Origin of the sequence: Sphingomonas sp. LR59 (assembly GCF_036855945.1) — a bacterium.
In the GTDB taxonomy this organism is placed as follows: domain Bacteria; phylum Pseudomonadota; class Alphaproteobacteria; order Sphingomonadales; family Sphingomonadaceae; genus Sphingomonas.
Genome location: NZ_JASPFL010000001.1, coordinates 1,494,505 through 1,609,083, shown reverse-complemented (window position 1 = coordinate 1,609,083; position 114,579 = coordinate 1,494,505). Strand labels below are relative to the sequence as shown.

Below are 114,579 nucleotides of genomic sequence, written 5' to 3'. Positions count from 1 at the left end.
CGATCTGGTCGGGGACGACGATGCCGGTGCGCTTGAGCGTCATCATCGCGCCGATCGCCATCATGTCGTTGGCGGCGAAGATGGCGTCGATATCGGCGCCCTCCTCGACCAACGTCGCAGCGGCAGCGGCGCCCGATGGCTCCTTGAAGTCGCCGGCCAGCACGCGGAGCGGAAGCCCGGCGCGCGCGCACGCCTCCTGCGCACCGCGCAGTCGTTCGTCGGCATCGATGTTGCCGGCGGGCCCGGAGATATGGACCAACCGCCGCCGGCCGGTGGCGATCAAATGCTCGACCAGCGCCGAGGCGCCGGCGACATTGTCGATCCGCAATTCGGTACGACCCGAGTGTCCCGGTGCGCAATTCACCAGCACGGCGGGCATGCCGCGGGGCAGGTGCGCGAGCAGTTCGTCCGCAGACACCTGCGGCGCCATCACCACCAGCCCGTCGACCCGGCCGCGCATCGCGTGCAACGCCGCGACGCCGCGCTGCGCATCGCCGTGCATCACCATCATCATGCAATACAGGCCGCGCTCGGACGCCTCGCGGTCCATGCCGCGCAACAGTTCGGAGAAGAATTCGCCGTGCAGGTCGGGGACGACGACGCCGATCATGCCCGACTTCGCCGAGCTCAGATGACGCGCCGCGGCATGGGGGACATAACCGAGCCGCAACGCGACGCTCTCGATGTGCTCGCGCACTTCGGGGCGCACGTTGCTGTGCCCGTTCAGCGCGCGCGACACGGTCGCCACCGACACCGCGGCTTCGCGGGCGATATCACGGACAGTGGCGTGCGGCATGAAGCGTCAGGATCCCCTCTTGCGCCGATCTTACGTCTCGCGACCGGCATCTTGTTCTTGATGTAACCGGTTACATGATCCAGAAGCAGGGATCAAGAACCTTGCGACGATCGTCTTTCCGGTGAGTGCCGGCGCGATCGCTACAGGCATGGACAGGGATGAGCGGATGACTGCGGCAAAAAATTCACGGGTGAATTCAACGGCGATTTCACGGCGGGCGATGATGATGGGCGCCGCCGCGGTGACGGCCTGGGCGGCGAGTCCCGCACGCGCGCTGCTCCAGCAGGCGAGGGGCGGTACGGCGGCCTTGCCCGCATCGGTCGAGGCGCTGATCGGCCGGATGACGGTGGTCGAAAAGGCCGGCCAGCTGACGCTGATGGCGGCCGCCTGGGCAGGTGGCGCGGCGACGTCGCTCAACCCGGCAGGTGGTTCGTCCAGCTTCGACGGGCAGTTGGCAGAGGTGCGAGGCGGCAAGCTCGGTGGCGTGTTCAACGGCAACGGCGCGGTGATGGCGCAGCGGATGCAGACCGTTGCCATGCGCGAGTCGCGGCTGAAAATCCCGTTGCTGTTCGCGGCGGACGTCATCCATGGGCTGCGGACCGTGTTTCCGGTGCCGCTGGCCGAGGCGGCGAGTTTCGATCCGGAGCTGGCCCGGCGGACCGCGCGCGCGGCCGGGGCCGAGGCTGCTGCGTCGGGGATCGACTGGACCTTCGCGCCGATGGTCGACATCGCCCATGACGCGCGCTGGGGTCGCGGCGTCGAGGGCGCCGGCGAAGACGTGCTACTCGGCCGGATGATGGCTGCCGCCCGAGTGCGCGGGTTCCAGGGCGAACGCGGGCTCGCGGCACCCGATGCGGTCGCGTCGTGCGCGAAGCATTTTGCCGCCTATGGCGCGGCCGAGGCGGGGCTCGACTACAACTCGGTCGACATCTCCGAACGCACTCTCCGCGAAACGTATTTCCCGCCGTTCCAGTCGGCCTTTGCGGCAGGCTCGCCGACCGTCATGGCGTCGTTCAACGAGATCAACGGCGTCCCCGCCACCGCCAATCCCTGGCTGCTCACCGACGTGCTGCGCCGCGAATGGGGTTTCGGCGGGCTCGTCGTCTCGGACTATACCGGCGACGAGGAGCTGATCGCGCACGGCTTTGCCGCCGACGCGCGCGAGGCGACCAAGCTCGCCTTCATGGCCGGCGTCGACATGAGCATGCAAAGCGGGTTCTACCTCAAACACCTGCCCGATCTGGTCGCGTCGGGCGACGTGCCGATGGCGCGGCTCGACGAGGCCGTCCGCCGCGTGCTCGCGCTGAAGGTGCAACTCGGGCTGTTCGACGACCCGTTCCGCCGGATCGACCCGCGCCGCGAGAAGACCCGCATCCGCACGCGCGAGAGCCTTGCGCTCGCCCGCGAGGCCGGTGCGAAGTCGATCGTCCTGCTCAAGAACGACGGCGACCTCCTGCCATTGCCGCGCGCCGGTAAGCGGATCGCGCTGATCGGTCCGTTCGCGGCAGGCCAGCACGACCTGATCGGCCCCTGGAACGTCTACGGCACCGATGCCGAGGCCGTCGACCTCGCAACTGGCGTCCGCGCGACCGTCGCCGATCCGTCGCTGGTCAGCGTCGCGCTTGGTTCGGGTGTCGACGATCCCTTGGTCGGCGGCATCCCCGCCGCCGTCGCTGCGGCGCAAGCTGCCGATATCGTCGTGCTCGCAATCGGCGAAAGCCAACGCATGTCGGGCGAAGCACAGTCGCGCGTCGACATCGTCATTCCGGCCGCGCAGATGGCGCTGGTCGACGCGGTGGCGGCAACCGGCAAGCCGATCGTCGTCCTACTTCGCAACGGCCGCGCTCTCGCACTCAGTGGTGCCGTGCTCGAGGCCCCCGCGATCCTCGTCACCTGGTTCCTCGGCTCGCAGGACGGCCCCGCGATCGCCGACGTGCTGTTCGGCAAGACCGGGCCGTCCGCGCGCCTCCCGGTCTCGTTCCCGCATGCGACGGGCCAAGAGCCCTATCATTATGATCACAAGAGCACCGGTCGTCCCAACCCGCCGGGGACGCTGACCGAATACAAGGCGCATTACCGCGAGTTCGCCAACGACGCGTTGTTCGCGTTCGGCCACGGCCTGACCTATGGCGCAATCGGCTATGCCGGCCTCGCCCTCGGTACAGCGCAGATGGCGAGTGACGGTGCGCTGACCGTGCGCGCGACGATCACCAACACCGGCACGCGGACTGCCGAGGAAACGGTGCAGCTCTACATCCGCGACGTAGCCGCCAGCGTCACGCGCCCGGTCCGCGAGCTGAAGGCGTTCCGTAAGGTCATGTTGAAGCCCGGCGAGCGTCAGGTCGTGGCGTTCACGTTGCGCAAGGCCGACCTGCTGTTCGTCGGCCGTGATCTCAAACCGACCGTCGAGCCCGGCCGGTTCCAGGTCTGGGTCGCCCCTTCGGCGCAGGCCGAGGGCGTCTTCGGCGAGTTCACGCTCGCCTGACCTGCAACAGCGTATCGCGGCGAAGCGGGATGGCGATCACCGCCACCAGCATCGCCGCGATCAGCGCTGCCGGCCCCGCCAGCATCAGCCACCGGATCGCGTGCAAGCTGTCCGAGCCTTGCGCCGCACCGGCCACGAACCCGTTCGCCTGATAGACCGCACCGATCGCGAACCCAGCGCCCGCCAGCGCGATCTTCTGCACCAGCGCGAAGCTGCCGAACGCCAGCGCCTCGACGCGTTTGCCGCTCTGCGCTTCGCCCCAGTCGACCGCATCGGGCAACAGCGTCCACGCCGCCACCGAGACGCCGACGAACGCTGCCTGCATCGCCAGCAGGAACGCCGCCGTCGCGGTGGTGCCGGGTGCTGCGATCAGCGCGAACCCGGTGGGCAACAGAAGCGCGAACACTCCAGCAACGATCCAGGCGGTCCGCGCACCCCGGGCTCTCGCGACCGCCGTCCAGAGAGGCACCGCCGCCAGGCTGCCGAGCGCCATGCCGGCCAGCGCGTGCGGGCCACCAGGCGCGTCGTGGAGCACATAGCGAAAGAAATAGAGCACCGATTGGCTGGTCAGCGCGGTCGCGGCACCGCCCGCTGCCGCTGCGATATTGAGCGCGACGAACGCGCGATTGCGAACCAGTGCGCCAAGCCCGGACAGGATCCGGGGATGGTCGGATGTCGAAACGGGCGGTGTCGGTTCGGGAACGCGCCAGGCGATGACGATCAGCACCGGCACGCCCAGCATTGCGAGCAGCGCAGTCGCGGCGGCGTAGGTGCCGGTACCTCGGACCAGCCACGGCAGGGCCAAGGCGACCAAAACGCCGGCCGCTGCGCCGAACCCCATCCGCAGACCTGCCACCAACGAGCGCTCCCTGCTGGTCGGCGCGACCCGCGTCGTCCACGCGGCATAGGGTATGTTGGTGAAGGCATAGAGCGTGCGGAACACGACCTGTGTCGCCAGCGCCCAGGCGGCTGCACCAGCCGGGACCGCGAACATCGCTACGAATGCCAGCCCGAGCGGCAGCGCACCCCATCCGACTAGCCGACGATAGGAAAGCCGCATCCGCTCCGCTGCCGCGCCGGCGGCGAAATCCGCGATCCCGTCCCAGATCGCGCCGATCATGAAAACGATACCCGCGGTCGCCGGCGGCAACGCCAGCACGTCGATGTAGTAGAATAGCAGATATAGACTGATCGCCTGCCAGTAGAGATTGAACGCGAAGTCCCCGGCACTGAACACTACCAGCGTGCCGCGCACGGACGACGATCTGCGACGTCGGATCATAGGGTCACGCGGTAGAAACGGCATTTCACGCAGGATCGCACGCAGTTGGACCGGCGGCGTCGGCCTAGGAGAATAACAACCGGGGCAACGCGATCTGCGAGTATCGCGAGGGGCGGTGGGGAAGCGACATCATGCCGCGTCTTCGCGGCTCGTTTGCCTTGGCGCAACGGCTGACCGCGTCACTAAAGACTGGCATCGCAAAACACTGCCCTGTAAACAAAGGCATGCAGGCACATTCCGCGTTGAAACTTCTCGTCGTAGCGCTGGGTGCTCTGCCGTCGATCGCCACCGCGGGGGGCCGGTGCTCGCGGCCGGACGATGGGACGTCACGTCCACCGTGGCCGACATCGCCATACCCGGAGCACCGGGCTTCATCTTGCGGATGATGCGCGGCAAATCGAAGGCCGAGCATAAGCGACTACCGCGGGCGCAAGGCGTCGAGGCGTTGTTGGTCCCCGATCCAAAGGCGGGGTGCAGGGTCGATAGTCAGCGCATTGCGGATGGCCGCTATGCACAGGCGCTCACCTGTCCGCAGAAGCGCGGCGAGCCAATGCAGATTGCGCGCGCCGGCACATACGACGGCAATGGCTTTGTCGGGCAGGCGACGGTCACGGGTACGACCCCCAAGGGTGCGATGCGGATCGTGCTGAACCAGCGCGCGGCGCGGATCGGCAACTAGGCTCAAACGCGACATTTTCGGCCGGATGGATCATCCCGCGATCGGTCCTGTATCAAGTTCAAAGTAGAGTTCTTCCGCAGCAAAATCGCTGTGCGTGCAGAAGGACGTCGCAATGAGCCTCGAATACTCCCCGATCGTGTCGGCCGACCCGGATGAATCGTCTTATCAAGCCATCGAAACGCGGCCAACACCCGCGCCACGCCGACTTTTCGAGGCCGCCGATCTGGAAACGCAATTCGACCCCGCGAGCAATACCCTGTGGACCTATATGCGGCAGCGCGGCCGGCCCAGTTTCAATCCGGGGCTGCTGGCCGAATTCCGGCAATGGCAGGATGATATCCGCAGCGCGCAGTCATCCGGTGCGATGCCGATCCGCTATGTCGTACTCGGATCGCGTTTTCCCGGCGTCTTCTCGCTGGGTGGCGATCTCGACCTGTTCGCGGCACACATCCGCAACGGCGACCGCGGCGCACTGGTCCGGTACGGTCGGGCCTGTGTCGAGATCCTGCATCGCAACATGCGGAGCCTGGACCTGCCGATCATCACGATTGGCTTGGTCGAAGGCGATGCGCTGGGTGGCGGTTTTGAAGCCCTGTTGTCGTTCAACGTCGTCATTGCCGAGCGCGGGACGCAGTTCGGGCTGCCGGAAACCAATTTCGGTTTGTTTCCCGGGATGGGCGCGCACTGCTTCCTGTCGCGCAGGCTTGGTGCCGCACGCGCGGAGCATATGATCCTCAGCGGGCGGTCCTACAGTGCCGAAGAGCTGTACGATCTCGGTATCGTCCATGCTCTGGCGGACCCCGGCAAGGGACGCGCCGAAGTCGAGAGCTACATCCGCCAGAACCGACGTCGTCACAGCGGGCATTGCGCCATTTACGAGGCCTCGCGCTCGGTCAATCCACTGCCCTTGGCTGAACTGGAGGCGGTCGTCGACCTCTGGGCGGATGCGGCGTTGCGGCTCAGCGACGCGGATCTGAAATTGATGCGCCGGTTGGTCGGCGCACAAACCAGATTGCTGGAGAAGGCGGCGGCATGATCGCCGCGTTCATGATCGACCCTGTGCCTTGATGTCTTCACCGGCGAGCATGGTCGCGACCATGCTCGCCGGCATTGGCCGCGCCAGCAGGAAACCCTGCACCGCATCGCAGCGAGTCCGGCGCAACTGATCCAATTGGGCCTGCGTCTCGATCCCTTCGGCGACCGTCCGCATCCCGAGCTTTGCCGCCAGGTCGATTACGGTCTGGACAATCGCGACCGATGCCGGGCTTTGCTCGAGATCGGCAATGAACGATCGATCGATCTTCAACGTCTGGAAGGGAAATTTCGTCAGGTAGCTGAGCGAGGAATAGCCGGTGCCGAAGTCGTCGAGCGTCGTGCGAACATGGAGGCGGTTAATCGCGTCGAGTGCGGCCAACGACGCTTCGATGTCGTCGAGCAGGACCGACTCGGTGACTTCGAGTTCGAGCCGTTCCGCGGCGAGGTTGCTCGAGGCCAATGCACTCATGATGACCATCGGCAAATTGGCCGATCGCAACTGGATCGGCGACAGATTGACGGCGATCTTGACCTCGACCGGCCATGCGCTCGCGGTACGACATGCCTCGCGGATGACCCAACTGCCGATCGGCACGATCAGGCCGTTGTCTTCGGCGATGGGAATGAACTCGGCCGGCGAGATTGGACCATGACGGCGGTTGGTCCAGCGCAGCAGCGTTTCGCAAGACAGCACGCGTTGTCCCGCGAGATCGAATATCGGCTGGAACATCAGGTGGAACTCGCCGCGCTCCAACGCACCCTGCATTTCGCTGGCGAGATCGCGGCTACGCTCGATCTTTTCATCCATCAACGGTTCGTAGAAACACATTTGTCCACGCCCGCTGTCCTTGGCACGATAGAGAGCGAGATCGGCATTCTTCAACAGCGTATCCGCGTCGGTTCCGTCGACGGGTGCGATCGCGATGCCCAGCGAGGCACCGACATGCAGCAGGCGCCCGTCATGGTGAACCGCCTGCTCGACCAGTTCGATGATCGTCCGGCCGATCGTCGTCGCGGCAGTCCGGTTCTCAACCTCGCAAACGACTGCGAACTCGTCACCGCCCAGTCTCGCAACGATACCGGTGCTGCCAAACGCATCGTTCAGCCGGTGCGCGACCCCTGCAAGCAGCGCATTGCCCGCAAGATGTCCGAACGAATCGTTGATTTCCTTGAAGCGATCGAGATCGATCCAGTGGATCGTCAGCCATCGGTCCGCGCCGGAAAGTGCCCGCAACCGCGCCTCGAATTGTTCCCGGAACGCCGTTCGATTGGCGACCCCGGTGAGATCGTCGCGACGCGCAACCGCGGCATGGTACTCGGCCAGCGCGGCTTTTTCGCGAGAGACGGTGGTCGCCTTCAGGATCACGCCGTACGTCTGGAGGGTGATGTCCATCATCGCGACGACGAACAGCACGATCACGACCGCGAGCGCGACCTTCAGCGGATCGAACGAGACAATCAGACCTACCGCAAGCGGCAGGGACGCGAAGCATAGCTGGGACAGGGCAATCCAGGGGCGGCCGGCGTTACGTCCTGCGATCCCGGCCGCGTATCCGATCGTCGTCGTGACCGCGAGCAATTGCAGAACCGCGTCGTGCGTATTCACAAGCGTCAAAAGCCCGAACACGCCAAGCAAGCCCGAATAACACAACGCACCGAACCGGTAGAGCATCTCCTGGCGGTCGGTCTGCATCCCCGCTAGCACGCCCTTCCGTTTGGATCGCGGCCATATCCCGATCGCATCGAACACCCTTACGCCGGCGACGAACGCAATCGCGACGGCGCACAGGATCATCGATCGGTTGCCGCTGACGAGTGCGACGATGGTCATGACGCCGCTGGATGTCAGCGCACCGATCACGAGCGACTGCGGGGACGCATAAAGCGATCCCACAAGGGTCTCGCGCACCGAGGCGGCGATCGCATGGTCGGAGTGCCTGAGCTGTCTCAGGCGTGATATCAGGCCGCTCATCCACGCTGCCATGAACGGCATAAGTGTAAAAGCAACGAACAAAACCCTTCAACGCGGCCAAACTGCATGATATTTTCGATCGACCGCCTTCAGGGTTCATGAACGCGCCCGCGGTTAGCAAACGGCCAAGGTGGATCTTACCAATCCAATTTGCGCGGGCGCCAAGTGAAGGCGATCCGGCATCGAGAGCGTCAGCGGCCTGCCCGTTCACCTCGCCGCTAGCGGTCGGTCTCTGTGACAAAATCGAGCGCATCGGCGGGCCCCACTTTCTGTTCGCCGGAGAACAGCTGATCGAGCCGCGCATCGATCTCGCTGCGGTGATCGCGCGAGGCGAGACGGCGATAGGGTCCGATTGCGAGTTCGTCGCCGATCGCTGCCTTGATCCGCGTAAGTGCGGCTTCGGTCAGCACGTCGGCCTGCCTGAGTTCGATGCACAATTGGATCAAGCCGACCGCGGTCGCCTGCGCGCGCAAGCCGACGTTCGTCACGTCGTGATGCAGCCGTTTCTGCTTCTCGTAGGTGTTCGTCACTGCCGTCTCCCTGAGGGTAGCTGAGTGGATCTTCTACGACGGATCGTATCGGTCTCGACCAACGCCGCGCAACATCCTGATTATCATACGCATTCGATCAAGAGCGCAATGCCCTGACCGACGCCGATGCACTTGAATGCCATCGCATAACGGCCGCCGGTGCGGTGCAGCTCCTCGACCGCGCTCATCGTGATCCGCGCGCCCGACATGCCGAGCGGGTGGCCGAGCGCGATCGCGCCGCCGTTGCGGTTGACGCGGGGGTCGTCGAACGGATCGATATCGAGGTCGCGCAGCGTCGCGATCGCCTGGCTGGCGAACGCTTCGTTAAGTTCGATCACGTCGAGCGTGATGCCGCCGATCCGCATCAGCTTGCGCGCCGAGGTCGCGATTATACAGGTTGTTTACGGTAATCAGCGTGTTGCGGTAATACATCGCACCGGTCTGCCAGCTGAGCTTTGAATCGTTCGGCGTGCTGTGGATCCGCAACTCATGCGTGACGAACTTGTCGTCGGGCATCAGGATGGTCTGGTCGGCGTTGAACACCGTACCGCGCGCCACGATCGTCGCGTTCTGATACCAAGTGCGGACCGCAGGAATGTGGTTGATCTCGACCGGATCCAGGTCGAGTTTGAAGTTCGCCCAATATTGACGAAAATGGTTCTTGCCAGTGCCGATGTCCTGCGGAGTGTAGATGAAGTCGGTTGGAGAGTTGCCTCGCCGGATCGAGACGACGTTGCCACCGTAGCGGCAGCGCCGCCGACTACGCCGGGGACGTCCTCGAGGATGTTCTTAAGTTCGTAGCGACCCTAGCGAAGCATCTCCGCGTCCGGACGCACGGTGATCGCCGCCGCGGTCTTCTGCGCGGTGTTGAACCGGCGCTCCGCCGTGACGATGATGTCCTGCGATGCGGAGGCGTCGACGGGCGCCTGGCCGGGTGTCGATGGGGGCACTGCCTGAGCGGGGCTGCCGAGGCGGGAGCCGCTTCGTCCTGCGGGTTCGCCGTGGAAGGCGGGGCAGGGGGAGACCGTCCTGCGCCATAGCCGGCGTGGCAGCGGCCATGGCAGCGGACGCAGCAATATGGCTGATGGGTGCTGAGCGCGATGCGTCCGGAAACTGCTGCAGGCCGAGCGGGGAAGCGATTATCGTGCGGTATCGATCGAGTACGCCCCGGGGGGGCAAGGCGGGGAAACTATAGCGTCACGTGCTTCGACAAGCATGACGAGCAGATGGGGGCGCTACTGAAAGCGCGGTCGCCGGTGAGGCGGGAGGCGACCCGTCGAAGGTTGGCACAGCGTATGCCATTTCGTCCCGCCGCGTCGCAACGCCAACAGGGAATAAGAGGGTGATTTTAAAGGAAGGCCAGATTGCCAGCCAGCGTTACCCTAATAGATCAGTGAAAAAGCTGGTGACCCCTACGAGAGGGGTCCAAGGGTAGCAAAAATGGCGGAAAACCGTCATCTTCTGTACCCATTGCGGGGGTCTCTGTACCCATGTTCTGTACCCACCGGCGGGCATTTCCGCCTGATTTCATGATGCTACGTGAGCGCAGATGCGGGCAATCGTCAACCGATTTTCGCGAGCGAACATCACGGCCAGACGCCTCCGAGTGCACTCGCCATAACCGGGCATTATGGTAACTACGGCGGTGTGCTACGAAGGCGGAATGCAGGGCAAATCAGACCAGAGGGCGAGCGCTACGTGAGCGAGATCGTCGTCCACCGCACCGACGGGGAGGGGCTTCCGGTCCGGGCACGGCGCGCGCTGGTCGAGCCGATCGATGCCCGCGTTACCCGGTTGCTGGGTCTTGCGCTGCCGGCTGATGCCGGCCCCGTCAGCGAGATCGGTTTCGCGGCGCAGCTCGGCGCTATGGCCGCGGCGAGCAAGTCGGCGCTGGCGTCGGACCTGGCCTGTTATCTGTGCTGGTGTGAGGACATCCGTGTCGCCCCGCTGCCCGCCGAGCCCGAAAACCTGGTCCGCTACATTGCCATGCTCGAGACGCGCGGCGCCAAGCCCGCGACGGTCGCCCGGCGGGTTGCCAGTCTTGCCACCGCACATGGGCTGTCAGGGATGCAGGAGAGGGGCATGCGCCCACCAGCCACGTCATGGTCCGTGCGGCGCTCAAGGGCCTCCGCCGGCGTCGTGGCGCTGCTCAGCGTCAGGCTGCCCCGTTGCGCTTCGGAGCCTCGCTAGATCCCCATACCAAGGGGTTCACGCTTACTGCCTTGCTCGGCGCCTGTAGCGGCGATCTGCAGGGCTTGCGCGACGCAGCGCTGCTCTCACTCGGCTATGATGCGGGGCTGCGCGTCAGCGAGCTTGTCGCCGTCACCGTCGCGCATATCGATCCGCACAGCGATGGCTCGGCGCTCCTGTTCATTCCATTATCCAAGACCGATCAGGAAGGGCAGGGGGCCTGGGGCTGGCTGTCCGCGGACACTATGCGCCGGGTCGGCGCCTGGCTGGTAGCGAGTGCGATTACCGAGGGGCCGGTCTTCCGCCGCGTTGGGGTCGATCGGCGTCGGCTGCGCGCCGCGGTTCCGCCGATGGCGTACGAGGCGATCCCGGGCCACACGCGGCACTGGCAGGAGAAGCTCAAGGGCAAGAAGGCCGAACCGGCCCGGACGGTTTACACCGTCGGGACGGTCTCGCTTAGTCGTCAGGGCGTTAACGGGATCTACCGGCGCGTGGCATTGAGTGCCTTCGATCAGGGGCTGGTCGAGATGCCGATCGCGAAGGTTGAGGAGGCGGCGAGGGCGCTATCAAGCCACTCGCTGAGAGTAGGGCTGACGCAAGATCTGTTTGCGGCCGGCGAGGACGGCGTTGGCATTGCACAGGCGCTGCGATGGTCTTCACCGTCGACCGCGCTACGCTATGGGCGCAAGCTTGCAGCCAGGAGCAATGTCGCAGCGCGCGTATTGTCTCGCATCAGAGCTTGAACTTGCGAAACCGATCCAGCCTATTTGGGTGTCGGGTTGAGTTCGCGATGTATGGGCACACTGTATTCGTCGTCGAGTCTCGCGACCAATCCGCTGACCGTTGATCTAGAAAATAGGTGATCGCCAATCAGATGTTGGCCAATTATCTTAATATATTCAAAATGGGCTGAGTTAAAACCGCCACGGGCAGTATTAGAGTCGTTATCGACTATCGCATTAAAGATATCTAAACCAGCGATTTGATAGGTTCCCACTCCATGAGCCTTTCGGAAAATTCCCAGTATCAAGGAGACAATGATACAGTAAGTGTCCTGCTTCATCTTCAGAATGCTATTCTGAAGATGATTGCCAAGGGCGCTGGGCTCGCACCAACGTGTACCACGCTGTGCGCGGAAGTAGAGCGGATTCTCCCTGACGTAATCTGTTCGGTTTTAACGGTCGATGTGGCAGGCCTGCTTCATCCGCTGGCCGGCCCGAGCCTTCCGGAAGCATATTCCCAAGCTTTGGATGGCCTGTCCGTCGGCCCGTTAGCCGGCTCCTGCGGCACTGCGGCGTATCTGAAAACAGATATTACGGTCGTTGATATCGAAACCGATGCCCGCTGGGCCCGGTTCAAAGACCTCGCACTTCCCCACGGGCTGCGCGCCTGCTGGTCCAGTCCGATATGTGATGCAGACGGTCGCGCGATCGCAACTTTTGCTTTCTACTATCACAGCGCCCGCGGACCGACGGCCTTTGAGCGCGAGGTGGTGGCTAACTGCGTTAACCTCACGCAAATCGCTATCGAGCGACATGAGCGTGTCCTCGAGCACCAACGACGGGCTTTTACCGACGCCTTGACCGGTTGCCCCAATCGGGCCGCTTACCATGCCGCACTTTCCAAACTCGAAGGCGCTGCGGTGGGCAGTTGGGCACTGTTCGTGTTGGATCTCGATAATCTCAAGGTCGTGAATGACACGTTCGGGCATCATGCGGGTGACGAGCTTCTTCAGATCGCCAGCGACAGGATCTCAGCAGCAGTCAGCCCCGGGCGAACGTTTCGCGTCGGTGGCGACGAGGTCGCTGTCATTCTCCAGGCTCCTGAAGCGCTTTGTAACCTGGAGAAAATCGCTGATGAGGTTCTAGGCGCGCTTTCGGTTGCTGCCGACTGCGGCGGGCATAGCATCGTCCCCCGCGCTACTATCGGAGGCGCTACGGTCTCATCGGATGACGCCGGGGTGGGGATTGTGCGGCAAAATGCCGACTTTGCCCTCTACCACGCCAAGGAGACCGGTCGTGGCGGCTTCGTACGATACTGGGCAGGGCTGCGCTCGAACATGACGCGGCGTATGGGTGCGATCAGGGACCTCAGCGCGGCTTTGCGAGAGGACCGGATCGAGGCGCACTATCAGCCGATCTTTCGACTCGACACGCGGGAGATCGTAGGGCTGGAAGCGCTTTGCCGCATGCGCATCGGCGACAATCTGGTCTCGGCTGCCTCCTTTCATGAGGCGACTGCCGACGCGCAGGTTGCGACCTCGCTCACTGCCAGGATGATGACCCTGGTAGCGGCTGACCTACGTCGATGGCTGGATTTGGGTATTCCCTTTCAACACGTTGGCATCAACGTCTCGTCTGCGGATTTGAGTGGCGGGGCCGTCGGGCAGGTTCTGGCCGCGGCGCTCGAACGCGAGCGGGTCCCTCTCGATCACGTCATCCTCGAGGTAACCGAGACGGTGTACATGGGACGTGGCGACCAAGCGATACAGCAAGCGATCAGGGCATTACGCGCTGACGGTATACGGGTCGCGCTGGACGATTTCGGAACGGGTTTCGCATCGCTGACGCACCTGCTCACCGTTCCCGTCGATGTCATCAAGATCGACAAACTGTTCGTTGACCACCTCGAACCCGACGGCGTCAGCGTGACCATCGTTGAAGGCCTTATCCGTATCGCGAAAAAGATGGGCATCAGGATCGTCGCCGAGGGGATCGAAACCCAAGAACAAGTCGAGCAGCTTCGCGCGATCGGCTGTGCGATAGGGCAGGGGTACATATTCTCACCCGCAGTCAATCGCGAGACGACGACCGCCCTTCTCCTCGGGCATGCGCAGGGCATCGCGCGACCGCAGATTGCGACGCGATCAGGCGTGCGCTGATTTTGGATCGACGCCGAAAGAGGGACTCCAGCATTACGCGAGCCAACTACCTATAATCTCCTCGAACGTATGGATGAAGACGGGGTCCCGATCGGCGCTGATCGGGACCCATGCACGGTAAGCTTCGACCTAGATACAACAGCGTGGTTAAACCCTCCCGGTGGTCCGCTTTGGGCGCCAATCCACATGGGTCGGTGTTCTACCAAGCTCTAGGCTCAGCTCCGGTCCGTGCTGCTACCGCTGCTTCTATCTCATTCAGGTCAGCTTGCGAAACCACGCCCGCCGTCAGCATCTTACGCATGAGTTCGTCGACGAGCGCCGCAAGAAAATGGATCTCGGCGCGTTCAGAAGGAGTATCTTCGCCCTGAGCATTCACGTCCATATCGCATGTCCTTTTAATCATTCGAAACTTGAATCCGCACAAACGAAAACCTGCCGTGTCGTTTATAGGCTTGCCTATGAACGTTTCTCAAACCGGTCATACCGTAACGCGGCCGTCCTTGAACGATCAGCAGCGGAGCTGTCTTCGCTACCTCGTGTCCGAGAACGTCATTTACGATCGGCAGAAGCATGGGATGTAATGGCCAGTCAGGGTGAACTAACCGAGCGCCTGGCGCAGGCGAACGCGGAGAACCGCTTAAAAGAACCGTACCAGCGACGACCTTCAACCGAGAATACGTAAATCAGCCCAGGGAGCCTTACGGAACAGACAGCGGCCCTGGCAACTGCCGAGGAAACCATGTCAGGAGGGCGTCGGAGAGGGCTGCGGCGACAACAGAGGGATCGCCCATTCGTGTGCCGCTAGCGCGCACCGTGGTCGCCTGCCCCGTCCATACGACGTGATTGTCGCGGCGCAGCGATACCGTCACCTTGAGACGGGTTACGATCAGTCCGCGCAATTGATCCTTTCCCGAAGGCAAAGTCAGCGACAGGCCTCCAAGGCCCGCTGCCATGCCTGGCCGGTCTGATCGATCGTTGCCGGACCTGACGACGCCGCGCTGTGTCTGCGATACCTCAACCTTGGCAATGTAAAGGCTGTGGTTCGGGTCGGGCAGGGGCAGGAATGGTGTTCGAAGGAGGGTTCGCTGAACGGCGTCCGTGAACGTTCTCATGATAGCGGGAGACGTAGTCGGACTATCAGCAGCCACGATCGCTATCGTGCCAGGTCTTACCGCGGTGGTGGCAACCGGCGATTGCATCATGGCTGCTGCCGCAGCGAGAGGAAGTACGTACATCCAACAAGGTCCGATGCTTTAAGAGGCTTTTTGATATAGCTCGGCACGTCGGAGGCATGTGATTTCCCGTCTCAGCCGCGGTCTTTCGCCTCGGTTCGATTACAGAAGATCTTCGATCCTGAACGGCATCTCGCGCAGCCGCTTACCCGTCGCATGGTGAATGGCATTGGCAATGGCGCCGGCACAGCCCGTCATGGCAACTTCGCCAAGCCCCTTTGCGCCAAGAGCATTGATCAGAGGATCTGGTCGATCGATAAAGCCGACGTCTATCGACCCGATGTCGGCATTCACAGGCACGACATAGTCGGCAAGATCGTTGTTCAGCCACCCGCCATAGCGCGGATCGACTTCGGTCGCTTCGCGGAGCGCCGCACCAATGCCCCAGATCACGCCGCCCCGAACCTGACTCTCGGCCGTGCGAGGCGAGATCACCCGCCCGCAATCGGCAATGCTGACGACGCGTGGCACGCGGACGCGGCGCGTACCCGGTTCGACATGAACTTCAACGAAGTGGGCAATGTAGCTGTAGGTCGTGAAGGTCGAGTAATCCGGCCCGACCAGCGCCATGCCGCCCTTGCGCAGTTTCGCCAGATCCTTCGGACCCTGGTCGACAGCAACATGCTCGACCTCGACCTGAAGCGAGGGACGCCGCACGGTCGCAAGCTGTCGGTGAAGATTGCCCGCCACCTGACGCCCCGCCAACAGCTCGGCCATGGCAGCGTTCAACTTGGCAGCCGCCTCTGCCGCTGCCGGCACGACACTCGCGGTGCCCCAGGATCCCGCCGTCGTGTGCTGAGGCGCTACACTGGTGTCGCCGATCGCGATCTCCAGTTTCAAAGGATCGATCGCCAGTTCGCGTACGAGAACCTGTTCGATGGTCGAGCGGATGCCCTGGCCCATCTCATGCCCTGCAGCCGCAAACCGCGTCGTGCCGTCTGCGTTCACGCGCAGAGTGACGATGTTGGGATGGGCGGAGCCCGGATAGGCGCCCGATGCCACGCCCCAGCCGACCTGCGTGCCGTCGGGCAGCGTCATCGATCCAGGCTGGAGACTACGCCGTTCCCACCCAAAACGACGGGCGCCCTCCGTCAGGCATTCCGATAGATAGCAGGACGAGAGTTTCTGGCCGTGGATCGGATCGGTCGTGGCGCGGTGGCGCAGTCGGAAGGCGACCGGATCGACGCCGAGCTTGAGGGCAAGTTCGTCCACCGCGCTTTCGAAGGCAAAGCACGACGGATGCGGTGTCGGCGACCGCATATAACCTGGCGCCTGCGTATCGATCCGCAGATTGGCGGCGGTCCCGTGGTAATTCTCGATGCCGTACAGCATGGGTACGGACTCGTGGTAGTCGGGCGGAAACTGGCCTTCGCGCGATTGCTGCTGATCGGCGTCGTAGCGCACCGCGATCATCTTGCCGCTGGCATCCGCACCGATCTCGATCCGGTGACGGTTCTTCGGCCGGAAGGTTGCGTTATGGAAAATCTGCCCGCGCGGCAGGACAAGTTTGACCGGTCGGCCGAGCAGCATCGCGGCGCGGGCAACCAGGGCGGTCTGGCGCTGTGCCCCGCCACGCTGGCCGAAGCCCCCTCCGATCTGTGGGCTCTTTACCGTCACCTGCTCGGGCGTAAGGCGCATGTTGCGCATTACGGCACCCTTTGTGTTGCTGCTGCTCTGCGTGCTTTCGTAGATGGTGAGTTGCCCGTTCTCCCATACGGCCGTCGTCGACAGCATCTCGATCGGGTTATGGTGCTGCGGCGGTGAGATATAGTCCGCCTTGTGCCGGGTTACCGCGCGCGCCATCGCCTGCGTCGCATCGCCCGCTGTCACCGGTTTGACGGCTTCGCGCACCATCCCCGGCTGCTCGATGAGCGAGGTGAACGCGGGCGCTGTTGTGTAGGTCGGACGAATGGCCTCGGCGCCCTCGATCGCGGCCTCGAGCGTCTCGGCAACGACAAGTGCGACCGGCTGGCCGCGATAGGCAATGTCGGCCGTGAGCGTCGCAGGCGGGGGCGGTGCGCCAGGGGTCGCAGGAGGGGCGGCAGAAAGTCGGTCGCGGTCAGCACGCGAACAACGCCCGGCACCTGCATCGCTGCATCGACCGACAGCGCGGCAATACGCCCCTTTGCGATCGTTGCCGGGACCTGCATGGCGTACAGCAGTCCAGCGACCTGATGGTCGGCTCCATAGCGCGCAGCGCCCATCACCTTCTCGCGGGCATCGGCACGGGGACGGTTGGGGAAGGGGGCGGTCATGACCGGTTCCTCGCTGCGGCAATAGTCAGGGCGTCGGCAACGGTCCGCGCGCCGAGTTCGATCTTGAAGCCGTTCTGCTTGCTAGCTTTGGCATCGGCGAAGGCGGCGTGCCCTGCCGCCAGTGCTGTCTTCGGGGTCAGAGGCTTACCAGCCAGCAGCGCCTCCGCCGCGGTCGCCCGCCATGGTTTGGTCGCCACGCCGCCAAGTGCGATCCGGGCGCGCGTCACGGTGTCACCAGCCATGTCTAACGCGACCGCTGCCGAGGCGAGCGCGAAGGCGTAGCTCTCCCGGTCACGAATCTTGTGATACGTCGAATGCCGGCCTGCCTTCGTCTTTGGCACGACGATCGCCGTGATCAACTCGCCTGGCTGCAGCGTGAACTCGAGGTTCGGCGTGCTGCCCGGTAGACGATAGAGTTCGGCAATCGGGATCGCGCGGCTACCGCTGGCGCCCAGCACTTCGACATAGGCGTCGAGCGCGACGAGCGCGACGGGCCAATCTCCGGGGAGACGGCGGTGCATGACGAACTCTGGCCCAGCACAGCCTGACCGCGGTCGAGTCCACCGATTGCCGCGCAACCCGAGCCCGGCTCCCGCTTGTTGCAGGGGTAGGTGTTGCCGACCGACGTTCCGCCCGCACCGTTTCGGAAATAGAGACAGCGGGTCCGCTGGAGCAGGTTACCGCCGACCGTCGCCATATTGCGCAGTTGCTGCGAGGCAGCCTTCCACAACGCCTCGGCAAGGACAGGATAATCGCGCAGGACGACCTTGTCGGTCGCGACCGCGCTCATCGGTGCTAGCGCCTCGAAGCGTAGCCGCTCGCCTCCTGTTTCGATTCCGTCGAGCCCTTGGATCGCAGTGACGTCGATAAGATGCTGAGGCTTCTCGATGTCGAGCTTCATCAGGTCATAGAGCGAGGTGCCGCCAGCGATGTAACGCGCACCGGCTCCCGCGGCTGTGAAGGCCTGGACTGCCGCTACGGCGCTTTCGGGTCGTGCATAGGTGAAGGGACGCATCAGCTCTTCTCCCTTCCCGCAAACTGCTCGATCGCCGCGACGATGCCGACATAGGCGCCGCAGCGGCATATGTTGCCGCTCATATATTCGCGAATGCGATCCTTTGACGTGGCGTTGCCTTCGCGCACGCACGCGACTGCCGCCATGATCTGTCCCGGCGTACAATAGCCGCATTGCAGCGCGTCGTGATCGATGAAGGCCTGCTGCATCGGATGCAGCGTCTCGCCATAGGCAAGCCCTTCGATCGTTGTCACGGCACGTTCGTCGACCTTGGCTGCTAGCGTGAGGCAGGATGCTACGCGCCGACCGTCGACGTGAACGGTACATGCGCCGCACTGGCCATGGTCGCAGCCCTTCTTGGCGCCAGTCAGATGCAGTTGCTCACGCAGGAGATCGAGCAGCGATGTCCGCACATCGATCTCTACCGGTACCGCCTTGCCGTTGACTGTCGTCCGGATCGCCAACCGGGTGCCGACCGGCATGGCGAGCGGTGCCGCGACCGCCTGATCGCTCTCAAAAATAAGGCTAGACGCTGTAAGCGCAGCGGTACCACCGAGCGCGGTGCGCCGTGTCAAAGGCACGCCCAGCAAGTGCTCCATATCAGGCATCAGAAGACTCTCCGGACGGGCATTTGCCGTACCAGACATTCGTAACCGAAACAGACGCTTAGCTAAAGCGCTTAGATCGGTCGTCCTGCGCCTGCTATGATTGCAGCACGTGGCGTCAACGTGCTGCAATCAGGCGATCAGCCCTTCCGTCGAGCAGGGGGTAGTCGTTAGAAGCCGACAAGCAGGTCATTGGTGGCTTCAAACTGCCACCAATGCCTGCGCTCTCGAGCTTTCTACTTTGGCAACGCATACGCGATGACGTGATCGCCGAGCTTTGTGCCGAGTGAGCCATGGCCACCCGCGACTACGACAACAAACTGTCGACCGCTCGCGGTAGAGCGATACGACATCGGCGTTGCCTGACCGCCTGCTGGTAAACGAGCGCGCCACAAGACCTTGCCCGTGCGGGTGTCATAAGCGCGAACGTAGTTGTCGATCGCCGCAGCCATGAACGCAACCCCACTAGCGGTCGTGATTGGTCCACCGAGCGATGGCACGCCCATCTTGAATGGCAGCGGCAGGATCGTCTCGTCGCGGATCGTGCCGTTCTCATGCTCCCAGACCTTCTTGCCCGTGGTCAGATCAATGCCGGCGACATAGCCCCAAGGCGGCGCCTGACACGGCAGGCCGGCAAACGACAGGAACGGGTTCATGTCGACCGCGAACGGCGCGCCTGTGTTGGGATTATAACCCTGCTCCTGAGAGCCGCGCCGATCCGATCCGCCGGACGGCCCGCGTTCGTTGGGTCCGCCACTATCGTCTCGACGTGGCACCAGTCGGTCGACGAACGCTACGTAGTTTGGATGTGCGAATATGACCTGTCGCACCGGGTCGATCGAGATACCGCCCCAGTCCATGACACCGAAGTTTCCTGGGAAGACCAGAGAACCTTTCAGCGAGGGTGGCGTGAACGGCCCGCGATAGTCGAGCGACTTGAAGCGGATCCGACACCAGAGCTGGTCAAGCATTGTCGTGCCCCACATGTCCGTCTCACGCGCCTGCGCTGGCATCAACGATACCGAAGAAAAGGGCTGAGTCGGCGACGTGTGGTCGCCAGGCGCGGCACCGGCTGGCACGGCGCGTTCGGGCGCCGGAAAGATCGGTTTGCCAGTCCGGCGATCAAGCACGAACAGATTGCCAGTCTTGGTCGACTGGACCAGCGCAGGCACTTTGCCGCGGCCAGGCAGTGTCAGGTCAACCAGTGCTGGCTGCGCTGGCACGTCCATGTCCCACAGATCGTGATGGACGGTCTGATAAATCCAGCGCGGTCGGCCAGTCGCGATGTCGAGCGCGAGGACCGAAGTTGCAAATTGCTCGGTGGTAGCAGGACGGTTGCCGCCCCACTGATCGACCGCCCCCATGCCCATCGGCAGGTAGACAAGCCCGAGCGCTTCATCGGCTGCCGGCGTGCTCCAGCTGTTGGGAGATGACGGCGTGTACTGTTTGCCCGTACCCAGTGGCGCAGTGTCGTTGGGGTTGCCGGGATCGAAGTTCCAGACGAGCCGGCCGGACGCCGCATCATAGCCGCGGATTACGCCGGACGGTACCTTGGTCGCGATGTTATCGAACACTGCGCCGCCAGTGATGATGAGCCCCTTTGCAACCAGTGGCGCCGAGGTCACCTGATACCAGCCCTGATTGTAGTGCGGCTGACCTGGCAGCAGGCTGACAGTACCGTTCTGACCAAAGCTGCGACACAACGCACCCGTTCGCGGATCGAGCGCGATCAGCCGGCTGTCATTCGTGGCCAGGATAATGCGCTGGGGGCAGTCGCTGACGCTTGTAGCGCTAGGTACGCCCGCCTTCGTACTATCCCAGTAGGAGACGCCGCGGCACGTTAGGTGCTGCATGTTCTTCTGCGATGTCACGATCTTCGGATCGAAGCGCCAGCGTTCCTTGCCGGTCTCGGCGTCGACCGCGATGACCCAGTTGTGCGGCGTACACAGATACACCGTGTCCCCAACCTTGATCGGCGTCATCTCGTACGTTGTCTCACCGGGGTCGGTGTCGCGTTTCATGTCACCGGTACGCAGTTGCCAGGCGACTTTCAAATTGCCGACATTGGCTGGCGTGATCTGCGTAAGCGGCGAGAATTTGTCGCCGTACCAGCTGCGCGCATAGGCCTGCCAATCGTCATCGGCCACGCCGTGCAGGTTCGCGGCAATCGCGTTGCGCGGCTCCGGTAGACTGCCGTCAAGATTGTGCACATCGCGCGTCAGTGAGACAGCGCCGAACACGATGGCTATGCCTAGTGCCGCAGTCAGCGGACCGGCGCCTCGTGTCCATGGTTCGCTTGGCGTCAGGCGCTTAACCGTCCAAGGGAGGGCCAGCAACGCACCGAAGATGAAGATCAGGTCGCCGCGTGGCACTAGCGGCCACCAATCGGCACCGATCTCTGCCCATGCCCAGATTACCGTGCCGAGCACGAGCGCGGCAAACACGTGTAACGCGAGTACACGCCTGCGCCAAAGCAACACGGCCGTCGCCAACATCGCAAAGCCGGCAACGATGTAGAACAGGCTGCCGCCTAACGTTGCGAGCCACAAACCGCCGACAAGGTTGAGAAGCCCAACGACGCCAATGATAACGGCCAGGATATGAGGCCATCGGGCAGGGTGACGGACATGGGTCATCAGCGGCTCCGCGCGTCATGCCTACCCCACGACAGCGGTATCTAGGGAGGCGGTGCAGCAGGCACCGTAGACGTGTCGCGGAGTTTAAAAGGAGACGTCCGGATGAAACTTTTGTCACATTGGCTGGGATCACTTTATAGAACATCTCGCGGTGTCAGGCGGACACCCCAGCGCCTCCGGGACGTTGAGTGCCTATGCATGATGACAAGACAGTTCGTCTGATGCGCTCGCGTTGTCTTCCCGTAGGTGTAAACGCAGCCGCCTTGAGCATCGTCCGATGAGCGCTGATCGTAACCTGGCCGGGCGCCGCGTAGTGATTACCGGCGCTTCGAGTGGTATCGGCGCGGCAACAGCAGTGGCTTTCGCTAAAGCGGGAGCGCGGCTTGTCCTAGGGGCTCGAGGCAAGGACGGGCTGGACGACGTCGCGCTGCGCTGCGTCGAAGCTGGCGGCAGCGCAATCGTCCGACCGGTAGATTGCACCGACGCAGGCGCAGTGGCCGCATTCGCCGCTGAGGCGCGCCATCTGCTCGGTGGCATTGACCTGTGGTTCAGCTGTGAAGGCGTCGGTGTGCTTGGCCGGTACGAAGACGTCCCGATCGCGGATCACGCCCGTGTCGTCGAAGTGAATCTCGTCGCCCACATGAACGACGTCCATGCAGTACTGCCGATCTTTCTCGCGCAGGATCACGGCACCTGGGTAAACATGATTTCGGCGGGCGGTTTTGTCGCCACGCCGTACGCTGCGGCCTACTCGGCGAGTAAGTTCGGGTTACGCGGGTTCAGCTCGGCGTTGCGCGGTGAGGTATCGAAGCGCCCTCATATCCACATATGCGACGTCTGCCCGACCTTCGTCGATACGCCCGGCGTGGACCATGCCGGCAACTATACCGGTGCCCGGCTTTCGCTTCCCCGGTTCGCTCGCACCGGAGACGGTGGCGAAGGCAGTCGTGCGGCTCGCCACGCACCCTCGTAACCTTACCGCCGTCGGCGCGCCGGCAATCGCATTCAAACTTGGCGAGTTCGCGGCGCCGAACCTGCTGGCGGCGATCATGAGCGGCTTCCTCGACACCTGGTCAGCCCGCGCGGCCGACGGCAACGACCGCGATGGGGTGTTGTTCGAACATGGCGTCCCGGCCGGTTCTGATGGTGGCCGACGCGATCCACACCGGGGGCGCAAGGTGGCAGCCGCAGCGGGCGGTATGGCGGTTCTCGGCCTTGCGGGGGTCGGTGTATGGCTGGGCCGTCGCCGGTGATTGAGGACGACCGCTATCTCGCGGTGCGCTTGGGCATACGGCTACGAACGGACGCTGTGGTCGCAAATACCGGCTGGTTTACTTGGCAGGGGTTCACCGCGTGACCGAAGCGATCGAGTTGGGATTGCCGGCGCATGCCTTCGACCGTCAGGATGATGGCGACGATCTTGGCTTCTACGCGCCCCCGCGTTTAGTCACGCACATTGACGAGGCAGCAGTAGGTGCACTGACCAGCCTTTACCGCGATGCGATCCCCGCTGGCGGGCGGGTGCTCGACCTCATGTCGAGCTGGGTCAGCCACCTGCCGGACGACGTCGCCTACGGCGAGGTAGTCGGCCACGGCATGAACGCAGAGGAACTCGCGGCCAATCCGCGCCTCGATCGCTGGTTCGTCCAGAACCTGAACGATGTGCCTGACTTGTCCGAAGAGGACGCGCGCTACGATGCCGTACTGATCTGTGTCGGCGTTCAATATCTGCAACACCCCCTGGCGGTACTGCGCGAGATTCGTCGTGTGCTGAAGCCGGAAGGCCGCGTCATCATAAGCTTCTCGAACCGGTGCTTCCCGACCAAGGCCGTGGCGGTCTGGCGCGCTCTCGACACGCGGGGCCACGCATCGCTTGTCCGCCATTATTTGGAAACAGCAGGGTTCCGCGATGCCACGGCTTCCCTACTCACCGACGGTCGCCTGGGCGATCCATTGGTCGCGATAACCGGTCGCAGTTGAGGCTGTCGGGATCACACCAGCAATGGGGGCGCTGACTTCCCGGTTTAGTGCCGTTGCGCCTGTTTCATGTATGTATCAGGCGCAACGGCAAGCTCGTGGTCAGGCCTCGACGCTGGCGGTTAAGGGTGGCGTCTGCTGATGTTGGACGACCAGCCAATCGTCGTGTCCCCGCATCCGCAAAGTCGAGGTGCAATGTGCCTCGTACTTCTCGTCGCCGCTTGCGCAGCGCGCGGTGTACGCAACGACGATCAGGCCCTCTTGAGGTCGTGACACTCGTCGGTCCGATAGCTCGACCGCATCCCAATCGGGCGTAGCCTTGACCGCATCCTTCGCTTCCTGCCCCTGGAAGACATAAGGCGGGCGGGGCAAGACCATGACGATCTCCTCGTCGATCCGGTTCTGGTAATGCTCGTCGCTGGCATCCCATAGGCTACCTTCGAATTCCCACACTCGCTGGTCGTCCATGCCGTCTCTCCTTCATGGCTATAGCGCGGAAGAATATACGAGGGTTCCGGCGTCCGAGCTTACCTCATAAACGATCGTTTTTGATGCGCCATCATGTGAGAACCGTAGCAGTTGACGCCAGCGTCTCAAAACACTTTCGCGATTGGCCCTTGACATGATAGACGTCAGACATGAGTTCTGAGAATGCTTCATGCTGATCGGCTATGCCCGAGTGTCGACCCCGGAACAGGATCTGACCCCGCAGCTCGAAGCGTTGCGTAGTGCGGGTTGCGAACGAACCTTCTCGGACAAGGCCAGCGGAGCAAAAGCCGACCGCGCAGGGTTAGCCGACGCGCTTTCCCATGCGCGAACCGGCGACATTCTCGTAGTATGGAAGCTCGACCGGCTCGGCCGTACCATGAAAGGACTGATTGACCTCTCGTCCGATCTGGCGACGAGGGGAATCGGGCTGAAATCGATTACAGACGGGATCGATACCGCAGGCACAGCAGGGAAACTCGTTTTCCATATCATGGCAGCGATGGCCGAGATGGAGCGTGACTTGGTTCGTGAGCGCACGACGGCTGCGTTAATCGTCGCCCGGCGTGAGGGCAGGGTAGGTGGCCGGAAGACAGTAATGACACCCAAACGCCTCGAGGCCGCGCGGAAGCTATTATCGTCTGGAATGACTGCCCGCGAAATAGCCCCAACCATCGGCGTCTCGATCGCGACGCTATACCGCCATTTGCCAGCACCAGAACAAGAGGCAATTAGCGCGGAAGAGAATGTCGCTTAGAAGCATGCAGCTGATCTACATGCACGATAAATGGCTGGCTCCCCGTTTCCTAGGAAGCCAGCCTCTATATTATTCCGCTGCTGCTTCTTCGGTCTTGCGCTTGCGCGGAGCCGAAGCGGGCTTGGCGTCTGCCTTGGCTACATTCGTCTGGCCAGGCTTGCGACCGAGCCCAATACTCTTGGCCATCGTGCGACGTGCTTCCGAATAGGTAGGAGCGACCATGGGGTAATCAGCCTTCAGGCCATAACGCTCGCGATACTCCACTGGCGTCATGCCATGAGTCGCGAGGTGACGGCGCAGCGTCTTGTACGGCTTACCATCGATCATGCTGATGATGTAATCGGGGCTGGCAAGCGACTTACGAGCAGTCACTGCCGGGGTGTACTCTTGAGCAGATGCTTCGGGCTCGGCAGCCGTCGAGTTTCCGCCGACCAGCACCGAAACAGTTTCGTACATCTTGTTCAGGAAGGCTGGAACGTCGGCAGCGTTGGTACGCGTGTTGGGATTGGCCAACCAAGCGATTGTCAATTCCGTGGCGAGTTCAACGGGGTTCAGGTCGAGGGTAGCGTCGGACATAGAAGTCTCCATTTCTGGAGGCGCATCTAGGTACTTAATTGGTCGCTGGCAATCTCAGGTCGCGCCAGACTATCCATTTGAGATCAATACATAAAAATGAAACCGGGAATACGCTTTCTTAATTACCGTTTGAGACGTTGGCAAATTTGCTCCTTCGCTGACGCCGACGCCAGCGACCGTTTGAATCTTGCCGGGTGTGCTCCAAACTTCTGATCGAATATGATTGATCAAGCTCTCATGCGCGGAGCGGTCACCGCTCTAACCGTATCCGTCGCTGGGCCTAAGCACCGGCAAGGCCGCGCAGGAGACGCAAAACACCTGTTTGTCGTACAGTCGTGCTTGTAATCGGGTTTTTCGTGCACCTGACCTTTGAACGGCGATAATGGTAGGTTTCCGCACAGTCTGGATGGCATTTCGAGAACTAATTCAAGCCAGACGACCGCGATTAACCAGCTGTCGTATTTGATGGTGCCTAGCGAACGTCTGGCTCGCTTTCGGAGAGCCAAATAATGTCTGCTATTAAATCACAATGGCTGAACGGTGCGCAATGTTGCGCACCAAGAGATCAATGAATCGGCGGACTTTCGGAGACAGGTGACGGCGGCTTGGGTAAATCAAGCTGATCGGGACCGGGGGCGCGGCATAATCTATCAACAGCCTGTTGAGGCGGCCGTCGGCAAGGTCCTGGTTGACGACGTAGCTGGGAAGGAATGCCAAACCCGCCCCCGCGATTGCGGCGTCGCGTAATGCTTCTCCGCTATCGAGCGAGAGACGCGCTCGCGGATTGACCAGGATGGTCTTGTTTTCGAGCTTGAACCGCCAAGCGCGCTTCTGGCCGGCGCTTACATAGTTCAGGCAAGCATGGCCCAGCAGATCGTCGGGATGGCTCGGTGCTGGATTGACCAGCAGATAGGCGGGGCTGGCGACGACCAGGTCGTGCTGGTGGGTAAGTGTCCTGGTGATGAGGCTGCTATTTTCGCGAGTCTCGCCAATTCGGATCGCCAGATCGATACCGTCTTCGACGATGTCGCTGACCCGGTCCGTAAAGCTCACGTCCGCCTTGAGCTTTGGCCATGAGGCGAGAAAATCATTGAGCAGCGGCAGGACCATGACGCGTCCGAACGTCATCGGCGCAGTCAGCCGAAACAGTCCCTGAGGCTCTCCGCCGCCATCGGACATCGACAATTCTGCTTCTTCGAGGTCGGTCAGGATCTGCGTGCAGCGTTCGAGGAAGATGCGACCGTCATCGGTCAGCCCAAGGCTGCGCGTCGTCCGGTGGAACAGCCGCACGCCCAACCGATCCTCCAGGCGCGCAACGCTCTTGGCGATACCCGACCGCGTCATCGAACGCACGCGGGCTGCTCCTACGAAGCTTCCCGCTTCGGCTGCCGCAACAAAGGCGACGATGTCATTGATGTTGCCTGGCGCCATGAGACGCTTCCGCTCCTCCACAGTGTAGACGTCCGATCGCCAATCAACGGACTATATTGATGACCTGAGCAGTTTACCGACATCAGGAGCAAATGAAATGGCCTTCAACGACATCGTGACGCATCGCCTGAACCAATGGGCTGAAAGCCTGCAGCACCTCGGCCCCGTCATCCTGGGCGAGAACACCGATGTGACGATCGATGAAATTCGCCAATCCTACGTCCGCAAGATGGCCGAGCACCCGACGCCTGCCGACGTGCGTATCGAGCAGATCGACATGGGCGGTGTTCCTGGGACGCTCGTTACCCCGGAAGACGTAGAGGGCGACCGAGTGCTCTTCTACATCCATGGTGGGGCGTACATCGTCGGCGGACCCGGCGGCTATCACGGGCTGGCAGCGGCATTCGCAAAGGCGATGAAGGCGCGCGTCTATCTGCCGGATTACCGACTGGCGCCTGAGCATGCATTTCCCGTTCCGATCGAAGATACGTTTGCAGCATATCGCTGGTTGATCGATCAGGGGCAGAACCCGAAGTCGGTGACGTTCGCCGGGGACTCTGCTGGCGGTGCTATGGTCGTGTCCGTAATGGTCATGGCGCGTAACGCCGGCGTGCCACTACCGGCCGGTGGGGCCGCGCTCTCGCCCTGGGCGAACCTGGAACACACCGGTGCCTCGATGTTCAATCGTGAGGGACTGGACAAGCTGAACACCAAGGCGGGCCTCGACCTCATGGCTCGGACCTTCCTGGGCGACGCGCTGCCGAACAGTCCCGAAGCCTCGCCGGTCTTCGCGGATGTTCGTGGCCTGCCACCGATCATGGTGCAGATCGGCGAAGGCGAACTGATGCTGAGCGACGCCATCCGCCTCGCGGCACATCTCGGTGAGAACCGGGTTCGTGTTTCGCTCGAAGTGTGGCCGGGTATGTTCCACGTCTGGCATATGTTCCACGCCGAGTTGGCGGAAGGTCGCGAGGCGATCGAAAACGCCGCTGCGTTTTTGGATCACGCTGTCAGGGCTGCCTGAACGCAAAGCTGAGCAACGGCGCCACGTCTCTTCAGATCGTGGCGCCGTTCACAGGAATGACGGTCGGCTCCTCGCTGTCTCTTCACGCTGGATCGGCGTTGACGCGCGACCGCACTTCTCGCCCGAGCAGTTCGATCGAGTGGAGCATGGCGGGCTGGTCGTGCGCGGCCGAACTCATCTGGAAGGTGAGGCGGTCGATCCCGCCGATGTCACGGTCGGCGCGCAGGATCTTGGCGGCGACGGTCTCCGGATCGCCGACCAGAAACGCACCGCTCGGCGAGACGAGCTGGTCGAACTGCGCACGCGTCGCAGGCGGCCAGCCACGCTCGCGGCCGATCTTGGTGAACATCTGCTGCCAGCCGGGAAAGAACCGGTCCTGCGCCTCGCGCGTCGTATCGGCGACGAAACCCATCGCGTGGATCCCGACTTTCAGCGTGTCGGCCGCGTGCCCGGCCTTCGCACCCGCCTGGCGGTACAGGTCGATCAGGGGGCGGAACCGGGCGATTTCGCCACCAATGATCGCGACCATGAGCGGCAAGCCCAGCGTTCCCGCGCGAACGAACGACTGCGGGGTGCCTCCAACGCCGAGCCAGATCGGCAGCGACGCCTGCTGCGGACGCGGATACACGCCCTGGCCCCGCAAGGGCGCGCGGAAGCGGCCTGACCATTCGACATGCGCGTTGTCGCGAACCTTGAGCAGCAGATCGAGCTTCTCGGCGAACAGTGCGTCGTAATCCACGAGGTCGAAGCCGAACAGCGGATACGCCTCCACCGACGAACCGCGACCGACGACAATCTCGGCCCGGCCGCGCGAGATCAGGTCAAGCGTCGCGAATTCCTGGAAGACGCGCACCGGGTCGGCCGCGCTCAGAACGGATACGGCGCTGGTGAGTCGGATGGTCTTGGTGCGTGCGGCCGCTGCCGCCAGGATCACTGGTGGCGCGCTGTCGAGATAGTCGCTGCGGTGATGCTCGCCAATCCCGAACACGTCGAGCCCGGCACGATCGGCAGCCTCGATCTCGTCGAGCAGGAACGCCATCCGATCGGAATCGCTGGCCGGGTTCTCCCCGCCGAGCAACGCGGACGTGGCGGCAAAACTGTCGATGCCGATTTCCATGGGTGTTCTCCGTGAGTATTGTGCGGATCCGCGCCTGCCGGACCGATCGTGAACCGGGCCGACGCGCATCGCCAGCCCGGTACTATGAATCACGCCGTCAACGTGGCGATGCGCGTCTTTGCGGTTTCGATCGCGGTAGTGCGCGCGTCGGGACCGGTCGCGATGCCCTCGGCGATGACGACTTCGGGATCGTGGATGCCAACGAAACCGAGCGCGGCGCGCATATAGGTTTCCGCGTGCTCTATACCGGCGAGTGACGAGTTGGGACCATAGAACCCGCCGCGAGCGACCGTCAGGATCACGCGCTTGCCGCCTGCGAGCCCTTCGAGCTTGCCTTCCGAGGTGTAGCGGAAGGTCTGACCGGCAACGAGAATCCGGTCGATCCACGCCTTGAGCTGCGATGGCACGGTGAAGTTGTAGAAGGCGACGCCGATGACGATCGTGTCGGCGGCGAGGAATTCCTCGAGCACAGCGGCACCGGTCGCGAGATCGGCGCGCATCGCCTCGCTGTGCTGCGCATCCGCATTCTGGAGCGCGCCGAGATACGCGCCCGACAGATGCTGAATCGGGTCGGCGGCAAGATCGCGGTACGTGACGACGACGTCGTCGCTATCAGATACGAGGCGCGCGACCGCCTCGGCGGACAGCATGCGGCTGACGGAATGATCGCCGAGAATGCTAGAATCGATATGGAGAAGCTTCATGTCCTGGGTCTTTCTGGTTGGGGAAGGAAGTGATCAGGCTGCGAGACGGGGGGCGTCTCGGGCAACGGGATGAATTCGACGTCGTCGCCGGGCACGCCGGGAAAGCGTCGTTCGCGCCAGTCGGCAGCGGCCTGGTCGATGCGCTCCTGGCGGCTCGACACGAAATTCCAGAAGATGTGGCGCGGGCCGTCGAGCGGTTCGCCGCCCAGCACCATCAGCCGCGTCGGGCCGACCGCGCGGACGACGATCTCGGTATCGGGACGGAACACGACCAGTTCGTCCTTGCCGAAACGACCGGTCTGGCCCTCGACCTCGATCAATCCGCCGACGACATAGACCGCGCGCTCGATATGCGCGCTTTCGATCGGAAAGCACATCCCGTCCGCCAGCACGACATCGGCATAGAGCGTCTCGGAGAAGATGTTGGTCGGCGACTGCCGTCCGCCGAAGCGGCCCGCGAGCAGGCGAACTTCGATGCCGTGATCGGCGATCACCGGCACGTCGCCTGCCGCGACATGCTGGAAGCCGGGATCGGTTTTCTCCAACGCGCTTGGCAGCCCGAGCCACGCTTGGAAGCCGAACATCGTCTCGGTGCGCGCACGGCTCTCGACACCGCTGCGTTCGGAATGGACGATGCCGCGACCGGCGGTCATCAGGTTCACTTCGCCCGGCCGGATCGTCTGGACGTAGCCCGCGCTGTCGCGGTGCTCGCTCTCGCCCTCGATCAGATAGGTGAGCGTGCTGAGCCCGATATGCGGGTGCGGACGGGTGTCGGCACCCTGGCCGGGACGGAGCACGACCGGACCGAAGCTGTCGAGAAACACGAACGGCCCGACCATCCGCCGCTTGGCCGAGGGCAGTGCGCGGCGCACCGAGAAATCGCCGAGATCGCGGGTTGCGGGCAGGATGGTCTGTTCGACCGGGCCGGTATGGGACTGAAGCGTCACGGCAGGTCTCCGAAGAAGGGGGATCAGTGGATCGACAGCGCTGCGAGGGCCGCGACCTGGTTCGCATTGAAACCGTGACCGAGCAGCGCCGAGCCCGCGGCGTCTGCCGGTCGACCGAAGCGCCGAGTGTCGCTGACAAAGGCGCGGATCGCGGCGGTGCGCGGATCGACCTGCGGCAGTGTCGGCGCGGTGCCAGTCAGCGCAACGCGGACCCGGCGCATCAAACGCGATACCAGTTCGGCACCGTCGTTCTCGACCGTCGAGAGCGCCTCGGCGACGGTCGACCATTCGGTGTTCGTCAGGGGGTGGGTATCGGAGCGCTGGTTTTTCATGGTCGTGTCCGAGACGCCTGTTTGCGTCGTGAGACCCAGATACGGACACGCAACTTTTAGCGAAACCGGCTAAGTTTCGATCGCTACGTTCGATAATCTCGACAAGGCCGGTTGGCGCGTCTGCGTGATCATCCTATGCATCGATCCACGCCGCAGACGGAAAGGCATCATTATTTCGGAACCCGGCACGCCGACACTCGACCAGCTCCGCGTTCTCGTGACCGTTGTCGAAGCCGGCAGTTTCGCAGGCGCCGCGCGCGCGCTGAACCGTGCGACCTCTGTGATCAGCTACACGATCGCCAATTTGGAGGCGCAACTGGGTGTCCGGCTGTTCGATCGGGAGACGACGCGCAAGCCGCAACTGACCGAAGCGGGCCGGATGGTGCTGGGCGAAGCGCGGCTGGTCGCCAGCAGCATCGATTCCTTGCGGACCAAGACCAAGGGGGTGTTGCAGGGGCTCGAGTCCGAACTGCACGTGGTGCTCGACACATTCCTGCCCGAGGCGCGGGTCGTCGATGCGCTGACCGCGTTCTTCGCGACCTTTCCGACGGTTTCGTTGCATCTGTCGGTTGAGACGCTGGGCGCGGTGACGCAGCAGGTGCGCGACGGCCGGGCAACGCTGGGCGTCAGTGGCCCGCTCGACACGGTGGACGGGATCGAGCGGATCGCGATCGGCAGCATCCGCCTGTTGCCGGCCGCAGCCCCTACGCATCCGCTGGTGCTGGCGGGACGCAACGCACCAGGCGCCGGGCGCGCGCATATCCAGCTGGTGCTGACCGATCGCTCGCCGCTAACGCAGGGGCGCGATTTTGCGGTAATGAGCAGCCAGACCTGGCGACTCGCCGATCTCGGATCGAAGCACATGCTGATGAAGGCGGGGATCGGCTGGGGCTACATGCCCGAAGCGATGATCCGGGATGATCTCGACACTGGGCGGCTCGTTCTGCTCGACATGCCGGATGCGCCGGGCGGGGAATATCAGATGCACGCGATCCATCGGAGCGATACGCCGCCAGGCCCCGCTGCTGCCTGGCTTATCGAGCGCTTGCGGGGGCAGCTGTGATTGGTCGGTTCAGGGACGCCTGCGTACATTCGAGGTGACGAGGGCTACGAACGTGAGCAATGCCGTTAGCGTCAGGACGACAGAGATCATCGGATCGTCGAGCTTACGAACCAGTTCTGTATAGAGCAGCAGGGCGGCACCTATGACGACCGCAAGCTGTACAACGACCGCCGTCAAAGTGACGAAGTCCGGCTTGGCGCGTGTGAGGGCGGTTCGCATCACGCCACCGACTGCACGGTGTCGAGTACCAATCGGCGAATATCAGTGATCGCTGCCGAGGAGAAACCGAACGCGATCAGTCGATCGTCGTCCGGGCGCGACAGCCTGCCGGCGCTTAGACGAAGCGTGACCGCATAGCGGCGCAACGCCTCAAGCCGTGGATCTGCGAGGGGTTCGGACGCTCAAGCCCTAACACTGTCGCCAGCACCGACTGAAACCGACCTGAACCGGCCAGGCTCCACCGGCCATCGGTATGTGCAAGCTGGATAACCTGACGCTCCAGCATGCTCAGCCGTGAAACCGGATCGTGTCGTGGCGTGGCACGCGTCTGGGCCTGCTCGAGCGCGCCGCGGGGAAGGTTCAGTTCGAGATCGAGATAGGCCATGATGCACTCCCGGAGCGCCCGATTGCAGCGCCGCCTTGGAAGTCGCTATCGGCCCAACTGCGGCTTGGACACAGCCGAATAGTTTCGACGATCAGGTTCGAGAAAATCGAACGGTCGGCGTTGCCTCGGTGCCCCGGTCTATCGTCGAGATACCGCGGCAAAGCCATCGTCGAAGATGCATGTCAGCTGTTGTCGCCGTCCAGAGCAGCCATCACCGTCGCGCTGTCGACATATTGCTCCATCGTGACGATCTTGCCGTCCTCCAACCGATAGAGATGCGCGAAAGTCGCGGACACCGCCTTGCCGGTCGCACGGTAGGTGCCTGAATAGATCCCGAACGCGGCGACGCGGTCGCCCTCGGCGAGATAGGTGTGGACCTTGGCGGTATACCCCTCCCATTCGGTGCCGAGCCGCTGGAAGACGTTCTCGACGATGGCGTCATAGCCGACATAGGTGCCTGCATAGGGGAATCCCGCTGCCTCGGTCCATGTCGCGTCCGGCGCGAGCGCGGCCTTCAGATGCGCGCCGTTTTCCGCCGACGTGCCTTCATAGGTGGCGCGAATGATGTCGGTGTTGCTTTGCATGCTCAGCCCCACTTCATTTCGCCGGTCGCGACCTTCGCGCCGACCTGCAACGCCACGCCCATCCCCGCGTCGGGATAGCGCGCGGTCATCGCCGCGATGAGCGCAGCGCTGTCCGGCTTCTTGGCGATCTCCTCCTCGAACGCCCGCAGATAGTCGCGGGTATAGATGATTGCGGCTTGGCCAAGCGGTGCCGACGGGGTCATGTGGCCAGGCACGACCACATCGGGCTTGCGCGCCAGCATCGCGTCGAGCTGAGCGATCCATGCCGCCCGCGCCTCGGCACCGGCGGTGTCCGCGGTCCAGACATGGACGCCCGAGAACACCAGCACCCCGCCGAAGATTGCCGACAGCGACGGCACCCAGAGATAGCGACGGTTGGCGAGGCTGCTCGCAGCGACGATCTCGATCGCCTGCCCGTCGACCAGTAGCTGGGTATCCGAGAACGCGCTCGGCATGACGATATCGGCCAGCGTTTTGGGACCATTGTCGCCGAGCTGCGGACTCCAGGTCGCGAGCTTCTTGTCGACGTTCGCCGTGATCGCTGCGATCGTCTCGGGCGCGGCCAGCACACGAACGTCGGGGAAGGCATCCTTGATCGGGCTCAGGCTGAAGTAATAGTCGGGATCGCTCTGGCTGACATAGATGGTGGTAAGCGTGCGACCGGTCGCCTTGATCGCCTCGACCAGCGCCCGGCCGTCGGGAAGCGTGAAGCCGCCATCGATCAGGACCGCCTCGGTCGCGCCCCAGACCAGTACCGGCGCACGGAAGAATCCAGGCTCGCCGGCTGGGAATGCCTTCCACTGAAGCGCCTTGCCGGCAGCGAGCGCTTCGCCTTGACCCAATATCGATACGGCTGCGCCGCCTGCGATCATCGTCATCATCTGTCTCCGGTTAGGCATGGTGAATACTGGCTGGTTGGATTTGCGCACAGTCACGCGACACCCTGTGAACGAACGAGCGAGAGCGGGTTATGGTATAAGATGGCCGCGTCGATCGGTGATATCCGGTCGCCATCGATCCGGAACAGCGCTGGTACGCCACTCACTCCGAAGCGCCGCATCACTGTCTGCGCCTGCTCCAGCCGGGACCGGTTCTCCTCGCGCAGGCCAGGCGCGGGATTGGCAAGCGTGACCGCTGCGGCATCGAGGCCGGCGGAGACAAGCAGATCTATCAGCACGAACGCATCGGTGATGTCGCGTCCGTCGACATAGCGGGCGCGCTGGATGATCCCGAGTGCTTCGAGTTCGCGCATCGGCGCGGTTCGCGCAACCGCGCTCAGCGCCAGCGTTGCGGGTCCACTGTCGAGCGTCAGGCTGGCGCTGCCGGCGATCCGTTCGCGATAGGACGCGCCAAAGACCGCACCAGTGACAGTCGCGATCCGCTGGTCGCTCGCCATGATGTGATCGCTCATCGCGCCGTCGAGAGTGCGGGCGCCTTTGCCCGCGAACAATCCGCGGGGCATCGGCTCGACGGTCAGGTCGCCCTGGGCTGCGAGCGTAGCGATTCCGGCGGAGGCACCGTAGCACCAGCCGCACAGTGGATCGTAGATGTAGAGAAAGCGCGTCGTCATCGTCATCGACTCCAGGATGACCGGAATATGCGCCCCGTCGATTGCGATGTGTAGAACGAAGATCTAATCAGATCGTATGTCTTTGCCACACAATGTTCGCTCCGGATCAAACCGCGGCATCAACAATCTGAAGCGGCTCGCGTATTTTGCGGAAGTGGTCGAAACCGGCTCGTTCACCGCCGCGGCGGAGCGCCTGGGAATCACCAAGGCTGTCGTTAGCCAGCAGGTCGCCGCGCTTGAACGCGCATTCGAAACTACTTTGCTTGTACGCACGACACGCAGCGTCCGCCCGACTGAGGAAGGGCGCGCCTTCTATGAACGGAGCGCGCGCGTGCTGGCGGAGGCGCAGGCGGCGTTCGATGGGCTCGAGAGCAGCGACCGCGCGCCGACGGGAAAACTGCGGCTGACCGCACCGTTTGACTACGGGATCGCCGTGGTCGTTCCTGTCATCGCCGCGTTCCAGCAGCGCTATCCGGGCTGTACTGTCGATTTTGTCATCGGTGACGCAACGTTAGATCCGATCGGGAGCGACATTGAACTGGCAATTCGAGTGGGCTGGCTGGTCGACAGCGCGCTACGATCGAGGCGCATTGGGGCCTTCGACCAGTTGCTCGTCGCGAGCCCTGAATTTGCCGGGCATCTCGCACGCGACCTCACGCCTGAGCAGGTCGCGGGGCTAGCCTTCGTCGCTAACAGCAACTTGCGCGATCCGCTGGGCTGGACTTTCCGCACCCAGGACGGGCGTCAGCAATCGCTGCAGTTTGCGGCGACGCTCGCGATCAGCGCGACGCTCGGCGTGCTGCAGGCGGTGAGGAACGTTGGCGGTATCGCGGTTCTTCCCGATTTCGCCGTCGCCGACGATCTGGCAAGCGGCCGGCTCGTCCGGCTGCTGCCTGATTGGCATCTGGATAGCGGCGGGATCTACGCGGTCATGCCCGATACCCCCTACCGGCCGGCGCGCGTCACCGCGTTTCTCGACATGCTGTCGGAGATTGAACGCAGGCGGTGATGGTTGGTCGGCATTACGTGACACTGACCGGCGCCGCGGGCGCACGATCGTAAGACGGGATCGTACATAGAACGGCCCCAGATATACGCATAGCGTCGGAGGCAGACTCGAGTGCCGCAAAACACCTGTTTTCCGCATAGTCGTGATTGCGACAGGGTTTTTCACACAGTTGCCCCTGAGGTAGGGTCGTTGTTCAGGCAGTGCGAAGGGCGGGAGACTCCAGTCCCAGCCAAAGCCGCGCTCGAGGGACGCGCCGCAGCAGGACCCTTTCAACAATCGTCACGACCAACAGCGTCAGCCCGAACAGCGGCATATAGATCCCAAGGCCGACGATCGCTGCGACTAACGCAGGCCGGTAGCGTGGGTGCGCCGATGGCACCGGCGCACCCAACAAACCCGTCGGTCGCCTCCGCCACCACATAACCCCGCCCGATACGGCTAAAACGACCAGCAACAGCGCAGTGAGCGTGCCGAGGATCTGATTGGCGATACCGAACAGCGCGCCCTCGTGCGCTGCGATGCCGTAGCCGATGACCCGGTCGATCCAGTGGCGCTCGGCGAACGCGACACGGCCGACAAGGCGCCCTGTCGCACCATCCACCTGCGCGTCCGATCGCAGCGGACGATCGGCTGCGTCCGATGACACCGCCCACGGTGCACCATCATGCTCGGGCGGAGACAGCAGCACGGGCGGCGCGATCCGCAACGGCCGGACCGTCGCGATCACGCGGGCAAGTTCACCCGGTCGGATCGTGGGCGTGGCCATCACCATGCCGTCATGCCCGGCGTGAGGGCCGAGCATTGCGTCCGTTTTCGGCGTCGGCGCCTTACCGCCGATCGTCCAGTCAACCGGACCCTGCGTCGCGCCCGTGAGCGTGCGGACTTCGCCGAGATAGCTGCCCCAGGCGTTTGCCCACGGAAGGCCAGTGAGGATCAGCCCGAGCGCGAACACCGACACCCAGATGCCGGCAGTCGCGTGGATATCACGCCAGAACAAGCGTCGGCCGCCCCTCAGGCGTGTGTAGAGGACACCCGCGAGCCCTTTCCGGTTGCGCGGCCACCACAGATAGAGACCCGTCAGGAGCATGACGATCGCCCAGCAGGCGGCGATCTCGACGAGGTAGCTGCCCCACACCCCCGCCAGCAATTCGCCGTGAAGGCGCGATACCACGTTGAGCGGCCGGTCTTCCTCGCCGATGACCTTCAGCACCGCAAGCGAGTGCGGATCGACATAGACGCGGTGATCAACGCCATCAGCGGAGACGATCACACGCACGGCGTTTCCCGGATGTTCCGAGAGTACGTATTTATGCAGCGACGATCCTGGCACCGCAGCCAGTGCCGCCCGCACCTGCGCGTCGGGTGAGACGGTCCGCCCGGCAACGGGAAGATGATCGTAGGGCCGGTCCAACAATGCTTCCATCTGCGGTCGCCACAGATAGATCGTGCCCGTCAGTGACAACCAGATAATGAATGGGATGCAGAACAGGCCTGCATAGAAGTGCCAACGCCATACCGCGTTGTACCACCGCGCGCCGGGTGCCCGATGGCCAGCGGGTGGGTTCGTGTTCATCGCTGAAGCGTCCATGCCCGCCATCATAATGCCTTGGTCAGACGTATCCCGATCGTCCGCGGCGGGCCGACGAGATAGGAAAAGTAACTGGTCGCAGTGGTGTTGCCGGGCGACGTCGTGAACTCCTGACCGAAGACCGGCACGGCGTCGAACAGGTTGGTGACGAACAGGTCGACCCCCAAGCCGCCACGCATCGTCACCCCGGCGGAGGCGTCGACCAGCGTGTAGGGCGGACGCGGCAGCACCTCGCCTTCGCCGAACCCGCTGTTGGATCCGCCGACGTGGCGCGCCGCGGCGAACAGCGTGCCGGTCAGCCCTTCTGTGAGCGCGGTCTCGTACTCGCCGCGCACATTCCACAGCCAGCGCGGCACATCGAGCACACGCGAGCCTACCGGCAGCAGCAAGTTGGGCACGTCGTTGCGGTAGGTCGCGTCGGTGAACGATCCGCCCGCGTGAAGATCGAGCCCCGGACCGGCGACACGGAAACTTCAAGCTCGCCGCCACGGCTACGAACCCGGCCGGCGTTGACGGTGAAGGAGATGGTCGTCGCGTTGTTGATCCCGCACGCAGTCTGGAACGCCTGCTGATAGTCCTTCCAGTCGATCGCATAGGCAGCACCGTTGATCTGCACGCGACCGCCCCACAGGCTGGTCTTGGCGCCTATCTCGTAATTGTCGGTACGATCGCTGTCGTAGGGCGGCAGTACATCGGGAATGCCTGCCGCGCGACGTTCCGCAGCCGAGCAGATATCATCCGTCACTGGCGCATTGACGCCCCCGGTGCGGAATCCCTGTGAGTAGCTGGCGTAGAGCGTCGCGGCACGGCTCGGCTCATAGCTTAGCGTGAAGCGCGGTGTGACGCCGTTCTCGCGATTGCGCTCGTCATAATCGTAGGCGAGATCGCCGCCCGCGACGCCACCGATCCCATAGCGTCGGCTTACTTCGCGCTGGCGATAGGCAAACACCCGGGCGCCAGCAGCGACCTTCACCTTCGGCACCACGGCATAGGTCAGCTCGCCGAACGCCGCGATCTCGTTCTCACGGAAGCGCACCGTCGTGTCCTGGACGACGGCCGGGCTGCTGGCACCGAGTGGCAGCGGCGCGGTGACGCCGAACAGGTCAGCGACGGTGATCGTACGGCGGGAGTCCTGATGAAGGTCGCGGTAGAGCGCGCCGAAGACATATTGCAGCCGCTCCGGTCCATCGGACACGGCGCGCACCTCCTGCGTGAATTGTTTCGTGCGGCCGAAATCGACGAGTGGCGTTGGGAACAGCTTGCCGCCTGGACCCGGTCCGACAATGTCCTCGACGATCGGAGAGTCGAATGCGGTGACGTCGAACGACAGACGGTTGCGCCGGTCGAGCCACGACGAGTTGGACGACAGAATGAAGCCACCCAGCGCGTCGAACCGGTTCTCAATCAGCAGCGAGCCGATGACGAACCGATCCTTGGCATACGTGTCAGCATACCGCGCCTTCAGCCGCGCGCGCTTGCCGAAGGTCACGTCGCTATGGGGACGGTCCGCATTGCTATAGGCGGCCTGCCAGACCAACGACGGGGTGATCGTCAGGGTCGGCGTCGCATTCCAGCGAAGCGCGGCGCGAACCGTGCCGGTGCGCGTCCAGTTGACGTCCTTGCGGACCGCCGACGTTCCGGCGTTCTCGGTCAGGTCGCCGGTAGTCGGCCGCAGATCGTCGATCCAGCCGCCCTGCCGGACAAACCCGCCCGATATGCGCAGCGCCAGCGTATCGGCTGCGATCGGCAGATTGAGCATCGCCTTGGCGTCCCAGCTCGTGCCGCCATCGGTAACGGTCGCAACGCTCGCCTGACTCAGTGCGGCGATCTTGGTGGCATCCGGCTGGTTGGTCACGATGCGGACCAGGCCGCCCATCGACGACGACCCGAACAACACGCCTTGCGGTCCGCGCAGCACTTCGACCCGAGCGACGTCGAACAGCTGCGGGTCGGGCTGCGAAAAGCCGCGGAGTGCGCGGGTCTGAAGCGGGGTCTCGTCGAGGTAGACGCCCGTCGTCGGCGACTGGACGAACCCCACCCCGCCGATCCCGCGTATGATATATTGCGAGTTGCCGGGCCCGGTGGTCGCGAAGGCCAGGCCCGGCACGGAGTCCGCGACGCGGGAGAAGTCCTGCGCATTGAGGCGGCGCAGCAGGTCGGCAGGAAGGATGGTGACGCTTGCGGGCACGTCCTTGAGCGCTTGCGGGCGTTTCAGCGCGGTGACGATAATGTCGTTGGTTTCCGCTGGTCCATCGCTCAGCGTGTTGGTCGCCGTTGCGTCGGCCTTCGTGGGAGGGGCCACCAGATCCTGAGCAGATGCTGGTACGGCGAGCAGGAGGCAGGGCAGGCATGCCCCCGCCAACAAGTGGGATCGGATCATGAATAGGCCTTTGACCGGCCCCGCGAAAGCACGCGAGCCGTGGACGTGGTTGCTCCTGAAGGAGCACGCGATCAGGTGGTCAAAGGAGGGCCGGTGGACCTCGAAGCGGAGGCCGAAGATGGCTGCGGCGAATGATCGCCGGCAGCACGGCCGGTGACAGCCCGACCGCCATGACGAAAACGATTAAGGTGATGAGCTGAATAGGATCGATCGCACCGAGCGATGCTGCCGACAGGCCCGCAAAGGCGCAGGGCATGTCAGCCTTGCCATGATCCTTCGACTTGCCGTGATCGGGCATGTCGCCGTGCATCCCCGGCATTGCCATCGTTACGGCTCGAGGAGCCACGCCGGAACAGAGCTCGATCGTGATCCGGCCGTGCTCGCTGCCAATCATGTACCCGGCCGGTACCAGCAGCTTGAGCAACAGCGTTGCCGCGCATACGAGCACAGCGAAGTAGCGTTGCGCTAGGAGGCGACGAACGGCGAACACCGAATGCGGGTAGCGCAGGCAGGCAGTCCTGTCATTGCCGTGTCGATCTCCCCTGTAAACGGACGGGATCAGAGAAGGCCGAGGCTGTCTTGCCGATCGGAACCTTCCCCGGTACGCATTGTCCGTCAGGCCGGAGAGGTATCTCCGACCCGACAATGATCGCGCTGGTGTCCCGAGAGGGACTTAATAGGGAACACGGTGTGGGAGACGCTCTCCCGAAGCCGAGGCTGTCCCTGCAACTGTAAGCGGCGAGCGAGACGTACATCGCGTCCTCTTCTGGAGGGTGCAGCCACTGGACCAACGCCGTAACGGCCGAGATCCGGGAAGGCCGTATATCGAGCGACGACCCGTGAGCCAGGAGACCTGCCAGCGTCTGGTCGCTCTTGCTTTGGTCCAGGGGATGGTCGGGGCACGGTTCTTCCGTCTGAGCGACGAACGAGCGGCGGGGGTCGCATCGGTTCGTGTCGCGGGCGCTTGCGTCCGCCTGTCGACGCGTGCCGACCGTTCGCAGCGGACGCCCCCGTCCGAAGTCGCTTGGCGCACGGGGGACGGACATGAAGAATCTGAGATTACGAACAAAATGGCTCGAATGCGTGGCTATAGCTTCGGCATGTAGCACCACACCAGCATGGGCTCAGGGGCAAGACACCGAGGCTGTGCCGTCACAGGCACCAAACGACATTGTCGTGTTCGGCCGCGGCGAAGCGAAGATCGGTGTTGCGCATGCAGCAAGTGAGGGCACCGTCGCCGGTGCCGACCTTCTGGTTCGCCCGCTGCTGCGCGTTGCCGAACTGCTAGAGGCGATACCTGGCATGGTCGCTGCGCAGCATTCGGGAAGCGGCAAGGCCAACCAGTATTTCCTGCGTGGCTTCAATCTCGATCACGGTTCGGACTTCACAACTTATATCGACGGGGTGCAAATGAACCTGCGCACCCACGGTCATGGCCAAGGCTATCTCGATCTCAACGGACTGATCCCGGAGATCGTCGCGCGCGAGGATTTTCGCAAAGGGCCATACCGTGCCGATGGCGGCGACTTCGCGCTGGCGGGGGCTGCCTACATGACCACGATCGACAGCTTTGCCCGGCCGTGGCTTTCGGTCGAGGGCGGCTCTTATGGCTATGGTCGGATCGCCGCGGGCGGGACGATTGACGGGATTGGTCCGGGGAAACTGACGCTCGTCGCGCAAACCAAGGTCTACGACGGACCATGGGAGGAGCCTGAGCATCTGCGACACGCATCTGGCTTCGCGAAGTATACCGCTCCAGCTGGCGCAGGCCAGGTCGAAGCCTCGCTCAACGCCTACCGCGCGACCTGGCGTCCGACCGAACAGATTCCCGAGCGCATAATTGGTACCGCGCTCTGCAAGGACGTGTTCTGCTCACCCGATCCGACGGCACGCGGCGAAACGACACGGCTCGTCGGCAACGTCGCGGTCCGCCAGCCTGACTGGCACGCCAATGTCTATGGTCAGTTCTACGACTGGTCGATGTATTCGAACCCGACCTACACCGACCCGGACGGGACCAGCGCACAGATCCGCCAGTTCGACAAACGCTGGATCGTCGGCGCGAGGGGCGAAAAGCGTTGGACGCTCGCACCAGCTCTCGCCGTCTCGCTCGGTACCGAAGAGCGCTACGACCATATCGGCAGCGTCGGTGTCTATCGCACCAGCGCGCGATCGTTCCTGTCGTCGCTCGGTCGCTACCATGTCGAGGAAGCGTCGGCGGCATTGTATGGCGAAGCGACGTGGACGCCGGTTACGGGCCTCCGCCTGATCGGTGGGGTTCGTGGAGATTATTATCACTACGTCGTTCGCGCGCGGGATCAGGCGGCCGTGTTGGCCGGGGAAGGCAGTGGCGACGACACGACCCTGTCGCCCAAGGCATCGATCGCGTACTCGCCGACCGATCGGCTGGAGTTCTACGGCAACTGGGGACGTGGGTTCCACTCCAACGACGTCCGCGGCGCGGTAAACGTCGAAACGCCGGTGCCTGTGCTGGTCCGCGGCAACGGCCGTGAAGTCGGCGCCCGGTGGCAGTTACCCGGCATTACGCTGACCGCGACCTATTGGTGGCTCGACGTCGACAGCGAACTGCGCTTCGTTGGAGATTCCAACGCGGTTGAACCGACCGGTGCCAGCGAGCGTCGTGGCTATGAACTGGTGGCGTTCTGGCGGCCCAGGCCGTGGCTTGCGATCGACGGCAACTATACGGCAAGCCGATCGCGCAACGACAATGGCGATCGCATTCCCAACGCCTTCGAGAACGCCGCATCCGCCGGGATCGCGCTGGTGCTCAATCCTTGGGAGGCAAGCGCTCGCGTCCGCCACCTTGGGCCCTATCCTTTGATCGAAGACAACAGCGTCCGAGATACAGGAAGCACCGTCGTCAACGTCCGCGCGGCTCGCAAGATCGGGCGGTTCGACGTGTACGGTGAGGTGCTCAACATCCTCGACAGCCGCGACAAGGACATCGCCTATTTCTACGAGTCCTACATTCCCTCGTTCGACGCCTCAGGGCCGACGGATGGCCGGTTGAGCCGCGTAGTTGAGCCACGCACCTTGCGCCTGGGTGCCCGGGTGAATTTCTAGGCAGTGCCAGATGGTCGCCAGCTTCGGATGAAGCTGGCGACCATTGAATTTCGGTATGGATAAAACACTCCCGTTATCTCACGCGGCCGACACATCACCACGTTCGTTGTAAACACTCGAGCAAATGTCATAGCCCACTTTGAAGGAGCAATACGATGTCGGACCTCAGCCTACACGAACTGTCGAAAAAGATGGCAAAGTTGGACTTCACAATGATGGCCACTCGCTCATCCAACGGAACGATGACGGCCCGCCCGATGAGCAACAATGGCGATGTCGAATATCAAGGTGACAGCTACTTTTTTGCCTACGAAAAATCACGGAAGATTGCTGACCTGCGCGCCGATCCTCACGTCACGCTTAGCTATACCGGCGCCGTCGGTATGCTCGGTGGTCCCCCGCTGTTTGTAGCTGTCGAAGGAGCCGCTGCGCTAATCGAGGACAAAGTCGCGTTCGCCGATCACTGGACCAAGGATCTCGATCGGTATTTTCCTCAGGGCATCGACACACCCGGCGTTGTGATGATCCGTGTCGACGCAAAGGCAATTCGTTACTGGGACGGTAGTGACGAGGGCGAAATCGCTATCTGAGAAAGCCGCCAAAAGCTTGTCAAATACAGAACTTTCGCGCGGGTGCTTCGCGGGAGTTCTGTCTTTTGGGCGTATCAAATGCCTTTTTCTTTTAGACGTTATCGCTCGTACGTTACCATAACTGGGGCTGGCTCCCGATAAGAATGGGCAGGCGGCATCCCGGGCATCCTCAAGGCTCGTATCCGGTCGACAGGCGAAAATCCGGCAAAACCGGACCATCTTTGCCAGCCACATACGAGCACCGAGATCAACTAACCGAAAAATCGGTAATCCTTCCAGCCGCTTGCACTTAACCTGTGTCTGGAACCCCTTGGTCGTTTCGCAGTTGATATAAACCGGACAGTGAGCTCGGCGCGCCCGGGACACACCCTGGCGCTTTGTCAGGAGAGATGCCTTGAAATCAATGATCACCCTGGCGGCACTTGCCGCCGTACTCCCGCTCGCGGCTTGCAATAAAAGTCCGTCGGACAAGCTTGCTGATCGCGTCGAGAATGCAGCGGATACCCGTGCTGACGCCATGGAAGCGAATGCCGATGATTTGCGTAATCAGGCAGCGCAGCTCGATAATCGTGCCGACAAGGCACGCAAGGTCGGCGACTCCCGCTCTGACGCCATCGAGGCAGCTGATATGAACGTTGCCGGCATGAGCCAGCAACAGCGCGACGCCATAGTCGCCAATCAGGCCGCAGCTGTCCGTTGATTTTTCTGCCCGGCCGCTAGTCGGCCGGGCATCTGTCGAAAGCCTTGCCTCATGAACGCCGGCTTTCGCCGTCTGACCGATTACCTCGGTTCCAGCTATTGGTTCGTCCCCACCGTCATGGCCATCGCCGCAATATTGCTGGCAGGTAGCATGGTGGCACTGGATACGAAGGTGGGCTCGTCCTGGATGGACGGCTATGTCTGGCTATATGCCTCGCGACCGGATGGTGCGCGGCAGGTGCTGTCGTCGGTCGGCGGGTCGATGATCACGGTGGCCGGTACGGTGTTCTCCGTCACGATCGCCGCAGTAGTGTATGCATCCGGCCAATATGGTCCCCGCCTGCTGACCAACTTCATGCGCGACCGCGGCAACCAAGTGACGCTCGGCACCTTTATCGCGACGTTCCTGTATTGCCTGCTAGTGCTCCGCACGATCCACTCGGCTGACGAGTCAGGTGGCTATGGCTTCGTGCCCAATCTGGCGCTGCTGGTCGGCGTGCTACTGGCGCTCTGCTCGATCGCGGTGCTGATCTATTTTATCCACCATGTACCATCCAAAATTCACATCAATAGTGTGATCGAGGACGTCGGCGACCGCTTGCTGCGCGGCATTGACGATCGCTTCCCCCGCTTTGTCGGCAGTTCGCCCGACGATCATGCCACGACCGCTACGAACGTTCCCGACACTTTCCGCGACGATGCCAACGCGCGCGTCGGCAAACAGTGTCGGATCGTTACGGCCAAGGATACGGGTTATATCCAGTTCCTCGACGATGAGGCCGTCCTCCGTCTGGCATCCAGGCACGATCTCGTTCTTCGCCTTCAGTACCAGCCCGGTGACTTCGTTCATGTTGGCCGCGCCTTGGTCGAAGTCTGGCCGCCGGAGCAGTGTGACGACGACTGTGCAAATGACTTACGCGATGCCTTCGCCGTGGGTTCGCGGCGTTCGGCGTTGCAGGACCTGCGCTTCCTCGTCGACGAGTTGGTCGAGATCGCGGCACGGGCACTATCGCCTGGCGTCAACGATCCCTTCACAGCGGTCACCTGCCTTGACTGGCTGAGCGCTGCGATGTCCGATCTGGCCGGCCGATCGCTGCCGTCACACCTGCGTGTCGACGACGAAGGCTCCCTTCGCGTCATCGCCCATCCCACCACCTTTGCATCGTTGATGGACCGGTCGTTTGGCGCGCTGGCGCAGTATTGTGCGGCCGACATGGTAGCGAGCCTGCGCTATCTCAACGCGCTAGGCGAGGTATCACTCGACTGTGACGAGCCCGATCGGCTGACGACGATCCGCCTTTACACCGACAGGCTGGAGGAACTCGCGGGTGAGGCACTGAAGGGCTTCAACCTGACCCGAGTCCGGACCCGCGCAACTGAGTTGCGGGCCGCGCTCGACCAACCCGACTACAAGCGTCGTCTGCGCGACGGCACCGCCTGGCTTGCCGGCACGGCCTAAGGAACAGCATGATGAATACTCCTTCCGCAAAGGCCATCCATCCGTCCGAGATCTGGACGACCGTCAACGGCATGGTCAACGGCTTCCTTGCCATGCTGCCTTTGCTTCTGGCGGGGCTGATCGTCTTCCTGATATTCTGGGGCCTTGCATCGGGTGTTCGCCGCGGCGTCGAGGCGTTCGCAGCCAAGCGTTCCGAGTTTCCCAGCGCCGGCATGGCGTTTGGCCGGCTTGCCTATATCGCTCTGATGCTGCTCGGCGCGTTGATCGCTGCGACCGTTGCGTTTCCGTCCGTCACGCCGGCGAAGCTGTTCTCGGCGCTCGGGATCGGTGGTGTCGCGATCGGCTTTGCGTTCAAGGACATCTTCCAGAACCTGCTCGCCGGTATCCTGCTTCTCATTCGTCACCCGTTCCGCGCTGGAGACGAGATCACCACCGGGGGCGGCTTCACTGGAACGGTGGAGTCAATCGAGACGCGCGCCACTTACATCCGCACCTATGACGGCCAGCGGGTGATCGTGCCCAACAGCGTCATCTATACCGAAACGGTAACCGTCATCACCGCCTACGACTTGCTGCGCAGCGAGTATGACGTTGGCATCGGCTACGGCGACGACGTCACCACCGCACGACGGATTGCCCTGGAAGCGGTCAAGGGCGTCGACGGCGTGCTCGCCGAGCCTGCCCCCGATGTGCTGCTCTGGGATCTGGCCGGATCGTCCAAGAACCTAAGGGTGCGCTGGTGGACTAAGCCCAAGCGGTCGGGCGTTGTTCAGGTTCGTGACCGGGTTCTGCAGGCGGTGTCTGAGGCGCTGGTCGGCGCCGGGATCGATCTGCCGTTCCCTACCACCCAGGTGCTGTTCCACGACCAGACCGAGGCGAGCGACGGCGATCGTCGACGCCAGCGCGAGGGCTGGCCGGCGGGTGATACCGTTCCCGAGCCGCGCCACATCAACGCGCTGACCATCGTCCGTAGCGACCCGAAGGACTAACCGGCCGTGCTGACTCCGTTCGACGCAGCGGCGATCCTGATCGTACTCGCCGCGGTGCTGGGCTACTTCAACCACCGTGTCCTGAAACTGCCCTCGTCGATCGGCTTGACGATCATGGGGGCGGTCGCTTCCTTGCTTGTCGTCGGTATTGACCAGTTGCTGCCCGGCAGTCAGGTCGGCGAGCAGGTCGTCGGCTTCATCGCCGGCATCGATTTCCACACGACATTGATGGACGGCATGCTGTCGTTCCTGCTGTTCGCGGGCGCACTGCACGTGAAGTGGGATGATATGCGACGCGGGCGCTGGCCTATCGTTGTTCTCAGCACCGTTGGCGTGTTGCTCTCCACCCTCATCATTGGCGGTGGCTTCCACCTGATCGCTGGTTGGCTCGGCCTTGCCGTGCCGCTGATCTGGTGTCTCGTCTTCGGCGCGCTCATCAGCCCGACGGACCCCGTCGCCGTCATGGGCATCCTCGGTCGAGCGGAGGTTTCGCCGACACTGAAAGCGACGGTGGCCGGTGAAAGCCTGTTCAACGACGGGGTCGGGGTGGTCGTCTTCGCTATCCTGCTCGAAGCCGCGCTGGGCACTGAACCGCTGTCGCTCGGTCACGGTGCGGCACTGTTCTTTCAGGAAGCGGGCGGAGGCGTGCTTCTGGGGGTGGCGGCAGGCTGGATCGGCTACCGGGCGATGCGATCGATTGACGAATACAATGTCGAGGTGATGATCTCACTGGCGGTGGTTATGGGGGGCTACGCGCTTGCCGCGCAGCTCCACATCAGCGGTCCGGTCGCCATGGCAGTCGCCGGGCTGCTGATTGGCAACAAGGGCGTTGCCGATGCGATGAGTGACATCACGCGCGATTACCTGCTGAAGTTCTGGGCGTTGATCGACGACATCCTCAACGCCGTCCTGTTCCTGCTCATCGGGCTTGAGGTCGTGACCATTGCATGGGATCCGCGACTGATCGCGCTCGGTGTCGCGGCGGTGCCGCTCGTACTGCTAGCCCGCGGGATAGCGGTCGTCGCTCCGCTTGCGGTCCTGCGACCGATCCTGTCGCTCGGACGGCTCGCGCCGTTAACACTGATCTGGGGTGGCCTACGTGGCGGAATTTCGGTGGCGCTGGCCCTTGGCCTGCCAGATGGCCCGGCGCGATCTATCGCGCTGGCCGCCACATACATCGTGGTGCTGTTCTCGGTGATCGTGCAAGGCGGCACTGTTGAGCGCGTTCTTGATCGCGCCAAAGCCCGCAGCCCAAATAGCTGACGCTGAAGGAGCGGCGATCAGGCTCCCACCTCCCACATCACTGGGAGGGCTGCTACGATGACATCGTAAAGTCGTACCTCTCTGGATCGCGAACTTTGCGAAATCTCGTTGCGATGCGCTAACCGACGACGATCGAAGAGGAGCTAGAGCAGATCCTCAGGATCATGCTAATGCAGGGCTATCTACCGTTTCTGCCAGGATCTCTGCTTTCGTGCCCCAATCTGCCAGCCCGACAAAGACCCTGGAAGCCGTGTCCTGGAGCGGCCTCAATCTGGAGGGTGGGCAATTTGACGATGTAGTACGACTTGCAGCACAAATTTGTGGCGCACCGGTCGCGCTCGTCAGCGTTATAGAGGCGGGGCAGCAGATCCCGAAAGCGAGCATCGGCATCACTGCCAGTACGGCACCGCTCAACGAAGTGATCTGCCAGCACACGATCAACGAGCGTGATCTCCTCGTCATTCCTGATCTCAGCGCTGACCTCCGCACCGCATGCCATCCACTGGTCACGGCTGATCCTTCGCTGCGCTTCTATGCCGGCGTCTTCTTGGTCGGTTCCGATGACAAGCCGCTTGGCACGCTGTGCATCATGGACCGTGAGCCCCGTCCAGGCGGACTTACGGATAATCAGGCAGGAGCCTTGGCAGCGCTGGGTCGCCAGGTCGTCACGCTGCTCAATCTGCAACGTGAGCGTTCGCGGTTTGAAGCCGTGTTCAACAGCGCGGTCGATTACGCGATCATTGTCATGAACCGGGATGGCAGGATCACGGACTGGAACGAGGGGGCACGTCAGATCCTTGGCTGGACTCCCGAGGAAATTTGCGGCCGGGACCTCGACGCCTTCTTCACGCCAGAAGACCGGGCGGCAGGTATCTCTGACAAGGAGATGGAAGGAGCCAGAACCGTCGGCCGCGGGATCGACGAGCGTTGGCACCTTCGCAAGAGCGGCGAGCGCTTTTGGGCCAGTGGCGAGATGATGCCGCTGCGAGGGCCGGACGGCGAACTGCAGGGTTATGTGAAGATGCTGCGCGACCGCACGGAAGTGAGGCTCGCTGATGAGCGACTGGAAATGGCGCTGGCCGCCTCCGGTGTTGTCGGCCTTTGGGACTGGGTCGTTGATACGGACCTGCTGCACGGCGACGCCCACTTCGCGCGCCTGTATGGCCTGGACAAAGCGCAGACCAAAGCTGGTCTGACCATGGAGGAATATCAGACCCATGTTGTCGAGGAGGATGTAGCGCCTTTGCGCGCCAGGATACGACAGGTGTTCGATACTGGCGCCGAGTTCCTGGTTGAGTACCGGCTTGCCATTCCCGGCGAGCGACTACGCTGGGTCGAGTGCAAAGGCCGCATGATCTACAATCAGCAGGGCCAACCTGTTCGCTTCTCTGGCACAGTGGTCGATGTCACCGATCGCAAGGATCACGATGAGCAGCGTCAGTTGCTGATGCATGAACTGTCGCACCGGGTGAAGAACACCTTTGCAATGGTGCAATCCGTCGCTTTCCAGACGTTGCGTGGGAGCGACCAAGCAGTTTCGACGGCCCTACAAAACAGGCTGGCAGCGCTGAGCCGTGCTCATGAGGTGCTGATCCAGACCAGCTGGTCCTCGACATCGCTCAGCGAGCTTATGGAACGTGTGCTGAGGCTTGAGGCGGAAGGACGCCGCTTCCTGCTTACAGGCCCTGACTTGATCGTCGGATCGCGAGCAGCGCTTTCGCTATCGTTGCTGCTGCACGAGCTGGCGACGAACGCGGTAAAGTATGGATCGCTGTCGCTACCAGACGGCCTTGTCCGGATCGAATGGTGGGTCGAAGAAGGGACGTTTTGCCTGAGATGGAAAGAGGAGGGCGGGCCACCCGCGCGTGCATCTACCGCAACAGGTTTCGGATCACGGCTGATAGGTATGGGTATCGCAGGTGCGCGGCAAGCCAGGCTCGACTACACCGATGAAGGCCTTGCGGCTGTTTTCCACTGCCCTCGCGCGTTACTGGAAGAGGACTAATACCCACAGCGTGAGCGACGCTCGGCTGCGATGGTTGCTGATTGTTTTAAAGACTGATTTTACGTCGGGCCATTTCAGCGAAGCCATACTGCGCAATCTGCTTTGGATTTTTCCTTAGAAATGCCAGCAAGATCGAGTAGGTCTTAGTTTCCAAGTTTTGTGATTAATGTCTCAATCTGCGTAAGACTCTTTCTTGCATCAGCGTTCTGCGCTGCATACTGCTTCATTTATGTTTTCAGCACTCGCCTATCGTACCATCATTCTCTGCATCGCGCAGGTCTCTAACGCTTTCCGCTCCGCCGCTCCAGAAGCTTGGGCTTTCGGAAGGAACGTATGTCGAGAATTAGCCAAATTTGGCCTCCAGAAGACGGTAAGCCTCCAACTACTGTGTCAAAGCAATTTTATTTGACCAAAATCCTCGATGTTCGTCTAAACATCTGATATTGCTTATTAATTAAAACTCGGGAGCTTTGGTTCATTCGCTTCGTTGAGTTAGATAATGAAACTAGATTTATCTTCGTCCGACCTCTGGCGATCGTTCCACAAAGATTGGTGGGGAATAACAAAGCGCGCATGGGCTTCCTCCAGCGACGACAATCTTGGAATGATCGCTGCTGGCGCGGCTTTCTACATAATAGCTTCCATCGCACCAATTCTGGCCGCAATTGTGCTCAGTTATGGCCTGTTCGCCGATGCTCAGACGGTGCAAGGCAATATTCGCGAGCTATTCTCTACTGTGCCAAAGGATGTCGCGGTATTAATAGGCCAACAACTCGACACAGTAGTTTCAGGATCGCAAGGTAAAAAAGGATTTGGACTCGGGTTGGCGTTGCTCATCGCCCTGTACGGGGGTAGCAAAGCTGCCACATCGATGATGACCGCCCTGAATGTCGCCTATGAGGTAAAAGATAAACGGAATTTTATCGTTTGGACGCTCACCTCGTTTGCGGTCGTGCTGGGCGGAATTGTGCTAGTTTTTGTTGCGATTGGATCAGGTGCCCTAGCTGCATTTGCCGGTACTCTAGTACCGTGGTTTCCGGGTGTTGTACTATTACTCATTAGACTCATTACCTATATGCTACTGGCTATAATTGTTATAACCGGGGCGTCGCTATTGTTTCGTTTTGGACCGTACCGCCCGCGTGCGAGGTTGCGTTGGGCGACGCCCGGAACGGTTGCTGCGACTATTGTATGGCTGCTCGCTAGTTCGGCATTCAGTATCTATGTGTCGAACTTTGGTGATTATGGGGCAACCTACGGATCTCTGAGCGCAATTATCGTGGCGTTGACGTGGTTATGGCTGAGCGTATATTCATTTCTCTTAGGAGCCGCGCTGGACGTACAGGCATATCGCGCGAAAGACGCTCGCGTTGAAACTTAAATCAGACAATTGCGTCACTGACTTCACAGCTTTACTATACGTATCGAGCTTCTATTTGGTGGTATATTCATCTATAAAATATGAATAAACTTGGGAATAATTAGATCTTACCGCTAAGACCTTCTAGTCTATTGAAGACATCATTTGGTTAGCGTGAATACAGTATGGGAGAGTAATAAGCTTGGTTTAAAGCGGGGTTCGGTTATCTGGCGACGGGGCGGCATCAGCCGAGCGCAGGCAGGAAGAGGTAAGGCATGCAATTGAGCGGTTTGATCGCCCGACTGGGGCGGCATCTCGATCTCACCGACGCCGAACGCGAGGCGATTCTACACGCCGAACGCGGCGAGCGGCGCTTGCGTGCGGGCGATGTCCTGGTCGTGGAGGGCGGCGAAAGCCACGCGCTGTATGTCGTGCGACAGGGGTGGTTGCACTCGTCGACCAAGCTGGTCACCGGTGGGCGGCAAATCCTGCGCTTCCACTACGCAGGCGACCTGATCGGGACGTCGAGCATGGCGTGGTCGCAGGCAGCGGCGACACTGACCGCGATCTCGGACTGCATCGTGATCGATTTGCCGAAGACTGAACTCGGGCTGCTGTTCCGCGCACAACCGCGGATCGCCGGGCTCCTCTATGCAATCGCAGCGGCCGAGAACGTCGCGATGAGCGACCGGCTGACGACGATCGGGCGGATGGGGGCGAGCGAACGGCTTTCCACGCTGCTACTCGACATCATGGCGCGGTTGCGTGTGACGGCGGGGGGATCGTCGATTCCTTCGACCTGCCGCTGACGCAGACCGATATCGGCGATGCGCTCGGGCTGACCAAGGTACATGTGAACCGGACGATCCGCGCGTTGGAAAGGGCGGGCGTGATCGAGCGGACCGGGCGGCGGGTGCGGATCGTCGATGAAGCGGCGCTGGTCGCGGCGACCGGGTTTATGGATCGTTACGGCGAGATCGAGACCGCGTGGTTGCCGCCTGCGGTTTGAAAGGGTCGGCTTGTGTTCCTTCGCGGTTGCGGCGCGATTACGGGATTTGGGAGTCCGATTGTCGTAGATATCCGCGCAAAATGGAACAGTTCTGTTAGCGTTTAATGTCATGTCGCAGGGCGTCCCGGCGTCGATGAAAACGGGGAACGACTATTTCAACAGTCGTACAGTTTTGCCAACGCTGAAACCGGAAAGCCACGCGAAACGCTCCGACATTTTGTCATGAATTTCAAAGGGGCATTGGTCTGGAACCCCTTCGCGTTGACCGCTTTTCAAGCCCGCTTCATACGCTTCGCGTAACAATGGTTCGTCTGGTTCCATTGGCTAGTAACGCCCGAAGGCAGGGATCGGATTGAGCGAGATCAATACAATTTTGGATTTAAGCGGCAAAGCGTTCAACGAATTTTGCAATTTCTACCATCTCGCGAGCCGCCTGTCCGCTCTCCTTCCGCCTCCCGAATATATCTAGCGCGTTTTACTAAAGCGTAAGGCCCGCCTTCCTTTCCCTTCTCAAAACTCGATCGAATTTTGAGAATGGCCTGACCTATGGAGTAACCGCCCACTCTTGATGCAAAAATCATCCGAGGGGGGTCGATTTAATCCTCGCGTCAGCAACGTGTAATGTCATCCGGGGCTAGGCTGGCAAATGGTGATGCCTTTCCTTCTGATTCTTGCGGCACAGGCTGCCGCTTCCGGCGCGATATCGAGCCCCGATCTGTTGGGTCGTGACACCGAAGCGACGGCTCTGGCGAGCGCCACTGCGCTTCATAGGAAGATGGATGCAAACGGTGATGGAGACGTCACCCCAACAGAGATGGCCCGGTTCATCACGAAGTCTATGAACGGTTTGGCAATACCGGGAACCGATACCGCCCATCCGCTACCGCCGTTGTCAGCAGCACTTTTCCAAGCAGGCGACACCGACAAGGATGGTCGGATATCTCTCGCTGAAGAGATCGCCGCGGCAAAGCGTGCTTTTGCGCTTCAGGATACGAACCACGATGGTGTGGTGACGCCGGAAGAACGAATGGCATTTATGCAAAAGACCATAAGCGATGGGAGGACGCCAGAAGGCGTATCGCTACGTCCTTCATCACGTGCGAAGGACGCCGGACAGGCGGGCGAGATATGGAATCCTCCCGCTCAGGCTACGTGGTCGGGATCAGCGACTCCTATCAAAATAGCGTTGAAGGCCGGCGCAGCGCCGATGAGCGGCATGGCGACGTTTACAGTGGATCTTACTGCAACAAGTGATGGTCTCGCTATCTCCCCATTTGTTCAGGTGACACGCGGGATCGTCTTTCTGGTGAGATCGTCGACCGGCCAGTTCGTCGAGCCTGCAGAAAGAATGATAGGATCACCGCCGCCACCGCCGCTTGCGCCCGGCGAGCTGACTTCTATCGGCGGAGAGGCCCCTTTTAGCGTCGCCATCCACGAAATGACCCGAACGATCTTCCCGGGGCCGGGTATCTACCAAGTCCAGGCGATGGTCTCTCTGTTCGATCCTAGCGCAACGCCGGCTCGCTATGCCAAGGCTATTTCGTCGCCCGTGACGATTAAGATCACAAGGTAAGCTTATGCCTCCTAACTTATAAATGAAAAAAATTAACCCATATAAATCTCTGATAGAGAATCACAAGTGTTGGATCGAGCGGGACCAACCTATCGCAGAGATAGCATTTATGCGCCAACCATCAATGTTAGCACCATATTTGCTGTTGGCGGTACTTTTAGTTTGCGTAGTCCTAGCGATTATTATGTATATCACGGTGTGTGGTTCGTCGGCTGATTCGGTCAACGTGCTATAAACCTTTCAGCCTGAAATCCCATAAAACTTCCCCAAGATACTAAATCGAACAATTCAACCAACCGCGAATGCGATGAATACAATAAAGAAAAATGGATAAGTATAGGGTGCAGCGCCATCTCTTTTTAATACTGCCACTAAAGGAGAATGGAGTAATTACGGTAGCAAGACAGCAGAATAGTGGAATATGAATAGAAATGTATTGTTATCCTCAGGCTTATGCGGTCTCGAATGATAATAAATTATATTGTACAGACCAGAGCTATAAGGAATCTTTGACCTTAGCCAGATCATTGCCACAAAAAGTATGATACTGATACCACCAAAAATGAATCTGCAGCCAGTTGTTGTCTTACTTAACATGCGGCACCAAAATCGGTACGGTTGCAGACATGATACAAACTCAGTAATTTGTATATTATGGATATGACGGTTTATTAAAATCGATCATCATCGTATTGCTGTTCGGCTTACCCATCTTGAGCCGCCGACGATTACAGCACCAAGAGCCCAAATAAGCGCTAGCTGAAAAATGCTTGTTCCGATAGATAACGGCGAGACAGAATTACTACTGACCTCTAGTTGATGCTCGGCAAGTTTGACGCAGGCGCTACCGGAATCAACTGCGTGCAAATGGCACGATCCAAGGTTGTGAAAGTATATTCTCAAATGCTCGCGTGATAGCCATGACCACCGCACCAAACTTATAATTACTAACCAAAGCACGGAAAATACGGTGCCGACGCGAAGCCAGAACCGTAACGGCATGCGGAGAAAGGCATCAACCATGCGGATACTTCCCATAGGTTGTGCCCAGCAGAGCACGTTGTTGAGCACCCTGAAAGTGACAAATTCGACATTCCCGGTAGGCGCTCGGATGCAAAAATCACGCATTTCGCCCCCTCTGCAACCTCAACGTGATCGCCACGACTTGCCTCTATTGCCGGACGGCTCCTGCCTATGAAGCCATATAACCCATACTACCCGTCTTCACCCGCTTTCCCGCAATGCCATCCCAAGCGGGATAATAGACGCTATTGAAAGCGGATGACGGTCAGCCCACCCCTCTTGGCGTCGTTAGGCGCGGTCGGAAATCTCATGGTCGAGGCGCGTGATCCGTAGTGGATTATCGCGAGCGCAGCCGTCGCCTTGCACGGGGCTGATCCAGGCCACGTAGCTGACGTGGACGTACTGTTGAGCATTGCCGATGCGCAACGCATTCTGCCAACGATCGGCATCCAGCTTCGGCAAGGATCGGCACATGCTGCATTTCGGTCGAAGATCTTCGGCACTTGGACCGGAACGACGCCGTTGCCGGTGGAGTTCATGGCAGACTTCCACCGCCGGTCAGGGGAGACGTGGCTGCCGGTACTGCCAGCGACGCGGCAACGCGTTGAGGTTGCTGGCTTGGTTGTCTTCGTCCCCGAGAAGGCGGACCTACAAGCCATGCTCGCCGCTTTTGGGCGGCCTAAGGACTTACAGCGCGCAGAAAGCCTCGCGGCTGTGGCGTAGAGGCTTTCCCGTTTCTCGATCGTTGATCGAGAAACTGAGCGGGCTGGCAGTGCTGTTCGGCGACTGACGATTACATGCACCACAACGCGCCGTTCTTGAGTGTCGGTTTCGAGCAGCCGGACGCTGGTAGCGGCAGCCGCTGCCCGGGTCGCCACAACGAAAGGCGCTGCAGTATTTCCGGCATTTCTGAATCGATCACCGGCAGCGCGTTGCCGTCGTTATAGCCTGTCGCGCTGCGATAGCGCAGCACGGTACGGTACGGCGCAGTCGGGTCGCTCGATCGTGCGACCGTGACCCAGTAGCCGAAAGGCGCGTCGGTGGTCGGCTCGACTGTGACGAAGGCGCCGCGCAGCAGCCCCGCTTGGACGAAGCGTACCTCCTGATTGTTGTTGGTGCCGGTGGTATGCGTAAACAGACTAACGAAACGGTCGGTATCTCGGTGATAGGCAAAAGCCTGGGTGCCGACAAGTTGACCACCGTTACCCGCGTGAATGCTGGCCAGAACGACAATCAGCAGCGGCTCCCGATCGCCCGCCTGTCGATACGCGACGCGCGCCATACGCAGGTAATGCGGTTGGTCGAAGTCACTCATCTGCCTATTGGGGTCAAGGCGAACGTCTAGGGCGGGATCGCAGGTCAAAGAATTCGCATGCCGGAGGCACGGCATAACCACGCCGGGTTCGGGATCTCCGGTGCCGGATATACCGGGATGCCCGCTTTGCGTCACCGTCAAGCGCCACGGCGTCTGCGTGGCAAAAGGACCGGAAAGCGCGACAGTGGCTATTGATCGGTCGGCGCCATCCGCACCGCTCGCGGTGGCCAAACCAAACAGGAAAGCGGCCGTGACACACGTTTTGATCATGGCTCGACTCCTGTTGTTACCTGTCGCCACTTCGTTGGTAAACTATGACGGGATCATCTCCAGCATAGCCTCCCTCGTCGAGCGAGCATTCATATCAGGAGGCGCAACAACGGTATCACGCACTTTTTGCCCGGCACAACCAAATAGGTTCGTTCGGCGCCCTCCCCGGCTATCCCTGTCTATACGCTCATCATGCAGTCTGATTCACGCCCCGATGCTCACGTACGGGGAACCGCACAACTTAGCTCTGCCGCTGCCGGCATGATCGCGTACGTCGTGATTGCTGATAAAAGGAATATACAGTGCAAAGGATCGCCCGATGATTCGAGATAAAACATCGTTCGTCATAATTTGCCTTGCAGCCGGCACCCAGGTTGCAGCTCTTCCGGGCGGTGCCCAAACCCAATCGGCTTCCGTTCAGGTTCCCATCCGCGAGGTCGATTTGTCTGACGGGACGCGACGCTACGCGATAACGATCAAAGTCGACGGGCATCCGATCGACGCCGGTCTCGATACCGGCTCGGTTGGGCTGCGCGTACTCCCAGGCGTTATAGATTCTGCCACCACGAAGGAAGTTGGACCGGTACAAAGATACGGCTATGGCGTCGGCACCACCCTTGAGGGCCCCGTGGTCCGCACAGAAGTTTCGGTCGGTGACCTTCACAAAAGCGCCCGCTGGCAAGATATTCGTGCAATCGGATGTAGTGCTGCCCGTCCCGATTGCCCTGCTTTGCACGTCGATCGCCGCCAGTTCGGTATTCAGGGCAATGGCCTCGCCGGCGAGGGGTTTCGCGCCATACTCGGTGTGGGTTTGGCAAGCGCCGACTTGCCAAACCCATTTCAAGAGATTGGCGCCCACCGGTGGATCGTCGAACTACCCAGGCCAGGCGAGACGCCTATCGGGAAACTAATCCTCAATCCGAGCGAGCAACAGATCATCGGTTTTACGCCACTTCTTTTGGCGGACGCGCATCGAACGCGATCGAATGACGCAGTGCGTGCGTGTTTACAGCACAACGACGGAAAACCCGTCTGCGCGCCGACGTTGATCGATAGCGGCGCCCCGGGAATTGAACTCGTCAACCACCGTGCCGATAACGGCTGGACCGAAGGCACGACAGCTCGGCTTACTTTTGGTGGCAGCACCGATACGGAGGCAATGGGAGTCCGTTTCACCGTGGGCCGCAGGATGCAGGCATCGAGGTTCAATGCCGTCGCCGATCCGCGAGTGGAAGGCATGCGGATTCGATCGGGTCTCCTGGCGTATTTTGCCTATGACGTTCTTTATGATGCCGATCGCGGTACGATCGCGATCAGGGCGCGGCCGGCATATCAGGATGGAGTTATCGCTGTCGGTGGGAGCCATGCAGATTGATCCAGAAGTCGATATTCGCGGGGTGATTTCTGCTGCCCAACTTCGGCCCTTCGTTCATGTCGAGGCGGGGCTCATGCTGTGCCCATCCCCCTCTGCGCGACGGCACACCAAATTTCTCGAAAAGGAACGCTGATCGAGACGTCGCAGGCGTTCTCGGAATCGATCCAGACCGTGCGAAAACTCGCTGGGTGATTCCACAAGGTTGCTGACGGGCGTATGCTGTAATCATGGCATATATCGAGGGTCATGCGCGCGACCAGGCGCTGCTGCTGCCGGCATCGGTAGAGGATTATGTGGCAGCGGATAGTCCGGTTCGGTTCATCGACGCGTTCGTTCATGACCTCGATCTGGGCGAGGCCGGTTTTCATCGGTCGCGGCCGAAGGCGACGGGGCGCCCAGGCTATGACCCGGGCGACATGCTCAAGCTGTACCTGTACGGCTATCTCAACCGGGTGCGGTCGAGCCGACGGCTGGAAGCCGAGGCGGCACGCAACCTCGAGCTGATCTGGCTGCTGCGTGGGCTTCGGCCAGACTACAAGACCATCGCTGACTTTCGCCGCGACAACCGGAGCGCCTAATGCACGACGCCGCCATCGGAACGCGTTGCAACTGATGCCACCTCCCGCAAGCGCTTTCGCGTACAGTCCACCTCGGTATCGATAGCAAAGCTGCTCGCGCCATACTTGTCTGGCTTCGGGAGGTGTAGATTGACCCGCGCTGTTCGCATCTCACCCTTCACCCTTACGGACTCGCCGATAAAGGTGATGACCATTGTGTGGCTCGCCACGATCATGCGCTCGTCCGTGAACTGCCATGGCTCTGACGCTGCCGGTGACACACTCGCACCCGCCAATAAGGTCCACGCCAAGTTCTGACGTGACCCCCGTTTTTCCTCCAGTTGGAGCTAGAGTCCGACCCCGGAAAGGGACGGACAGATGAAGCGGAAGCAGTTTTCGGAAGAGCAGATCATCGGCATCCTGAAGGAGGCCGAGGCGGGCGCGGTAGTGACGGACCTGTGCCGGCGGCACGGGATGTCGAGCGCGACGTATTACGCGTGGAAGGCCAAGTTCGGAGGGCTGGAGGTGTCCGACGCGAAGCGGCTGCGAGCGCTCGAGGAGGAGAACGCCCGGCTCAAGCGGCTGCTGGCGGATACGATGCTCGACAACGCGGGTCTGAAGGACCTGCTGTCAAAAAATGGTGACGCCTGCCGCGAAGCGGGAAGCGGTCGCGCATCTCCAGACGGCGCTGGGGATGAGCGAGCGGCGGGCGTGTGCTGTCGTCGGAGCGGATCGCAAGAGCATGCGGTACCGCTCGTGCCGGGGAGATGATGGCGACCTGCGGTCGCGATTGCGTGAGCTGGCGCAGCAGCGCCGGCGGTTCGGCTATCGGCGGCTGCACATCCTGCTGCGCCGGGACGGCATCACGATCAACCGCAAGAAGACCCAGCGGCTCTACCGCGAAGAGGGTTTGACGGTGCGTCGTCGCAAGGGACGCAAGCGTGCTGTCGGCGCGCGGGCGCCGGCCCCCGTGCTGGCGCTGCCCAACCAGCGCTGGAGCCTGGACTTCGTGCATGACCAGATGGCCACGGGGCGGCGGTTCCGCATCCTCAACATCGTCGACGACGTGACACGCGAGTGCTTGCGGGCGGTGCTCGACACCTCGATCTCGGGCAAGCGCGTGGTACGCGAACTCGCTAATCTGATCGCCGAGCGCGGTGCGCCCAAGATGATCGTCAGCGACAACGGGACCGAACTGACCTCGAACGCGGTGCTCGCGTGGTCGGGCGATGCCGGCGTCGAGTGGCACTATATCGCCCCGGGCAAGCCGACGCAGAACGGGTTCGTCGAGAGCTTCAACGGTCGCATGCGCGACGAGTTGCTGAACGAGACGCTGTTCTTCACCATCCGCCAGGCGCGCGCGATCCTCGCGCGCTGGGTCGACGACTACAACACTGAGCGGCCGCACTCCTCGCTCGGCTACGCCACACCAGCGGCCTTCGCCGCCGAACTCGAAAAGCAACGGGCGGGTTTAAACCCGCCCGTTGCTTCACCCGCGCTCCTGCGCGACAACAACGGTCGGTCTCTGGTTGCCGCTGGATGAAAAACGGGGGTCACGTCAGTTCAACAGCAGTATCCGCATGTACTGTTCCCGCCTTCAAGATATGTAAGCGCACGATTCTCGAATTGCGCGATTCTAGCCAATCAGGCTTTCTCGATAAGGTCGTTACTCTAATACAAAGCGCATCAGGCGGTTATCACCATCAAAGCTACTGTAATCAGCGCCATAAGGATCGTGAAACCTATCCTTATATTTCGGCTTGGAATGATGACGTACAGAAACGTAACAACGCAGACCGTAGCCCCCCAATCTCGAACAACGCTATGTCAATGGCATGAGCCATACCGTTGCCTGCAGCGTCGCTGTCGTTGGTTGTTCCGTACCGGATAATCAACAGGATAAGGACGTCAATCAATACCATCACCGAAAAACCGATGGTACGACGTGATCGCATCCACCATCGGCTTTTGTCGAGCGACTTCTCGCGCAGGGCAACCATACGTCTGTCTATCGGATCGTTCAGAGGTTTTCTCATTCTCTAAAGTTCTGCAGGTTCATCAGCATCCTCACAAGCAACCGGGATTAGCTGAGATTATCGCTTTATAATGATCGATCCGCCAGCGCTCGGAATGGTCGGTGAATGTAAAATGTCAGACACCGCCATAAACTTTAGATTTGAGAGAGGACGCTAGCGGCGTCGATAATGCTTGCGGCAAGCGTCCGCCCAACCCGGACGTTCCCAAAATGCGATGATTGGCAGACAAAGTTATAGGCATCCCGTATTTGTCAAATAGGGTATACCCTGAGTGGGCATGGGCTTTGGTACACAAAACCCGTTCAAACAGGGTCGGTAGCAGAGAAATCGGACACCTCATTATGAGGGTCTAGAGTCTGCCTGAACACATTAAGGGTGCGCGTCTGACATTGCTGCGTCAGCCTCTGCCTGTCGACGGCGATCACGAGCAATCTTGGCTAGCAGCGTTCGACTGCATCCAGTCGCATCCATTATATCGCGCCAGCTTCGGCCATCGCGAAGAAGGCTCGAGATCGCAGCGTTGCGGGTCTTGTTCTCGGGACGCCCCTTATAAAGGCCCGCTGCCTTGGCTTTTGCGGTGCCTTCGGCTTGTCGACGACGGCGATCCTCATAGTCCTTACGGGCAACCGCGGCGAGTACGTCCAACATCATGGCGTTGACCGCTGCGAACATTCGGCCGGTGAACTCATCCGTCGGCGCCGTCAGGATCCACGACGTCGGCAGGTCGAGTGCAACAACCCGGACCTGCTTGGCGTCGATTATATTCCGCAGTTTGATCCAGTCTGGGGAGGTGAGGCGGGAAAGCCGATCAACCTGCTCGACCAAGAGCACGTCTCCCGGCTCGCAATCCGAAAGCAGGCGGAACAGCTCTGGCCGGTGAAGCTTGGCTCCACTTTCGTTTTCGACATAGCGGGCCGCAATCCGAAGCCCGTGCTCGGTCGCAAACACGTCGAGGGCGCTCTTGGCGCGCGACGCATCCTGTCCGGAGGTAGAAGCGCGAAGATAGGCTCGGATAAACATCCCGCAGTCTGCTATATGTGGTACTTATTAGTCTAGTCCTTTTTACGCCGTCAGGACGGGATTAAAGTACCAGCTATTGAGAGGTCTGCGAAAGGCATAGCTAAACCGTACCGGCTGCATCCCAATCATTCGCACGACTTTGGAAGAGGAAGGGCGTGGGAAGGGGAGGGGCCTCGGCCGGGATCGATGGTGCCTTACTCCTGGTTCATTGCGGTCGCCCCATCGGAGCCGCCCTGCCTTCTCATAATGCCATCTCACTGCGCAATTTGGAGAAAGTGTTTTTGAGAACGTATTTTGAGAAAGCTCGGTACATGAGGCGCGGGACTGACCGAAAGACGACAGCTATCTCGCTGGCGGTTCCTAATTGAGAACCTATCTGGCCAACGAAAAGCTAAGGGTTGATGAGCTTCCGCTTTTTCGCTCGGCCCTGTCGAATGACATGAGAATGCCGAGCAGGATCAGCACCGTCATCATTGCCGATCCACCGTAGGACAGAAGTGGCAGCGGGATGCCAACGACCGGAGCCAGACCCAGCACCATTGCCATGTTGATCCCGACATACAGCGAGATCGTGAAGGACAGCCCAATCGCAGCAAGTTTTACGAAGCGATCGGTTGATCGCATGGCAACCCCACTCGCCCAGCGAATAATCCACGCATAGGCCAGTAGGATCACGACCCCGCCGACCAGGCCCCATTCTTCCATCATCGTCGCAAGGATGAAGTCGGTATGCGGCTCAGGCAGATAGGCGAGGTGGCTCTGTGTGCCCTCCATGAAGCCCTTGCCCCAGATGCCGCTTGATCCGATCGCGATCTTCGACTGCGCGATATGGTAGCCCGTGCCGAGCGGGTCGCTTTCGGGATCAAGGAAGATCAGCACCCGGTGTCGCTGATAGTCGTGAAGCAGATTGTTCACGACGACTGGAAGCGTGCAGGCGAATGCCAGCCCTCCCCCACAAACCAGCGTAGCGGGATGCCGGCAAGAAAGAGGAGAGCGGTGCCGGCGAGCGCGATCATCATCGCAGTGCCTAGATCGGGTTGCAGCAGGACCAGCACGACCGGCAGACCGATCATCACCACAGGTGGCAGCAGCGTCATGGGGCGGCGGATGAACCCGGGGGGCACGCGGTCGAAATAGCTCGCCAGTGAAAGCACGATAGCGATCTTCATGAACTCGGAGGGTTGCAGGCGGATGATCCCGAGATCGATCCAGCGCTGCGCACCCATCCCGATCTTGCCGAACAGCTCGACGATCAGCAGCAGCCCGAGTGTGACGCCATAGAAGGGCAGCGAATAATCGCGCCAGAACGACACCGGGACGAACGACACCAGCAGCATGACCACGAACAGAAAGCCGAACCTGAGACCCTGATTGAACGCCCACGGTGTCATGCTTCCGTTCGCCGCAGAGTAGAGCGTGAGCAGACTTGCAGACATGACGATGCAGACGGCGAGAAGCATCGACCATGGCAGCGATTTGATCGCTAGGGGAACATGTTCGCGGGAGATGGCAGGCGTCCTTGTTGTCCGCGGCAGCGGACAGGATGATGAAGGGCGGTGCGAGCGGTTAGTCGGACGCCGGCGATAGGGTGGTCGACGCCGGGTAAGTTCCGGATCTGGCGAACCGGAGGACGGCATATCCGGCGAGCGCGGACATCATCGATCCCAGCAGGATGCCGATCTTCGCCTCTTCCGCGAGGTGCGGAGACGTTGGGAATGCAAGCGCGCCGATGAACAAGCTCATCGTGAAGCCAATGCCGCACAGCAGAACGACGCCGTACGTCTGCATGACGCTCGCGCCCGGCAGAGTGCCGAATAGCCCCAGCCGCCTGCCGATCTGCAATGCGCCAAATATGCCGAACTGCTTGCCGAGGAACAGACCGGCAGCAACGCCCAGCGGCAACGGTGCGACGATCGCCTGCAACCCGATACCGCCCAACGATACGCCGGCATTGGCGAACCCGAACAGCGGTACGATCAGCAGCCCGACTAACGGCGTCAGCGCGTGTTCGAGACGGTGCAGCGGTGCGCCCGCGTCCCTGTCGCCGTTCGCGCGAAGCGGGATGGCGGTTGCGGCGAGGACGCCCGCGATAGTCGCATGGACGCCGGAGAGTAGCACCGCGTACCAGAGCAGTGCGGCCAAGATGAGATAGGGCGTCAGCGCGTTCACACCCCGCCAGCGGAGCAGGTGCATGACCCCGAAGATCGCCGCGGCAGCGGTGATCGCCAGCGCGTCGATCGACGCCGTATAGAACAGCGCGATGATAGCGACTGCGCCAAGATCATCGACGATCGCGACCGACATGAGGAATAGTTTCAGCGAGGCCGGCACGCGGTTGCCGAGCAGCGCCAGCACGCCCAACGCAAAGGCGATATCAGTCGCCGCGGGGATCGCCCATCCGCCGTACAAAGACGGGTCGGACCATGACACGAGCAGATAGATCAGCGCCGGGACAGCCATGCCGGCCGCGGCAGCTATGGCAGGCATCGTTCGGTCGGACCAGCGCGACAGCCGGCCTTCCAGAAACTCGCGCTTCAGTTCGAGACCCACGAGCAGGAAGAACAGCGCCATGAGGCCGTCGTTGATCCAACGGTGCGGCGTCATCGGGCCTAACCGGTCGGACAATGTCGGCCCCACCGCCATGTGCAGTACGTCGTGGTAAGCGTGCGTTCCGGGCAGGTTGGCCGCAATCATCGCCAGCGCCGCAGCGCCCATGAGCAGCGGGCCGCCAGCAGCCTCGCTGCGAAGGAAGGCAAAGCGCGCCTCGACACCTGTCTGATGATGAGCGGCCATGCGCAGTCCTGCCCTTTGCGGTATCGGCACCGCCGATGGGACGTGCGGATCAATGATGAGAAGTTGTCCGCACGGCACGTCGGAATGCTGATCGTTGTGGACGCTCTTTCGGTAGCAGGCCCGGTCGTTGTGAGAAAATCGGAAGTTACATTGCCGCTTATAGAGGTTGCCTATAAGGTTGGTGATGCCTCGCATTCAACAGTTGCGCTACCTCGTGGCCGTCGCCGACACGCTCAGCTTCAGCCGTGCGGCCGATCAGTGTCGTGTCACCCAGCCCACGCTCAGTATGCAGTTGAAGGAACTGGAAGGTCGCCTGAACACGCAACTCGTTGAACGCACGCGCGTACGCGTCGTGCTGACGCCGGTCGGCGCCGAGATCGCTCGCCGTGCGCGCTTCGTGCTTGCCGAAATCGAGGATATTCGGGAGATCGCGCGCCGTGACGATCCCGCGGCACTACAGGGAACGCTTCAAATGGGCGTTCTGCAGACGGTTGGCGGGTACGTCCTGTCGCTGGCAATGCCGGCGCTACGCGAGACATTCCCTGATTTGCGGATCGTCGTGCGCGAGGACAGGCTGGAAAGCCTGCCGGGGAAATTGTCGGATGGTACACATGACGTGCTCCTTCTGGCGCATGGACCCAGCCAGCCCGACTTCAGTTTCGTCCGGTTGATCCGGGAACCGCTGCACCTTGTCATGCCGAGCGACCACAGGCTTGCCCGATGCGAAGTCGTGCAGCCCGAGGATCTAGCCGGCGAGACAATCCTGGTCATGGACCGCTCACCACGGCTTCACGACCAGATCGCTTCGCTATGCAACGAGGTCGGCGCGATCGAAGTCGACGACTATGCCGGGACCACGCTCGACACGCTGCGTCTCATGGTGACGACCGGCATGGGCTTGTCGCTCCTCCCCGCACTGTATGTCCGGTCGGACGTGCTGCGCGAGAAGCTGATCGTCGCGCGACCGCTGGCGAGGCGGGCGCCAGTGCGCGACCTGACGATGATATGGCGTTCCTCGTCACCACGGGAAGCGACATATCGCCGTCTCGCCGAAGTTATCCAGCGGTGCGTGATGCCGTGGGAACAGCCGGACACCGGCGAACCGGCAACGATTTTTGGCGGTTAGGACTGGACGCAGCTATGGGCATACGATGCTATCCGGGAGAATAAGGGATGCGCGCGACGGCGCGACGCGCGCTGCGTCCGGGCCTCCCGCAGGGTGGCGTCGGGGGTGAGGCCGTCTGCGGGCACCTTGGGGACGGCGACGCGCTGCGACAGGTAGATGCCGTTATGCCCGGAGCAGAGGTAGGCGACGCAGCATGCGACCGCGATCGGCACCGCATAGGTGGCCCCGAACAGTTCGATGCCCATGAAGGTGCAGGCGAGCGGCGTATTGGCCGCACTCGCGAACAACGCGACGAAGCCGATCGCGGCGAACACGCCGGTCGGCACGCCGAACATGGGTGCCAGCGCATTGCCGAGCGCCGCGCCGATAAAGAACAGCGGCGTGACCTCGCCTCCCTTGAAGCCGGCGCTCAACGTGACGACCGTGAACAGCAGCTTCAGCGCCCAGCTCCACGGGTGCGTGTCGGGGCCGAAAAAGCTGAATAGCGTCAGGCCGTCAGGTGTTGCTGCGAGCGTGCCGAGGCCGAGATAGTCGCGTGTACCGAACAGATAAACGAGCGCGATGACAGCCAGCCCGCCGATCACGGGGCGCAGCGGGCCATAGGAGACGAGCCGCTTGAGCCACCCACCAAGGGCATGATTGGCTTCTGCAAACACCAGCCCGACCAGCCCGAACCCCACGCCGGAGATCCCGGCCTTGATGACGAGCACTGCGTCAACCGGCACCACTGCATCGATCCGGTAAATACCGTGATGGATACCCCAGACAAGGCAGGTCCAGTCGCCGACCAATGCCGCGACCAGACATGGCACCAGCGCGCGATATTCGACCCGCCCGATCGCCAGTACCTCCAGCGCGAACACCGCGCCCGCGATCGGCGTGCCGAACACCGCACCGAACCCGGCCGCGATGCCGCACATCAGCAGGATACGGGTGCCGTCCGCATCGAGGTTGAGCGCGCGACCGAAGCCGCTGGCGAGACTACCACCCAACTGTACCGCAGTGCCTTCGCGACCCGCGGACCCGCCGAACAGATGCGTCACCACCGTTCCGAAGAAGATCAGCGGTGCCATGCGTAGCGGCACCCCGCCCCCGGTTCATGTATCTGTTCGACGATGAGGTTGTTGCCGCCCTCCACCGAGCGTCCGGTCAGATGATAGAGTAGCCCGACGGCGAAGCCCCCGACCGGCAGCAGGTACAGCAGCCACGGGAAGGCGAAGCGCAACCGGGTGACCGCATCGAGGCTCCACAGGAATGCCCCGCAAAGCGTGCCGACGACCGCGGCCATAGGGATCAGGATCAGCGCCCAGCGCAGCACCGACATGGTATGGTCGTGCCGGTTGCGGACGAACGTCGCCAAATTGAGTTCGTCATAGAGATTGCGAAATGTTGCGCGCACGATTCCTCCTTGCTGCCTTGCGGCGCCTGGTAGGAATCATCGGCCCTTGCGAGGGCGGTTCGGCCAAATGGCCCGGCGGAAATCCATCGCCGTTGGTAGCTATATGTCGTTGCGATGCACCAAGGTCAAATGCACGTTTGAAAGGAGGTCATGACCGGATGGTTGGGCGGCACTATGAGGCTGTTGCGATGCTCGAAAGGTCGGTCGCGGTATCGATCACCACCCCAGCCTCTTTGCGCTCAGAATAGCGGTCGACAAGCTGCCTGGTGTGCGGTCGCAGCAGGATCGTGAAGCGCACCAGTTCCTCCATAACATCCACGATCCGATCGTAATAGCTGGACGGCTTCATCCGGCCGGCGTCGTCAAACTCGTTGAACGCCTTGGCTACGCTCGACTGGTTGGGGATCGTCACCATTCGCATCCACCGGCCGAGGACGCGCAGGGTATTCACGCTGTTGAATGACTGCGACCCCGCCGACACCTGCATGACGGCAAGCGTGCGGCCCTGCGTCGGGCGCATCCCACCCATCGACAGCGGCAGGTGATCGACTTGCAGCTTCATGATGCCGGTAATCTGACCATGCCGCTCGGGGCTGCACCACACGTGCCCCTCCGACCACATCGACAGTTCGCGCAGCTCGTGAACGGCTGGGTGATCGTCCCCCGTCACCTGATCGGGTAGCGGCAGCGTCGAGGGATCGAAGATCCGCGTTTCGCAGCCGAAGAATTGCAGCAGGCGAGCGGCTTCCTCGACGCAAAGCCGCGAGAAGGACCGTTCCCGCAGGGAGCCGTAGAGCAACAGGATGCGCGGAGGTGGATCGCCAGCACCTAGCCCAAGGGCAGGACGATCGAGCGCATAGCGCCGATCGAGCGCGGGTAGATTATCAGGATCGGAGAGAATGCGGAGCGGCATCAGGCGGTCCTTGGGCCAAGCAGAATGATACAGGTGCCGATCAGGCACAGTGCGGCTCCGCCCGCGTCCCAGCGATCGGGCCTTACCCCTTCGACAGCCCACAGCCAGATCAACGATGCGCAGATGTAGACGCCGCCATAGGCAGCATAGGCCCGCCCCGCTGCATCGCTATCCACGCGTGTCAGCAGCCAGGCGAACAGCATAAGCGAGACTATGCCCGGAGCCAGCCACAGGGGCGATTTGCCCAGTCGCATCCATGCCCAAAAGGCAAAGCAGCCCGCGATTTCCGCGAGTGCCGCGGCCAGATACACGAGCGTCGTCATACCATGCTGATCCTGATCGCGAGTGCCGCGAGTGTCACCAGCAGCACCGGGATCGTTAGTGTCGCACCAACCTTGAAGTAATAGCCCCAGCCAATCCGAATGCCCTTTTGCCCGAGGACATGCAGCCAGAGCAGCGTCGCGAGCGAGCCTATCGGTGTAATCTTCGGTCCAAGGTCGCACCCGATCACGTTGGCGTAGATCATCGCTTCCTTGATCGCGCCCGTAGCGTGCGTCGCGTCGATCGACAGCGCGCCTACCAGTACGGTCGGCATGTTGTTCATCACCGAGGAGAGCAGCGCGGCAATGATCCCGGTCCCGAACGCCGCGCCCCACACGCCGCCTTGCGCAGTGCGATCGAGCAGGCTGGCAAGGTGATCGGTCAGGCCAGCATTCCGCAGGCCGTAGACGACCAGGTACATGCCGAGCGAGAAAATCACGACCTGCCACGGCGCACCTGCCAGCACCTTGCGCGTCTGGATGACATGGCCGCGCGCGGCGATGACGAGCAGGAGGACCGCGCCAGTAGCGGCAACGGCGCTGACCGGCACGCCGAGGGGTTCGAGCAGAAAGAAGCCGGCGAGTAGCAGGGCGAGAACGACCCAGCCCGCCTTGAACGTGGCATGGTCGCGGATCGCATCACCGGGCGCGCGGAGCTGCGCCACATCGTAGCTCGCTGGTATGTCACGTCGGAAGAACAGCAGCAGCGCGACCAGCGTCGCCGCGATCGACGCCAGATCGACCGGCACCATTACCGAGGCATAATCGGCAAAGCCGATCCGGAAGAAGTCGGCCGACACGATATTGACGAGGTTGGAGACGATCAGCGGCAGACTGGCGGTATCGGCGATGAACCCCGCAGCCATCACGAACGCCAGCGTCGCCTTGTCCTTGTATCCCAGCGCGCGCAGCATCGCGATGACGATCGGCGTCAGGATCAGCGCCGCGCCATCATTGGCGAACAGCGCCGATACCGCCGCGCCGAGCAGGACGATCAGCACAAACAGCCTGCGACCATGCCCCCCGCCCCAGCGGGCAACGTGAAGCGCCGCCCATTCAAAGAATCCGGCTTCGTCGAGCAAAAGGCTGACGATGATGATCGCGACGAACGTCGCGGTCGCATTCCAGACGATCCCCCACACCACAGGTACGTCGGAGAGTGAGACGACCCCAACAAGCAGCGCGACCGCCGCGCCGCCCAGCGCGCTCCACCCAATGCCGAGGCCTTTGGGTTGCCAAATGACCAGGGCGATCGTGATGACGAAGATAGTGAGCGCGAGCAGCATCAGGCGATGCGCTGACCCGAGGCATCAACAATCTGTTCGCCGTCTTCCTTGGCAAACGCTTTCTGTTGCGGTTCGGGCAGCAGATCGAGAATTGCTTCCGACGGTCGGCACAGCTTCACGCCTAGCGGCGAGACGACCAGCGGCCGGTTAATGATGACCGGATGCGCCATCATCGCGTCCACCAGCGCTTCGTCGGACAGCGACGTGTCGCCCAGGCCCAGCTCCGCATAGGGCGTGCCCTTCTCACGCAGCAGATCGCGGGGCGTGATCCCCGCGCGATCGATCATCTCGACCAGCAACGCACGCGAGGGCGGCGTCTTCAGATATTCGACCACATGCGGCTCGATGCCGGTATTGCGGATCATCGCCAGCGTGTTGCGCGACGTGCCGCATTCGGGGTTGTGGTAGATCACGATATCGACGGCCACGGGGCGTCCTTTCAGCAGCAGGGGTGAGTTCGGCTAGAAGCGGCGCACACACGTCAGGCGAACCGGCGCAGCAGTCCTTGACCAGGAACAGGGTCAGTGCGCGCAGCCGGTCCAGATCGGCGCGGTATATGATCGACCGGCTATGCCGTTCGGAGCGCACGATGCCGGCCCGCGCGAGGATGCCGAGGTGCGCTGACATGGTGTTCTGCGGTACGTCGAGCTGGCGGGCGATTTCGCCCGCTGCCATGCCGTCCGGTTCGTGCCGCACCAAGAGGCGGAACACATCGAGGCGAGTAGCCTGTGCGAGCGCACCAAGTGCAGCGATAGCCGATTCATTTTCCATATATCCAGCATAGAGGATATGTTGAGCTTGGCTAGTTCGAGATTTCCGGAGCCAGCTTTCTCAATTCAGCATCCCTCGCGAGAAAGTCGGATCAGACAAGAACGCCCAATTGCGGACGACTATCGCCCACGTCCGGACGTTCGAGCTGAACATTCGACGCCCAACACCGGCCGTTTGTTAAGGCCGACGCTCGCTTAATTTGATCGATGAACGAAATGTTCGAAAGCTGTCACCAATTTGGACGGGGTAGCGTGCGTTTAATATCGTCCACCTTGGAGAGCACACGTATGAAGCTGCGGTGGGTCGTCCTGACCATTGTCTCAATGACTTTGCCTGCGGCCGCAGAAGCGACGGGAGGAAGCTGCTTCTTAGGCGTCAATGGCCATGCCTATCTCGACGGCACCTGTGATATAGATCTAGCCAAGGATGGCAGCTTTTCCATCTTCGCTCGCGCGCCTAATCGTTCGCGCTATTTTGCCTACGTCAACATCGATCCCGCGACGAGAAAGGCCGATGCAAGCTGGAACGGCGTCGCTGGGGAAAGTCATGCCCACGATCCGCTGGGGACTGTCACGCGTAAGGGAGGCTGTTGGATCAACGCGCATACTAAAGTGTGTGCATGGAAGCCTGGCACCCGCCCGGCTACGTTCTGAGGCAGCCTTTGACAGCCTGGCTGTACAACTCACCCCGACGCTAAACGTCCGGTCTCGCCAGTCAATCCGCTAAAAGCGGCCGGTCCGCTAACCTTTCCATCTCGGACATTCCCGAAACTCGATCGAAAGGGAACCTGCTCGCTAGAGCCGCTTTTGCAGGAAGATAAGCTTTTGGCCGACAGGATGGTCGTCCAGCGTGCCGAACACCTCAAACCCCAGCTTCTCATAAAAGCCGCGGGCTTGGAACTCATGGGTGTCCAGCCAAATTCCGACACAGCCGTTGGCTCGGGCGATCCCTTCCGCCTCGCTCATCAGCGCCTTGCCATAGCTTCCGCCTCGATACTGCTCCGGGACGGCCAGAAGCTCTACAAAGAGCCAATCGTAAACGCACTTGCCCCATAAGCCGCCCACATGATCACCACGCTCATCGGTCAGCATTATCGCCACAGGGCGGATGCGCGGATCGCCCGCTTGACGGATGTTGTAGGCGCGCAGTGGCGCACTTATTGCCTCGCGGTCCGTCTCGGAGGGGCTGTCGGGGATAGTGATTCGTAGCGTCATCGAAGAAGCGTATCTGAACCCCGTTCTGCGACATAGTACCTCCTCGCACACGAACCAAAGCGGGAGACGGTCGCCAGCCGGTCGCGCTGACGGCCACCCAATGTTGCCAGCTTCCCAAATACTGTTGCCGTTGCCTGTCCGAAATTGCCGTTTGAAGATGGTAAGCTGGAAAGGAGGTGTTGAACGAATGGTCGCTTTCGAGAGATCAAACTCCCCATTTTAGCGGCTGTGTCCGGGCGTTTTGGACCGCCCTTATTTCCCGATCGGGGGCCTGCTCGGGAAAGCCACATGCGGCCCGTCAGACACCCAGATCCTCCAAGGCTGTCTCGACGGCTGCCATAACGTCCGCACTGACGCGCATGATAGGTAGCGGCGGATCGCCGACCGAAAGGGAGAGCCGGTCAGCGACAACGTACATCACCCGCAGACTGCCATGCGCTTTGAACAACGCCCATAAGGGGGCGAAAGCAGCGTCGATCGCGGCCACCTCGGCGGCATCGTCCTGCTGCGCTGCGCGGGTCATCCGCAGCGACGGTTCAGGCAAGAGGCCCGCAACGACGCTAAACCAAGCGTCGCAACCTGCGAGCAGTGACGGGGCGGCGCCCCAATCGCCGCTGTAGCCAATCGCGAATTTTGGGGTGTTGAAGCGCGGAGCCGCGCCAGCTCGCCGGCATAGTCGTCATCCGCTGGCAGCGGCATCTTGATCCCGGCGATGCCGGGCATTGCCGCCAGCTCGCAGATCAGCGCGTCGGAGAAGCTGAAATTGGTCGTGCCGGGATTGTTGTAGATGCAAAGCGGGAGCGCCGTGGCACCGGCGACGGCGCGGTAATGGGCCGCAGCTTCGTTATCGGTCAGGGTGGCATAGGACATGGGCGCGAGCAGCAGGCCGCATACCCCGGCCCGCTCCGCATCGACGGCAAGCTGGATTGCCCAGCTTGTCCGCAACGCGCCGATACCGACGACCAGCGGCACCCGCCCGCCCGTCGCCTCCACCGCCGCAGCCACGGCCCGGCCGCGCTGGATGCGATCAAGGTAGGCGTAGATGCCGGTGCTGCCGAGCAGTCCGATAGAGTCCACACCGGCCGCCACCAGGCGCTCGACCAGCACGCCGATCGCCGTGGTGTCGACGATCCCATTGGGATCTGCGGGAGTAAGCGGGAAAGCCGACAGGCCGGTGAACAGCGTGGACATGAGTGAGCCTTTTGGTTCAGCAGGCGGTGAAGAGCTTCGGGCCGGCGCTGGTAAACACCATGGCGAGCCTTCCTTCGATCCAGCGGCGCGCGCAGGCGTAGCCGCACACCATCGGCTCGGTAGAGAACACAGGCTCATACAGCCGCCACGCGGGCGCTGCAAAGAAGCTAGCGGAAGTTCGGAGCATTCAACAAGGCTTGATGCCTCTGTCCAGTACCGGGAAACCCCGGCGTGGGGTTTCCCGGCAGCCCGTTCGTCGTCAGCGCATTTCAGGGTCCATTCTATGCGTTGATCGTCATTCCGAGGCCGATGACTTCTTACCGAGCGATCCCGATCAATGCTGTCGCTGTGTAGCCACTCGCGACACTACCGGTAAATGTTGGCGTCTGCTGCGCGAGCTGCGCGGCCGTATTATCACCAAACACGTTGTCAGTGCTGAGTGACAGACCTGCAAAGATACCTTTTGCACTTGGATATGTCGTTGTGTCAGCGAAGACAGTGTTGCAAATCGCTGCTGGCATACAAAGCTGCGAGGTCAAGATAGAGTATTTTCCGCTGAGTGCATTCGAGAGCGACGAGAAAACCTCGAAATGATAATGCGGCCACCGACCGTCATAGGCAGGCGGAAAATAGGTGGTGAAGGTGACCTGTCCGTTAGCGTCGGTGACCTGGACACCGCGAAGGTAGCTCTCGGCCGCGGCTGTATAGAGTGAGTAATGGCCATACCGATCGGCGTGCCACAGATAAACGGCGTATCCGCTGAGTGGCGCGCACGTGGCGTTGACGTTCACCAGCGTCAGGGTGACAGTAACGAGCACCCCTCCTGCGTCCGTCGTGGTGCTGATAAAGCTCTTCCGAATATCGCTTCGCACGATCCCGCTTATGGTAAGGATATTGCTCGTCGATCCACTGGCTGTGTTGGTGCCATCGCCTGGATAGGGGCCTGCGGTTTCCGTTGGATCGGCAATGCACGTGGCTGTGCTAGTCGGAGTAGCTGTCGTTGTGGTCGTTGTGGTCGTTGTGGTGGTGGTCGGCGTCGGCGTTGCGGTGGTCGTCCCGCCCGAAACGACAGATACAGTCCCGGAACTGTCGCTGCTGCTTCCACCGCAGCCCGTCACCAGCGCAGCGGTGCCGACCCCGGCAAACCACTTCAGAGCGCGCCGACGATCAGCAAGACGGTGCATGAGGACCAAGTCCTCGGCTAGGCCGTGACCGTGCTCTGCTTCTTCGATCATGTGCGGGTCGTTCATGCGTCTCTCCTCGTGCTTTAAATCACGCTTGTCGGGGAGGCGCTGGACGACCGTATTTCGGGACTGGCTGGATTTATTGCAGAATATTTCAGCAGGGCAGTACGACTAGGATTTGCGCGCCGTTTTCGCTTGGCTCGGACGTCACCCGTCCTCCGTGGCGGGTGGCGATGGCCCGAGCGATAGCGAGTCCAAGGCCCGTGCCGCCGGTTTCCCGATTACGGGACGGGTCGCCGCGAACGAACGGCTCGAAGAGACGTTCGGCTTGTTCAGGATCTATGCCTGGACCGTCATCCTCCACCGTGACCGCCACCGCTCCGTCGAGCTTACGCCATCCAACGCGTGCGCGGTCGCCATAACGGATGGCGTTGTCGATTAGATTGGCGAATAGCCGTCTCAGCGCAGCAGGGTCACCTACCACCACCACGCGCGCATCAGGAGTGATCGTCACATCCTTCCCCGCTGCACGCGTGTCCTCGACCAAACTGTCGAGCAGGCTCCCCAAGTCGAAGCGGAGCGCTGGTCCTTTCACGAGTTCGTCGCGTGCGAAGCCGATCGCTGCACCGATCATTGCGCGCATTTCATCGACATCGGCAGCGGCGCGCGCGCGCCGCTTCGGGCAGACCCTCAATGTGGAAGGCGAGGCGCGACAAGGGCGTTCCAAGATCATGCGCAATGGCCGCGAGCATCGTGGTGCGACCTTCAACATGGTGACCAATACGATCGTGCATGTCGCTAAATGCGACAGCCAATTCGCGTACTTCGCGCGAGCCTTCTTGCGGTGCCGCCAATGGCGAACCTATCCGCGCAGCTTGGGCTGCGCTGGCAAGATGCTGGAGCGGACGCGAGATGCGGCGGGTGATTATCCAGGCCGGAATCGACAGAAGGATCAGCGCGAATCCCATCCCGCCAAATGTTACAACGTGCCAGCTGGTTATGAGTGGACGATCGGGGCTGCGAACGGTGCGCCACTTGTCCATCGTACGCCCGGACACAGTGAACCCACCACGGACCTCGCCTGCCTGCTCTCGCTCTTGCTCTCGCTGAGCGTAGAAGCCGAAAACCGGGCTTCCCAGAGCTCGGGCGAGGGCGGCATCATGTTCAAGGTCTGGCGTTTCGCCGGGGCGGGCGGGTTGCCGTCCTGGAAGAACGATGAGGCCTGGCACGACCGTGCCACGCAAGGCTGCCAAGATGTCCGTATCAGGAATCGGTCTTGGACGTGGCGGGGGCCATTGAACGTGATCGCGAACGTGACGACAGTCGCGAGCACGATTGCGGCGATAACTAACAGGAAGATCGGTTGCGCAATCGACGCCGCGCGTTTGGCGGGCATATCAGCGCCGCTGCACATCGGCGGTGAACAGATATCCTTCGTTGCGGACGGTCCGGATCAGCTCTTCACCGCCGCGCCCATCGTCGCGCGCGAGCTTACGACGCAGGCGGCTAACTTGGACATCGATCGCACGGTCGAACTGTTCCGCGTTCATGCCGCGCGAATGATCGAGTATGAAGTCGCGCGTCAGAACACGGCGCGGGTGCTCGATCAGCGTCAACAGCAGGCGAAACTCGCCATCGGTTAGATTGATGAGCACTTCGTCGGGATCGAGCAGTTCGCGCGCAACCGGATCCACGCGCCATCCAGAAAAACGAAGGAACACCCGGCTTCGAACAAGCGGCGCTGACGTACTCGCACCTCTGCGCAGGACCGCGCGGATGCGTGCCAGTAGTTCGCGCGGGTTGGCGGGCTTGGCCAGATAGTCATCAGCCCCCATCTCCAAACCGATAATACGATCGACTTCTTGCCCGATCACTGAATGCATGATGACGGCAGGGCCGGTTGTTCGATCGAGGGAGCGAAGGATCGACAGTCCATCTTCGCACGGCATCATCACGTCGAGAATTACGAGATCATAACGGTCGCGTGCCAGCGCGGCGCGCATCTCGGAGCCGTTCGGCACGGCATCGACCACAAAGCCGTGCCCGACAAGAAACGCGGTGGTCAGCTCGCGAATGCCCGGATCGTCATCGACAATAAGGAGGCGGGTCGAGAGATCCATCATATCCTGTGGGGCTGGTGCAATGTCGAGCATAGCACGACCGCTGCCCCGGCAACGTATCCGTAGCATTGCGGGGCTGCAACAATCACGAACGAGAGCGTAGCGCCGACGAGGTCCAAAACCGGTCGGAACTGTTAGATTACCATGCCGTCTCCCTCTGATCGTCTTTGTTCAGATCCAGTTTGAAAGAAAGGCGAGGCGCTGTGCGTAAACGGCCGAAAACGACCCTTGTTTATAGGTCGCCAGTGAGAAATTGCGCAGTCCCGAACCCAAAGCTCCAGTCCGCGTCGCTATTCTCGATCACAGAGAACATCACATCCTGCGGCTCAATCCCGCAGCGCTCGGCAAGGCCGCGCGTCACCGCTTGGTAAAATGCCTGTTTCATTTCCTGCGAGCGAGGACGTGTCGTCATATGGATCAAAACACGCTGTTCGGTGCGCTCAAAGCCCAAGCCCGTATCCTCCATGACAAGGTGAGTAGCTTCGTGCTCGGTGACGATCTGATAGCGGTCACGAACCGGCACCTGGAACGCTTCCACCATCGCTTCATGGATGACCTGCTGCAATTCGGCGACTACATTTGCAGGGCGACCCTTGACGATATGAATGTTGAGCAGCGGCATTACTGGTCCTTTCGATTGTGGACGGCGTGCAGCTCGCCCACGAGTGTTTCGATGAGGGTGGTGGCAGGCAGGGCGCGAGACAGCGGTGCTCCCTGTCCCGCCCATTGCGCGCCAAAGCCATGTTCACCGCGCGCTTTGGCGGCAGCATGGAGGGCTTTGCCGGCGTCGTAGGCAATGGGGTAGTCGGGCGGCAACCGCCCGGAGAGGTGTTCGACCAGCGCGGTAAAACGATTGGCAATCGCTCGCGCGGGGCGTCCTGAAATCAGCGGTGTCAGGGTCGTGTGATACGCTCCCGGACCGGTCAATGCGGCGCGGTAAGCATCATCAGCAGCGGATTCCGGACAAGGTACGAAGGCCGTGCCGAGTTGCGCTGCAACCGCGCCAAGGTCGAGTGCGGCTGCGATGCCCGCCCCATCCATGATCCCGCCAGCAGCGACAACAGGGAGCTTTGTTTTCCGCACCAGAAGGCGCGTCAGCGCCAGCGTCCCCAATGCATCGTCGAGCTTTGCCGGATCGAAGACGCCCCGATGCCCGCCTGCCTCGATACCCTGCGCCACAATAGCATTGATACCGGCTGCTTCGATTGCGCGGGCTTCCTCCAAGCTGGTGGCCGTCGCCAACAGGTAGATCCCGCGCGTGCGCAGCGCAGAGAGCGTGTCGGCAGACGGCAAGCCGAAATGGAAGCTGACGACGGGTGGTTTCAGAGCGAGCAGCGTTTCCAGCATGTCGGCATCGTCGGCAAAGCTCTTATAGATCGTCCGCAATGCCTTGGGCGGCTCGGCGTCGAACTCAGCAAACAACGGCGCGAGCCATTCCAGCCACACCCGTTCTCGCTCCGGATCGGCCGTGGCGCTGCCGTGGACGAACAGGTTGACGTTGAAGGCTCCGTCGATGCGATCGATACGCGCACGGGTTTCCTCGATCATCGCGCGTGCGCCGTTGGCGTCGGTCGCGCCGACCCCGATCGACCCTAGCCCGCCCGCATTCGATACCGTTGCTGCTAGTACTGGCGTTGAGACACCGGCCATCGGTGCCTGGACGATGGGAAACGTTATGTTGAGCCGGTTGAGCATTCTTTGCCTCCCTATGCCGCAAACGCTTCGTCAGTCGGACCGAACAGTTCGTAGTGAACTTGTCCCAATGGTACGCCCGCCCCGATCAGGCCGGGAACGAAGGAGCGCAGGAAGGGACGCGGACCGCATAGGTAGAAGTCGGCTTGCTCGAATGGCGTGTTGGCTTTCAGCCAGTCGACCGTGACCAGCCCGGCTTCCGCATCGTCTGCCTCGCTGCGCCGTTCGTAAAATGTGTGGACCTTCGTACCGCCATGCTGACCGGCCAATTCGCGGATATGGGCGTCGAGAGCGTGGGCTTCGCGGCTCGCCGTCCCGTGGACGTACCAAACGCGAGCGGCGGGATGTGCCTCTGCAATCATTTCCATCATGCTGACCATCGGCGTCAGTCCCACACCGCCAGACAGCAGTACGATCGGGCGCTCCGGCACGTCGGCGAGGAAGAAATCGCCGGCAGGCGGCGTAGTTTCGACGATCACGCCAGGGAAACCCTGATCGTGCAGGAACGCCGACGCACCCCCGTCGGCCTGCCGCTTCACGGTGATGCGATAATGATCGTCGCTTGGGCCGGACGAAATTGAGAAGTTGCGTTTCAAACCGGGCAAGCCCGCGGCGTCGAAGCGGAACGTGAGATACTGGCCGGCGCGATGGCGCAGCACTGGACGACCATCGACGGGCTTGAGAATGAACGACACAATGCCTTCGCTCTCCGACCGACGCTCAGCGACGACGAACTTGCGCCAGTCGGTCCACCCACCTTCGTGCGTCATAATCTCGGCGCGGATCGTGTCTTCGCGCCCCGTCAGGATATTGGCGAGAAACCAATATGCTTCGCCCCAAGCAGCTAGAATTTCTGGCGTGGCAGCGTCGCCGAGCACTTCCTCGATCGCGCCGAGCAAGGCTGTTGCGACATAGGGATAATGCTCGGTTTTGATGGCGTAGCCGATATGCTTTTGCGCGATCCGTTCGACCGCAGGCCCAAGCGCACCAAGATTCTCGATGTTGCGAGCGTAGGCAAGGACGGCGGTCGCCAGCGCATGGACCTGTGCGCCATTCTCCTGATTGGCTGTGTTGAACAATGCGGCAATCTCCGCGTCTTCGAAAAGCCGGCGATACATCGCCCCAGTGATGGCGCTGCCATGCTCGGCCAGCGCTGGAACGGTGGCCTTCACGATGGTGATGGTTTGCGGTGACAACGACGCGGACATGGGCGACTCCATAAAGAGGTATTGCAGATACCTCTATTATCGTTGCCATATACATGCAACCGAAATACCGGTATTAGCGTATCCGAATGAAGCTGACCCGATACACTGACTACGCGCTGCGCGTGCTGATCCACCTCGCGGTGCATGAGAACGAGCTGGCCTCTATCGGTCGGATCGCTTCGCGTTATCTGATCTCGCAAAATCACCTGATGAAGGTTGTGCAGGACCTCAGCCGTGCCGGCTTCGTGGAAACGATCCGAGGACGGAATGGGGGATTGCGGCTGGCGCGGCCAGCAGCAGAAATCAACGTTGGCGATTTGGTGCGTCACACCGAGGGCGGCTTTGACCTGGTGGAATGCGGTGGTTGCGTGATCGCGCCCGCGTGTGGCCTGCCGCGCGTCTTGGCTGAGGCGACAAAGGCATTCCTTGCCACGCTGGATCGCTACACGATCGCGGATCTTTCTACCCGACCGGCCGATCTACGCGCGCTATTCGCGTTGCGTGATACGGATGCCGCAGTCTCGGGCGATGTGTTGGACTCAGATGGCGTTACCATGAGTGACGATCAGCATAGCTAAGCGAGCGCGAACGGCCCTTCGTATTCCCAATATAGCATCCCAGTCGAGAATGGTCGGGAAAGGTATCATTGCCCGATTGCGGGCATCTGTTGGGCAGCGTAGCTGTGCTGGATGGCGACGGAAGACCGAGATACAAGCAGAACTTATGGTGCGTTCGGATGCTTGACGGCATTCTTTCTTCCGGCAGCATTGCTGTCGAGTCATCTCAATGGCACGCTGACATGGTTAAAGGCGGTAGCCTACGTTGGGCTCGCTGCTCTTCTCATGGCTGTTCCATTGTTGTTCGCTGGTCGGAACCATACCGACGAGTAAATTGCGAAAGCCAGGTATTCCCGAAACTCGATCCCCAATTAGGAAGCCCGAAAGCATGGTCAGTCATTTGCTCGCCCGCCCTACCAGCCCATAAGGTTTGCAGCGTGGCCGGTATAGTTCGAGGATATAATGAATACCCGAATAGCGACGATCGGTGACGCAGCAGCCATGAGCCGGGTGTTACGCGACATTTTCGAGCAGACGGGTCGAGAACGCCCGAACGATGAGGCGTTTGTGGCGAGGCAGTACCTTGCCAACCCGGCCAGCATCCGGTGCACGGTAGCGATTAGCGAGGCAGGAGATGTTGTTGACTTTCAATCGCTGGTCAAAGCGGAAGCTGGCAACCGCTACGACGTGCCGGAGGGTTGGGGCATTATCGGCACGCACATCAGTCCTCGGGCGCATCGGCAGGGCGTAGGAAGCGTGTTGTTCCGATCCACCCGGAAGGCGGCAGAACAAGCGAGGCTCGAAAAGATCGACGCTCACATCGGCGCTGATAACCCCTCTGGCTTACGCTACTATGAGGCGATGGGCTTCCAAACCTATCGGGAGCCAGAGGGCATCGTCCAGAAGGTATATACTGTCGGGTAGCGTCGCAGCTCCCATCGCTTTCCCGTTACTCCATCGGTTCCGAGAACGCCGATGCCTTTTCGCCCGCCGTTCGCAAATGGACGCGTGAGATCGCAAGAACCATCTAGTTGCGGTCGCTCCTCTTTATATGGAAACATTGCGAACGTCGTTTCGACAATCATTGGCGGAGGTAATGCAGAATGGAAAGTAGCCGTCAGTTGGAAAACATCGGAATCGCAATCGCGCCGATGCTAGTTGGTTCGGTGTCCGAAATAAGGGTCGTGGCGGAAGTCCATGACGACTGGATCCAGAGGCGCTATGATGTCGTGCATGACGGCAAGCTTGTTGAAGGAGTGGAAGGCGAGAGATCCGTGAACCGATCCGTCAATGATGCTCTATCTGCGCTCAGACGTAACATGCTCGAAGAGGGTCAGGTAGACTGGCATCATTGCGCTTATATCTTAAGGGCTGACGGAGCCTTCAAAATCGAGTTCGATCGTAGCAGACCGCCGAGTGCATAAATGTCGACGACTGGAGATCTCTAGCGGAACAGTAACTGCCTCGTTTCCGAGCTCGACCATTCCGCTGCCTACCGTTCTCGGCCATTCCCGTAACAGCATCCCTTTTGAGAAGGCGGGCCCCGCCTCGCCCGTACGCTGAGACTCATTTCGAACTGCGTCGATCTCGATTGCCGGCACTAATGTACGACAAACAGGGGTTTTGGGACGCCTGACTGACCCTGCCCGCGCTTACCGTATCTGAGTCCGTTCAAAGTACCGCCCTCCAAATGCAGCTTTAGCGGTGCTGTTTAAATGGGTACCGTATGGTCCTGTTTGGTTAGGGCTTTAGCCAGACTAGGCGAGCAAATTGATTGAAATTCGATACGCCGTTTTTTAACGTAAAACAGACCAGCCTGAAGCGGTGAGCTAAAGGCATAACCTGGGGTCGACCGCACCGTTAACGTCCTTGGCATGCCGCGCCGCCCCGATACCGCCACGTTAAGCGCAAACGCCGTTGCCGCTGGATCTGGACGGCTAAGACAGCGCGGTATTATGTCCGAGGCGATCTGCCCAATCGGCCGGCCGTCGATCGCCAATACGCTGTACCCTGGCGTAATGCCCGCATCCGCTGCGGGCGACCCATCGCGAACGCTTGTGACAAACGCCGTACCATCGCGGTTGGGTTCGACCCACAGATCAAAATATGGCCCGCGCGCCGCATCCGGTGCCGGATCATTCAAGTGGGTGTGCGCGTCGTACAGTTCGCCGATCACCCGGCCAACAACGCCGGCGAACGCTTCGGACGATTGGGCGGCAGCGGCGAGCGGGCGATACATTCGCCTTACTGCTCTCCAGTCGGTGCGTTTCTCCCCGAAATAGCAGTAGCGCTCGTCCAGTGTCCGCCAGAGCTCGTCGAAGTCCTCGACATAGGTCACGTCATGAGCCGTCTCTCCCGCCTGGGCCATACCCGGCGGGAATGCCGCAGCCGTACCCAGGGCGATACCAGCATGAATCAGCGAGCGACGGGTCATGGGGTGGTGCATGTGATCGGCTTTCGCTGGTGGTCTTCTATGCGGTTAGCTGAATGAAATCTCGCCGCCTTGAACGATATTGCTGTCGCGCGAACGGTGCGAGCTTACCTGTTTGCGTAGCGTGCCGGCGATACACCGACGATACGCTGGAATTGCCGTGTGAGATGGCTTTGATCGGCATAGCCGACATCAAGCGCAACCTCCGCGATTGGCTGACCTGCCAAAAGCAGGCGTCGTGCTGCGACGATGCGGCACTGATTGCGGTACGCAAGGGGGTGATCCCGACTGCCTTGCGGAAGCTACGCGCAAGATGGAAGACGCTGATCCCGGATACGGTCGAGAGCGTGCCCAACCCAAAGCCGTCGGCGAAGTGGGCGTCGATGTAGCTTCGAGCGCGCGCAACGGCATCGCTGGATACGCGGGTGTCATCCGACGATTGTTTCACCTGGTCGGCGAACAGGACCCCAGCCAAATCGGCGAGCGCGCTTTCCTGTTCCAATCGCCCCGCGTCGTCGCGACACAATAAAGCGTGCGCATCAGCAACGATGGAGTGAGACCGATCGCCAGCCAACACGGGGAGTCAAACCGCGGCGCGTTCAGGCGCGCGGCGATGTAGGGACGTATCGCTTCGTCGGGGATGTACGCGACGCGATAGCGTAAGGTCTCACCTCCCGTGGTTCGGTTGGCATGCGGCTGGTCGGGATGAAGACGCAGTACCTGACCTGCCTCGACGTTGTAGGTTCTGCCGCCAACAGCGAGGGCCTCACAGCCTGCCATGACCGCGCCGACTACCCATTCCGCATGGCTGTGCTCGGGAAAGGCTCGCTCGCTATACTCGACGGATACGAGTTCGACGCCTGGTAGGTAGGAGGGGCGGGAGAAGTGGGCATCATTTCTCACTGGCTCACTCATGTTAACGCGCCGCCTACCCAGAGCCGAACGCCGATCAGTCCAAGCAAGTATGTCATTGCGCCTTACCGATCCACGCGCGGCCGGATCCCAAATCGACCGTCAGATCGCGCCTGCCCATCAGTTGCATGCCGATATTGCCGTCCATTATCATATTCGGAAAGACGCGTGCTTGCCCGGTAAATACCACGTCGCGCCTAATCGTTGCGCTAACCGGCTGAGCCGTCCGAATGTCCGCGCGTAAGCCTAGATGCGGCGCGATCTGCGGCGACACGAAGATGGTCGGCCCTGCATTGGCAGAGTCCAGTTCCATCCAGGCACGGCCCCGGGGGTGTTTACCCCGATGTTGACATCGAGGGCGGCACCTTCTGCTCCCCGCACCAGCCGAACCGGCACTTCAAGACCGGACTTCATACGCGCCGCGAGGGAGCCGGGTGTTTCGATCACGATCTGGCGACTAGCGAAGCGAATAGTGATGATACGGCCAGCGAAGAGGTCTAGTCCGATCGAGCCGTCCAGCCTGGCAGTGTCGGCATCGAGCTTGCCGAGATCGTAGACGATCGTCGTCGGTGCTGTGTAGGCGTGCTCGCCCATTTCAAAAGCAACGTTATCGCAGCGTGGTAGATCCAGGCGCTCTCCGGTCATACGGAACGCCGTGACATTGCCCCAAGGTTCGCAGCCAAGGTCGCGGGCCAGGGCTGGCGTAATCATTGTCACCCCCTCGCCGGTGTCAAACAAGAAGGTCCGCTCGCGGCCGCCAACCGATGCCTGAACAGTGAACTGCTTACCTTGAAAAAGCTCGAGGCTTATCGTTTGTGGGCCGCGGTCTTGCGATGGTCCGGCGGGAAGGGCGGCGAGCAACGCGCCCATCATTAACATTTTCACTAGCATCCCCTTACCCCGCAGGCTTCACTGGCGGCGGGGTCCCCATGCCGGCGGGTGCTGCAACGGCACTGCGTTTGAGCCAAACCCGTCCTTGAGCAAGATCCATGGTGACCACCCAATCTTTGAGAAACGGCATGCCAAGGTTTCCATCGATCACGATGTCGGGGCTGAAGATCATCCCGGACGCTTCGACACCGGGAGCGATCTGGAATTGGCCTTGTTGCGGTCCCTCGCCGGTAACCTTCTTCAAGCCGAGTAGAGGAAGAAGTTTTGGTGCAACCAGGATCGTGCCGCCATTGCCACTGTCCAGCTCGAGGCGCGCCGGTCCACGTTCGGTGGGGACGTCAATGAACACAGACAGCGCCAGGCCGCCTATTTCACGAGCCAGATGAGCAGGAAGCTCCACAGCGTTCGCCTTGCGCCCAGCCGCGCTTTCAGGTGTTTCCAACGTGAGTTCGCGACCTGCGAAATCGATGGTTACAGTGCGTCCGGCGAATGCGTCGAGGGCAAGCAGACCATCGATCGGTGTGTCGGGAGACCCCACGTTCATGACGATTGCAACAGGGCTCTGTAGGGTCTGGTTCTTCCAGGGGATTGCAACATTGTCGCAACGTGGGGCGGTGATCTTCGTGCCGGTCATATGAAACCCGGTGATTGATCCCCAAGGTTGGCAGTCCATCTCTTTCGCGAGCGCTGGTGAGATCACCGTCAGTCCGCCTGCAGTGTCGAGTTGAAAAAGCCGCTCCCGGCCGGCCACCTTCACCCGTGCCGCTACGCCTTTGCGGTAACTTTCCAACGGCAGCCGCACCGGACCCGTTGGGGCAGCATTCGCTCCAGACGCCAAACTAATGAGCAACCCAGCCGATAATAGCTTCTTCAAAAGAATGCCCCTTTCATGGTGGGATGCGCGGGCATCGAAGTAGTCGAACAGACGATGCATTTTACTGTTTAAGGCTAAAGGGCAGTGATCCAGCGCTCGAGCCGATCGGTATTGCGCATGTCGCCGGTGTAAGCATGTACCGGCCTGGCCGGGACGTTCGAACCGCGTTTCCTGCCGCGATACACCTTCATCGGAATGACGGCCCGGGCAAAACCGCTGGGCAGAGCGACTTGCCGTACGTCCATGTAGAGCGAGTCAGCGCTCGTCTCCTGCCCGACGTGAATGCCGCCTAACGCGGTCCATAGATCGACCGCATCAAGGCATGCCGATCCGCATCCCCAGTCCGTCAGCACGAATACCCGCGCTTTCAGCATGTGAGCAGCGCCGGTTGCCGCTGGCTTAGCTTCGTCGGCATCCACTTCACGCCAGAGCGCTTGGCCGAGGGCGCGGGCAGATGTCATGCCCTTCGCGGTACGCGCGGCCCAGTCTTTCACCGCCTGCGAGACATCGGCGGAATTCTGCCAGGCGGTACGATAGCCTTCAAGCGTGGCGATGTTTCCCGCCGAAGCGCGCCAGTCGACGCCTTTCGATCCTGATGGCAGCGCGTTCACTGCAGCCTGGCCCCAGAGGATAGCCGCAATCTGATACGACCAGTCGGACGATCCACCGCCATTGCCTCGAAGGTCGAGCACGATGCGCTGTGCCGCTGCGATCGCGAGGGCGTCCTTCCTCATCGATTTGATGATTGGCGTTAGGGACTTGGCATCAGCGCTGTCGGGGTCACCGTTGAAGCTGGGGAGCGAGAACCAGCGCGTGCCGTCAGCAAGGGTTCGAGCCGCGAACTCTGGACGTGCCCGCGGTGCGGTAGCGGCAAAACGTGCGTCGAAGTCTGCATCAGGCAGATCGCGCCAACTGAGCGTCACGTCCTTTAGCTTGTCATCGACCTTGAAGCGGCAGCGGACTGGACGCTTGATGTAGGGGTTGGCGGCGTCGAGGAACAACCGACCACCATTGGTCGCTCGTTGGCTGACCAATTCCCACCTGCCTCGGAAGGCGCCGACGTTGCGGGCAGCCAGGTGTTCGGCATCAATGCCATCGCAGCTTACGAGTACTGCTCCGAGCGGTAAGGGAGCGTCATCCGCTCGGGTCATCACGACCTGACGTCCGGTGCCGTCAAAGCCGGTCAGAAAGCCGGGCCAGCGGATCGGCAGGGGCGCTGGCTGATCGAGGTCGAGCGCGACATGCCCATCGTTGAAGCTCGCCACGTAACCGCGCATCGCCCATAGATATCCTGGGTAGTCTCCAGCGGTTGCAGCACGACGCAGGGCCAACGCCAGACCGGCATCGTTGCGACGCGCAAAGCCGGGGTCGAGTTTGTTGTAGGGACCAGGGTGATTGTCGGCGATCTGGTTGTGATAGGCCTTGGCGTCCATTTGCAAGGTCGCTGCCCAGTCGCGAGGTACGTTGGTCGCACCGATCAGCAGAACCGCCGCTGGTATGGCAAGGAGCGACGGGTTCATCTCGGCGCGGCCAGTTTGCTGGCTGCCTTCTCAAGATAGGGCCTGACATCAACCGAACTGTAGCCCGGTGTCGTCGAGGCGAAGTGTCGCAGCCAGTACCCGTGTCCAGCCCCGTACACGACGAGGATGCGATCGCCCGGTTTGGCCACATTGATGAGCTTTGCGAAGATCTTCGCATTGCGTAGGTACCACATGGCATTCAGATCTGCGCCGGGCTGCTCGTTACCGTCACCAAGTCGGAGCAGGGAGTAGTATGAATCCTGTCCACCCATGGGCGTGGAGGGGTCGTTATAGCGGATCAGCATCCGTGGTATGCTGGTGGTTGCCTGCTCAGCCTCAAACTTTTTGGCAGACGCCTGGACCGTTTCAAAGGCGGCGTCGAGATAGGCCTGCTGCCCGTGAGCTTTTGCATAAGCTTCGACCCGGCCGATTGGGAAATAGTCCGGTTCACCCTTGTCGGGTTGCTCGTCAATACCTTGAACGGACCGAAGGCCGGCGCGAGCAGCGATGCGGTAGCCGATCTGGGTTGTCTCGTCCCGGTCGGTCTTGAGCATTTTGGGGAAAACCTCGCGAAGTCCGTCACATCGTAGGTCGGGCCCGGGCGTTGCGCCTCTACCATGACCCGCGTCGGTTCAAATTCAGCGATGGCATCAGCCAGTGCTTCCAGTTCGCGCTGGCGCTGCGGCGTGGTGACATCGTCGACGTGGGCATTCACCTTGTCACGACCAGGGTTGCCGAAATGATAGCTACCCAGCACCATCACTTGGACAGGTTGCTGTTGTGCAGCGGTCACAGCAGGCGTTGCTGCCGCAGCGAGTATGGGTAGCAGCATGCAGGAGGCCTCCTTGGTGTGGTGCTCAAACAATACACGTCGAACGGCAGCTGTCTATCTGGATTTGCTGCATTGGACGCCGCTGTAGATGAGGTTGGTCCGACAGCTGGCAACGACACCAGTCCCGGAATCGGTACGTTTGCGAGCAGGCCGAGTTAATCATATCCCCTGTTGATCTCATGCCCTAACAATCCGCCAAGTCAGATTATGATGGGGCGAGGGCAGTTGAGAAGACGTAGCTTCCTCGTGGGTGCAGCGGGGGCCGCTTTATCAGGCGCTGTGCGTGGAGCGGACGTCATACCCAGTGGAGCGGTGGGCCTCACCTGTTCGAAGGCGGGCGTATCGGGAATTATCTCGCAGGGCGAAGTTGGCGCAATTCTCGATCCGTCGTTCCGTTGGCACATCGGTTCCAATACCAAGGCAATGACAGCCGCCCTATACGCTCGCTTGGTCGATCGCGGACGGTGCCGATGGGGCGCAAGCGTACCTAGTCTCTTCCCCGCAATCGCATCGCATCCTGCTTGGGTCGACATACGTGTCGAGGAACTATTAAGTCATTCAGCAGGCCTAACCGATACCTTCGTTGACCCTCGGTGGTTGGACGCGAGGCGCGCCGATCCAAAATCTGCCAATGAACAACGGCGCGATCTGGTTGAGCGCGTTCTTAGCAGTGCTCCGCCGGAAAGGCGGGGTGTCTATCGCTACGGCAATCTGAACTACGTGATGGTGGGCGCAGCTATTGAAGAGGCGGTCAACGTTACGTGGGAGGAGGCACTGCGGGGCGAAGTTTTCAGAGCTTTGCGTATTGCCGAAGCGGGGTTTGGGGCACCTCCTCGAACAGGGCCGTGGGGGCGGGAAGCTAATGGTGGCATATTGAAACCCATTGACCCGGCCCTTGGTGAGGCTGACAATCCGGCGGTACTATGGCCATCCGGCGGCGTACACATCAGCGCCTCGGGTTACGCGCAATTCCTGGCCAGTTATTTGGGCAGCGGGCCACCTTTTCTTCGTACAACGACGCTAAAGCACTTGCTTACCCCAGCCCAGCCGGATTTGGGCTATGCCGGGGGCTGGAGCCTTGACGGACCATCCGACTCTCCGGCCAGCAGACTAACGCACGATGGGTCGAACACCCTATGGTTTGCGAGTGCGATTATCGACCGCAAGTCCGGTCATGGGTACGGGGCGCTTACCAACTGCGGCGGCGAACGAGGGGTCGCAATTACATCGCAGATCCTCGAACGCATCTCCCTCAGATCACCAAGCACCTAGCCAGATCAAAGGGCGGGCCGATGAATGAGTGTCCGAAGATGGGAACCGTCTTAGTACCGTTGAATGGCGGCTTGTGGGTCAAGTCGTCATCGTTTAGGCAGCTAGGGCTCGGTTGCTTTCGCCCGTTAGCTTAGTGCTTTTTGCATCACGGGACGGCGGGGAGCCGAACAGGCGGGCGTACTCCCGACTAAATTGCGATGCGCTTTCGTAGCCCACCGCAAAGCCAGCTGCGGCGACGTCGCGGCCGGCCAGGATCAGCCGACGAGCCTCCTGAAGCCGCAGGCTCTTTTGGTACTGCAGCGGGCTCATCGCCGTTGCTGTGCGAAAATGCCGGTGTAACGAAGCCGGGCTCATGCCGGCCACGTCAGCCAGCGCCTCAACGCGCAACGGCCTATCGAACTGATCGCGGATCAGTGCAATCGCCCGGCGTACCTGCGAGAGCCGGCTGTCAGCGCGCGCGATCTGCCGGACGATTGCCCCCTGCGGCCCCTGGAGTAGACGATAGAGGATCTCTCGCTCGCAAAGCGGGGCCAACACGGCAATATCCTTTGGCGCATCGAGAAGCCGTAAGAGACGTAGCCACGCGTCAAGCAGCTCCGACGTGACCGGGTTCACTGCAAACGCGGGTTCGGCTGTAGGCGAGGACACGTCCGCCTCGCTGAGAACGGATGCAAGCTGGTCACTGTCGAGGTCGAGGCTGACTGCAAGATACTGCTCGTTTGGCTGATCGAGTTTGACGCAGCCGGACGCGGGTAGCTCGACTGTAGCGATGAAATAGCTGGCCGGATCATACCGAAGCCGGCGGTCGCCGATCGCGATCTCCTTTGCGCCGCTTAGGATCAACGCCATCATCGGCTGGTAAACGCCTGATACCGGCTGTGGCGCGGCGCGGTCCTTGTACAGCGCAACTCGTGGCAACACGGTTGACTGATATCGGCCAGGTGTATGGCGGCTGACGATACCGCGCAGTTCTGTAAGCGTGTCGTGCATGCGACGAAGATGAGCGGTCACGTCGCTTCAGACAAGCGTCCTTGATCGGATCGGGCAAGTACTCGCGGCGATCACGCATGCGCAGATAGCCGCGGCATCCATCTTGGGAGCACCAGATAAAGGAATAGGCATGACCCACAAGAAAACAGCACTCGTGACAGGAGCAAACAAGGGCATCGGCCTGGAGATAGCGCGCGGACTCGGCAGGATTGGCTACACGGTCTGGATCGGTAGCCGGAACGAGAGCCGCGGCGAGGCGGCTGCTGAGGCACTACGCCGCGACGACTTGGATGCCCGCTTCCTGCCGCTAGACGTAACAGACGATCGGAGCGTCGCCGCGGCCGCAAAAACTCTGGGAGGCGAAGTCGACCAGCTCGACGTTCTAGTGAACAACGCTGGCATCTCAATTGGCTGGGGACCGCCTAGCGAAGAGGCGGTCACGGATGTTCATGCAATCTACGACGTCAATGTCTTTGGCGTGATCCGAACAACGCAGGCTTTCCTACCCTTGCTAAAGAAGGCGTCCGAGCCGAGGATCGTCATGGTCAGCAGCAGCCTGGGCTCGCTTGCCTGGGCATCGGACTTTGAGGCGCCGATGGCCGAGGTAAATCTGCTTGGCTACAACAGCTCGAAGTCGGCGTTGAATGCGGTGACAGTGGCATTCGCCAAGGATCTCGCGCCGCTTGGCTTCAAGGTTAATGCCGGCTGCCCGGGCTATACCGCGACCGACCTGAACCAGCACACAGGCTCGCGCACTCCGGAGCAGGGGGCTGTGATCGGTATTCGACTAGCTACTTTACCTGACGATGGACCCACTGGTGGCTTCTTCGACGATGATGGTACGGTAGCTTGGTGACGTTTAAATTGCCGTGGGACGCCTGATCGATTGTGGACAGGCGTCCACTTCGTTGATCCGGTTCAGGCCCGTGCATGACCGCAGTTGGATCAGCGCCGCCCGGTCGCCAAGCACTGATCCCCAGTATAAAGGGCAAGCCGCGATCACGCCAAGGAACACCATGGTCACAACCGAGCATCTCACACCTGACGACTATGGCCTTCTCATCCTCGCACCTGAAATTGCGCTCGGCAGTGGCTGGCTTGGCGGCGACAGAGTCGTCGGTCGCGGAGCTATCCGTGACCTGTTAAATAAGGCCACTCGCTTCAACAAAGGCGAGCAGCAGAGGTTGACTATCCATGTCCCCAGCAGAGTGATCACGCTCCGGTTGGATGAGATCGCATCATACTACGGAGAGGAACATCGCTCCGCGTTGGCTGCTGAGACGATGTTCCTTTCCGAATAGCGCTTTTGGTAAGCGAAGCGATCGGAGTTGGTGCGTCGTTTCGGAACCCGAACAGTAGGGCGCTTTGACTCAAATATTAGGAGCTACGCTATAAGAGCCAGCTGAAAGAATTGATTATGGGGGCTGAGCCGATAATCGGCGAACGCACCACACGGAGCGAACCCGGCACTACGGTAAAGTGATATGGCCGGCGCGTGTAGTGCGGCAGTTCCAGTTTCAAGGCTCAACCGAGTGTAGCCGCGTCGGCGAGCTTCCGCGATAATATGCTCAAGCATCGCTCGTCCTACCCCTGTGCCACGTGCGGCCGGGGCCACCCGCATGGATTTCAGCTCGCCATGTGCGCAGTCCAGTTCCTTTAGCGCGCCGAACCCGGCCAGGTTTTTGTCGTTCCATGCCGTCCAGAAGGTGACGCTAGCTGCCGAAAGGCCAGACGCATCAAGTGCAAAAGCGTGATCGGCCATTACGCCCTGCAACTCTCGCAAGTGATGGTCCAATAGATCCGTGACGTATGGTTCTTTTGGATCGTCTACCCGTATTTGCATTTCACTATTGCCCCCAAGAGTGATGACCAGCGCTTGGCCGGTTGTGCCGGCATTCATTGTCAAAGCGTAGCCTTTCCGCTGCGCACGTTAGTCGCTCGGCCGTGCCGTTACGCATAGTATCCACGCCGCGGCGACAATCTCCTCCAATGAGCACTTATAGTTCTCGGCGCCCCAGGCGAGGGCAATGTGTAACAGCCCTCCTTCGACACCGCGTCGGAGCATCGCATTGATTTTGACGGGGCCGCGATCATCAGGATCGAGGGCCGCAAAGAGCGGCTCGGAGAGGTCATGCATCGAACGTCGAATTGCCTCGTCGATCAACGGATCTACGCCGACGATTTCAACCAGGAACACGCGTGCCGTGGTGGGATTAGCACGTAGCGTCGCGAAATATGCGCCTAGCATCCGTCGGGTACGATCTTCAGTCGGTAGAGAGGGATCGTCGGCCGCAACGATCTGCGTCAACACAGCGGCGATCACCTGATCGAACGCGGCGAGTAGCAACGCTTCGCCATGCGCAAAATTTTCGTAAAAATAGCGTTCGGTAAGTCCTGCCTCGCGACAGATCGCGCGCACGCCCGTGCTGTGGAACCCCTGGGAGCCATACAGGCGCACGGCCGCCTGTATCAGCATCGTGCGCCGCTCAGCCCGTCGAGCGTCAAGCGTCTGCCCGGTCCACCGTTTTGTTGTTACCGTCATTACGACAGAGTAGCGATATTGACAATGACAACAAGCATTGTCATTCAGTTCAGGAATATGGTGGGAGTGGAACATGGCCGGTATGGAGCACCTCGACGTGCTGGTGGTAGGCGCCGGTCTGTCAGGGATCGACGCCGCGTTCTGGTTGAAGACTGGCAATGCCACGCGAAGCTGGGCGATTTTCGAGGGGCGCGATGCGATCGGCGGCACGTGGGATCTGTTCCGCTATCCGGGCATTCGCTCGGATTCGGACATGACGACGCTGGGCTTCCCATTCCGTCCGTGGCGAGGTGAGAAAGCGATCGCCGCGGGCGAGGACATCCGCGACTATATCCGCGACACTGCGGCAGTGTTCGAAATCGACGCCAAGGTGCGACTGCGTCACCGGGTGACCAATGCAGACTGGTCCTCGGCGGACGCGCTGTGGATCGTGTCGTATACCGTCGATGGCATAGCGAACCAGCTGACCTGCCGCTTCCTGTTCCTGTGTTCTGGCTATTACGACTATGCCGCGGGGCATGCGCCGACTTGGCCGGGAATGGACGCGTTCGCGGGACAGGTCGTCCACCCGCAATTCTGGCCTGACGATCTTTCGGTCGCGGGCAAGGACGTCGTGGTCGTGGGTTCGGGTGCGACCGCGGTGACGCTGGTCCCGGCCATGGTCGACCAGGACGCCGCACACGTTACGATGCTGCAGCGATCGCCGACATATATTGTCTCACGACCGTCACGCGACGATCGCGCCGAGACGTTGCGCCGCTGGCTGCCTGACAAGGTGGCGGAGGCGGCGGTGCGGTGGAAGAATATCGGCTACGGCATCTTCGTCTACGGTGTGTCGCGGCGCAAACCACATGTCTTGAAGCAGAAGATCAGGCAACAGCAGCGCGCGATGCTGGGGCCGGACTTCGACATCGCCACTCACCTGACGCCGCGCTACGACCCGTGGGACCAGCGGCTGTGCCTCGTCCCTGACGGCGATCTGTTCAAGGTACTGCGCAACGGGCGGGCGTCGATCGCGACCGATGAGATCGCGGAGTTCACGCGTGACGGTCTCCAGTTGAAGAGCGGCGAGGCCATCCCCGCCGACATCGTTGTGACCGCGACGGGGCTCAAGGTGCAGCTCATGGGCGGTGCACGATTGACCGTCGATGGCACCCTTGTCGATCCGGGCAAGCGACTGCTTTACAAGGGGGCGATGCTAGATGGTGTGCCCAATCTCGCTTTCGCGATCGGCTACACCAACGCGTCCTGGACACTCAAATGCGACCTGACGTCGCAGTTCGTCCGCCGCCTGCTCGATCATATGGATCGTCGCAAGATGGACAGCGTCGTACCGGTTGCACCGCCATCGACTACGGGCGACGAACCGATCCTCGACCTGAGCTCCGGATATGTGCAGCGGGCGGCAGACCTTCTGCCTCGGCAAGGTGCGAGCGCGCCTTGGAAGGTGAAGCAGAACTACCTCCGCGACCTGTTGGCGTTCCGTAGTGGGCGCATCGATGACGGTGTGCTGCGCTTTGGTCGGCGTGGTTTGACCAGAGAGAACGCAGCATGAGCGCCCGGATGAAGCTTGCCGGCAAGGTGGCTGTAGTGACTGGCGCAGCGGGCGGAATAGGCCGTGCGATCGCGCGATCGTTGGCCGTGCGTGGCTGTCACGTCGCGCTGGCCGACGTGGATGAGGACGGGCTGGCTGAAACCGCTGCAATGATCGGAAACAGCGTCCGCGTCACCCGTCACAGGCTCGATGTTGCGGACCGCGATGCTGTCGCCGCCTTTCCGGCTGTGGTTCTGGCAGCTCATGGACACGTCGACGTGGTCGTCAATAACGCCGGTGTCGCCCTGAGCGGTTCCTTCGCACAGCTCACTGAGGCGGAGTTCGATTGGCTCTTGGACATCAACCTGCACGGCGTCGTCCGCATGTCACGCGCGTTCCTGCCGCTGCTACAGCAGCGTGAGCAGGCACAGCTGGTCAACCTCTCCAGTCTGTTCGGAATCATCGCACCACCAGGACAGAGCGCTTATGCTGCCGCGAAGTTTGCCGTCCGCGGCTTCTCGGAAGCTCTGCGCCACGAACTGACCGCAGCACATTCCACGGTTGGTGTAACCGTGGTGCATCCAGGCGGTGTGAAGACCGGTATCGCCACCAACGCACGCGCCGGTGCTGCAGTCGGAGTCGAAGAGCGCGAGCGGCAGCAGGCGCACTTTTCGAAGGCGCTGAAGCTCAGTCCCGAACAGGCCGGCGAGATCATTGTCACCGGGATCGAGCAGCGGCGAGCCCGGGTGCTGGTCGGACGGGACGCAAAGATCGTCGCGATGATCGAGCGGATCATGCCGGTCGCTTACTGGCGCCTGCTCGGACGCGGACGGTGATGATTGCCTGTGAGCGTTACGATGGGGGAGGGGAGCTTAACAATTCTTCGAGCGTGCCATTGGGCGCGAGGCGCTCAAGCATGTTTGAGAGTAGAATCACCGAATCTCGCATCGCGTTGGGATCGTCGATGAAATCACGACCTATCGACATGCCGTGCATCGCCCAGACAACCAGCCGGATGGCGGTTGTGTCGCGGACCTTGGCGCCGAGACGATCCAGAAAAGCGGTCACCGCCAGTTCCTCGATCTCGGCCTGGACCGGCTTTATCAGCGCGGCGAGCTCGGGATCGCTCCGCGAAGCGACGAAGATTTCCAGAACCGCGACGCCGGAGGGCCGCGAAAGCACTTCCCACGAGATCTGAGGCCAGTCCGATACGCGTGATCCGGTACCCCATTCGCGTTGCAAGTCCTGGTAAGCCACCACCTCCTGTTGGAAGACCCATCGCACGACTTCTGCAATAAACGCCGCCCGGGTCGTGAAATGATGCGTGATCGCACCGCGGCTGACACCAGCTTCGTCGGCAATTTCAGCGTTGCTTGCGCGACTATAGCCCAGCCGGCTGATTGCGCGCACTGCTGCCTCGAACAGCGCGCCGCGCGTTTCTGCGGTGCGTTGTTCCTGCGTGCGCCTTACAACCTTGGTCTCGCTCATCGTCACTCCTGCCGCCCTAGTGACCGATCAACCGCGTGCCGACAAGCGACACGCGGTGATACGGTCAGAAGCGCCACTCGAAGGCGCCGCCAATCCGGCGGAAGGCGTTATCCGGCAAAGACTGGACATATTGGCCTGCCGAGAAGTTGCCTGGGAAGATTGCCGCGGCATAGCGCTTATCGAACAGGTTGCGGACGAATACGCTGAAGCGCGCATGGTCGCCGATATCGCCGATGCCGATCGTAGCGTTGACCAGCGAGTAACCGTTCTGGATCGTGCTGGGATCGTTGATCGCGTAATAGAAGCGGCTGCGATAGCGCCAGTCTGCGTTGAGGAAGACCTTCAGGTCGTTGCCAATGGGCTGGTCGACATTGGCGGCAAGGCTGGTCGTCCACTTCGACGCCCCAACAAGCGGGGACCCTGCCGCATTGAAGCTGGGTCCGGGCAGCGAGCAGCCCTGTGCAGCGGTCTGCCCGAAATAGCAGGCCACGTTGTAGTCGCCGTATTCGGTGTCGAGATAGGTAACACCGCCCGACAGGCTGACACCATGCAGTGGTCGCACGACAGCCTCCGCCTCGACGCCGCGCGTCTTCAACGTGCTGGCATTACCGGTTCGGAAGGTACCCAGCCCCCCGTTCAGCGTGGGGTCGAAGACCTGAGCCTGGAAATCCCGGAAGTTGTTGATGAAACCCGCGAGATTGAGGCTGACCCGGCGGTCGGCGAGGTCAAACTTGGCGCCGATCTCATAGGCGTCGACCTTCTCGGGATCGACATTGAACGCGACACCCGCAGCCGAGCTGACCGCCGGTCCCTTATAGCCGCGAGTATAGGTCGCATAGACGTTCGCGGTCGGTGTGATCGAATACTCGATACCACCACGTGCCGAAAAACCGTTGGCATCCCGGTTGGCGACGATCGGCGCGGCAAGAGTACCAACGCAGCGCCTACCGCCACTCAGCAGGAATGTGACGAGATTGCAGACGCCCGAGACGGCAGTAACGGTTGTCGTGGAATCGATCTCGTCGCGCGTATACCGGCCGCCTGCGATCAGGTGGAGCGACGGCGTCACGTTGAACGTGAGCTGCGCGAAGCCTGCATAGCTCTTCGTCCCATAGTCGAAGTTCGACTGGCCATTGACCGGCGAGAGGCGGACCGGCGTGCTTGCGGGGAAGACGCCGAACGTGCCCGCCTGCAGGATTTGTGCGTCGATATGCTGTTTGAAGAAATACAGCCCCGCCGTGTAGTCGACGAAGCCGTGGCCATTATTGGCAACACGCAGTTCCTCCGAGAACTGGTGGGATTGCGAGTTGGCGATATTCGTGTCGAAGAACGCGACCGGCGTCTGATCAACGTCATTGTTAGCGCGAGCGCGCAGGTCGCGGTACGCCGTGACCGAGGTGACGGTGAGCGGCCCTGCATCGTAGCTCGCCGAGAATTGTGCCCCGAGGCTATGTTCGTCGCGGAGCACGTCGGTGCTCCCGATCGCAGTCTTGTTATTGGTCGGCGAGGCGACAACGCCGAGTGCACTGTTCTGCGTGAACACGAAGTTGGCGGGTGCGAAGGGTCGGAAGGCGGCGGGGATCGGCGTCGCATCGTTGCCGCCGAACTTGCGGATCGTGGAATAGGCTTCGATCCCGCTATTGTTCTGGTAATCGACGATTCCGTACAGCGAAAGCCGGTCGGTCGGTTCCCACAGCAGCTTGGCCGTGCCGAAATACCGGCGGACCGGATCAAGACGACCTGGTCCAACAAGCTGCGTCGACGGCTTCTGGTATTGATAGCCGCCAACGACACGCAGAGCTGCGGTGTCGCCAATGGGTACGTTGACGACGGCCTGCGTCTGGACCTGGTCACGGCTGCCCGCCTGGACCCGACCGCTGCTGCTGAACTCACCAAGTTGTGGTTTGGTGGTAGAGATCGAAATGAGGCCTGCAGTCGTGTTCTTGCCGAACAACAGCCCTTGTGGCCCGCGCAGCACTTCGACACGTTCGACATCGGCGAGCGAGTTGAGCGGGACGTAGCGCGGCAGCGTGATGTTGACGTCGTCTACCGCTATGCCGACGGCTGACTCGATGCCGTAGTCGAACGAGTTGGTGCCGACGCCGCGGATTGCAAAGTTCGGCACGCCAGGCGTCGCCGTGAAGTTCAGACTAGGGGCACGTTGCGTAATGTCGGCAAGCTGGGTGGCGCCGGTTTCGCGCAGCGACTGGCCGTTCACGACGGTGATGGCAATCGGCACGTCGCGTAGATTCTCTGTCCGTCGTTGAGCAGTCACGACGATGTCGCCTTCGGCGGTGCCGGTCGGATCTGAAATCTGCGAACCCTCGCTTCCTCCGCTCTGCGTTGCCTGAGTTCCGGTCTGTGCCTGAGCCGTTCCCGCCCAAGCCAGAATGCTCGAGCCCACCAGCAGTGCCAATCCACGCATCGTCGTTATCCTCACCCGTCCAGCGGTCCCTGCCGCTTGACAACGATCATTGTCTGTTAGAAACATACTGTCAAGCACGCACGTAAGGTGAATTGCTGCGTCGGGGAGTGTTCATGACAAGGATGACCCATCGGTCTGTACTGCTTGGTGGCGTGCTAATGACCTGTGTGACAGCAGCTTTCGCGCAGGAAAGGCCATCGAGCGGTATGGCAAGGCCAGCTGCGGCAGATACGCGGGCGGCCGCTACCGAACGCGCCATGCAAGGCGATGAGCGGACCGTGCTGACGCATGGCCTTTGGGCGATACCGTTGATCCCTAACGTTCGCATTCCTGCCGAGGCGATACTGGGTGCTGGCTACGTCACCGGGATCCCCCGGCTCGGCGTGCCAGCGCTGGTTGAAACCGATGCGAGTCTCGGCGTCTCGTACATCGCCAATCTTCGTAAGGACGGGGCGACCGCGCTGCCGTCGGCGACCGCAATGGGATCGACGTGGAACCCGGGCCTGATCCGCCGCGGCAACGCGATGATTGCGGGCGAGGCGCGCGCGAAGGGGTTCAACGTGCTGCTTGGTGGTGGCATCAATCTGATGCGCGATCCACGCAATGGGCGGACGTTTGAATATTTCGGCGAGGATCCACTTCATTCGGGGCTTCTCGGCGGTGCCGCGATAGACGGCGTCCAGTCGCAGCACGTGCTGTCGACGGTGAAGCATTTTGCCCTCAACGCGCAGGAGACGGGGCGTCACGCGGTCGACGGTAAACTTGCCGATGACGCGTTCCGCATGAGCGATCTGCTCGCCTTCGAGATCGCGATCGACCGTGGCCAGCCCGGCTCGGTGATGTGCGCGTATAACCGCGTTAACGGTGCGCCGGCATGCAGCAGCGATTACCTGCTTAACCGCGTATTGAAGCAGGATTGGCGCTACCCAGGGTTCGTCATGTCCGATTGGGGTGCGGTTGGTGCCCTCGATTTTGCTCTTGCCGGGCTGGACCAGCAATCGGGCGCGCAGATCGACAAGAAGATCTTCTTCGGCGTGCCACTCGCCGAGGCGGCTGCCCGCGATCCGGCTTATGCCGCGCGCGTCGCTGACATGAACCGGCGCATCTTGCGTTCGATCTACGCGGTTGGGCTTGATACGCATCCGCCGTTCAAGGCCGACATCGATTTTGCGGCGAATGCCGGCATTGCCCGAAGCGTTGCCGACGAAGGGATCGTGTTGCTGCGGAACTCCAATGCGTTGCTGCCGCTGTCGAAGGACGTGCGCTCGATCGCGGTGATCGGTGGGTATGCCGATGCGGGCGTGCTGTCGGGTGGTGGGTCGACGCAGGTGCAACCGCTTGGTGGTCCGTCCGTCTCGCTGCCGATGGGTGGCGAGGGGCCGCTCGCGAAATACAATAACCAGACCTATCATGGCACCGCGCCACTCGCCGCGATCCGTGCGCTGGCGCCAAACGCCAAGGTGACATTCCATGACGGGCGCTATCCGGCGGAGGCTGTTGCGGCAGCAAAAACGGCGGACGTGACGATCGTCTTTGCGACGCAGTGGATGGCCGAAGGCGCAGACGTCCCAGATCTGTCGCTGCCGGGTGGGCAGGACGCGCTCATCGCTGCGGTGACCACCGCTAATCCTAAGACGATCGTCGTTCTCGAAACCGGTGGGCCGGTCCTGATGCCATGGCTTAATCGCACAGGTGCGGTGATGGAGGCGTGGTATGGCGGCGTGCGTGGTGGCGATGCTATCGCCGCAACGTTGTTCGGCGATAGCAATCCATCTGGTCGGTTGCCCGTCACTTTTCCCGCATCGCTTGATCAGCTGCCGCGCCCGGCGCTGCCGTATGCCGGGATGATCGACCGGGACTTTGCTGCCGGAACCGCTGCCGGAACGCGCTATCCGATCGATTACGATATCGAGGGCGCAGACGTCGGCTACCGGTGGTTCGCGCGCAAGAATGCTACGCCGTTGTTCCCGTTCGGCTTCGGACTCAGCTACACGCAGTTTCAGTCCGGCCCAATGAAGGTCACCGGGGGCGCGCAGCCGAAGGCGACGGTAACGATCCGCAACACCGGCACGCGCGCAGGTAGCGATGTCGCGCAACTCTACCTAGTCTCGACACCTGCAGGACGCACACTGCGGCTCGCTGGCTTTACCAAGGTCGCCGTGCAGCCAGGGACTGCGGCGAACGTCACGGTTCAAATCGAACCTCGCATACTTGCCGACAGCAAAGGTGGACGATGGACGATGCCGGCAGGCCGCTATGGCTTCGCGCTCGGGCGCTCGGCAACCGATCTTGGACCTGTCGTCGCTGTCAGCCTGCCAGCGCGCCAGTGGCGCTGACCATTCACTCTAGGAGCATGCCCGTGAACCGCTTCAGCCTGTTCGTCACTGCCCTTGCCTTTGCCCTCCCCACGGCGGTGACGGCGCAGGGCATCCCGGTCGAACCGATCGCGACACCCCCGCAAACCGGCGCGATTGCACTGGGCACTGGCGGTGTGCCCGGCATGCCGGCGGAAAGCTGGTTCACGCTCGCCGGTCGCCCCACGGTCCGCAACGTCGCATCCGCTACACTTCTCCCCGTGCTGCCCGACAAGGCAAAGGCGACGGGGGCTGCGGTCATTATCGCGTCTGGCGGCGGTTTCCTGATGGAGTCGATGGAGGCCGAGGCGATGAAGCCGGCACGCTGGCTTGCAGATCATGGCATCGCTGCCTTTGTTCTCAAATACCGTCTCGATGCGACACCGGCTTCACTGGACGCGTTCAAACAGGCCGCGCTGGCGCGCTTCGCAGCTGCCGCAATGGCTGGAGCAAAGGGCGGTGCCGTGATCCCGGCGCCTGCGCCGGCGCTCGCCGATGCGCAGGCGGCAGTGAAGCTGGTGCGGGCACGTGCGGGGGAATGGGGCGTCGATCCACGCCGCGTCGCCTATCTCGGCTTTTCCGCTGGCGCGATCATGGGGGTCGATCTGGTCAAGACAGCAGCACCGGGCACCACGCCGGACCTGTTTGCCGCCATCTATCCCTCAATGGCACCAACGACCGTCGCCGTAGGCGCTCCGCCGCTGTTCGTTGCGGTGGCCAACGACGACGAGCTGTTCGGCAAGCAGGGCTATGGCCTGCCCGACAGCTGGCGCCGCGCCGGGCGGCCGGTCGAACTGCACGTCTACGAACATGGCGGCCATGGCTTCGGCTTCGACGGCAAGGCGGGCACGACCAGCACTGGCTGGAGCACCGCGCTGCTCACCTGGTTCGGCGCGCACGGCTGGCTGACGAAATAGCAGGAATTGCCGGAAGCTAATCGCTACTCTTCGAGGAGACGGAACGATGCGTTGGTCAATATTGGGCGCAATAAGCGCGATGCTGCTCATGCCGCCGGCAACGGCTGCGACATACGAGGCCAAAGGGCCGATCGAACGTCATTATGCGGCGGACGGTCCATGGGCCACGACGACAGCCGTCTCGACCCACGCCTGCGACCGTGAGGGCAATCTTTGCGATATCTGGTATCCGGCTGACCTTGGCGCCAACCCGCTCAAGGGGCGGACCAGCGGCTTTCAGCATCCTGTGATTGTCTTCGCCAACGGCACGGCGGATACGGTCCCGGCGGAGAAGAATGCCTTTTTCCTGCGCCATCTCGCGAGCTGGGGCTTCATTGTCATTCGATCGCGCGACGGCTCGACGGGGCAGGGTGAAACGGTCACCGACGCGAAGGACTTCCTACTCGCTCAGTCCCGCGATCCGGGTAGTGTTTTCTACGGGAAGGTGGACGCCGACAATATCGGTCTGGCAGGCCATTCGCAGGGTGCGGCGACCGCGGCTTTGCTGTTCTCGCGGAACGATCCTGCGTTCAAGACCTACGTGCCAATCGAAACCCCACTACGCGCGGTCTGCGTGGTCGCGAACTGCTCGATCGACCTTGGCGCGCTGTCAAAAGTTACCCGTGGTTCCATTTTCTATGTCGGTGGCGACGTCGATGTGATCTCAAGCCTGCCGACCAATCTGGGCTATTACGTGCCGACTTCGGATGCGGTCGACAAGGCGATGGGGATGATTGCGCTTGGCGGCCATACCGAGATCGAGGGCAATCCTGGTTGCGCGAGCGGCGGTATCCCGGCGTCGTGCAATCTCGGTGTTTATCCCTTGCTCGGATATCCCACCGCCTGGTTCATGTGGAAGTTGCAGGGAGCGGCCGATGGGCCGGCCGCGTTCGCTAAAAACGGTGAACTGAGCAACGCGGCACCCGGATGGCTCGGCGTCCTTAGCAATATCCAGCGACCGTAAGATGCATGATCTCACGATGGTGCGGTCGCGTCATTTGTGGTGGGGCCTGTTGGCTGTTGGCACCTGTACCGCACTGCTCGTCGCCGTATTCGTGTTTTATTCGCCGCCTCCGGTCGGGCTCCAGCCTGATAGTGTTCGCGTGGTATCGGTCCCGGCAGTTGGCGGTCATGCCTCAGGCCGCAACGTATCAGCCGGACTTGTCGACCGAGGCCCAGCACGGTCTGATTGGATTGGCTCTGACCGCACCGTTATACTGCGCGCGCTTGCCTTGCCGGTGGATGCCCGATTGCGTGAGGTGATCGGCTCGAATTCTAGGCATCAGGTTGTTTGCGGACAGGTACAGCCTGGGGCGGGGCAGCCCTTCCGTCGCTTCTTTTACGCGAAGACCGCGAGGATGGGGGCCATAGCTGACGGTGGCGCCGAGTTCGATCAAACCTTTGCCGGGTTATGCGCTGAGGCTAAATGATCCCGACGTCGATTCAGGCACTACAACTCCGAAATAGACAGAGATAAATCATGGATGAATCGTTAGGTAATTTAAAAGACAAGCTTGAGCAGGCCTTGAAACTTGCGTATGATCTTGAAATCAAAGTTGTTGGTGCCTGGATATCAGTGGCGATTGACGCTCTATCCATTGAAGGCGAGACAGCTTGAGCCACCTGGGCTTGGGGAAGACCTTTATGAACCTACAGTCTGGTGTCAACCAGATTGGGGACCTCTTGACTCCACATCGAAGAAGCGCATGATTAAGCCCCCGATTTGATATGCGGATGGCCGAATTCTGGTGACGTGACCCCCGTTTTTCATCCAGCGGCAACCAGAGACCGACCGTTGTTGTCGCGCAGGAGCGCGGGTGAAGCAACGGGCGGGTTTAAACCCGCCCGTTGCTTTTCGAGTTCGGCGGCGAAGGCCGCTGGTGTGGCGTAGCCGAGCGAGGAGTGCGGCCGCTCAGTGTTGTAGTCGTCGACCCAGCGCGCGAGGATCGCGCGCGCCTGGCGGATGGTGAAGAACAGCGTCTCGTTCAGCAACTCGTCGCGCATGCGACCGTTGAAGCTCTCGACGAACCCGTTCTGCGTCGGCTTGCCCGGGGCGATATAGTGCCACTCGACGCCGGCATCGCCCGACCACGCGAGCACCGCGTTCGAGGTCAGTTCGGTCCCGTTGTCGCTGACGATCATCTTGGGCGCACCGCGCTCGGCGATCAGATTAGCGAGTTCGCGTACCACGCGCTTGCCCGAGATCGAGGTGTCGAGCACCGCCCGCAAGCACTCGCGTGTCACGTCGTCGACGATGTTGAGGATGCGGAACCGCCGCCCCGTGGCCATCTGGTCATGCACGAAGTCCAGGCTCCAGCGCTGGTTGGGCAGCGCCAGCACGGGGGCCGGCGCCCGCGCGCCGACAGCACGCTTGCGTCCCTTGCGACGACGCACCGTCAAACCCTCTTCGCGGTAGAGCCGCTGGGTCTTCTTGCGGTTGATCGTGATGCCGTCCCGGCGCAGCAGGATGTGCAGCCGCCGATAGCCGAACCGCCGGCGCTGCTGCGCCAGCTCACGCAATCGCGACCGCAGGTCGCCATCATCTCCCCGGCACGAGCGGTACCGCATGCTCTTGCGATCCGCTCCGACGACAGCACACGCCCGCCGCTCGCTCATCCCCAGCGCCGTCTGGAGATGCGCGACCGCTTCCGCTTCGCGGCAGGCGTCACCATTTTTTGACAGCAGGTCCTTCAGACCCGCGTTGTCGAGCATCGTATCCGCCAGCAGCCGCTTGAGCCGGGCGTTCTCCTCCTCGAGCGCTCGCAGCCGCTTCGCGTCGGACACCTCCAGCCCTCCGAACTTGGCCTTCCACGCGTAATACGTCGCGCTCGACATCCCGTGCCGCCGGCACAGGTCCGTCACTACCGCGCCCGCCTCGGCCTCCTTCAGGATGCCGATGATCTGCTCTTCCGAAAACTGCTTCCGCTTCATCTGTCCGTCCCTTTCCGGGGTCGGACTCTAGCTCCAACTGGAGGAAAAAACGGGGGTCACGTCAGTGGAGCAAATCGCCCACTATCTTACCGGCGTCGTTCGAGTTCGAATGGAGCTTCCGGTGCGGCCTGACCGGGACAGGCACCTGTCGTCCATGCTGCAACAGATGTTCGCCATCACCCGGTAAGCGGACGATCCACTATCCTCTCCCTTGTACGACATCGATAACGGACGATCATGCGCCAAGCGCAGTCGGCACGGGGGTGAACGAATGTCTGAAGTTGGGAAGCGGGGAAGGGCGCGCGAATGTCTGCATTTGGGTCGCTTAGCTAGCTCGGCTAACAGATATTAGTCGACGCTAATTCGGTTTCAATGACTACCGAGCAATTCGTCCAATCGAGGCGGGTCGAACGGATCCAGGCCTGAGCCGGGATAAAATGTCATTTCGCCAAATCGGGGTATGACGCCTGTGTCGTAGAAGTCGACACGGACGAATTCGAACCCGCGTCCTAAAGCCTCTGCCCCCTCGATCATGAGCGGCAAACTGATCGGCGGCCGGACATCGAGACGATCGGCACTGGTCGACATGCCGCGCCAATCCCGATCGAAGATCACCCATCGGTGGCATGTCTCACGATCGACGTGGACCTGGATCGCCTCGACCCGGCCGTGGAACACGTAAAGCTTGTAATCGATCGGCAGCGCCGGTCCCTCGCCGACGAAGGGTTCGATCAGCACGCCGCGCGGCACGTCACGATAGCCCCATTCGTCGAGCCAAAGGCCGTAGGGCCGCCGCATCCATGCCGCTGCCGCCGAGCGGACGGCGTTCCAGTCGTCCGACGTATCCCGGACGATGCGGCACTGGTTGCAGCCGTGACGCGATTTCACGACGAACGGGGCGGGAAAGGGGAGCTGGCCAGGCAGTATCTCGCTCGACCAGAGGGTGGGGTCACCCAATCCGCGCCAAGCACGTTGGCGACGAATGGCTTTACGCCCACCTTGTCGATCATCAGCGGGATGCGAGGATCGCGGTCGATCAATTTGCGCCGCTGGACGAACTCGGTGAACCGTCGCGGTCGGTCGATCGACAATCGCCGCCGGTGCCGCCACCAATAGGTCAGGTGCACGCGGATCCACGCGGCCAGCGCTGGCGCCGGGCCTGCTTTCTCGCCGAAGCTGGCTAGCGGAGACGTCCGCGGCCATGTCACCAACAGCGGTGTGGTGGTGCTGGGGATCACGTCCGTCTGCATGGGTGATCAGGAGGCCGGGTCTGCGCGTTCGGCCAGCATGTCGGGCGCGCGCTCCCGGACCAGCCAACGATACAGGCTCGGCAGCAGCAGCAGCGTCAGCAGCGTCGACGTGACGATCCCGCCGATCACCACGGTCGCCAGCGGGCGCTGTACCTCGGCGCCAGCACCGCTCGCGATCGCCATCGGGACGAAGCCGATCGACGCGACCAGCGCGGTCGACAGCACCGGGCGGAGGCGATCGCGGGCGCCTTCGCGGACCGCGTCGTCGACGGTGCGCGGGTCGCCGTCACGGCCGTCGCGGAGTGAATTGATGTGGTCGACCAGCACCAGCCCGTTGAGCATCGCGATCCCCGACAGCGCGATGAAGCCGATCGCCGCGGTAATTGAGAACGGCATGCCGCGCAGCCACAGCGCAAGCACGCCGCCGGTCACCGCGAACGGGATGCCGGTATAGACGATCGCCGCCTCCTTCACGCTGCCGAGCGCGGCGTAGACCAGCAGGAAGATCAGCACGAGCGCGGCGGGGACGACGATCGACAGGCGCTTCTGCGCGGCTTCCAGCTGGTGGAACTGGCCGCCGAATTCGATCCGGTAGCCCGGCGGGAGCTTGACCTGACCGTCCACCGCGGCGCGCGCTTTCGCGACATAGCCCGCAAGATCGCTAGTGTTGAGCGTCACCATCAGCGCGGCGCGACGCTTGCCGCCGTCGTGGAGGATCGGCTCGACCTTCGGCGTCACGCGCAGCCGGGCAACGCGCGACAGCGGCACCATGCCATACTCGCCGACGCGTAACGGCAGCGCGAGGATCGCGGCGGGATCGGCACGCAGGCTCTCGGGCATCCGGACGACGATCATGTGGCGCGCCTCGCCCTCGGGGATGAAGCCGACCTCGGCGCCGGCGATCGCATCGGTGATCGCGGTGTTCACCTCGGCCGTGCCCAGCCCGAGCCGCAGCATCGCGGCGTGATCGAGTTCGACGACGATGCTCTTGGGGCGACCGGCGGTTTCGAACTCGACATGCTCGGTGCCGGGTTGCTTGTCGAGGATCGCCTTGGCTTGCTTGGCGGCACGTTCGAGGACATCGTAATCCTCGCCGAAGATCTTCACCGACACGTCGGCGCGCACGCCTTCGAGCATCTCGTTGAAGCGCATCTCGATCGGCTGCGCGAATTCGAAGCTCTGCCCCTTGTAGACCTGCCGGCCGATCTTCTCGATCCCCGCGACGAGTTCGTCCTTGGTCTTGGGCTTACCATCGCCGGTCGGCCAGTCCTTTTCGGGCGCGTAGAAGATGTAGAGATCGTTCTCGTTGGGCGGCATCGGATCGGTCGCGACCTCGCTGGTACCGATCTCGCGAGAAGATGTGGCTGACCTGGGGGAATTGCCGGCGGATCTGGCGTTCGGTTTCCTGCTCGATTGCGAGGCTGCGTTCGAGCGACATGCCGACCGGGCGATAGACCATTGCGGTGATCGAGCCCTCGTCGAGCTGCGGCGTGAACTGCGATCCGAGCGTCTTGAAGACCCCGAACGTGACCGCAAGCACTACGAGCGCGCCGATCACCAGCAGCTTGGGATGCGCGAGTGCGCGCTCCAGTGTCGGTGCGTAGCCGCGCTCGGCGAGCCCGATCAGGCCCTTGTGGCGGGTGTCGTCCTGCTCGCTCGCGGGCGCGCGGAGCAGCCAGGCGGACAGCGCGGGGACGACGGTGAAGGTCCAGACGAGGCCGGCGAAGATCGCAAGCATGACCGCCTGCGCCATCGGTTGGAACAGCTTGCCCTCGACCCCGCCGAGGCTGAGCACGGGGACATAGACGAGCGCGATGATCGCGATGCCGAACATCGTCGGTCGCGCTACCATCCGTGCGGCGTCCGCCACCGTTTCGCGGCGTTCGTCGGGCGTGAGGTCTTCACCCTTGGCGCGACGGCGTTCGGCGAGCAGCCTCAGGCTGTTCTCGACCACCACGATCGCGCCGTCGACGATCAGCCCGAAATCGAGCGCGCCGAGGCTCATCAGGTTTCCCGACACGCCGATCGCATGCATCCCCGAGACCGTGACGAGGAAGGCGAGCGGGATGACGATCGTCACGATCAACGCCGCGCGCCAGTTGCCCATCACCAGCAGCAGCACGAGCGCGACGAGCAGCGCGCCTTCGCCGAGATTGTGCTCGACCGTCGAGATCGTCCGGTCGACCAGGTCGGCGCGACTATATTGCTGGTGGACGACCATGCCCTTGGGCAGCGCCGACTGGATATCGGGCAGCGCGTCCTGCACCCGCAGCGCAACCTCGCGGCTGTTCTGCCCGACCAGCATCATCACGGTGCCGAGCACGGTCTCGCGCCCGTTCTGCGTCGCGGCGCCTTGACGCGGCGCCGATCCGATCACGACGTCGGCGAGATCGCGGACCTGGAGCGGCAGGATTCCCCTGCGAACTTCACCGGGATCGCGCCGATATCGGTCGCGCTCGTCACACGGCCGTTGGTAAGCACGGTGAAACGCTCGGCGCCGCGCGCGATAATGCCGCCGCCCGCATTCTCGACGTTCTTGCCGACCGCCTGCGCGAGTTCGGCCGCGGTCACGCCGTGCATCGTCAGCCGTCGCGGATCGGGCTCGACGACGAACTGCTGCTCGAGACCGCCATTGGTGTTGACGTCGGCGACGCCGGTGACCGCGCGCAGCATCGGCCGAACCGTGTATTCCTGCGCCTCGTACAGCTCCATCAACTGGCGCTGCGCGTCCATCCCCGCGGGCGGCCGCTTCCATTCGAGCGTGTAGTAATAGATCTCGCCCAAGCCCGTCGTGATCGGCGCGAGCTGCGGCGAGGCGCCCGGCGGCAACTGATCACGGACCGCGTTCAGCCGCTCGGTGACGAGCTGGCGCGCGCGCATCTGGTCGGTGCCGTCCTTGTAGAGCAGCGTCACCTGGCTGAGCCCGGTCTTGGTCAGGGAGCGCGTCTCCTCGAGCCCCGGCTGGCCCGCCATCGCGCGTTCGATCGGTAGCGTCGCGAGCCGCTCGATCTCCTCGGGCGCGAGGGCTGGGACCATCGTGTTGACCTGCACCTGCACCCCGGTGATGTCGGGGATCGCGTCGATCTGGAGATTGGCGAACGACCACAGGCCGACCGCCGCGATCAGCGCGGCCACCACCGCGATCGCCAGACGGCGTCGCGTGACGAAATCTAGGAGCCCGGCAATCATCGAGCGAGCGCGTTGCCGCCGTTGAGCGCGCGCAACTGAAGCAGCGCCTCGAGTGCCTCGCGCCGCGTATCGAGCACCGCGTTGGTCGCCTCGATATAGGATTGCTGCATCTGCATGTAGATCGCCAGCGGAATCGCGCCGAGCTGGAAGTTGCGGTTGGCCTCTTCGGCGGCATCGGCAAAGCTGCGCGGCGTGTTGCCGTCCCATTTGCCGAGCGCGGAACGCTTCGCCTCATATTGTGCGGCCTGATCGAACACGTCGCGCGCGATGCGGCGTTCGGCATTGACCAGCGTCGCGTTGGCCTGCGCTTGCCGACCCTGCTCGACCGCAACTTCGCCCGCCTGTCGGTTCCACAGCGGGATCGTAGTCGACAGGCGGACGCCATAATTAGTCTCGCGGATGTCCGAACGCGCGCGGTCGTAATAGGGGCCGATCCCGACGGTCGGGAGGCGTGCCTTCCGCGCGAGATCGACGCGCAGGCCCTGCTGCTCGAACTGTGCGCGCAGCGCCTTCAGTTCGAAATTGTTCGCGGTCGCGTTGGCGGCCAGCGTCGTACCCGATGGAAGATCGGGGAGCGACATGTCGGGGCGGACGATCCGCAGCCGCGCGGCGAACGGCGCGCCGCGTAATTGGTTGAGTTCGTACAGCGCCGAATTCGCCTCGGCATCGGCCATCGCCGCGGTCCGCTCCGCACTGATCGCGCCCGCCTGGAGCGAGGCGGCTTCGAGACGTGGGGCTGGCCCGGCCGGATCGCGCGACACGATCACGCGCGCGAGCGCCCGCATCCGCGTCGCGACTTCGCGCGCGACACCCGCCTTCTCGTCGGCCGCGAACAGCCCGTAGCCCAACGTCCGCGCGCGCGCCGCCAGCGTCGCGTCGAACTGCTGGAGACCCATCTTGGCGAGCTCCACCTGCCGCTCGGCGATCGCCCGGCGCAGCGCGATGCGGCCGCCGAACTCGATCGGCTGGACGACCGAAACGGCATAGGTCAGCCCGTCGCCGAGCGGCATGCCCGTCGTGCGATCATCGGCGCGGCGCTGGCCGAATTCAACGACCGTCTCGGGATCGGCCCAGCGCCCGGCGGCCGATCGCTCGACGCCCGCCGTCTCGATCTGGCGTTGATAGAATTGCCGCTCGGGATTGTTGGCGACGACGTCCTGCGCCAGCCGGTCGAGTGAGATCGCCGTGCCAGTCGGGGCCTGCGCATACGCGGCGGTCGGCATGACGGCGCCAGCCATAAGGGCCAAGGCAACAATCCGCATTACGTGCTTCTCCAAGGACATACCCTTGGAAAAATCGGTAGCTGAGGGGTCGGCGGTGCGTCGATTAAATCCGCGTTCAGAGTCTGAACTGCAATTCAATTGACGGCGCGTCCCCCGGCCTGCGAACTGGTCGCATGACGCATATCCTGCTCATCGAGGACGATGCCGGCACGGCGCACGAGATCACGCTCGAGCTGGCGGCGAACGGCTATGCGGTGACGCACCACGCCTTGCTGGCGGATGGTTTCCTCGCGGCGCAGGGGGACGGCGTCGACCTGCTGATCGTCGATCGGCAACTGCCCGACGGGGAAGGGCTCGACCTGATCGCGCGGTTGCGGGCCGAGGGCCGGCGGACGCCAGCGCTGGTGCTCAGCGCGCTCGGCAGTCTCGACGACCGGGTGCGGGGATTGCGCGCGGGGGCGACGACTATCTCCCCAAGCCGTTCGCGCTGGTCGAACTGATCGCCCGCGTCGAGGCGTTGCTGCGGCGGCCCAACGAGACACGCGACACGCGGCTGATCGTCGGCCCGCTTGATCTCGACCTGTTGGCGGGAACCGCAACCCGGTCGGGGCGGGCGCTGGACCTGTTGCCACGCGAGCTGAAGCTACTCGATTACCTGGTCCGCCGGCCCGACCGGATCGTCACGCGGTCGATGCTATTGCGCGATGTCTGGGGCTATAATTTCGAGCCCAACAGCAACGTCGTCGACGTCCACATGGGCCGCCTGCGTCGCAAGGTCGACGGCGAGGGCGAGCCGCAACTGATCCGTAACGTTCGCGGGCAAGGCTATGTGTCCGATGTCCCGCTCTAACCCCGCGCACGCGCGACATGGCGGTGGGGCGGGGCGATCGCGGCTTTGCTGATCGTCCAGTCGCTGGTCGTCGCGGGGCTGTTTTGGGTGCTGGCGAACGGCAGTCACCGACGGATGACCGAGCGCGGGTTTGCGAGCGATTGTCGCGATCTGGCTTCACTGGCGGCGCCGATGCGGCAGTCGGCCGTCCGGGCGATGCTGACGCGCGATATCCACCGTGATCGCTTCCTCGCGCTGTTTGCCGCCGATGGCAGGCTGATCGAAGGCAACATCGCACGTCTGCCGGTCCCCGAGATCACGCGAGCATCGGTGATCGCCGACGTCGACACGATCGAACTGCCGGGCAAGACCCGCGATACCGCGCGACTGGTCGTGTGCGCGATGCCCGACGGATCGCGGCTGCTTACCGGTGTTGATCTCGACGATGCGGAGGAGGCGTTGCGGGTGGTCGAGCGGTCGCTCGCGATCGCGCTGCTCCCCGCGATCTTGCTGGCGATCGGGTTTGGCCTGGCGGCCGGGCGACGCGCGGCGCGACAGGTGGACGCCGTCCGCACACTCACTGCCCGGATCGTCGCGGGCGATCTGGCAGAGCGCCTGCCGGTAGGCCCCGATCCCGACAGTTTCGGACTACTATGCGCGCATATCAACGCGATGCTCGACCGGCTCCAGCTGCTCGTGACCGAGGTCCGCGGGGTCGGCGACGACATCGCGCACCAGTTGCGCACGCCGCTCACCCGCTTGCGCGCGCGGGTCGAACGCGGGCTACGCGAGGCGGAAACGCGCGCGCAGTTCGAGGCGGTCGCCGATGCCGCGCTGGCGGAGGTCGACACCCTGCTCGGGATCGTCGCTGCGCTGCTGCGGATCCGCGAGCTGGAGGATCACGCCCGTCGCAGCCGCTTCGCCGCGGTCGACCTCGCGCGGTTGGCGGAGGATGCGTGCGAGCTTCACCGCCCGACCGCGGAGGATCGCGGGATCGACCTGACCTGCGAGATCGCCACGACCGCCTCTGTCGAGGGCGATGCGAGCCTGTTGATGGAAGCGGTCTCGAACCTGATCGACAACGCGATGAAGTTCGGCCCCGCGGGCGGTCGCGTCCTGCTGTCGTTGCGGCAGGACGGCGAGCGCGTGGTCATGACCGTGGCCGACGACGGGCCAGGCGTACCGATCGCCGAGCGGTCGCTGGTCACGCAGCGATTCTACCGCGGCCGGCAGGATTGCGACGGCGCCGGACTAGGGCTCAGCTTGGTCAAGGCGATCGCCGACCTGCACGACTTCACGTTGCGGTTCGCCGAGGTCGGCAGTGCCGTCTCGCTAATCGGTCCCGCGTATCAAGACTGAACCCGAATTTAGACAACCAGGGTGCCGATCGCACGTTCAATCCTCGACGAAACGACGCGTAACGAGATGGGGAATTCGTCCTGCATCCGCCGCCGTTCCTCGCTCGAAAGGACGATCCATGCGGTATGTTCTCCTGGCTACGGCTTCGCTTCTGCTCGCCTCCCCCGCGCTAGCACAGACCCAGCCGCAGACCGGCCCGTTCCCACTCAACAGCGTCACCGACCGGGTCCATTCGGGACCGCAAGCCGGCGATTTGCGCAACTCGATCCAAGCCCTGCAGCAGGCGCTGACCGAATTGCAGCAGCTCCAGCTGCAGACCAAGCAGGCGCATTGGAACGTCTCGGGTACGTTGTTCTACCCGCTGCACGAACTGCTTCAGGAACATTACGAAGGCGTTGCCAAATATGCCGACGAAGTCGCCGAGCGTCTCCAGAGTGTAGGAGTCTCGTCCGACGGGCGCGCCAACACGATCATCCGGACCAGCCGCATTCCCGAATTCCCGGGCGGTTTCGTCGACGACGGCAAAGTGATCCAGTGGTTTGCGCAATATTACCGCGTTACCAGCGACGAGCTGGGGCAGGGCATCAAAGCGACCAACGATACCGATCCGACCACAGGCAACCTGCTGCAGGAAGTACAGCACGCGATCGACAAATATCAGTGGCAGATGCGTGCAATGATCCAGTCGACGCCGACCGATCCCAATACGGGTGCTGACCTCAACAACGGTCGCACGCTTGCCCCCGCCGGAACGCCGAGCGCGCCGATCAACTAAGGAGAGGGCGAGCGTTGGCGTGGTGCAGTCCCGTGGGGAGGCATCACGCCGATGGGCGATCCGGTGCGCAATCGTGCAACCTGACCTACCGCGTCAAAAGCGCATGGCTCAGAACCGCATGGCGACGTCGATCCCGCCGCCGCCAGAGCCCGCCCACGGCGTCAGGCGGACGCGGTCGTCGTGGCGCGAGGTCAGCAGGAAACCGCTGGCGCTGCCGATCACCGCGCCGGCAAGGACGTCGTGGACATAATGCTTGTCGGCCCGGACCCGTGCGACGCCAACAAACGAGGCAACCAGCAACGCGGGCAATCCCGCTTCCCAGCCGTAGCGTTTCTCGAGCGATGCCGCTGCGGCGAACGACACCGAGGTGTGGCCGGAGGGGAAGCTCTTGTCGTCGCTACGATCCGGGCGGCTTTCATGGATCAGTTCCTTTAACGCGAATGTCGTGCCGCCAGCGACGAGCACGCTGGCACCCGCGTCCAGATCGCCGCGCCAGTCACCCTGAACAGCGGGCACGCCGAGGGCGGCACCGACGAGCAGGTCACGGCCGATATCGCTGGCATCTGCCCAGCCTTTTGGACCGGCGGTGGCGGGGGCGGCCCACGCCACCGGCGCGAGTACCAGCAATGCGATAATCTTGACCTTCATTTCGCCAGGGTCCCTTTTTGCGGTGATTTATCGAAAGTTCCGATCATGCCCGCCACGCCAAACCCCGCCTTAACCGTGGTGATCTCGGCGGTCGGTCCGAGCATGCTCCTAAAGTCCGCGACGGTGAGCAGCCGGTGCGTGCTGCTGCATCCGATCCCCGTGCGGCGCAAAGATTCTGCGGTTGTCGCATAGACTGCGAGCCGTCCGCCGGGACGCAGCACGCGCATCAGTTCGGCAAGGACCTGGCGATCGTCGTGCCAGAAATAGGCGACGTTGGATGCTAGGATGCGGTCGACGCACTCATCGGGCATCGGGATGTCGGTGAACGGCGCATGGTAGAAAACCGCGCCGGGGTTACGCCGGCGGGCGGTGTCGATCATGTCTTGCGAATGATCGAGGCCATAAACCCGTCCTGCTCCCGCTGCCGTCGTCAGCGCGAGGATTGCGTCGCCGGTACCACAGCCGAAATCGAGCACGATATCGCCGCGTCGGACATCGAGCGCCGCGATCGCGAGGCGCGTGGGCCGACGGTTAGCGACGCGCATCGCATGCCCGACTAGCCGACCGCCCACGCCGTTAGGGTTCTCAAGCTGCCGCGCGAGGGTAGCGGCGAGCGGGTTCACGCCGCCTTGAGCTTTGCGTTGATCTTGCCGAGCAGCGCCCGCATTTCCGCACGACGTCCTGCGTCCCAGACCGGGCGTCCCGTGTTCGCCGGCGCTTGCAACCCGCGCAGGACATATTGCTTCGCCTGTGCCGGATGCCCCTCGTCGTTGAGGAAGTCGGCATAGAAGAAGTTGTTGTCGAGGCCGTTCGGATCCTGCTTCAGCGCCGCCTCGAGCAGCGCGCGGGCCGTTGTCGTGCTGCCGAAGCCGATCGGGAACCCGGGGACACGGTAATAAAGGACGCCCAGGCTCATCTTGACGCCGCCATCGGCGATGTTCGGATCGATCCCTTGCGCCCTTTCGAGGATCTCGCGGGCCGACCGGGCAAGACCGAGCTGTTTCAGGACGCTGGCGCGCGCAGCTTCCTCGCTGACGACGATCCCCTGCCACAACAGCGGCTCGGCGCGGCCGGGATAGCGTGCTGATACCTGTGCGGCTTGGCCGGCAAGCGCGTCGAGCTGACGATATTGTTCGTTCCGGTCGGCGACCTGATAGCGGATATGCGCCCACTGATCGTTGATGCGGCGCACCGCGGCGTCCATCGCCGGGTTGTTGCTGGCGTTGGCCGTACCTGCAAAGGCGAGCGCGGCGAAGGCAAGAGCGTAACGAACGATCATGATAGGGCTCCTGAAGAATTGTCCTGGAATAGGCCGCGCGCGGTCAGCACTTGGCTTGCGATGCCGCGATCGACGACGCCCGGCACCATCGCGTTGAGCTGCGTAAAGACGCGCTCGGGCAGCCCGATCGACACGTCGCGCTCGCGCCGCTCGATTGCGCGGAAGATGCGGTCGGCGACGGTGGCGGGATCGTCCGCGGTCATCTTGGTCAGCGCCATAAAACGCTCGATCGTTGCGGTGTTAAAGCCGGTCCTGACCGCTCGCGGGGCGACGTGCGTGACAGCGATCCCGCGCCCGCTTAGTTCGCGACGCAGCGCCTGGCTAAGACCCTTCAGCCCGGCCTTTGCGCTAGAGTAGACGGTGAAATAGGGGTAGGGGACCGAGCCCATAACCGAGCCGATGTTGACGATCTGGCCATCGCCACGCGCGATCATCTGCGGCACGACGGCGCCTGCGAGGATCGCGGGTGCGACCAGGTTGACCGTGTAGCCGAGCGCGATCCCCATCGCGCCCTGCCGCTCGAACGGACCGAAATACTGGAGCCCAGCGACGTTGGCGAGAATGTCGATGCGCCGTTCTGCGAGCGTGCGGGTGAGGTTGGCCAGCGCCTCGGGATCGGCGAGATCTGCGACGAGATGGTCGTCGCAAGCAGTCGACGGGATCCGATCGATTCCTGTTACGTACGCGCCGCGTGTGCGCATTCGGGCCGCGAGCAGGCCGCCGAGCCCGCCGGCAGCACCGGTCAGCAGGATATGGCGGCCTTCAAGCTGGGACACGCGTCGCCTCCAGCTCGATCCCGGCGAACAGCCCGCCGAACAGCGCGAACATCGCGTTGGCCATGTCGATGATCGCGCGCTGGTCATCGGGATCGTCGATCCGGTTCATCAGCGTTTCGAAGAACACCATGTGGTCCTGGTCGAGCGCGCCGTGCG

105 protein-coding genes, 10 pseudogenes and 2 riboswitches (2 of these 117 cut by a window edge) are annotated in these 114,579 nt (G+C 62.0%); of the genes and pseudogenes, 43 read left to right on the top strand and 72 right to left on the bottom strand.

Going from position 1 to position 114,579, the window contains the following annotated elements:
* On the bottom strand, positions 1-796 hold the 5' portion of the coding sequence (locus tag QP164_RS07295) for a LacI family DNA-binding transcriptional regulator (protein ID WP_333922717.1). It extends 248 nt beyond the left edge of the window; 796 of the gene's 1,044 nt are visible here — the first part of the coding sequence; it begins with the start codon at positions 794-796; its stop codon lies beyond the left edge, outside the window.
* A 220-nt stretch (positions 797-1,016) separates the two neighbouring features.
* On the opposite strand from QP164_RS07295, the gene QP164_RS07290 reads away from it, so the two are divergent.
* On the top strand, positions 1,017-3,281 hold the full coding sequence (locus QP164_RS07290) for a glycoside hydrolase family 3 N-terminal domain-containing protein (RefSeq protein WP_435368363.1): 2,265 nt from the start codon (positions 1,017-1,019) through the stop codon (positions 3,279-3,281).
* On the opposite strand, the gene QP164_RS07285 is transcribed toward QP164_RS07290, so the two are convergent.
* Complete coding sequence (locus QP164_RS07285; RefSeq protein ID WP_333922715.1) at positions 3,268-4,536, bottom strand: MFS transporter; 1,269 nt, start codon at positions 4,534-4,536, stop codon at positions 3,268-3,270. The genes QP164_RS07290 and QP164_RS07285 overlap by 14 nt on opposite strands.
* 142 nt (positions 4,537-4,678) lie before the next feature.
* Between QP164_RS07285 and QP164_RS19825 the strand changes: the two genes are divergently transcribed.
* Together QP164_RS19825 and QP164_RS07275 are read left to right on the top strand one after the other, a co-directional pair.
* A complete protein-coding gene (locus tag QP164_RS19825; RefSeq protein WP_443027427.1) occupies positions 4,679-5,242 on the top strand; it encodes a DUF3617 domain-containing protein in 564 nt (187 codons plus the stop codon).
* Positions 5,243-5,378: 136 nt separating this feature from the next.
* Positions 5,379-6,278, top strand: coding sequence for a crotonase/enoyl-CoA hydratase family protein (locus QP164_RS07275; RefSeq protein WP_333922713.1), 900 nt, complete (start codon positions 5,379-5,381; stop codon positions 6,276-6,278).
* Between the two features lie 9 nt (positions 6,279-6,287).
* Here QP164_RS07275 and QP164_RS07270 read toward each other — a convergent pair whose 3' ends face one another.
* The 5 genes and pseudogenes from QP164_RS07270 to QP164_RS07250 form a co-directional block, all read right to left on the bottom strand.
* Positions 6,288-8,249: a putative bifunctional diguanylate cyclase/phosphodiesterase gene (locus tag QP164_RS07270; protein ID WP_333922712.1), complete on the bottom strand. Its 1,962-nt coding sequence runs from the start codon at positions 8,247-8,249 to the stop codon at positions 6,288-6,290.
* Positions 8,250-8,467: 218 nt separating this feature from the next.
* A complete protein-coding gene (locus QP164_RS07265) occupies positions 8,468-8,779 on the bottom strand; it encodes a hypothetical protein (protein WP_132739737.1) in 312 nt (103 codons plus the stop codon).
* Positions 8,780-8,862: 83 nt separating this feature from the next.
* Positions 8,863-9,159: pseudogene (locus tag QP164_RS07260) on the bottom strand (acetyl-CoA C-acyltransferase); the annotation flags it as partial.
* Complete coding sequence (locus QP164_RS07255; protein WP_333922711.1) at positions 9,104-9,337, bottom strand: hypothetical protein; 234 nt, start codon at positions 9,335-9,337, stop codon at positions 9,104-9,106. The gene QP164_RS07255 and the pseudogene QP164_RS07260, both read right to left, overlap by 56 nt.
* Positions 9,338-9,585: 248 nt before the next feature.
* Positions 9,586-9,729 carry a hypothetical protein gene (locus tag QP164_RS07250; RefSeq protein ID WP_333922710.1) on the bottom strand — a complete coding sequence of 48 codons (144 nt, stop codon included), beginning with the start codon at positions 9,727-9,729 and terminating at the stop codon, positions 9,586-9,588.
* A 748-nt stretch (positions 9,730-10,477) separates the two neighbouring features.
* Between QP164_RS07250 and QP164_RS07245 the strand changes: the two are divergent.
* Positions 10,478-11,712, top strand: a pseudogene (locus QP164_RS07245) (integrase).
* Positions 11,713-11,969: 257 nt separating this feature from the next.
* Positions 11,970-13,850, top strand: a complete 1,881-nt coding sequence (locus QP164_RS07240; RefSeq protein ID WP_333922709.1) for a putative bifunctional diguanylate cyclase/phosphodiesterase — start codon at positions 11,970-11,972, stop codon at positions 13,848-13,850.
* Between the two features lie 199 nt (positions 13,851-14,049).
* Here the strand turns inward: QP164_RS07240 and QP164_RS07235 are convergent, their stop codons facing one another.
* The 6 genes and pseudogenes from QP164_RS07235 to QP164_RS07210 form a co-directional block, all read right to left on the bottom strand.
* Positions 14,050-14,232, bottom strand: coding sequence for a hypothetical protein (locus QP164_RS07235; RefSeq protein ID WP_333922708.1), 183 nt, complete (start codon positions 14,230-14,232; stop codon positions 14,050-14,052).
* Positions 14,233-14,548: 316 nt separating this feature from the next.
* Positions 14,549-14,962: a hypothetical protein gene (locus QP164_RS07230; RefSeq protein WP_333922707.1), complete on the bottom strand. Its 414-nt coding sequence runs from the start codon at positions 14,960-14,962 to the stop codon at positions 14,549-14,551.
* A gap of 222 nt (positions 14,963-15,184) precedes the next feature.
* Positions 15,185-16,936, bottom strand: a complete 1,752-nt coding sequence (locus QP164_RS07225) for a xanthine dehydrogenase family protein molybdopterin-binding subunit (RefSeq protein ID WP_333922706.1) — start codon at positions 16,934-16,936, stop codon at positions 15,185-15,187.
* Positions 16,937-17,333: 397 nt separating this feature from the next.
* A pseudogene (locus tag QP164_RS07220) lies at positions 17,334-18,352 on the bottom strand (FAD binding domain-containing protein).
* Complete coding sequence (locus tag QP164_RS07215) at positions 18,352-18,999, bottom strand: (2Fe-2S)-binding protein (RefSeq protein ID WP_333922705.1); 648 nt, start codon at positions 18,997-18,999, stop codon at positions 18,352-18,354. Before QP164_RS07215 ends, QP164_RS07220 begins: the two are co-directional and overlap by 1 nt.
* A gap of 194 nt (positions 19,000-19,193) precedes the next feature.
* Positions 19,194-21,593 carry a membrane-bound PQQ-dependent dehydrogenase, glucose/quinate/shikimate family gene (locus QP164_RS07210; protein ID WP_333922703.1) on the bottom strand — a complete coding sequence of 800 codons (2,400 nt, stop codon included), beginning with the start codon at positions 21,591-21,593 and terminating at the stop codon, positions 19,194-19,196.
* Between the two features lie 277 nt (positions 21,594-21,870).
* Between QP164_RS07210 and QP164_RS07205 the strand changes: the two genes are divergently transcribed.
* The 3 genes from QP164_RS07205 to QP164_RS07195 all read left to right on the top strand — a co-directional run bounded on the left by QP164_RS07205 (position 21,871) and on the right by QP164_RS07195 (position 23,573).
* Positions 21,871-22,566, top strand: a complete 696-nt coding sequence (locus QP164_RS07205; RefSeq protein WP_333922701.1) for an SDR family NAD(P)-dependent oxidoreductase — start codon at positions 21,871-21,873, stop codon at positions 22,564-22,566.
* Positions 22,466-22,846, top strand: coding sequence for a hypothetical protein (locus QP164_RS07200; protein WP_333924312.1), 381 nt, complete (start codon positions 22,466-22,468; stop codon positions 22,844-22,846). The genes QP164_RS07205 and QP164_RS07200 overlap by 101 nt, the downstream gene beginning before the upstream one ends.
* 100 nt (positions 22,847-22,946) lie before the next feature.
* On the top strand, positions 22,947-23,573 hold the full coding sequence (locus tag QP164_RS07195; RefSeq protein ID WP_333922700.1) for a class I SAM-dependent methyltransferase: 627 nt from the start codon (positions 22,947-22,949) through the stop codon (positions 23,571-23,573).
* A 99-nt stretch (positions 23,574-23,672) separates the two neighbouring features.
* Here QP164_RS07195 and QP164_RS07190 read toward each other — a convergent pair whose 3' ends face one another.
* Positions 23,673-24,038 carry a DUF4440 domain-containing protein gene (locus QP164_RS07190; RefSeq protein WP_277982729.1) on the bottom strand — a complete coding sequence of 122 codons (366 nt, stop codon included), beginning with the start codon at positions 24,036-24,038 and terminating at the stop codon, positions 23,673-23,675.
* Between the two features lie 190 nt (positions 24,039-24,228).
* Between QP164_RS07190 and QP164_RS07185 the strand changes: the two genes are divergently transcribed.
* Entirely contained in the window at positions 24,229-24,813 is a 585-nt protein-coding gene (locus tag QP164_RS07185; protein WP_333922699.1) for a recombinase family protein, read from the top strand.
* Between the two features lie 69 nt (positions 24,814-24,882).
* Here the strand turns inward: QP164_RS07185 and QP164_RS07180 are convergent, their stop codons facing one another.
* Positions 24,883-25,389 (bottom strand): MucR family transcriptional regulator, encoded by a 507-nt coding sequence (locus tag QP164_RS07180; RefSeq protein WP_333922698.1) that lies wholly within the window; start codon positions 25,387-25,389, stop codon positions 24,883-24,885.
* Positions 25,390-25,908: 519 nt separating this feature from the next.
* Entirely contained in the window at positions 25,909-26,820 is a 912-nt protein-coding gene (locus tag QP164_RS07175; RefSeq protein WP_333922697.1) for a LysR family transcriptional regulator, read from the bottom strand.
* A gap of 97 nt (positions 26,821-26,917) precedes the next feature.
* On the opposite strand from QP164_RS07175, the gene QP164_RS07170 reads away from it, so the two are divergent.
* The gene (locus QP164_RS07170; protein ID WP_056527096.1) at positions 26,918-27,844 is read left to right on the top strand and encodes an alpha/beta hydrolase; all 927 of its coding nucleotides are present in this window, start codon (positions 26,918-26,920) and stop codon (positions 27,842-27,844) included.
* An 82-nt stretch (positions 27,845-27,926) separates the two neighbouring features.
* Here QP164_RS07170 and QP164_RS07165 read toward each other — a convergent pair whose 3' ends face one another.
* The 4 genes from QP164_RS07165 to QP164_RS07150 form a co-directional block, all read right to left on the bottom strand.
* Positions 27,927-28,961: an LLM class flavin-dependent oxidoreductase gene (locus QP164_RS07165; protein WP_056527093.1), complete on the bottom strand. Its 1,035-nt coding sequence runs from the start codon at positions 28,959-28,961 to the stop codon at positions 27,927-27,929.
* A gap of 89 nt (positions 28,962-29,050) precedes the next feature.
* Positions 29,051-29,665 (bottom strand): FMN-dependent NADH-azoreductase, encoded by a 615-nt coding sequence (locus QP164_RS07160; RefSeq protein WP_333922696.1) that lies wholly within the window; start codon positions 29,663-29,665, stop codon positions 29,051-29,053.
* The gene (locus QP164_RS07155; protein WP_333922695.1) at positions 29,662-30,612 is read right to left on the bottom strand and encodes a pirin family protein; all 951 of its coding nucleotides are present in this window, start codon (positions 30,610-30,612) and stop codon (positions 29,662-29,664) included. The genes QP164_RS07160 and QP164_RS07155 overlap by 4 nt, the downstream gene beginning before the upstream one ends.
* Before the next feature lie 23 nt (positions 30,613-30,635).
* A complete protein-coding gene (locus tag QP164_RS07150; RefSeq protein WP_056527079.1) occupies positions 30,636-30,944 on the bottom strand; it encodes a hypothetical protein in 309 nt (102 codons plus the stop codon).
* A 172-nt stretch (positions 30,945-31,116) separates the two neighbouring features.
* Here QP164_RS07150 and QP164_RS07145 point away from each other — a divergent pair, with 172 nt between their 5' ends.
* Positions 31,117-32,007, top strand: coding sequence for a LysR family transcriptional regulator (locus QP164_RS07145; protein ID WP_333924203.1), 891 nt, complete (start codon positions 31,117-31,119; stop codon positions 32,005-32,007).
* Positions 32,008-32,016: 9 nt separating this feature from the next.
* Here the strand turns inward: QP164_RS07145 and QP164_RS07140 are convergent, their stop codons facing one another.
* The 5 genes from QP164_RS07140 to QP164_RS07120 all read right to left on the bottom strand — a co-directional run bounded on the left by QP164_RS07140 (position 32,017) and on the right by QP164_RS07120 (position 34,765).
* Positions 32,017-32,226: a hypothetical protein gene (locus tag QP164_RS07140; protein WP_056527076.1), complete on the bottom strand. Its 210-nt coding sequence runs from the start codon at positions 32,224-32,226 to the stop codon at positions 32,017-32,019.
* Positions 32,227-32,341: 115 nt separating this feature from the next.
* Complete coding sequence (locus QP164_RS07135) at positions 32,342-32,611, bottom strand: hypothetical protein (RefSeq protein WP_333922694.1); 270 nt, start codon at positions 32,609-32,611, stop codon at positions 32,342-32,344.
* 182 nt (positions 32,612-32,793) lie between these two features.
* Positions 32,794-33,195, bottom strand: a complete 402-nt coding sequence (locus QP164_RS07130) for a nuclear transport factor 2 family protein (protein ID WP_333922693.1) — start codon at positions 33,193-33,195, stop codon at positions 32,794-32,796.
* A 2-nt stretch (positions 33,196-33,197) separates the two neighbouring features.
* Positions 33,198-34,073, bottom strand: coding sequence for an MBL fold metallo-hydrolase (locus QP164_RS07125; protein WP_333922692.1), 876 nt, complete (start codon positions 34,071-34,073; stop codon positions 33,198-33,200).
* A 53-nt stretch (positions 34,074-34,126) separates the two neighbouring features.
* Positions 34,127-34,765 carry a DsbA family protein gene (locus tag QP164_RS07120; protein WP_333922691.1) on the bottom strand — a complete coding sequence of 213 codons (639 nt, stop codon included), beginning with the start codon at positions 34,763-34,765 and terminating at the stop codon, positions 34,127-34,129.
* A gap of 76 nt (positions 34,766-34,841) precedes the next feature.
* Between QP164_RS07120 and QP164_RS07115 the strand changes: the two genes are divergently transcribed.
* Entirely contained in the window at positions 34,842-35,774 is a 933-nt protein-coding gene (locus QP164_RS07115) for a LysR family transcriptional regulator (RefSeq protein ID WP_333922690.1), read from the top strand.
* Between the two features lie 193 nt (positions 35,775-35,967).
* Here the strand turns inward: QP164_RS07115 and QP164_RS07110 are convergent, their stop codons facing one another.
* From QP164_RS07110 to QP164_RS07095, 4 genes are all read right to left on the bottom strand, one after another.
* Positions 35,968-37,347 (bottom strand): PepSY-associated TM helix domain-containing protein, encoded by a 1,380-nt coding sequence (locus tag QP164_RS07110; protein WP_333922689.1) that lies wholly within the window; start codon positions 37,345-37,347, stop codon positions 35,968-35,970.
* 23 nt (positions 37,348-37,370) lie between these two features.
* Complete coding sequence (locus QP164_RS07105; protein ID WP_333922688.1) at positions 37,371-37,760, bottom strand: TonB-dependent receptor; 390 nt, start codon at positions 37,758-37,760, stop codon at positions 37,371-37,373.
* Entirely contained in the window at positions 37,736-39,742 is a 2,007-nt protein-coding gene (locus tag QP164_RS07100) for a TonB-dependent receptor (RefSeq protein WP_333922687.1), read from the bottom strand. The genes QP164_RS07105 and QP164_RS07100 overlap by 25 nt, the downstream gene beginning before the upstream one ends.
* A gap of 79 nt (positions 39,743-39,821) precedes the next feature.
* A complete protein-coding gene (locus QP164_RS07095) occupies positions 39,822-40,190 on the bottom strand; it encodes a DUF2946 family protein (RefSeq protein ID WP_333924202.1) in 369 nt (122 codons plus the stop codon).
* A 190-nt stretch (positions 40,191-40,380) separates the two neighbouring features.
* Positions 40,381-40,617, top strand: a riboswitch (cobalamin riboswitch).
* Between the two features lie 169 nt (positions 40,618-40,786).
* On the opposite strand from QP164_RS07095, the gene QP164_RS07090 reads away from it, so the two are divergent.
* From QP164_RS07090 to QP164_RS07035, 12 genes are all read left to right on the top strand, one after another.
* Positions 40,787-42,826, top strand: coding sequence for a TonB-dependent receptor (locus tag QP164_RS07090; RefSeq protein ID WP_333922686.1), 2,040 nt, complete (start codon positions 40,787-40,789; stop codon positions 42,824-42,826).
* 155 nt (positions 42,827-42,981) lie between these two features.
* On the top strand, positions 42,982-43,416 hold the full coding sequence (locus QP164_RS07085; RefSeq protein WP_333922685.1) for a pyridoxamine 5'-phosphate oxidase family protein: 435 nt from the start codon (positions 42,982-42,984) through the stop codon (positions 43,414-43,416).
* Between the two features lie 403 nt (positions 43,417-43,819).
* Positions 43,820-44,116, top strand: a complete 297-nt coding sequence (locus tag QP164_RS07080) for a hypothetical protein (RefSeq protein ID WP_333924201.1) — start codon at positions 43,820-43,822, stop codon at positions 44,114-44,116.
* Positions 44,117-44,167: 51 nt separating this feature from the next.
* A complete protein-coding gene (locus tag QP164_RS07075) occupies positions 44,168-45,574 on the top strand; it encodes a DUF2254 domain-containing protein (protein ID WP_333922684.1) in 1,407 nt (468 codons plus the stop codon).
* An 11-nt stretch (positions 45,575-45,585) separates the two neighbouring features.
* Positions 45,586-46,563: a mechanosensitive ion channel family protein gene (locus tag QP164_RS07070; protein ID WP_333922683.1), complete on the top strand. Its 978-nt coding sequence runs from the start codon at positions 45,586-45,588 to the stop codon at positions 46,561-46,563.
* A gap of 6 nt (positions 46,564-46,569) precedes the next feature.
* Positions 46,570-47,826 (top strand): cation:proton antiporter, encoded by a 1,257-nt coding sequence (locus tag QP164_RS07065; RefSeq protein WP_333922682.1) that lies wholly within the window; start codon positions 46,570-46,572, stop codon positions 47,824-47,826.
* Between the two features lie 211 nt (positions 47,827-48,037).
* Positions 48,038-49,831, top strand: coding sequence for a PAS domain S-box protein (locus QP164_RS07060; RefSeq protein ID WP_333922681.1), 1,794 nt, complete (start codon positions 48,038-48,040; stop codon positions 49,829-49,831).
* 499 nt (positions 49,832-50,330) lie between these two features.
* Positions 50,331-51,212 (top strand): YihY/virulence factor BrkB family protein, encoded by an 882-nt coding sequence (locus tag QP164_RS07055; RefSeq protein ID WP_333922680.1) that lies wholly within the window; start codon positions 50,331-50,333, stop codon positions 51,210-51,212.
* A gap of 260 nt (positions 51,213-51,472) precedes the next feature.
* Complete coding sequence (locus tag QP164_RS07050) at positions 51,473-52,000, top strand: Crp/Fnr family transcriptional regulator (RefSeq protein WP_333922679.1); 528 nt, start codon at positions 51,473-51,475, stop codon at positions 51,998-52,000.
* Entirely contained in the window at positions 51,973-52,200 is a 228-nt protein-coding gene (locus QP164_RS07045) for a helix-turn-helix domain-containing protein (RefSeq protein ID WP_333924200.1), read from the top strand. The genes QP164_RS07050 and QP164_RS07045 overlap by 28 nt, the downstream gene beginning before the upstream one ends.
* A gap of 646 nt (positions 52,201-52,846) precedes the next feature.
* Positions 52,847-53,773 (top strand): EF-hand domain-containing protein, encoded by a 927-nt coding sequence (locus QP164_RS07040; protein ID WP_132897180.1) that lies wholly within the window; start codon positions 52,847-52,849, stop codon positions 53,771-53,773.
* A gap of 1,428 nt (positions 53,774-55,201) precedes the next feature.
* Positions 55,202-55,519 (top strand): hypothetical protein, encoded by a 318-nt coding sequence (locus QP164_RS07035; protein WP_132897179.1) that lies wholly within the window; start codon positions 55,202-55,204, stop codon positions 55,517-55,519.
* A 70-nt stretch (positions 55,520-55,589) separates the two neighbouring features.
* Here the strand turns inward: QP164_RS07035 and QP164_RS07030 are convergent, their stop codons facing one another.
* Complete coding sequence (locus QP164_RS07030; protein ID WP_333922678.1) at positions 55,590-56,381, bottom strand: hypothetical protein; 792 nt, start codon at positions 56,379-56,381, stop codon at positions 55,590-55,592.
* A gap of 319 nt (positions 56,382-56,700) precedes the next feature.
* Between QP164_RS07030 and QP164_RS07025 the strand changes: the two genes are divergently transcribed.
* From QP164_RS07025 to QP164_RS07015, 3 genes and pseudogenes are all read left to right on the top strand, one after another.
* Positions 56,701-57,756, top strand: coding sequence for a hypothetical protein (locus tag QP164_RS07025; RefSeq protein ID WP_147453133.1), 1,056 nt, complete (start codon positions 56,701-56,703; stop codon positions 57,754-57,756).
* Between the two features lie 224 nt (positions 57,757-57,980).
* Positions 57,981-58,331, top strand: a pseudogene (locus tag QP164_RS07020) (transposase); the annotation flags it as partial.
* A 360-nt stretch (positions 58,332-58,691) separates the two neighbouring features.
* A protein-coding gene (locus QP164_RS07015; RefSeq protein ID WP_333922098.1) for an IS3 family transposase occupies positions 58,692-59,856 on the top strand; the annotation gives its coding sequence in 2 pieces (ribosomal slippage) (positions 58,692-58,948 and positions 58,947-59,856; 1,167 coding nt in all).
* 862 nt (positions 59,857-60,718) lie between these two features.
* Here the strand turns inward: QP164_RS07015 and QP164_RS07010 are convergent.
* From QP164_RS07010 to nhaA, 3 genes and pseudogenes are all read right to left on the bottom strand, one after another.
* Positions 60,719-61,369: a recombinase family protein gene (locus QP164_RS07010; RefSeq protein ID WP_333922677.1), complete on the bottom strand. Its 651-nt coding sequence runs from the start codon at positions 61,367-61,369 to the stop codon at positions 60,719-60,721.
* Between the two features lie 372 nt (positions 61,370-61,741).
* Positions 61,742-62,829, bottom strand: a pseudogene (rodA, locus tag QP164_RS19820) (rod shape-determining protein RodA).
* Positions 62,830-62,935: 106 nt separating this feature from the next.
* A complete protein-coding gene (gene nhaA / locus QP164_RS06995; protein ID WP_333922674.1) occupies positions 62,936-64,162 on the bottom strand; it encodes a Na+/H+ antiporter NhaA in 1,227 nt (408 codons plus the stop codon).
* Positions 64,163-64,346: 184 nt separating this feature from the next.
* On the opposite strand from nhaA, the gene QP164_RS06990 reads away from it, so the two are divergent.
* The gene (locus QP164_RS06990; protein WP_333922673.1) at positions 64,347-65,288 is read left to right on the top strand and encodes a hydrogen peroxide-inducible genes activator; all 942 of its coding nucleotides are present in this window, start codon (positions 64,347-64,349) and stop codon (positions 65,286-65,288) included.
* Here QP164_RS06990 and QP164_RS06985 read toward each other — a convergent pair.
* The 6 genes and pseudogenes from QP164_RS06985 to QP164_RS06960 all read right to left on the bottom strand — a co-directional run.
* Positions 65,285-66,687 (bottom strand): annotated as a pseudogene (locus tag QP164_RS06985) (voltage-gated chloride channel family protein). The gene QP164_RS06990 and the pseudogene QP164_RS06985 sit on opposite strands and share 4 nt — an antisense overlap.
* A 23-nt stretch (positions 66,688-66,710) precedes the next feature.
* Positions 66,711-66,787: riboswitch (Fluoride riboswitch) on the bottom strand.
* A 72-nt stretch (positions 66,788-66,859) separates the two neighbouring features.
* On the bottom strand, positions 66,860-67,600 hold the full coding sequence (gene arsH / locus QP164_RS06980) for an arsenical resistance protein ArsH (protein ID WP_333922672.1): 741 nt from the start codon (positions 67,598-67,600) through the stop codon (positions 66,860-66,862).
* Positions 67,600-67,923 (bottom strand): YnfA family protein, encoded by a 324-nt coding sequence (locus tag QP164_RS06975; RefSeq protein WP_333922671.1) that lies wholly within the window; start codon positions 67,921-67,923, stop codon positions 67,600-67,602. The genes arsH and QP164_RS06975 overlap by 1 nt, the downstream gene beginning before the upstream one ends.
* The gene (locus QP164_RS06970; RefSeq protein WP_333922670.1) at positions 67,920-69,206 is read right to left on the bottom strand and encodes an arsenic transporter; all 1,287 of its coding nucleotides are present in this window, start codon (positions 69,204-69,206) and stop codon (positions 67,920-67,922) included. The genes QP164_RS06975 and QP164_RS06970 overlap by 4 nt, the downstream gene beginning before the upstream one ends.
* Entirely contained in the window at positions 69,206-69,634 is a 429-nt protein-coding gene (arsC, locus tag QP164_RS06965) for an arsenate reductase (glutaredoxin) (protein ID WP_333922669.1), read from the bottom strand. The genes QP164_RS06970 and arsC overlap by 1 nt, the downstream gene beginning before the upstream one ends.
* Before the next feature lie 19 nt (positions 69,635-69,653).
* Positions 69,654-69,977: pseudogene (locus QP164_RS06960) on the bottom strand (ArsR/SmtB family transcription factor); the annotation flags it as partial.
* Positions 69,978-70,264: 287 nt separating this feature from the next.
* On the opposite strand from QP164_RS06960, the gene QP164_RS06955 reads away from it, so the two are divergent.
* Positions 70,265-70,630 carry a hypothetical protein gene (locus tag QP164_RS06955; protein ID WP_333922668.1) on the top strand — a complete coding sequence of 122 codons (366 nt, stop codon included), beginning with the start codon at positions 70,265-70,267 and terminating at the stop codon, positions 70,628-70,630.
* A gap of 141 nt (positions 70,631-70,771) precedes the next feature.
* Here QP164_RS06955 and QP164_RS06950 read toward each other — a convergent pair whose 3' ends face one another.
* From QP164_RS06950 to hmpA, 11 genes are all read right to left on the bottom strand, one after another.
* The gene (locus QP164_RS06950; RefSeq protein WP_333922667.1) at positions 70,772-71,191 is read right to left on the bottom strand and encodes a GNAT family N-acetyltransferase; all 420 of its coding nucleotides are present in this window, start codon (positions 71,189-71,191) and stop codon (positions 70,772-70,774) included.
* Positions 71,192-71,489: 298 nt separating this feature from the next.
* Positions 71,490-71,714: a hypothetical protein gene (locus QP164_RS06945; protein WP_333922666.1), complete on the bottom strand. Its 225-nt coding sequence runs from the start codon at positions 71,712-71,714 to the stop codon at positions 71,490-71,492.
* Complete coding sequence (locus QP164_RS06940) at positions 71,711-72,382, bottom strand: dihydrodipicolinate synthase family protein (protein ID WP_333922665.1); 672 nt, start codon at positions 72,380-72,382, stop codon at positions 71,711-71,713. The genes QP164_RS06945 and QP164_RS06940 overlap by 4 nt, the downstream gene beginning before the upstream one ends.
* A gap of 16 nt (positions 72,383-72,398) precedes the next feature.
* On the bottom strand, positions 72,399-72,569 hold the full coding sequence (locus tag QP164_RS06935; RefSeq protein WP_333922664.1) for a hypothetical protein: 171 nt from the start codon (positions 72,567-72,569) through the stop codon (positions 72,399-72,401).
* 130 nt (positions 72,570-72,699) lie between these two features.
* Positions 72,700-73,632 (bottom strand): dioxygenase family protein, encoded by a 933-nt coding sequence (locus tag QP164_RS06930; RefSeq protein WP_333922663.1) that lies wholly within the window; start codon positions 73,630-73,632, stop codon positions 72,700-72,702.
* Between the two features lie 88 nt (positions 73,633-73,720).
* The gene (locus QP164_RS06925; protein ID WP_333922662.1) at positions 73,721-74,200 is read right to left on the bottom strand and encodes a sensor histidine kinase; all 480 of its coding nucleotides are present in this window, start codon (positions 74,198-74,200) and stop codon (positions 73,721-73,723) included.
* Between the two features lie 10 nt (positions 74,201-74,210).
* Positions 74,211-74,609, bottom strand: coding sequence for a HAMP domain-containing protein (locus QP164_RS06920; RefSeq protein WP_333922661.1), 399 nt, complete (start codon positions 74,607-74,609; stop codon positions 74,211-74,213).
* Between the two features lie 354 nt (positions 74,610-74,963).
* Positions 74,964-75,719, bottom strand: coding sequence for a response regulator (locus QP164_RS06915; RefSeq protein ID WP_333922660.1), 756 nt, complete (start codon positions 75,717-75,719; stop codon positions 74,964-74,966).
* Positions 75,720-75,918: 199 nt separating this feature from the next.
* Positions 75,919-76,308, bottom strand: coding sequence for a tautomerase family protein (locus QP164_RS06910; protein WP_333922659.1), 390 nt, complete (start codon positions 76,306-76,308; stop codon positions 75,919-75,921).
* The gene (locus QP164_RS06905) at positions 76,308-77,381 is read right to left on the bottom strand and encodes an NAD(P)H-dependent flavin oxidoreductase (protein WP_333922658.1); all 1,074 of its coding nucleotides are present in this window, start codon (positions 77,379-77,381) and stop codon (positions 76,308-76,310) included. Before QP164_RS06905 ends, QP164_RS06910 begins: the two co-directional genes overlap by 1 nt.
* Positions 77,382-77,392: 11 nt before the next feature.
* Positions 77,393-78,586 carry an NO-inducible flavohemoprotein gene (gene hmpA / locus QP164_RS06900; RefSeq protein WP_333922657.1) on the bottom strand — a complete coding sequence of 398 codons (1,194 nt, stop codon included), beginning with the start codon at positions 78,584-78,586 and terminating at the stop codon, positions 77,393-77,395.
* A gap of 86 nt (positions 78,587-78,672) precedes the next feature.
* Here hmpA and QP164_RS06895 point away from each other — a divergent pair, with 86 nt between their 5' ends.
* Positions 78,673-79,164, top strand: coding sequence for an RrF2 family transcriptional regulator (locus QP164_RS06895; protein WP_333922656.1), 492 nt, complete (start codon positions 78,673-78,675; stop codon positions 79,162-79,164).
* Positions 79,165-79,605: 441 nt separating this feature from the next.
* Positions 79,606-80,067: a GNAT family N-acetyltransferase gene (locus QP164_RS06890; RefSeq protein WP_333922655.1), complete on the top strand. Its 462-nt coding sequence runs from the start codon at positions 79,606-79,608 to the stop codon at positions 80,065-80,067.
* Between the two features lie 787 nt (positions 80,068-80,854).
* Here QP164_RS06890 and QP164_RS06885 read toward each other — a convergent pair.
* The 7 genes and pseudogenes from QP164_RS06885 to QP164_RS06860 form a co-directional block, all read right to left on the bottom strand.
* Positions 80,855-81,577, bottom strand: coding sequence for a PDZ domain-containing protein (locus QP164_RS06885; RefSeq protein WP_333922654.1), 723 nt, complete (start codon positions 81,575-81,577; stop codon positions 80,855-80,857).
* A gap of 37 nt (positions 81,578-81,614) precedes the next feature.
* Positions 81,615-82,151 (bottom strand): AraC family transcriptional regulator, encoded by a 537-nt coding sequence (locus QP164_RS06880; RefSeq protein ID WP_333922653.1) that lies wholly within the window; start codon positions 82,149-82,151, stop codon positions 81,615-81,617.
* Positions 82,152-82,189: 38 nt separating this feature from the next.
* Positions 82,190-82,489, bottom strand: a pseudogene (locus QP164_RS19815) (AraC family ligand binding domain-containing protein); the annotation flags it as partial.
* Between the two features lie 243 nt (positions 82,490-82,732).
* Positions 82,733-83,365: a retropepsin-like aspartic protease gene (locus QP164_RS06875; RefSeq protein ID WP_333924199.1), complete on the bottom strand. Its 633-nt coding sequence runs from the start codon at positions 83,363-83,365 to the stop codon at positions 82,733-82,735.
* A 16-nt stretch (positions 83,366-83,381) separates the two neighbouring features.
* Entirely contained in the window at positions 83,382-84,311 is a 930-nt protein-coding gene (locus QP164_RS06870) for a hypothetical protein (RefSeq protein WP_333922652.1), read from the bottom strand.
* Positions 84,312-84,325: 14 nt separating this feature from the next.
* On the bottom strand, positions 84,326-85,771 hold the full coding sequence (locus tag QP164_RS06865) for a hypothetical protein (protein WP_333922651.1): 1,446 nt from the start codon (positions 85,769-85,771) through the stop codon (positions 84,326-84,328).
* On the bottom strand, positions 85,768-86,325 hold the full coding sequence (locus tag QP164_RS06860) for a DUF5694 domain-containing protein (protein ID WP_333922650.1): 558 nt from the start codon (positions 86,323-86,325) through the stop codon (positions 85,768-85,770). The genes QP164_RS06865 and QP164_RS06860 overlap by 4 nt, the downstream gene beginning before the upstream one ends.
* 485 nt (positions 86,326-86,810) lie before the next feature.
* Between QP164_RS06860 and QP164_RS19810 the strand changes: the two genes are divergently transcribed.
* The gene (locus QP164_RS19810) at positions 86,811-87,875 is read left to right on the top strand and encodes a serine hydrolase domain-containing protein (protein WP_443027480.1); all 1,065 of its coding nucleotides are present in this window, start codon (positions 86,811-86,813) and stop codon (positions 87,873-87,875) included.
* Between the two features lie 93 nt (positions 87,876-87,968).
* Here QP164_RS19810 and QP164_RS06855 read toward each other — a convergent pair whose 3' ends face one another.
* Positions 87,969-88,886 (bottom strand): AraC family transcriptional regulator, encoded by a 918-nt coding sequence (locus QP164_RS06855; RefSeq protein ID WP_333922649.1) that lies wholly within the window; start codon positions 88,884-88,886, stop codon positions 87,969-87,971.
* A 109-nt stretch (positions 88,887-88,995) separates the two neighbouring features.
* Between QP164_RS06855 and QP164_RS06850 the strand changes: the two genes are divergently transcribed.
* Complete coding sequence (locus tag QP164_RS06850) at positions 88,996-89,721, top strand: SDR family oxidoreductase (protein WP_333922648.1); 726 nt, start codon at positions 88,996-88,998, stop codon at positions 89,719-89,721.
* A gap of 160 nt (positions 89,722-89,881) precedes the next feature.
* Positions 89,882-90,166 carry a hypothetical protein gene (locus QP164_RS06845; protein ID WP_277970111.1) on the top strand — a complete coding sequence of 95 codons (285 nt, stop codon included), beginning with the start codon at positions 89,882-89,884 and terminating at the stop codon, positions 90,164-90,166.
* An 83-nt stretch (positions 90,167-90,249) separates the two neighbouring features.
* Here QP164_RS06845 and QP164_RS06840 read toward each other — a convergent pair whose 3' ends face one another.
* Entirely contained in the window at positions 90,250-90,765 is a 516-nt protein-coding gene (locus tag QP164_RS06840; protein ID WP_333922647.1) for a GNAT family N-acetyltransferase, read from the bottom strand.
* A gap of 30 nt (positions 90,766-90,795) precedes the next feature.
* Entirely contained in the window at positions 90,796-91,341 is a 546-nt protein-coding gene (locus tag QP164_RS06835; protein ID WP_333922646.1) for a TetR/AcrR family transcriptional regulator, read from the bottom strand.
* A gap of 139 nt (positions 91,342-91,480) precedes the next feature.
* Here QP164_RS06835 and QP164_RS06830 point away from each other — a divergent pair, with 139 nt between their 5' ends.
* Together QP164_RS06830 and QP164_RS06825 are read left to right on the top strand one after the other, a co-directional pair.
* Positions 91,481-92,962: a flavin-containing monooxygenase gene (locus QP164_RS06830; RefSeq protein WP_333922645.1), complete on the top strand. Its 1,482-nt coding sequence runs from the start codon at positions 91,481-91,483 to the stop codon at positions 92,960-92,962.
* On the top strand, positions 92,959-93,777 hold the full coding sequence (locus QP164_RS06825; protein ID WP_333922644.1) for an SDR family NAD(P)-dependent oxidoreductase: 819 nt from the start codon (positions 92,959-92,961) through the stop codon (positions 93,775-93,777). The genes QP164_RS06830 and QP164_RS06825 overlap by 4 nt, the downstream gene beginning before the upstream one ends.
* A 16-nt stretch (positions 93,778-93,793) precedes the next feature.
* Here the strand turns inward: QP164_RS06825 and QP164_RS06820 are convergent, their stop codons facing one another.
* Both QP164_RS06820 and QP164_RS06815 read right to left on the bottom strand, forming a co-directional pair.
* Positions 93,794-94,429 carry a TetR/AcrR family transcriptional regulator gene (locus QP164_RS06820; RefSeq protein WP_333922643.1) on the bottom strand — a complete coding sequence of 212 codons (636 nt, stop codon included), beginning with the start codon at positions 94,427-94,429 and terminating at the stop codon, positions 93,794-93,796.
* A gap of 64 nt (positions 94,430-94,493) precedes the next feature.
* Positions 94,494-96,854, bottom strand: a complete 2,361-nt coding sequence (locus tag QP164_RS06815) for a TonB-dependent receptor (protein WP_333922642.1) — start codon at positions 96,852-96,854, stop codon at positions 94,494-94,496.
* A gap of 158 nt (positions 96,855-97,012) precedes the next feature.
* Between QP164_RS06815 and QP164_RS06810 the strand changes: the two genes are divergently transcribed.
* From QP164_RS06810 to QP164_RS06795, 4 genes are all read left to right on the top strand, one after another.
* Positions 97,013-99,190 carry a beta-glucosidase family protein gene (locus tag QP164_RS06810; protein ID WP_443027479.1) on the top strand — a complete coding sequence of 726 codons (2,178 nt, stop codon included), beginning with the start codon at positions 97,013-97,015 and terminating at the stop codon, positions 99,188-99,190.
* 17 nt (positions 99,191-99,207) lie between these two features.
* Positions 99,208-100,125, top strand: a complete 918-nt coding sequence (locus tag QP164_RS06805; RefSeq protein WP_443027426.1) for an alpha/beta hydrolase — start codon at positions 99,208-99,210, stop codon at positions 100,123-100,125.
* A gap of 46 nt (positions 100,126-100,171) precedes the next feature.
* The gene (locus QP164_RS06800) at positions 100,172-101,128 is read left to right on the top strand and encodes a hypothetical protein (RefSeq protein ID WP_333922639.1); all 957 of its coding nucleotides are present in this window, start codon (positions 100,172-100,174) and stop codon (positions 101,126-101,128) included.
* 516 nt (positions 101,129-101,644) lie between these two features.
* Positions 101,645-101,782 carry a hypothetical protein gene (locus QP164_RS06795; protein WP_165886673.1) on the top strand — a complete coding sequence of 46 codons (138 nt, stop codon included), beginning with the start codon at positions 101,645-101,647 and terminating at the stop codon, positions 101,780-101,782.
* A 149-nt stretch (positions 101,783-101,931) separates the two neighbouring features.
* On the opposite strand, the gene QP164_RS06790 is transcribed toward QP164_RS06795, so the two are convergent.
* The 5 genes and pseudogenes from QP164_RS06790 to QP164_RS06770 form a co-directional block, all read right to left on the bottom strand.
* A complete protein-coding gene (locus QP164_RS06790) occupies positions 101,932-103,095 on the bottom strand; it encodes an IS3 family transposase (protein ID WP_333922600.1) in 1,164 nt (387 codons plus the stop codon).
* Positions 103,096-103,464: 369 nt separating this feature from the next.
* Positions 103,465-103,983 (bottom strand): ATP-grasp fold amidoligase family protein, encoded by a 519-nt coding sequence (locus QP164_RS06785; RefSeq protein WP_333922638.1) that lies wholly within the window; start codon positions 103,981-103,983, stop codon positions 103,465-103,467.
* Entirely contained in the window at positions 103,980-104,333 is a 354-nt protein-coding gene (locus tag QP164_RS06780; protein ID WP_333922637.1) for a hypothetical protein, read from the bottom strand. The genes QP164_RS06785 and QP164_RS06780 overlap by 4 nt, the downstream gene beginning before the upstream one ends.
* 18 nt (positions 104,334-104,351) lie before the next feature.
* Positions 104,352-107,534: pseudogene (locus QP164_RS06775) on the bottom strand (efflux RND transporter permease subunit).
* The gene (locus QP164_RS06770) at positions 107,531-108,757 is read right to left on the bottom strand and encodes a TolC family protein (RefSeq protein WP_277984147.1); all 1,227 of its coding nucleotides are present in this window, start codon (positions 108,755-108,757) and stop codon (positions 107,531-107,533) included. The pseudogene QP164_RS06775 and the gene QP164_RS06770 overlap by 4 nt, the downstream one beginning before the upstream one ends.
* Positions 108,758-108,930: 173 nt before the next feature.
* Here QP164_RS06770 and QP164_RS06765 point away from each other — a divergent pair.
* The 3 genes and pseudogenes from QP164_RS06765 to QP164_RS06755 all read left to right on the top strand — a co-directional run bounded on the left by QP164_RS06765 (position 108,931) and on the right by QP164_RS06755 (position 111,720).
* Positions 108,931-109,607, top strand: a pseudogene (locus tag QP164_RS06765) (response regulator transcription factor).
* A 45-nt stretch (positions 109,608-109,652) separates the two neighbouring features.
* Positions 109,653-110,945 (top strand): sensor histidine kinase, encoded by a 1,293-nt coding sequence (locus QP164_RS06760; protein ID WP_333922636.1) that lies wholly within the window; start codon positions 109,653-109,655, stop codon positions 110,943-110,945.
* A gap of 118 nt (positions 110,946-111,063) precedes the next feature.
* Positions 111,064-111,720 carry a Dps family protein gene (locus tag QP164_RS06755; RefSeq protein ID WP_277984144.1) on the top strand — a complete coding sequence of 219 codons (657 nt, stop codon included), beginning with the start codon at positions 111,064-111,066 and terminating at the stop codon, positions 111,718-111,720.
* 108 nt (positions 111,721-111,828) lie between these two features.
* On the opposite strand, the gene QP164_RS06750 is transcribed toward QP164_RS06755, so the two are convergent.
* The 5 genes in view from QP164_RS06750 to QP164_RS06730 are tightly spaced (each overlapping or abutting the next) and all read right to left on the bottom strand, a layout consistent with a single transcriptional unit that may run on beyond the window.
* Positions 111,829-112,368, bottom strand: a complete 540-nt coding sequence (locus tag QP164_RS06750; protein WP_056059421.1) for a phosphatase PAP2 family protein — start codon at positions 112,366-112,368, stop codon at positions 111,829-111,831.
* Complete coding sequence (locus tag QP164_RS06745) at positions 112,365-112,991, bottom strand: class I SAM-dependent methyltransferase (protein ID WP_277984142.1); 627 nt, start codon at positions 112,989-112,991, stop codon at positions 112,365-112,367. Before QP164_RS06745 ends, QP164_RS06750 begins: the two co-directional genes overlap by 4 nt.
* On the bottom strand, positions 112,988-113,647 hold the full coding sequence (locus QP164_RS06740) for a hypothetical protein (RefSeq protein WP_333922635.1): 660 nt from the start codon (positions 113,645-113,647) through the stop codon (positions 112,988-112,990). The genes QP164_RS06745 and QP164_RS06740 overlap by 4 nt, the downstream gene beginning before the upstream one ends.
* The gene (locus QP164_RS06735) at positions 113,644-114,423 is read right to left on the bottom strand and encodes an SDR family NAD(P)-dependent oxidoreductase (protein WP_277984141.1); all 780 of its coding nucleotides are present in this window, start codon (positions 114,421-114,423) and stop codon (positions 113,644-113,646) included. Before QP164_RS06735 ends, QP164_RS06740 begins: the two co-directional genes overlap by 4 nt.
* Positions 114,410-114,579, bottom strand: the end of a protein-coding gene (locus QP164_RS06730) for an AMP-binding protein (RefSeq protein WP_333922634.1). Its footprint extends 1,747 nt past the window's final position; only the last 170 of its 1,917 coding nucleotides appear in the window; its start codon lies off the right edge, out of view; it ends in the stop codon at positions 114,410-114,412. Before QP164_RS06730 ends, QP164_RS06735 begins: the two co-directional genes overlap by 14 nt.

Bases quoted from the DNA above. Each gene is read 5' to 3' on its own strand.
- QP164_RS07290 (WP_435368363.1), top strand. From the start codon at position 1,017: ATGATGATGGGCGCCGCCGCGGTGACGGCCTGGGCGGCGAGTCCCGCA.
- QP164_RS07270 (WP_333922712.1), bottom strand. From the start codon at position 8,249: ATGAGCGGCCTGATATCACGCCTGAGACAGCTCAGGCACTCCGACCAT.
- QP164_RS07240 (WP_333922709.1), top strand. From the start codon at position 11,970: ATGAGCCTTTCGGAAAATTCCCAGTATCAAGGAGACAATGATACAGTA.
- QP164_RS07235 (WP_333922708.1), bottom strand. From the start codon at position 14,232: ATGGACGTGAATGCTCAGGGCGAAGATACTCCTTCTGAACGCGCCGAG.
- QP164_RS07230 (WP_333922707.1), bottom strand. From the start codon at position 14,962: ATGAGAACGTTCACGGACGCCGTTCAGCGAACCCTCCTTCGAACACCA.
- QP164_RS07225 (WP_333922706.1), bottom strand. From the start codon at position 16,936: ATGGTGCGCGAAGCCGTCAAACCGGTGACAGCGGGCGATGCGACGCAG.
- QP164_RS07215 (WP_333922705.1), bottom strand. From the start codon at position 18,999: ATGTCTGGTACGGCAAATGCCCGTCCGGAGAGTCTTCTGATGCCTGAT.
- QP164_RS07210 (WP_333922703.1), bottom strand. From the start codon at position 21,593: ATGACCCATGTCCGTCACCCTGCCCGATGGCCTCATATCCTGGCCGTT.
- QP164_RS07205 (WP_333922701.1), top strand. From the start codon at position 21,871: ATGAGCGCTGATCGTAACCTGGCCGGGCGCCGCGTAGTGATTACCGGC.
- QP164_RS07200 (WP_333924312.1), top strand. From the start codon at position 22,466: ATGCCGGCAACTATACCGGTGCCCGGCTTTCGCTTCCCCGGTTCGCTC.
- QP164_RS07190 (WP_277982729.1), bottom strand. From the start codon at position 24,038: ATGGACGACCAGCGAGTGTGGGAATTCGAAGGTAGCCTATGGGATGCC.
- QP164_RS07185 (WP_333922699.1), top strand. From the start codon at position 24,229: ATGCTGATCGGCTATGCCCGAGTGTCGACCCCGGAACAGGATCTGACC.
- QP164_RS07180 (WP_333922698.1), bottom strand. From the start codon at position 25,389: ATGTCCGACGCTACCCTCGACCTGAACCCCGTTGAACTCGCCACGGAA.
- QP164_RS07175 (WP_333922697.1), bottom strand. From the start codon at position 26,820: ATGGCGCCAGGCAACATCAATGACATCGTCGCCTTTGTTGCGGCAGCC.
- QP164_RS07170 (WP_056527096.1), top strand. From the start codon at position 26,918: ATGGCCTTCAACGACATCGTGACGCATCGCCTGAACCAATGGGCTGAA.
- QP164_RS07165 (WP_056527093.1), bottom strand. From the start codon at position 28,961: ATGGAAATCGGCATCGACAGTTTTGCCGCCACGTCCGCGTTGCTCGGC.
- QP164_RS07160 (WP_333922696.1), bottom strand. From the start codon at position 29,665: ATGAAGCTTCTCCATATCGATTCTAGCATTCTCGGCGATCATTCCGTC.
- QP164_RS07150 (WP_056527079.1), bottom strand. From the start codon at position 30,944: ATGAAAAACCAGCGCTCCGATACCCACCCCCTGACGAACACCGAATGG.
- QP164_RS07140 (WP_056527076.1), bottom strand. From the start codon at position 32,226: ATGCGAACCGCCCTCACACGCGCCAAGCCGGACTTCGTCACTTTGACG.
- QP164_RS07135 (WP_333922694.1), bottom strand. From the start codon at position 32,611: ATGGCCTATCTCGATCTCGAACTGAACCTTCCCCGCGGCGCGCTCGAG.
- QP164_RS07130 (WP_333922693.1), bottom strand. From the start codon at position 33,195: ATGCAAAGCAACACCGACATCATTCGCGCCACCTATGAAGGCACGTCG.
- QP164_RS07125 (WP_333922692.1), bottom strand. From the start codon at position 34,073: ATGACGATGATCGCAGGCGGCGCAGCCGTATCGATATTGGGTCAAGGC.
- QP164_RS07120 (WP_333922691.1), bottom strand. From the start codon at position 34,765: ATGACGACGCGCTTTCTCTACATCTACGATCCACTGTGCGGCTGGTGC.
- QP164_RS07115 (WP_333922690.1), top strand. From the start codon at position 34,842: ATGTCTTTGCCACACAATGTTCGCTCCGGATCAAACCGCGGCATCAAC.
- QP164_RS07110 (WP_333922689.1), bottom strand. From the start codon at position 37,347: ATGAACACGAACCCACCCGCTGGCCATCGGGCACCCGGCGCGCGGTGG.
- QP164_RS07100 (WP_333922687.1), bottom strand. From the start codon at position 39,742: ATGATCCGATCCCACTTGTTGGCGGGGGCATGCCTGCCCTGCCTCCTG.
- QP164_RS07090 (WP_333922686.1), top strand. From the start codon at position 40,787: ATGAAGAATCTGAGATTACGAACAAAATGGCTCGAATGCGTGGCTATA.
- QP164_RS07085 (WP_333922685.1), top strand. From the start codon at position 42,982: ATGTCGGACCTCAGCCTACACGAACTGTCGAAAAAGATGGCAAAGTTG.
- QP164_RS07080 (WP_333924201.1), top strand. From the start codon at position 43,820: ATGATCACCCTGGCGGCACTTGCCGCCGTACTCCCGCTCGCGGCTTGC.
- QP164_RS07075 (WP_333922684.1), top strand. From the start codon at position 44,168: ATGAACGCCGGCTTTCGCCGTCTGACCGATTACCTCGGTTCCAGCTAT.
- QP164_RS07070 (WP_333922683.1), top strand. From the start codon at position 45,586: ATGAATACTCCTTCCGCAAAGGCCATCCATCCGTCCGAGATCTGGACG.
- QP164_RS07055 (WP_333922680.1), top strand. From the start codon at position 50,331: ATGAAACTAGATTTATCTTCGTCCGACCTCTGGCGATCGTTCCACAAA.
- QP164_RS07040 (WP_132897180.1), top strand. From the start codon at position 52,847: ATGGTGATGCCTTTCCTTCTGATTCTTGCGGCACAGGCTGCCGCTTCC.
- QP164_RS07030 (WP_333922678.1), bottom strand. From the start codon at position 56,381: ATGATCAAAACGTGTGTCACGGCCGCTTTCCTGTTTGGTTTGGCCACC.
- QP164_RS07025 (WP_147453133.1), top strand. From the start codon at position 56,701: ATGATTCGAGATAAAACATCGTTCGTCATAATTTGCCTTGCAGCCGGC.
- QP164_RS07010 (WP_333922677.1), bottom strand. From the start codon at position 61,369: ATGTTTATCCGAGCCTATCTTCGCGCTTCTACCTCCGGACAGGATGCG.
- nhaA (WP_333922674.1), bottom strand. From the start codon at position 64,162: ATGGCCGCTCATCATCAGACAGGTGTCGAGGCGCGCTTTGCCTTCCTT.
- QP164_RS06990 (WP_333922673.1), top strand. From the start codon at position 64,347: ATGCCTCGCATTCAACAGTTGCGCTACCTCGTGGCCGTCGCCGACACG.
- arsH (WP_333922672.1), bottom strand. From the start codon at position 67,600: ATGCCGCTCCGCATTCTCTCCGATCCTGATAATCTACCCGCGCTCGAT.
- QP164_RS06975 (WP_333922671.1), bottom strand. From the start codon at position 67,923: ATGACGACGCTCGTGTATCTGGCCGCGGCACTCGCGGAAATCGCGGGC.
- QP164_RS06970 (WP_333922670.1), bottom strand. From the start codon at position 69,206: ATGCTGCTCGCGCTCACTATCTTCGTCATCACGATCGCCCTGGTCATT.
- QP164_RS06955 (WP_333922668.1), top strand. From the start codon at position 70,265: ATGAAGCTGCGGTGGGTCGTCCTGACCATTGTCTCAATGACTTTGCCT.
- QP164_RS06950 (WP_333922667.1), bottom strand. From the start codon at position 71,191: ATGACGCTACGAATCACTATCCCCGACAGCCCCTCCGAGACGGACCGC.
- QP164_RS06945 (WP_333922666.1), bottom strand. From the start codon at position 71,714: ATGACCCGCGCAGCGCAGCAGGACGATGCCGCCGAGGTGGCCGCGATC.
- QP164_RS06940 (WP_333922665.1), bottom strand. From the start codon at position 72,382: ATGTCCACGCTGTTCACCGGCCTGTCGGCTTTCCCGCTTACTCCCGCA.
- QP164_RS06935 (WP_333922664.1), bottom strand. From the start codon at position 72,569: ATGCTCCGAACTTCCGCTAGCTTCTTTGCAGCGCCCGCGTGGCGGCTG.
- QP164_RS06930 (WP_333922663.1), bottom strand. From the start codon at position 73,632: ATGAACGACCCGCACATGATCGAAGAAGCAGAGCACGGTCACGGCCTA.
- QP164_RS06925 (WP_333922662.1), bottom strand. From the start codon at position 74,200: ATGATCGGTGCAGCGATCGGCTTCGCACGCGACGAACTCGTGAAAGGA.
- QP164_RS06920 (WP_333922661.1), bottom strand. From the start codon at position 74,609: ATGGACAAGTGGCGCACCGTTCGCAGCCCCGATCGTCCACTCATAACC.
- QP164_RS06915 (WP_333922660.1), bottom strand. From the start codon at position 75,719: ATGCTCGACATTGCACCAGCCCCACAGGATATGATGGATCTCTCGACC.
- QP164_RS06910 (WP_333922659.1), bottom strand. From the start codon at position 76,308: ATGCCGCTGCTCAACATTCATATCGTCAAGGGTCGCCCTGCAAATGTA.
- QP164_RS06905 (WP_333922658.1), bottom strand. From the start codon at position 77,381: ATGCTCAACCGGCTCAACATAACGTTTCCCATCGTCCAGGCACCGATG.
- hmpA (WP_333922657.1), bottom strand. From the start codon at position 78,586: ATGTCCGCGTCGTTGTCACCGCAAACCATCACCATCGTGAAGGCCACC.
- QP164_RS06895 (WP_333922656.1), top strand. From the start codon at position 78,673: ATGAAGCTGACCCGATACACTGACTACGCGCTGCGCGTGCTGATCCAC.
- QP164_RS06890 (WP_333922655.1), top strand. From the start codon at position 79,606: ATGAATACCCGAATAGCGACGATCGGTGACGCAGCAGCCATGAGCCGG.
- QP164_RS06885 (WP_333922654.1), bottom strand. From the start codon at position 81,577: ATGACCCGTCGCTCGCTGATTCATGCTGGTATCGCCCTGGGTACGGCT.
- QP164_RS06875 (WP_333924199.1), bottom strand. From the start codon at position 83,365: ATGTTAATGATGGGCGCGTTGCTCGCCGCCCTTCCCGCCGGACCATCG.
- QP164_RS06870 (WP_333922652.1), bottom strand. From the start codon at position 84,311: ATGCATCGTCTGTTCGACTACTTCGATGCCCGCGCATCCCACCATGAA.
- QP164_RS06865 (WP_333922651.1), bottom strand. From the start codon at position 85,771: ATGAACCCGTCGCTCCTTGCCATACCAGCGGCGGTTCTGCTGATCGGT.
- QP164_RS06860 (WP_333922650.1), bottom strand. From the start codon at position 86,325: ATGCTCAAGACCGACCGGGACGAGACAACCCAGATCGGCTACCGCATC.
- QP164_RS19810 (WP_443027480.1), top strand. From the start codon at position 86,811: ATGATGGGGCGAGGGCAGTTGAGAAGACGTAGCTTCCTCGTGGGTGCA.
- QP164_RS06850 (WP_333922648.1), top strand. From the start codon at position 88,996: ATGACCCACAAGAAAACAGCACTCGTGACAGGAGCAAACAAGGGCATC.
- QP164_RS06845 (WP_277970111.1), top strand. From the start codon at position 89,882: ATGGTCACAACCGAGCATCTCACACCTGACGACTATGGCCTTCTCATC.
- QP164_RS06840 (WP_333922647.1), bottom strand. From the start codon at position 90,765: ATGAATGCCGGCACAACCGGCCAAGCGCTGGTCATCACTCTTGGGGGC.
- QP164_RS06835 (WP_333922646.1), bottom strand. From the start codon at position 91,341: ATGCTGATACAGGCGGCCGTGCGCCTGTATGGCTCCCAGGGGTTCCAC.
- QP164_RS06830 (WP_333922645.1), top strand. From the start codon at position 91,481: ATGGCCGGTATGGAGCACCTCGACGTGCTGGTGGTAGGCGCCGGTCTG.
- QP164_RS06825 (WP_333922644.1), top strand. From the start codon at position 92,959: ATGAGCGCCCGGATGAAGCTTGCCGGCAAGGTGGCTGTAGTGACTGGC.
- QP164_RS06820 (WP_333922643.1), bottom strand. From the start codon at position 94,429: ATGAGCGAGACCAAGGTTGTAAGGCGCACGCAGGAACAACGCACCGCA.
- QP164_RS06815 (WP_333922642.1), bottom strand. From the start codon at position 96,854: ATGCGTGGATTGGCACTGCTGGTGGGCTCGAGCATTCTGGCTTGGGCG.
- QP164_RS06810 (WP_443027479.1), top strand. From the start codon at position 97,013: ATGACCTGTGTGACAGCAGCTTTCGCGCAGGAAAGGCCATCGAGCGGT.
- QP164_RS06805 (WP_443027426.1), top strand. From the start codon at position 99,208: ATGCCCGTGAACCGCTTCAGCCTGTTCGTCACTGCCCTTGCCTTTGCC.
- QP164_RS06800 (WP_333922639.1), top strand. From the start codon at position 100,172: ATGCGTTGGTCAATATTGGGCGCAATAAGCGCGATGCTGCTCATGCCG.
- QP164_RS06795 (WP_165886673.1), top strand. From the start codon at position 101,645: ATGGATGAATCGTTAGGTAATTTAAAAGACAAGCTTGAGCAGGCCTTG.
- QP164_RS06790 (WP_333922600.1), bottom strand. From the start codon at position 103,095: ATGAAGCGGAAGCAGTTTTCGGAAGAGCAGATCATCGGCATCCTGAAG.
- QP164_RS06770 (WP_277984147.1), bottom strand. From the start codon at position 108,757: ATGCCGACCGCCGCGTATGCGCAGGCCCCGACTGGCACGGCGATCTCA.
- QP164_RS06755 (WP_277984144.1), top strand. From the start codon at position 111,064: ATGCGGTATGTTCTCCTGGCTACGGCTTCGCTTCTGCTCGCCTCCCCC.
- QP164_RS06750 (WP_056059421.1), bottom strand. From the start codon at position 112,368: ATGAAGGTCAAGATTATCGCATTGCTGGTACTCGCGCCGGTGGCGTGG.
- QP164_RS06740 (WP_333922635.1), bottom strand. From the start codon at position 113,647: ATGATCGTTCGTTACGCTCTTGCCTTCGCCGCGCTCGCCTTTGCAGGT.